We start from the raw sequence: 114,210 nt of genomic DNA on the forward strand, positions 1-114,210 counted from the left end.
CAGCACCACATCGCGCGGTCGATACACCGGCAGCCAGTAGCGCTTGCCGAGATCGATCAGGGACTGGGCGGACGGGTCTTGCGCGTGCATGTCGTACTCCGGGCATCGTCGAGGACGACACCATGCTCAAAGGGGAAAAGCGGGAATGGGGATGCGCCGCCTTGGGCGGCAGCCATGCATCGTAAGCCCTGGGGGCGGGCTTTGCACGGCTTGAGGCCGAAGGGGACGCGGCCTGCCGTCGCGCACGGATCGGGCGAATGGGCGATTCCGGGCACCGCTCTCGCACGAAAGGCGCACGCCCGCCTCGGGGAGCGGCGCCATCGTGGGCAGGTGTGACATTTCCCCTGTCCCCTGTTAACCGGGTGATACACCTTCCCCGGATTGGCTTAACCACAGGTGTTAAGCGGCTTTTGCCGGTGTGTTTCACGCGCCAGCTGTAACGCTGTTAACACGTTTCAAAACGCCATCGCACCCGGCCAGGGCGCGTAAAACCGCGCTTTCCGGCCATTGCCGGATATTGGCACGGCGATTGCTCTCTACATCCTGTACAGGCGGGTAGGGGGAAAGAGCCAGCTGCGACAACGCGCCGAACGCCGGGATACGGACGTTTCGGCGACAGGATGGCGATGCCCATGGGTGGCCCAGGGCTACGTCGGCACGGAGTTCGCAGCTGGCCACCGGATCTCTTGCTCGCCCACGCATCAGGTGGGAAGTCGCAGAAAAGCATTCCGCCGCAAGGCGGTCATGAGGGCGGTAACCCGGCAACCCCTGTGGCCGGGGCACCAATGGAAGCCCCCGACCCGACCCCTGCGGGTCGGGGGCCTTCCTTTCTTACACGTTCACCACGCAAACCTTCCCCACGGTCGGCCAGCCTCGGCCGGAGTGGGTGGCGGGTGCTTGCAGCCAGGTGATTGGGTCGGCGCCCAACCAGTCATGCAGGAGCGAGCATCCGCCACCCACCCCGGTCGGGGCGGCCAGCAGTCGTCACTCGCATGGTGTGCTGTTGAGGATCGCCTGAGGTCGGCTCAGCGCAGTTCGTCGAGTGCGAGCTGGTGCTTTTTGCACAGGCGGTAGATGGTCACGCGCGACACCTTCAGTCGCCGCGCACATTCACTCACGTTGAAGCGGCTTTCGCGCAGGCAGGCAATGACGGCGTCGCGCTCGGCAGCCACGCGCGTGCTTCCGAGGCTGGAACGCGCAGCCTGCTTGGTCAGCACATCGGCCAGGTCAAGATCATTCGTGCTGATCAGCGTGTCCTCGGCCACCACGGCCGCGCGCTGCACGCGATTGAGCAACTCGCGCACGTTGCCCGGCCAGGTGAATTCCTGCATCGCCCGGCGCGCACTGGCACTGAAGGCGCGTGCGCGGCTGGCATGTTGCTCGCGGAAGGCATCGAGGAAGCGTTGTGCCAGCAGCACCACGTCATCCTCGCGCTCGCGCAGCGGCGGCATGCGCAGGCGCAACACGTTGAGCCGGTAATAAAGATCTTCGCGGAACCGCCCCTGCTCCACTGCCTTTTCCAGGTCCACGTGGGTCGCGGCCAGCACGCGCACATCCAGCTTGATCAGCTGGCTGCTGCCGACGCGCTCCAGCGTGCCTTCCTGCAGGAAACGCAGCAGGCTGGTCTGCGCGTCCAGCGGCAGGTCACCCACTTCGTCGAGGAATACAGTGCCGCCGGCAGCGGTTTCGAAATGGCCGATACGTCGCGCATTGGCGCCCGTGAACGCGCCACGCTCATGACCGAACAGTTCGGACTGCACCAGGTTCGGCGGCAGGGCGCCGCAATTGATCGCCGCGAACGGACGGTCGGCTCGCGCGGAAAGACTATGCAGCGCACGCGCGGCCACTTCCTTGCCGGTACCGGTTTCGCCGGTGATCAGCACCGGCAGTTCCACCGGTGCGTACTTGCGCACGCTGGCCACCACCGCACCCATGGCCGGGCTGCGGCCGGTAATGCCGTTCTCTCCGGGCTCCACCGCGCGGGGTTCATCGCCACCGATGCGCGACAACGCCTCGATCAGGCGATCGACATCCACCGGCGTGCTGAAGTATTCGATGCTGGCTTCGAGGATGCGATCGATCAGTGGCTCGTGCGCCGACATGTCCGGCGGAATAAGGGCCACCCACGGCAACCATGGATAATCGGCCATCAGCTGGGCCATGGCCTGCGCCGAGGCAGGATCCCCATGCCGCAGGTCGGCCAGCGCCACCACCGTGTCGTTGTTGCGCACGCCCACGCCACCCTGGGTGCTGGCATCGGCCACGCGCACAATCCATCCTGCCCTGGCCAGCTCTGCCCGTTCCTCACCGGCTGGCTGACCAAACCAGACGACGCATCGCCTGGCTTCCTCCCTCATTACAGCCATGGTCCCTCCCCCAACCCCTTGAAGGGTCGCAGGTGTCGGCCGGTCGTTGCCACGCCATGTGGCTACCCCCCGGTTACCACGCCCGTCGCGCCAAGCTAGCCTGCGACCGCTACAGAAATGTGATATGGGTCACACAATATACAACTCTGCCTGCTGCAGTCACCCCACAAACGGGGCAAGTACCGTCGGACAGAAGCCGGAGGCCAGCAGGCTGGCTAGCACCTATGGCCTAGAGGTTTCCCGGCCCTGCCTTTCGCCCGGCCTTCGCCCTGGACCCGCTTACCAGACGCCCGTGTTGGGCATCGACGCCCATGGCTCCTGCGGCGGGAGGTGACCGTCCTGCAGCAGTTCGACCGAAATCAGGTCGGGCGAGCGTACGAAAGCCATGTGTCCGTCGCGTGGCGGCCGGTTGATGGTGTAGCCCATGGACTGCAAGTGGGCACAGGTCTGGTAGATGTCGTCGACGCGAAACGCGAGGTGGCCGAAATTGCGGGCGCTGCCGTAATCCTCGGTGGAGCCCCAGTTGTAGGTCAGCTCGATTTCGGCGTCCGGCGAGCCGGGCGCGGCGAGGAACACCAGGGTGAACTTGCCCGCGTCGTTTTCCGTGCGTCGCGTTTCCTTCAGGCCCAGCCCCTCGCAGAAGAAACGCAGGCTCGCGTCGATGTCGCGCACGCGGATCATGGTATGCAGATATTTCATGGAACGCTCCGTGGCGTGGGGACGCCGTCATCAGGGGGAAGACCTTGCCGGATGCGCTGCGCCATGTCGTCCAGCGCCGCGCGTGACGATGGCGACGGCACGCCATGGGCATAGATCCGCAACAAGCCGTCGCCCACGCGGCGCGGCTGCACGTGCAGATGGAAGTGCGGCACTTCCTGCCCGGCCGCTGCACCGTTGGACTGCCACAGGTTGAGCCCCGGCGCATGAAACGCGTCGCGCAGCGCATGTGCCACGCGCACGCCCAGTTGCATCACGTCGCCGGCCACCGTCGGGTCGATGGCATAGATGTCTTCGACGTGCGCCTTTGGCACCACAAGCACGTGCCCCGGAACCGCCTGGCGGAGGTCCAGGAAGGCGAGCGCATGCGCCGTCTGCGCCACCACGCTGGCTTCAAGACGGCCGGCGACGATCTCGCAGAACGGGCACGCCATGGCGGTCAGTCGAGAAACAGATCGGGCAACGGTTCCTGCGATGCATCCATGGCGTACCAGGTAAGGTCGGTGACACCGGCTTCGTGCAGCACCTCCTCATCGATAAGGAAATGGCCGGCAAAGCCCTTGGCCTCGCGCGTCAGCACGGCGTGCGCCGCGTCGGCCACGATGGTCGGCTTGCGGCAGCGCGCGATGTCCACGCCCGGAATCATGTTGAGCGCATCGGTGGCGATGATGGTGCGCGGCCACAGTGCATTGACGGCAATGCCCTTGCTGCCGAGTTCACCGGCCAGCCCCAGCGTGACGAAACTCATGCCCATCTTGGCCAGCGTATAGCCCGTGTGCGGCGCCCACCACTTGGGATTGAGCGACGGCGGCGGCGCCAGCGTGAGGATGTGCGGGTTGGCCGATTTGAGCAGATGCGGCAGGCACGCCTGCGCACACAGGAAACTGCCGCGCGCGTTGACCTGCTGCATGAGGTCGAAGCGCTTCATCGGCGTGTCTGCCACGCCGGCCAGCCAGATCGCACTGGCGTTGTTCACCAGGATGTCGATGCCGCCGAAGCGTTCCACCGTGGCAGCCACGGCGGCCTGCACATCCTCTTCCTCGCGGATATCGCATTTGATCGGCAGGGCCTTGCCGCCCGCCGCCTCGACCTGCTCCGCGGCGGTGAAGATGGTGCCCGGCAGCCGGGGGTTGAGCACGCTGCTCTTGGCCGCGATCACCACGTTGGCACCGTCCTGCGCCGCACGCAGCGCTATGGCCAGGCCAATGCCACGCGACGCACCAGTGATGAAGAGGGTCTTGCCCGCCAGGCTGCTCATGGAAGTGTCACCTCAGTCGTGAATGGGCCAGTGTAGAAGCGCACCGGGCCGCCGCAAAGCGTGGTCCGCGCCGCGCAACCACCATCCCGTGGATCAGGCGCGCTGGAAGCGTGGAAGGATGTCACGCAGCTCGGCCAGGCGTTGCACTGGATCCATCATCTCGAGCAGGCGCTGCTGCTCGTCCGCCTGCAAGGGCAGCAGTTCGGCCAGCCTGAAACCTACCCAGCCGGCATCGTCATAAAGACGCCGGTCGGCATGCCGCCACTGCGGGGCCAGGTTCTCGATCAGCCGTTCAAGAATGGACGGCAGCAAGGCCAGCTCCACCGGCACGTCGTGCGTAGGCTCCGCGGGCCATAGCTCCACATCGCCACGCACCAGCCCATCGGAGCGCACGCGCGTGCGCATCACGTGGAAACGTTCGCCACCCTCGGCGAGGATGCCGAGCAGGCCGTCCTCGCGGTTATGGAAATCGATGATGCGCGCCAGCGTGCCCACGGCCGCGGGCAGCGCCGGTGCGCCAGCTTCATGGCCTTCGAGAATCTTGCACACGCCGAATGAACTGCCCGTGCGCGCGCACTCACTGATCATGTCGAGGTAGCGTCGCTCGAAGATGCGCAGCGACAGCTGGCCGCCGGGATACAGCACGGTGCCGAGGGGAAACAGCGGCAAGTCGGTGTGAGGGGTCTTGGCGGCCATGCGGGAAGTCTACCCGCCCCAAGGCACGCCTGTAGGAGCGCACGTGTGCGCGACTGGGTCCACCCAAGGGATCGCTTCGATTCCGGATGCCGCGGTCGCGCACAAGTGCGCTCCTGCAAGGGAAAGGAGCCTTCGATCAGTTCCGGATGGCTTCTGCAAACCGGCGCGGTGCGCCCTCGAAACCGCCGTTGGACATGAAGACGACGTGATCGCCAGCGCGCACTTCATCGCGCAACGCCGCGATGAGCGCATCCACCGTCGGCACGGTGCTGCCGCGGCCGTTCAGGGCGCCCGTCACCTTTCCGGCATCCCAGGAAAGCTCCGGACGATGCAGGAACACCACGGCATCGGCATCGGCCAGCGACGGCGCGAGTGCGTCGGCGTGCGCGCCCAGGCGCATGGAATTGGAGCGCGGTTCCAGCGCCACCAGGATGCGCGCCTTGCCGACCTTGGCGCGCAAACCGGCGAGCGTCGTGGCGATGGCGGTCGGGTGATGTGCAAAGTCGTCGTACACGCGCACGCCGTTGGCCTCGCCCACCACCTCCATGCGGCGCTTCACGCTCTCGAAGCTGGCGAACGCCGGCAGCAGGGCTCGCGGATCGGCGCCCGCCGCCGTCGCGGCGGCCAGCGCGGCCAGCGCATTCATCACGCTGTGGTTGCCCAGCAGCGACCAATGGATCTCGCCGATGACGTCGCCATCGCGACGTACGGTGAAGGCGGACCCATCGGCCTCGATCAGCTCGGCCTGCCAGTCACCCTGCCCGATGCCGAAGGTTTCCACCGGCGTCCAGCAGCCCATGGCCAGCACCTCGGCGAGGTGGTGGTCATGCGCGTTGACGATCAGACGTCCATTGCCCGGCACGGTGCGCACGAGATGGTGGAACTGGCGCTGGATGGCCGCCACGTCGGGGAAGATGTCCGCGTGGTCGTACTCAAGGTTGTTGAGGATGGCGATGCGCGGACGGTAGTGCACGAACTTGGAGCGCTTGTCGAAGAAGGCGCTGTCGTACTCGTCCGCCTCGATCACGAACGGCTTGCCGCCACCCACGCGCGCCGACACGTCGAAATTGCCCGGCGCGCCGCCGATGAGAAACCCGGGCGACAGTCCTGCGCTTTCCAGCAGGTGCGCCAGCAGGCTGGTGGTGGTGGTCTTGCCATGCGTGCCGGCCACGGCCAGCACCTCGCGCCCCGGCAGCAGCGTTTCGCCCAGCCACTGCGGGCCGGAGATGTAACGCAGCTGCTCATTGAGCATGTATTCCACCGCGGGATTGCCGCGCGTCATCGCGTTGCCCACCACCACCAGATCCGGCGCCGGCTTGAGGTGATCGGCCGAATAGCCGTTCATCAGGCCGATGCCCAGCGATTCCAGCTGGGTGCTCATGGGCGGATAGACGTTGGCATCCGACCCTTCGACGGTCAGGCCAAGCTCGCGCGCCAGTGCGGCGACGCCGCCCATGAAGGTGCCGCAGATGCCGAGGATGTGCAGACGCATGTGTAATCCGTTCGATGAAGCGAGAGCGGCATTATTCCGCCCCAAAAGCATCGGGCCGCCTTGCGGCGGCCCGGAGCATCAACCGTTGGCGGCTGCCGACCCGGCGTCGAGCGCACGCTTGACGCGGGCGGTGACCTCGTCGAGTTCACCCACGCCATCCACCACCTGCAGCTTGCCGCGGCGCTGGAAGAAGTCGGCCACCGGAGCCGTCTGCTCGGCGTAGACCTTCAGGCGGTCACGCACCACGACCGGATCGTCGTCCTTGCGGTGTTCGGCGGCGAAGCGGATTTCGCAGCGGCCGATGATCACTTCATTGGGCACGTCGAGCTTTACCACGGCGTCCAGCGGCTGGCCAATCTTGGCCAGCAGGTGGTCCAGCGCATCGGCCTGGGCCAGGTTGCGCGGGTAACCGTCCAGGATGAAGCCGTTCTTGACGTCATCCTGCGAGAGGCGCTCTTCCAGCATGGCCAGCAGGATGTCGTCGGACACCAGCTTGCCTGCATCCATCACCGCTTTTGCCTTCAGGCCCGTCGGCGTGCCGGCCGCCACGGCCGCGCGAAGCATGTCGCCGGTCGAGATGTGCGGAACGCCGAGTTCCACCTTCAGACGCGCAGCCTGGGTGCCTTTGCCCGAACCGGGCGGACCGAGTAGGACGAGTCGCATAGTGCTCCAAGGTATCCACGAGCCACGCGCGCGGCGGGGCCCGGGAGATGCAAGAAAATGGGCTCTCAAATTAGCTTCTGCGGGCGATGGCGTCAAACTGAGAAAGCGGCCAATAATCGGCAAGTAGTTGTTGTCTAACGGGTTAGCCGTGACACGGGAATGTCACAGCGACGCCGATGGCAGGCCGGATTAAGCTCTGCGGGTCCCCCAGGAGGAAAACGCCGTGCCCGCACCCCGGATCCACATCGTCACGCTGGGAGTCAGCGACCTCCCGCGCTCCCGCGAATTCTATGAGGCGTGGGGCTGGAAAGCCTCCTCGGCCAGCAACGAAAACATCGTGTTTCTGAAAGGCGAGGCCGGCGTGCTGGCCCTGTACGGCCGCGAGGCCCTGGCCGAGGACGCACTGGTCGAAGACCTGCCCTGCGGGTTTTCCGCCATCACGCTGGCCCGCAATGCCACCTCCAAGGAAGAGGTCGACCAATGGTTCGCCACCGCCCTGACCGGCGGCGCGCGCGAACTCAAGACCCCGGAAGAGGCGTTCTGGGGTGGCTACTCCGGTTACCTCGCCGACCCCGACGGGCACCTCTGGGAGTTCGCATTCAATCCCTACTTCGTGTTTGATGAGCACGGCAACCTCGCCCTGCCGGATTGAGATACTCATGGCAATGAAGAAAGCCCGGCCCGAAGGCCGTTTGCTGTATGCCCAGTCCGGCGGCGTCACCGCCGTGATCAATGCCACCGCGGCCGGCGTCATCGAAGCCGCGCGCGCCAAAGGCGTACCGGTCTATGCCGCGCACAACGGCATCCTGGGTGCGCTGCGCGAAGAACTGATCGATACCTCCAAGGAATCGAAGGCCGCGATCGCCGCGCTGCGCCACACGCCCGGCGGCGCGTTCGGTTCGTGCCGCTACAAGCTCAAATCGCTGGATGCGAACCGCGCCGAGTACGAGCGGCTCATCGACGTGTTCCGCGCGCACGACATCCGCTGGTTCCTCTACAACGGCGGCAACGACTCGGCCGATACCGCGCTGAAGATCTCGCAGCTCGGCAAGGCGATGAACTACGACATCCGCTGCATCGGCGTGCCCAAGACGGTGGACAACGACCTGGCCGTCACCGACTGCTGCCCGGGCTTTGGCTCGGTGGCGAAGTACACGGCGGTATCCACACTGGAAGCGAGCCTGGACGTGGCATCGATGGCGGATACCTCGACCAAGGTGTTCATCCTCGAGGTGATGGGCCGCCACGCCGGCTGGATCGCCGCCGCTGCCGGCCTTGCCGGTGAAGGCGCAGATGCGCCGCCGCACATCATCCTGTTCCCCGAGCGGACGTTCGACGAAGCCGCCTTCCTCGCCAAGGTGAAAGCCACGGTGGAACGCGTGGGTTGGTGCACCGTGGTGGCATCGGAAGGCCTGCTCAACGCCGAAGGCCAGTTTCTTGCCGAAGCCGGCACGCGCGATGCGTTCGGTCACAGCCAGCTGGGCGGCGTGGCGCCGGTACTGGCCGCGCTGGTGAAGGAAAAACTTGGCTACAAGTACCACTGGGCGTTGCCCGACTACCTGCAGCGCTCCGCGCGCCACCTGGCCTCGAAAACCGATGCGGACCAGGCCTATGCCGTGGGCAAGGCGGCAGTCGACTACGCGCTTGCCGGCATGAATGCCGTTATGCCGGTGATCGTGCGCAGCAGCGACGCGCCGTATCGCTGGAAGATCGAACCGGCGCCACTGTCCAAGATCGCCAATCGCGAAAAGAAGATGCCCGCCAGCTTCCTGACCAGGGATGGCTTCGGCATCACGGCCGCCGCACGTCGCTATCTCTCGCCGCTGATCCAGGGCGAAGCACCGCCGCCATACGGCAAGAACGGTTTGCCGCAATACGCAACGCTGAAGAACACCCTGGTCGCGCGCAAGCTCGCTCCCTTCAGCAAGTAAGCGTCACTGCAGGAACCGCTCCAGGCTCACGCGATAGTCCGCGTGATCCTGGACGGTGTTGTGCCCGGCATCGGCGATCACCTGCTCGGCCGGTGGTGGCGCGAAGGCACGGATCAACGCCTGCGTGCGCGCTGTGGGAATCACTTCGTCGTCTTCGGCGCGGATCACCAGCACGGGACAGTGGATGGCGTTGACGTAGCGCCACGACTCGTAGCGATCGCGCATCAACGCGTTCACCGGCAGCCAGGGGAAATAGCCGGCCGCCACCCGCACCAGGCTGTCGAACGGCGTGACCAGCGCCAGGCGCTCCACCGGCCGTTTCGCGGCCAGCTGCACGGCCACGCCCGTGCCCAGGCTGCGCCCGATCACCGCCACCTGCCCGTGCGCCTTCGCCACGTGGTCGAACAACGCCGTGGCGTCACCTACCAGCGCGGTCTCGCCGGGCCTTCCATCGCTGGCCGCGTAACCCCGGTACGGCAGTAGGTAGATCGTGCGGTCGGGAAACCAGCGCGCCAGGTCGTCGCGTGAATCCTCGATGCGCTCGCCGTTTCCGCCGAAATAGAGCAACGCCTTCGCGTGGCCCGGATTCATGACCCAGCCGCGCAGATGCACGCCGCCGTTGACCAGCTCGAAGTCCGGTCGCTGCTGCACGCGCCAGGTCATCTCCGGGTGATAGATCTGCTGCCGCTGTCCCAGATACAGGAACAGGCAGACGCCTCCGTAGAACAGCACCGCCAGTGCCGCCAGCACCAGCAAGGTCCGCACGAACATCGATGCCTCCCAGGGATTCCTGTACGCCGGTTCAGATGGATAAGCGATGCCTGAAAGCTTGCACGTCGCTGTCGAAAAAGCACGCTCATCGTTCAGACGCAGATTTTTACGATGACCCTGTCCGACGAATCCGGCCAACGAGGCCGGAGGACAGCCAGGAGAATGCATGAAGACCCTTTCCAGCGTGTTTGTCGCTCTGGCCCTGCTCGCCGGCAGCGGCGCGGCCCTGGCCGACCCGGGCCACGACCACGACCGGGGACGCGGCCATCATGACGACCATGATCGCGGACATGGGCACGACCGCGACCGTCACGACCACTGGGAACGCCGCTACTACAGCGATCGCGGCTACTACGGTCGCCCGCATCGCTGGGAACGCGGCTATCGCTATGACGGACCGATGTACATCGTGGACGACTACCGCGGCTATCGCCTCGCCCCGCCTCCGTACGGCTACCGCTGGGTGCGCAACGACAGCAACTACCTGCTGGTATCCATCGGCGACAACATGATTCTGGACATGGTCATCCGCTGACCCTCGGGCAGTCGTCACACCCCATGACTCAAACGACTGAACGCGCCATGGGAGCACTGCCTCCCATGGCTATTCTGGCCATGCGCAGACACGACCGGTTTCCGGCCAGATCCAGCGAACCTGCCTCCCGGCTGGCCCAGGTCGCGAGCGCGTCCTGCCACCGGTCCAGCAAGCTTTGCGGCAGGGGGCTCCCCCCGCGCCAGGCCTGTTCTGCACGCAGACAGCCCTGACGGAAGTCGCCTACGCGAAGGTCGTTCTCGGCGAGCAGCCTCAGCGATTCCGCGTCACCGGGCTCGGCCACCACCGCCAGGCAGCGCGCGAAGACAAGGCGATCCTTCTCCTCGTCGAGCGCCAACAGAGCGGCGAGTACGCAACGCAACGCGTCGATGGTCAGGCTGGGTACCGCGGTCAGGGGCCGCCCGAGTTCCACTACGCGCTGATAGAGCGCGCGTGCCCGCGCGGCGCCCATGTTCACCGCGCGGGACAAGCCCAATCGGCAGGCCAGCAAGCGCCACTCGTCCCCTTCGGTGAGGAACGGCTGCAGCATGGCGTCCGCCCGTGCGAGCATCTCCGCGGACTGCGTCCCGTCCTGCAGGCGCGCACGACCGATCGCCAAACGCACCCAGGCCCGCACATACGCTTCGCTTTCGCCCGCCATCGCACGCAGCCGTTCGAGCGTGGCATCCACTTCCCGAAAACGTTCAATGGCTGCGTTGCCCCTCAAGTGTTCCGCCATGGCACACAGCAGACCCGCCCACGCGCCAAGCACCATTGGCGAAGATTCCTGCACCATCGCATCCGCATACTGGGCGTGCAGCGCGCGCCAACCCAGGCGCCGCGCGGCCAGATTCTGGCAAGCCGCCTCCACGCGCTCTCCCTCCGCCTGCAACAACGCTGCGCGCCAGCGCTCTGCGGCGGGTGCCAAGTTGGCGCGGCTCGCCAGCAGTTCCACTGCCTGCCCAAGCCGCTGCGTGATGTGCTCGCGTGTGCAGCCAGAAGGCATCGCGCGAAGCACGCGCTGAAGCTGCCACGCCGCATCGTCTTCCTGCGATGAAACGCGCCGCAGGGAATCCTCGGCTTCGCGCAACAGCGCGTCGTCGGCCTCCGCTCCGATCAGTGCCCGCAGATAACACGCCTCACCCAGGCGGATGCGTGCCTCAGCCGCAACGTCGCGTGCCAGGCACACCTCACGCAGTGCCGCGATGCTTCGATCCAGCAGGCCCGCGCGATCGAACTCGTCGGCATGGGCCATCGCCGACTCCAGCAGGCAGAGGCCCAGCGATTGCTGAAGCCCCATGTCACCGGGATGACGACGGGCCATGGCATCCAGCCTGCTCACGACATCGGCGTAATCCGCTGCGCGGCCGGAGTGTATCGCCTGCTGCCACTGCGCCAGGGTCTGCCCAATGAATGTTTCGAGCGGCGAAGCGTTGGGCGTGGATCGTTCATGTACCCCGCCGTTATCAGGGTGCCTCTCGGCGTTGACCGCAGCCAAGCCGTGCATGGCACGCGGTGTCCGCTGTACGTCGGCCGTGCGGAACCGCAATGCCTCGCCCAGATACTTCCCCGCCGACGTGGCCGGCGCGGGAACATTGTTGAACACCTTCGCTGCGAGTGCGTGGTTGTCAGCCACGCAACGCAGCGCCCCCGCGCGTGCCATGTGTCGGGCGGGAAGGCGCGCAGAAGCGGCGCACAGGTTCCTGTCTGCGGCAGGAACCTGTGCGCCTTTGAGGTGCCGGGCACCGTCCCAGGTCAAGGCCAATACGACCTTGGCTTCGCGATCGGGAGGAGGAAGCGCACGAAGTGGCGTCGCGCCCCACCGACAGCGGGTGGTAAACCACCACTGCATGATCCCGAGGGTCACCAGCACCAGGACACCGGCCGCCACGCCCATCCATTGCTGCGCAAATTCCATGGCTTTCGTTCCTGTCGATGCTCCATGCCTGGGCCACACCGGAGGACTGCTCCGATAAAGCCCAGACCCTGACCGGCTGCGGACGGCTCCGGCACGCCGTGGCGCGACATGAGGCGGTGCGCTACGAAGACGGGCTCGCCCCGACCGAGCGTCACCAAGGTGTCATTGCGCCCCGGAGCGCATGACACATCCGCGTCACGACGCGCCACCTTAGCGAGGTCAGGCGAACAGCCGTGAAGGCTTTCATCTGCCGCGTTGCGCGTATTTCCTGATAGGGATGTAGGAGCACGACATGACCAGCAACAGGGCCGGCGCTGCGGCGCACAACAGGGAATTCCGCCGCTTTTGCCTATACTCCCCTGGACCGCCCGCAAGGGCGGCCGCCGTGTCGGGATGCCGGTGGCGGTTCCGACCATTGTGGTTACCACTCATGGGGAGGCTCCGATGCTGCAGCAGTATGGCTTGTGGATCGTGCTGGCATGTGCGGTTCTGGCGGTTCTTTACGGCGCACTGTCCGTGCGCTGGGTCTTGGCACAGTCGCCGGGCAACGCACGCATGCAAGAGATCGCCGCCGCGATCCAGGAAGGTGCGAAGGCGTATCTCAACCGCCAGTACACCACCATCGCTGGCGTCGGCATTGTTTTGTTCCTCATCATTGGTTTCGCGCTGGACTGGGGCACCGCCATCGGCTTTGCGATCGGTGCCGTGCTCTCCGGCGCCACCGGTTACATCGGCATGAACGTCTCGGTGCGCGCCAACGCGCGTACGGCGGAAGCAGCGCGCTACGGCCTGGCCTCGGCGCTTAAGGTGGCATTTCGTGGCGGCGCCATCACCGGCATGCTGGTGGTGGGCCTGGCCCTGCTGGGCGTCACGGCTTACTACGTGATCCTCGGCCGCATGGGCTACGAGACCATGCATGCGCTGCATGCACTGGTGGGCCTGGCCTTCGGCTCCTCGCTGATTTCCATCTTCGCGCGCCTGGGCGGCGGCATCTTCACCAAGGGCGCGGACGTGGGCGCCGACCTGGTGGGCAAGGTGGAAGCCGGCATCCCGGAAGACGATCCGCGCAATCCTGCCGTGATCGCGGACAACGTGGGCGACAACGTGGGCGACTGCGCCGGCATGGCCGCCGACCTGTTCGAGACTTACGCGGTAACCCTGATCGCCACCATGCTGCTCGGCGGCGTGATGGCCGAGCAGACCGGCAGCAACGGCGTGCTGTATCCGCTGGTGCTCGGTGGCGTGTCCATCGTGGCGTCGGTGATCGGCACGTTCTTCGTGAAGGCCGGCAAGGGCAAGATCATGAACGCCCTGTATGCCGGCGTGGCGGTATCGGCCGTGCTGGCTGCCATCGCGTTCTGGCCGATCACCAGCCAGCTGATGGCCGAGTCCGCCTACGGTGTTACCCGCCTGTACGGCTGCGCCATCATCGGCCTGGTGCTCACGGGCGCGATGGTGGTGATCACGGAGTACTACACCGCCACCGAGTACAAGCCGGTACAGCACGTGGCGCAGGCATCCACCACCGGCCATGCGACCAACATCATCGCGGGCATCGGTGTGTCGATGAAGTCCACCGCGCTGCCCGTGCTGGCCGTGTGTGCTTCCATCTGGGGGGCTTACCAGCTGGCCGAGCTCTACGGCATCGCCATCGCCGCTACCGCCATGCTGAGCATGACCGGCATGATCGTGGCGCTGGATGCCTATGGCCCGATCACCGACAACGCCGGCGGCATCGCCGAGATGGCCGAGCTGCCGCCGGAAGTGCGCGCGGTGACCGACCCGCTCGACGCCGTGGGCAACACCACCAAGGCGGTGACCAAGGGTTATGCCATCGGCTCGGCCGGCCTGGCCGCACTGGTGCTGTTTGCCGACTACACCCACAACCTCAACCAGCACCTCAACCTGACGGACTTCCGTTTCGACCTGTCCAACCCGTACGTGATCATCGGCCTGCTGATCGGCGGCCTGATCCCGTATCTGTTCGGTGCGATGGCGATGGAAGCGGTGGGTCGCTCGGCGGCATCGGTGGTGGAAGAAGTGCGCCGCCAGTTCCGCGAGATCAAGGGCATCATGGAAGGCACCACCAAGCCCGATTACTCGCGCGCGGTGGACATGCTCACCAAATCGGCCATCAGGGAAATGCTGATTCCCTCGCTGCTGCCCGTGCTGGTGCCGGTGGTGGTGGTGTTCGGCTTCAAGTGGCTGGGTGGCCCGGAGGCCGGCGCGCAGGCGCTCGGTGGCGTGCTGATCGGCACCATCGTCACCGGCCTGTTCGTGGCCATCTCGATGACGACCGGCGGCGGTGCGTGGGACAACGCCAAGAAGTACATCGAAGATGATCACTTCGGCGGCAAAGGCTCCGATGCACACAAGGCTGCGGTCACCGGCGACACCGTGGGCGACCCGTACAAGGACACGGCGGGCCCGGCGGTGAATCCGCTGATCAAGATCATCAACATCGTGGCTCTTTTACTTATTCCCCTGCTGTAACCATGCGGTGCACCGCCCGATTGCCGCGACGGTGATCGGGCGAACCCGTCCAACGCGTTTGCCCCCTCTCCCCTCCGGGGAGAGGGTTGGGGTGAGGGGTCACGCTGGCCTCGGTCTGTTCTTAGCCCTAAAAGAAGCTCGCCAAACGAAAACTGATCGCGAGCACCCACCCCTCACCCCAGCCCTCTCCCCGGAGGGGAGAGGGAGAAGTGAGGCCCCGCTATTCACATGGAAGATCACGGCATGACCTCCAAGACCCCACTCTGGCTGGCACTCGCGCTGGGCATCACACTAGGCGGCATGACACACGCAGCCGACAACATCAGCCCCGCCGCCAAGGATCCCAACCTCTGGCTGGAAAACATCGACGGCACGAAGCAGCTTGACTGGGTCAAGCAGCAGAATGCGGAAACCGTGAAGAAGTACGCCGACAGCGACGCGTTCAAACAGCTCGACGCGCGCCTGCTCGAAGTGCTCGATTCCAACGAGCGCATTCCGATGGTCAGCAAGATCGGCGACCACTTCTACAACTTCTGGCGCGACAAGGAACATCCCAAGGGCTTGTGGCGTCGCACGACACTTGACGAGTACCGCAAGGACAAGCCCGCCTGGGAAACGGTCATCGACCTCGACGCCCTCTCCGCCGCGGAGAAGGAGAACTGGGTGTGGCACGGCGCCGACTGCCTGAAACCGGACTACCGGCGCTGCATTGTCGCGCTGTCGCGCGGCGGCGCCGATGCCGACGTGGTGCGCGAGTTCGACCTCAACGACAAGCAGTTCGTCAAAGGCGGCTTCGAGCTTCCCGAGGCCAAGTCCAACGTGCGCTGGATGGATGCCGACCACCTGTATGTCGCCACGGATTTCGGCCCCGGCTCGATGACCAAGTCGAGCTACCCGCGCATCGTCAAGGAATGGAAGCGCGGCACGCCGCTGGCCAGCGCCACCACGGTGTACGAAGCGAAGGACGACGACATGTCGGTCTCCGCCATGCGCGACAACACCCCGGGCTTCCAGCGCGACTTCGTGACGCGCCAGATCGCGTTCTACGACAGCGAGACTTTCGTGCGCGGCAAGGATGGCAAGCTCACCCGCATCGAGGTGCCCAGCGATGCCAATGTCGACGCTCATCGCGAGTGGCTGCTGATCGAACCGCGCAGCGACTGGAGCATTGGCGGCAAGACCTACAAGTCCGGCTCGCTGCTCGCCGCCCGCTTCGACGATTTCATGGCAGGCAAGCGCGACATCACCGTGCTGTTCGAACCCACCGACACCACGGCACTGGATGCGTATTCCTGGACACGCCACCAGCTGATCCTCAACGTGATGGACAACGTGGTCAACCGCCTGGAAGTGCTCACGCCCGCCGCCGGCGAATGGAAGCGTGAACCGCTGGGTGGCGCGCCGGCGCTGTCCACCATCGCGGCCGCCGGCGTGGACGACGACGCCAGCGACGACTACTTCCTCACCGTCACCGGATTCCTGCAGCCCACCACGCTCTACTACGGCACGCTGGGCCAGGGCGACGCCCAGGCGATCAAGCACAGCCCGCGCTTCTTCGATGCCTCCAAGTACGACGTGAGCCAGCACTTCGCCACCTCGAAGGACGGTACGCGCGTGCCCTACTTCGAGATCGCGCCGAAGAACCTGAAGGCCGACGGCCAGAATCCCACGCTGCAGTACGGCTACGGCGGCTTCGAGATTTCTTTGCAGCCGGCTTATAGCGGCAACGTGGGTCGCGCCTGGCTGGAGAAAGGTGGCGTGTACGTCATCGCCAACATCCGCGGCGGCGGCGAATATGGCCCGCGCTGGCACAAGGCCGCGCTGAAGGCGAACCGCCTGCGGGCCTACGAGGATTTCGCGGCGGTGTCGCAGGACCTGTTCGCGCGCAAGATCACCTCGCCCGCGCACCTGGGCGCCATGGGCGGCAGCAATGGCGGCCTGCTGATGGGCAACATGCTCACGCTCTATCCGCAGCTCTACGGCGCCATCGTGAGCCAGGTGGCCCTGCTCGACATGCAGCGCTACACGCACCTGTCCGCTGGCGCGTCATGGATCGCCGAATACGGCGACCCGGACAAGCCGCAGGAGTGGGCGTGGCTCAAGACGTTCTCGCCCTACGCCAATGCCAGGGCCGGCCAGACCTACCCGCCGGTGCTGTTCACCACCTCCACGCGCGACGACCGCGTGGGTCCGGTGCACGCACGCAAGATGTACGCGAAGCTCTCCTCGCTGGGTTATGACACCAGCTTCTACGAGAACATCGAAGGTGGTCATGGCGCCGCGGCTGACAACAAGCAGGCCGCGTTCATGAGCGCACTGGGCTATACCTACCTGTGGGAACACGTGAAGTAAGCCAGCGGGCCACTTCCGGGGCTTGATTGGATCGTCATGCCCCGGGTGCGTAACATGGTGCGCTGGCATGAGCCGGCGCACCATTACCGATCGCATGAGCAACCAAACGATCCGCCCCGAACTGCGTGAATGGATTCTCTCCACCAGCCGCTCCGGCTGCAGCCTCAGCGATCTTTTGAAGATGCTGAAGGATGCCGGTTATGGCGGCGAGCAGAGCCGACAGATCGTCGCCCGCGTGCTGAACCTGCCGCTGGCCACGGTGATGGCGGCCTCGAAGAACAAGCCGGTTGGCGCGCGCACGCGTCATCCGCAGGCGCCTGCACAGACCGTCAACGGCCATCCGGTGAAGGTCACCGTCAGCACCGATGCACCGGTGGTGCGCGTGCTGGAGGGCCTGCTGACCCCGCAGGAATGCGACGAACTGATCGCCGAAGCCTCGCCCCGTCTGGGCCGCTCGCTCACCGTGGATGTCGACGGCCGCCAGCAGACTGACCAGCGGCGCACCAGCCAGGGCATGTTCTTCGCCATCGGGGAGACGCCGCTGGTGCAGCGCATCGAGCAGCGCATCGCCGATCTGCTGGCCATTCCGGTGAGCCACGGCGAGGGCCTGCAGATCCTGCACTACCAGCCCGGTCAGGAGTACGAGCCGCATTTCGACTGGTTCAATCCCGACCAGCCGGGCTTTTCCATGGTGACCGCGCGCGGCGGCCAGCGCATCGCCAGCGTGGTGATGTACCTCAACACGCCCGAGGAAGGCGGCGGCACGGCGTTTCCCCGCATCGGCCTGACCGTGACGGCCATGCGCGGTTCGGCCGTCTATTTCGCCTACGACACCGGCGACGCGGCCTCGCTGCATGCCGGCCTGCCCGTGATCAAGGGCGAAAAATGGATTGCCACCAAATGGTTACGCGAGCGCCCGTACCAGGCCTGAGCGCCTGGCGGGGAGCTGTCTCACGCTGAACTGCAACTGCCCGCAAAGCCCCGTGGCTGCTGCGATGCACCACCTTTTGCCGTATGCTTTCAGGTCTTTGTACTGACTGAAGCCTAAGGACACGCACATGGGTCTGCATCTCGTACCCGCCGGCCGCAAGGTTCCGGACGAAATCAACGTCATCATCGAAATCCCCAAGGATGCCGAGCCCGTCAAGTACGAGGTGGAGAAGGAAAGCGGCGCGATCTTCGTCGACCGCATCCTGTCCACCCCGATGCGCTACCCGTGCAACTACGGCTACGTGCCGGGCACGCTGGGCGGCGACGGCGATCCGCTGGACGCGCTGGTGATCCTGCCGCTGCCGCTGGTGCCGGGTTCGGTGATCCGTTGCGTGCCGGTGGGCATGCTGAAGATGACCGATGAAGCCGGCAGCGACGAAAAGCTGGTGGTGGTGCCGGTGGAGAAGATCTTCGCCGGTTACGCGCACATCAAGGACATCAAGTCCGTGTCCGGCCACTGGCTGGAGCGCATCGGCCACTTCTTCGAGCACTACAAGGATCTGGAGAAGGGCAAGTGGGTGAAGGTGGAAGGCTGGGTGGGCGCTGACGAAGCCAAGGCTGAGATCCTCAGCGGCATCGAGCGCTACAAGGCCGACCAGAAGGCCTGATCGCTGATCCAGGAAAAGCGCCACCTTCGAGTGGCGCTTTTTTTGTGGGCGCATTTTATGGGCTCGATTGTCATCCCCCCATCAGCCGCGCGAAACGTCCACTTCGGCTGACGCCGTGGCCTGTCCCGTCGCGAATCCGCCGTCATCGGTTTCCTGCATCCACCACCACATCGCCGCGCTGGCAACCAGCACGGCCAGCGCGAGGGTCATCAACACAACTCTGAGGATCACATGTCCCTGGCGTGCGTTGTCCGGTGCCGGCATGACGCGTCTCCTGGAAGCTACGTGCACTTTCCAACGCGCGTGATGGCCTTTCGGCTGACCGGAACCATCGACCCGACATCGACCGCAAGATGTTCCGGGAATCCTTGAACGAAAAGCGCCCTGTAGGAGCGCACTTGTGCGCGACCGCGGCACATCGATGCACCGCGGTCGCGCACAAGTGCGCTCCTACCAGGGGAATTCATCAGATGGTTCCGGTCACCGCGGTGGCCGGAACCATTCGGGCCATCAGGCCTTGTGATAGACCTCGGAGCCCTGCTGGCGGAACTCCGCGGACTTCTCCGCCATGCCGTCTTCCAGCGCGCTCTCCTCGCCCGTGCCGTGTTCGGCCGCGTAGTCGCGCACGTCCTGCGTGATCTTCATCGAGCAGAACTTCGGGCCGCACATGGAGCAGAAGTGCGCGCTCTTGTGTGCATCCTTCGGCATGGTCTCATCGTGGAATTCGCGCGCCTTTTCCGGATCCAGGCCCAGGTTGAACTGGTCTTCCCAACGGAATTCGAAGCGCGCCTTCGACAACGCGTTGTCACGCACCTGCGCGCCCGGGTGACCCTTGGCAAGGTCAGCCGCATGCGCAGCAATCTTGTACGCGATGATGCCGTCGCGCACGTCCTGCTTGTTCGGCAGGCCAAGGTGTTCCTTCGGCGTCACGTAGCAGAGCATGGCGGTACCGAACCAGCCGATCATCGCCGCACCGATGGCGGAGGTGATGTGGTCGTAGCCCGGCGCGATGTCGGTGGTCAGTGGCCCCAGCGTGTAGAACGGCGCCTCGTGGCACTTCTCCAGCTGGCGCTCCATGTTCTCCTTGATGAGCTGCATGGGCACGTGGCCGGGGCCTTCGATCATCACCTGCACGTCGTGCTTCCACGCGATCTGGGTGAGTTCGCCCAGCGTGTCCAGTTCGCCGAACTGCGCGGCGTCGTTCGCGTCGGCCACGCAGCCCGGACGCAGGCCGTCACCGAGACTGAAGGACACGTCGTACGCCTTCATGATTTCGCAGATGTCTTCGAAGTGCGTGTAGAGGAAGTTTTCCTTGTGATGCGCCAGGCACCACTTGGCCATGATCGAGCCGCCGCGCGACACGATGCCGGTGACGCGCTTGGCGGTCAGCGGCACGAAGCGCAGCAGCACGCCGGCGTGGATGGTGAAGTAGTCGACGCCCTGCTCTGCCTGCTCGATCAGCGTGTCGCGGAAGATTTCCCAGGTGAGGTTTTCGGCCACGCCATCGACCTTCTCCAGTGCCTGGTAGATCGGCACCGTGCCGATCGGCACCGGCGAGTTGCGGATGATCCACTCGCGCGTTTCGTGGATGTGCTTGCCGGTGGACAGATCCATCACCGTGTCGCCGCCCCAGCGGATCGACCACACCAGCTTCTCCACTTCCTCGGCGATGCCGGAGCTCACCGCGCTATTGCCAATATTCGCGTTGATCTTGGTGAGGAAGTTGCGGCCGATGATCATCGGCTCCGCTTCCGGATGGTTGATGTTCGCCGGGATGATGGCGCGGCCGCGCGCCACTTCGTCACGCACGAATTCAGGCGTGATCAGCTTGGGCAGCGCGGCACCGAAGGACTCGCCCGGATGCTGGTTGCGCAGCGCGCTGTCACGCAGCGCTTCGATGCGCTGGTTCTCGCGGATGGCGATGTATTCCATTTCCGGCGTGATGATGCCCTGGCGCGCGTAGTGCATCTGCGTGACGTTGGCGCCCGCCTTGGCGCGGTGCGGCGCGCGCGTGGCGGTGAAGCGGAAGGCGTCCAGCTTGGGGTCGGTGGCGCGCTGGCGGCCGAAGGCCGAGCTCAGGCCGTCGAGCTGCTCGGTGTCGCCGCGCTCGGCGATCCAGGCGGCGCGCAGGGCCGGCAGGCCGGTGACCAGGTCCACCTTGTAGTCCGGGTCGGTGTACGGGCCGGAGGTGTCGTAGACGGTGATCGGCGGGTTCTCCTCGCCGCCGAACAGGGTCGGCGTCTGCGCCTGGCAGATTTCACGCAACGGCACCTTCAGGTCGGGGCGGCTGCCCTGCACGTAGATCTTGCGCGAACCCGGGATCGGGCGCGTCACGGCTTCGGAGAGTTCCTGCGCGGCGCGCGCGAGGTCATTGGGCAGGGCATTCATCGGCTTATGGTCCGTCGGCTTGAAGCGATATCCCCGTAGGGACTGGCTTTCGTTGGGAGTCCCCGCCATGGAACACGGGGGCGTTGCGAATGGATTCGCAGACGAGCAACAGAAGCGACGGCGCCGGACGCACGGGTTCGACTCCGTGCGGCGAAGCTCCCTACAGCGGTACTAGCCGCATCAGGTTCGAAGGGACTCTCTCAGCCGGCTGTTGCCGGCACCCCCGCTTCAAGGGCCCTATTTGAGCACGAAGCGGGGTCGGTCGCGAGTGCGACGGCCCTGCAGGGAGGGCCGGAGGGGTCAGCGGGGCAGATAGGCCCGCAGGAACATGGTCACGCCGTCGCGGGCGGTCTGCTCCAGCTCGGCGGCATAGGACTGGGCGCACTCTTCGCAGCCGAACATGCGGCGCATGAGCATCTCGCCCTTGATCAGGGAAATGAACTGGCCGGCGGCGCGGGCCACGTTGCCGATCTCGAGCTTGCCGTCGTCAACCGCCTGTTGCAGAAGACGTTTCATGAGGCCCTGGGTGCGATCGGGGCCTTCTTCCCAGAGCAGCTTGCCGTAGCGGGGGTTGCCTTGGCGGCAGTCGCTGAGGATGGCGCGGAAGGTGCCCACGTTCTGCACGTCGCAGTCCAGACGGACGTGGTGGAGGGCGATGCGCTCCAGCGTGACGCCGATGTCCTCGGCGGCCTCGTAGTGGTACGTGTCCTCGGGAATCAGGTCCTGGATGCGGGCACGGATGACCTCGCGGAACAGGTTGTCCTTGTCGCCGAAGTGGCTGTAGACGGTGAGCTTGGACACACCGGCCTCTGCCGCTACCGCGTCCATGCTGGTTCCGGCAAAGGCATTGCGAATGAACAGGGCCTTGGCGGCCTCAAGGATCGCCGCTCGCTTTTCCATGTCCTTGGGACGGCCGGGCCCCTGAGGCTTGGTCTGCGGGATCGTGCTCATGTCTATACCTTCACAAATGGCTTCACAAATGGATAACGCCCGTTTAGTATACGCGGCGGTTTAGTTATTTTCCATGGCCAAGATACACGGCTTCCCTTATGTCCACCACTACCGTCGAACTTTCCCTCAGCCCAGCTTACCGTCTCGCCCAGCGAGCGCTCGCCTCCTGGCTCGAGCGTGGGCAGCCCGGCGCTCGCCACGCGGCCTTTGCGGCGCGGGCCGCGCTGTCGGCGCTGGATGCCACCGAGCGCAGCCGCATGGCCCGCTGGCTGGCCTGGCTTGAGGTGGCGGCCACGAGCCGCGGCCAGACCTCCCCGGGGGTCCGGATCCAACGCCTTGACGCATCCTTGCATCAGGCCATGCAAGATGCCTTTGCGCGCCTCCCCGGTCAGACGGTTGTCGCACGCAAGGGGAACCATAGGCGGAGTGCCTGAGTTTTTCCGCGGAAGTGTCCGCGGACACCGCGCCACGCATGACTTCCGTCAACCGAGCGCGATGACTTCCGGCACTTCGAGCAGTACGGCCAAGGTCGCAGGCTTTGCACATTGTCGGAAGATGGCTAAGCGCTTATGATTTTTAGCCTTTTTTCCGATCCGAATTAGGACGTAGCAACATGGCGATGAACTTCGATCAGGCGCGATTGAACATGGTGGAAAACCAGGTGCGCCCCTGGGAGGTGCTGGATGCCCGCGTGCTCGACGTGCTGGGCAGCGTGCGCCGCGAGGACTTCGTTGCCCCGGAGCACCGCAAGCTGGCTTTCGCCGACCTCTGCCTGCCGCTGGGACATGGCGAGGTGATGATGAAGCCCGTGCTTGAAGGCCGCGTGCTGCAGGCGCTGGAGCTGACCCCGAATGACCAGGTGCTGGAGATCGGCACGGGTTCGGGTTTCCTCACTGCCTGCATGGCCAAGCTCGCCGGTCACGTCACCAGCCTGGACATCCACGCCGACTTCATCGCCACTGCCGGCCAGCGCCTGGCGACGGCGGGTATCGGCAATGTGACGCTCGAAGTCGGTGAAGCCGTGAATGCATGGCAGCCGGCCGGCCAGTTCGACGCACTCGTCGTCACTGGCGCGGTCTACCAGATTCCGCAGCGCTTCCTGGGCTGGCTGAAGCCGGGTGGTCGCGTGCTGGTGGTGCGCGGCGAATCGCCGGTGCAGAGCGTGTTGCTGCTGACCCACGAAGGTAACGGCCGTTATCGCGAAGAGTCGTTGTTCGAAACCGACCTGCCGTACCTGAAGCACGCTGAGCCGCCGCGTCGCTTCGTTTTCTGACCTATTACCCCATAGATGAGGCAACCCATGCGCTTGAAGCTTCTGACCCTTGCCCTGGCCCTGTCGGCGCTCCCGCTGGCCGGCCACAGCGAGGACTTGCTGGATGCATACCGAGAAGCCCGCGCCAATGACCCGGTGCTGTCGCAGGCGGAAGCGACCCGCCTCGCCACCGGCGAAGGTGTGAATCAGGCGCGTGCGCTGATGCTGCCGCAGCTCAATGGCAGCTTCGGCCTTACGCAGCAGCAGGCCGGCAGCCAGATCACCAACTCGACGATCCAGGGCAATGGCCATACGCGCACGCGTTCGCTGGATGTGCAGCTGAACCAGTCGATCATCGACCTGAGCCAGTGGGCCAACCTGTCGGCCGCGAAGTCGCAGGCGCATTCGCAGGACTCGGCATACGATGCCGCGCTGCAGAACCTGTACGTGCGCGTCACCACGGCCTACTTCGGCGTGCTGACCAGCCAGGATGCACTGGTGTTCGCCAAGGCCAACGAAGACGCCTACAAAGAGGCCTACGATCAGGCCGACCAGCGCTTCAAGGTGGGTCTGTCTGCCGTGACCGACGTTTACCAGGCCAAGTCGTACTACGAACTGGCCAAGGCCCAGACGATCTCCGCGCAGAACACGCTGAACGATGCCAAGGAAGCGCTCACGCAGGTCACCGGCAAGCCCGTGGGCGACCTGAAGAAGCTGCGCGAGGACCTGCCGCTGACGCCGCCGAACCCGGCCGACCCGAATGCCTGGGTGCAGGCGGCGCTGCAGTCGAACGCCACGATCCAGTCCGGCCAGTACACCGTACAGGCAGCCGAGCACAGCATCGATGCGGCACGCGCCGGCCACCTGCCGACGCTCAACGCCACCGCGTCGCGCGGCAAGGACACCACGTGGCTGGAAAACGGCAGCCAGGCCAGCAACTACGGCAACGCCCAGTACGGCACCACGGTCGGCCTGACGCTGAGCATCCCGATCTTCTCGGGCGGCGGCACGCAGTCCAAGGTGCGCCAGTCGATCTACCAGCGTGACGAGGCACAGGATTCGCTCGAATCAACCCGCCGCCAGGTGGTTCGCGACACCCTGAACTTCTACCGTTCCGTGCTCGCTGGCATCAGCCAGGTCGAAGCCAACAAGGCCTCGGTGGATTCCGGCCAGAAGGCACTGGAAGCCACCCGCGCCGGCTTCGACGTGGGTACGCAGACCATGCTGAACGTGCTCAACGCGATTCAGACGCTGACCCAGGCGGAAAGCAGCTACTCGCAGTCCCGCCACCAGCTGGTGCTGGACCAGCTGGAGCTGAAGCAGTCGGCCGGCTCCATCGACGTCAAGGACATGGAACTGGTCAACACCATGCTGCAGTAAGCAGGCGTCGGCTACCGCATCAACGACAAGGCCGGGCTAGTCCCGGCCTTGTTGCATCTGGCCCCCCGGCAAGCCGGGCGTCCGGACGGCTATTCCTGCAGCAGCGCGTCGATCATGCCCATCACGCGCTTGACCGCACCGCGTTCGCTGTCGAACACCACGCGCGCGGCATCGCCCATGCGCTCCCGCTGGGGCGGATCGCGCAGCAGCTGCTGCACGGCAGCGCCCAGCTCGCTGGGCGTGCTCACGCGCGATGCACCGCCCTCGCGGATCAGGGTGAGCGTGATCTCTTCGAAGTTGAAGGTGTGCGGCCCCACCAGCACCGGCGTGGACAAGGCCGCCGGTTCCAGCACGTTGTGGCCGCCGATGGGCACCAGGCTGCCGCCGACGAAGGCCAGATCCGAGCCGGCATAGAACGGCATCAGCTCGCCCATGGCATCGATCACGAACACCTGGTGCATGCCGGTGGGTACGCGGTCCGCGCTGCGCGTGCCGACCGTGAAACCCAGGCTGCGTGCCGCGTTTTCCACCAGCTTGAAGCGCTCGGGGTGACGCGGAGCGATCAGCAGCAGGGCGTCGGGCCAGCGCGTGAGCACTTCCAGGTGCGCCTCGAGCACGGGCAGCTCCTCACCTTCGTGCGTGCTGCCGGCAATCCAGACGGGGCGCAGGTGTCCCCACTGCTGGCGCAGCTCGTCACCCTTGCGCTCGGCGTCGTAGGGCACCGGCATGTCGAATTTCATGTTGCCGGTGACCACGACCTTGTCCGTATCGGCGCCCAGTTCGCGGTAGCGCGCGGCATCGGTCTGCGATTGCGCGGCGATCTGGTACACGCAGCGCAGCGCCTGCGCCACCAGGCTGCCCATGGGCTTGTAGCCACGCAGCGAGCGCTCGGATAGCCGCGCATTGACGATCATCAGGGGGATATTCCGACTGCGGCAGGCGAAATACAGATTCGGCCAGATCTCGGTTTCCACGATGATGGCCAGCCGCGGCCGCACGCGCCTGAAGAAGCGCGATACCGAGAACGGCAGGTCGTAGGGCAGGTAGACGTGGAACACGCTGTCACCGAACAGCTGCCGCACGCGCTCCGAGCCGGTGGGCGTCACGGTGGTCACCACCAGCGGGGCGTTCGGGTAGTCCGATTGCAGGGCCTTGATCAGCGGCTCGGCCGCGTTGACCTCACCCACCGATACCGCGTGCACCCACAGGCTGCCGGTCAGGCCCTTCGGCGCCTCGAAGAAGCCGAAACGTTCGCGCCAGCGCTTGTGGTAATCGCGGTAGCGCACGCCACGCGCCAACAGCCGCAGCACGATCAGCGGCGTCACCAGGTACATCGCGAGGGTGTAGAGATAGCGCAACGGTGGGACCATCGGGTGCGGTGCGCCAGTATATCGGCTTAGCGCCGGGCGCCTGCCCGACGCTGGCCGGGCCATGCGGCTCGCCTCGTTTTGCCTAGTTCCCTACAATGCGAGCGATGCCCGGCATGCCTCGCCCTTCGTTCACCCGCTCCCTGCTCACCCCGACTCACTGGCCTGCGTGGCTGGGCGTAGGCGTGATCTGGCTGATCGCCCACCTGCCACGCACCTGGCTGATGGCCCTGGGGCGCGGACTGGGCTGGCTCGTGCAGCGCGTGCCCTCCCCGCGTCGGCACATCGCTGAGGTGAACATCGCGCTGTGCTTTCCGGAGTTGCCGAAAGACGAACAGGCCCGGCTGGTCGATGCCCACCTGCGTGACATCGGCCTGATGATGGCGGAGTTCGCCCTGGGCTGGATGGGCAGCGAACGCGCCATCGCCAACGTACCGGTGACCGTCGAGGGCCTGGAGCATCTCGAGGCCGCCCGCTCGCAGGGCAAGGGCGTGCTGCTGGTCGGCGGGCATTTCTCGCACCTGGAGTTGTGCGCGCGACTGGTCTCGCAGCGCATCCGCATTTCCGGCATGTACCGCCGCATGGATTCGGCCGTGTTCGAGTGGGCCGTTCTGCGTGCCCGTCTGGACTACGCGGAGGCGATGTTCGAGAAAGACGACATCCGCGGCACGGTGAAGCACCTGCGCAACGGCGGCACGCTCTGGTACGCGCCGGACCAGGACATGCGCAGCAAGGACAACGTCTTCGTGCCGTTCTTCGGCATACCGGCGGCCACCATTACCGCCACCCATCACCTGGCCCGTCTTTCCGGTGCGCTGGTGATCCCGTTCTACCATCGCCGCCTGCCGGACAACGCCGGTTATGCATTGAAGCTGGGCGCGCCGCTGGAGCAGTTTCCGAGCAAGGACACGCTGGATGACACCGCACGCGTCAACGCCTGCATCGAAGACATGGTGCGCGCCGCACCCGAGCAATACCTGTGGGTGCACAAGCGCTTCAAGACGCGTCCGGAAGGCAGTCCGCCGGTTTACTGAAGCGGCTTACATACACCGCAGCGGTCGGCCGACAGACAAATGTCAGGCTGATCGTATAAAAATGCGCACGCATTTTCCCCACGATCCCCCCACATGACTCTCCGGTTGTTTCTGCGCTCGCTGCGCCAGCGCCGCGATTGGCGTGGCTCGCCCCCAAAGCGCCTCGTCGCCGGCCTCAAATACATCGCCCGAAGCCTGCGCATGGCGCGCCGCCAGTCCAGCTGGCTGGCCGAGCTGTACGGTTCGCCGCGACTGACGTCCATCCTCGCGCATGACCCGCGCCTGCACGAGCGCTGGCATCACCATTACATCAACCGGCGCATGGGCCGCGCCGAGCGCATGGCGGTGATCAGCCAGCACTATCGCTTCGCCTTCGCGCAGCTGCCGTCGGCCATGGTCGACGCCATCTACGTGCACGGCCGCTACGCACTGGGCACGTTGCTGCTCAAGGACGGCAGCGAACTGCTGCTGGAATTGCGCCGGCCCACCGGCCGCAGCCGCGAAGGCGAACTGGCGCTGTGCCTGGCCAACGCACATGGACAGGTGCTTTCTTCGGCGATCTTCAGCGTCGCCGATGACGGTCAGACCCTGCTGGTCGGCTGCCTGCAGGGCGCCGCTGCCGAACTGGGGCGCGAAGCGGTACGCGAGCTCACCAAGCAATGCTACGGCCTGCGCCCGAAGAACCTGCTGTTCTCGTTGCTGCTGGCGTTCGGCGCGTTCACCGGTGCCACGCGCATCCTCGGTGTCAGCAACCTCACCCATCCGTTCGCGGGCGAGGCAGACAAGATCAAGGCCGATTACGACAGCTTCTGGGAAGAATGCCAGGGCGTGCTGCAACCGGACGGCTTCTTCGCCTTGCCCATCGCCGAGCCGACGCGTGACGAGGCCTTGGTGGAGAGCAAACATCGCTCCGCCTTCCGTCGCCGCGAGATGCTCCGCCGCGAAGCCTGTGCACGGCTGCTGGCCTCGCTGCGCGACGAGCCCCTGCCGCTGTCCCAGGCCGCCTGACGCGGCCAAGGACATCCCCGGCGCGTTCGCCGGGGATGTCGTCAGGGTGCTTACTTCACGTTGACGAAGGCCTTCCAGGCCGAAAGCAGGTTGTTCGCGTCGACCGACCCCAGACCGGAGGCGAAGCTCCAGCCCGGCCGCGCCGCATAGGCTTCAGTGGTCGCGTTGTACTTGCTGGCGTTGGTGCTGGTGAGCCCCGTCTGGATTGACCCCAGCCACGAGTTGGGCAGCGCCCCGTAGTAGTAGCAGTCCGGCGTCACCACGTCGGGCAACTGTTGCACGCACTGGGTGGCAATGCTGCCGCGCGTGACGTTGTGGAACACGCACTTGCCCGTGCCCTTGGCGCCATTGTCCGCATTGCACGCGGCCAGCGTGGACGGCGGGTTCCCCTTCGAGCCGCCGTATTCGTCCTCGGCGAGCGCATACAGCGTCGGCGCCGCATTGCCCTGGTTGGGTGACAGGCCCTTCGCCGCCAGCCCCTGGTCAATCAGCGCCTGGATGCCCGCGAACATCGGTGAAGACAGCGACGTACCGCCAATGAGCGCCGTGCTGCCAGTGAAGCCCGGTGTGCACGGATAGTAGTACGAGCAGACGATGACCCAGGTCGAACCGCCATACGAGCCACCGAACAGCGCCACATCAGGCACGTCGCGCGACTGGTCCTTGGCCGCGTTGTACACCTGGCGCTGCCACGCCGGCTTGGCATCCACCGAGGACGGCCCGCCACTCCCCGCCTCCGAAGTGAGGTAGTACCCGTTCGGGTCAAAGCTCAGATACGCCTTGCAGAACGCCAGCGAGGTCGCGTAACCCAGCGACTTGGCCGCCACCTCATTGCCGCACGACTGGTTCCACGGAATTTCCGGCACATAGGACAGCGCGGAGCCGTAAACCGCGTTGAACGTCGAGCTGAAGTACTTCTTGGTGGTGCCGTCGAGGATGTCGGCCGTGTCCGTGCCACCCACCACGGTGTCGTTGGGCGACGTGCCGAACGCGTTGGCATCGACGCCCGCGTCATTGATGATGAAGCCGTTGAAGCTCGGGTTGGAACCCGAATCGCCGCTGGAAACGAACACGGAGATGCCTTCCGCATCCGCCTGCGCCCACATCAGGTCGATCGCAGTCTTGCTCGGCGCATCCGTGAATCCTTCGCCGTACCCATAGCTTGCGCTGATGATGTTGGGACGGGACGTGCCATTGATCAGGTTGGTCGCTGCAGTGAACACGCCACCGAAGAAGTTGGTGGCGTTGGAGTCATCGCAACTGGCGAGCCAGATGTTGGCGCCCGGCGCCATCGCCGTGGACCATTCGGCATCAAGCAAGGCCTCGAAATCATCTTCGCCAGGATAGGCGATGGTCGGGTCGATGCAATTGGTGAAGCCGGTGGCCTGCGGCTGGAACTGCTTGAACGTACCACCGTAGCTGGTCAGCCCGAACTGGCTCACGAAGTTGCTCCAGTCGCTTGGCACCATCGAGCTGTCCTCCACCAGCGCAATGGTGATGCCCGTACCGGTGAGCCCGCTCGCATAGAGCTTGTCGGTGCCGTACATCTTGGCCGTGTCGTAAGGCACAAGGCCCCGCGAACCATTGGTGAAGTTCACCGCCTGCGGGAGCGCACCCGTCGCCGCCACCTTCGGCTTGGGCACATCGAAACGCTGCGTACTGGCGTTGAACTTGCCGTACGTCGGCGTGGTGTGTTGCGCCTGCGGATGCACGTCATTGAGGCCGGCCACGCCGGCTACCACGCTCTTCAACGCCGCCGGAACGCTGATGTCGCTGGCATTGGCAACGTGCGCGGTTTCATTGATGGTGTAGTGGTTCATCTGCGTGTGGAACGCGCGCCTGACCTGGCCCGCGTTACCGCTGAAGTCGATCTGCATCTTGTTCGCGTACACGCCGTTGACGGTGAACCCCTGCGACTTCAGCCACGCGCTGACCGCCGCAACATCCGCGTCGGCCACGCCAAACGCCTGGCCGAACTGCTCGGGCGTCACCCATTGCCGGAACTTCGACGACGACGGGTCGTGCTGGGCGGCGATCAATGTCTCGAGGGCCGCCTGGCGCCCTGCGCTTCGTTGCAGGATGAGGTTCATGTGGTTCATCCGCTTCGCATCGTCCACGGCCTTGGTGGCGGCAGACCTGTCGACCACGGCCAGATGGCTTTGCTGCAACGTCGACGTCACGCGGTTATCGACGGTCTGCGTGACCCTTGGCGCCTCGGACGTCGGGATTCCCGCCAACGCCGCGTCCTGCGCGACCCCGGTTTGCGCGAATGCCGCGACCGGCATGCCTGCCAGGGCCAGAGTCATGGCCGCCAGCAGATTCAGGTGCTCGTGTTTCATGCAATGTCTCCCAGATGTGATCCATTGAGAACAAGCAAGCTCCCCCCTGGTTTGACCTGCGCCCGCACTGTTTGCCGCATGACCTCCTTTTCGGCTCGCGCCGTGCAAGAGACAGACACACCCGCCGCGCCGCCTTGACGGCGACACGTTTCATGGCAGTAACGACAAACCCATCCACACGATGCGGGAGGCGGCTACCGATGCCTGCCCGCAGTGACACCCCACCAAGCGGCGGGAGTGTAGAACGCCGCTGCGCCACCGCGCCTCGAATGACGCCCCAAAATGCCTACTCGTCGTGAACGACTCAGCGAAGCCATGGAAATCACGGAGTTGTGGCGTACTCGCGCGTTGTATCGGCAGCATGGGAACCATGACCACGATGCCGCAAATTCATCCGCCCACAGCGACAAAGGAACGTGCGCGGCATCCCGCGACGGCCCCGTGGGGCCGATGCCGTCCAGTGACAAGTAATTCCGGTAAGGCAAGACCTTGCGTCTCGCCGGAAGGCGACATAAATCGGTGCTGAATCCAGCTGTTTTCCCGCGCTGACGCCGTGCTTGCGCTAGCGCTGTTGCTCACGCTGCCGACGCGCCGCCTGCTCGCGCGCCTCGTGCAGCTTGGCGTACTTGAGGAAGGCGTAGAACGCACCGGTGACGCTGGCGATGAAGCCGGCCCAGCCGTTGAGGAAATAGCGCTTGCCGATGTACTGGCGCAGGAAGAACACCGGCGGATAGAACACCATGCGCAGGCCGGTGAAACGCTGCTGCTTGCGCAGTTTGTACGCCACCATGCCGGTGGTATAGCGATTGATCTTCTCCACGCGAGTGGCGATGTCACCATCCCCGTCGTTGACGAAATCAGCGTGCCACAGCGTCTTCACGCGGCCATTCACTTCCACCGCCGAATGCACCTCGACATCGTTCATGCCGCCGCGCCGACGGTCGAACAACCGCAGGTGCCCGTTGCGCCAGCTCCAGCGATGCTGCGTGGTCCAGAACATGCGCTCGCGCCGGGGCAGGCGATAACCCGCGTAGCGCGGGCTGGTCAGTGCGCGCTCGATCTCCTCGCGCGTGCCGGGCGAGAGGATCTCGTCCGCATCGAGGTTGAGGATCCAGTCGTGGCTGGCCATGTCGTAGGCGCGCTGCTTCTGGGGACCGTAGTCGTCGAACGGATGCACCGCCACGCGCGCGCCATGGCGCTGCGCAATGGCGACCGTGTCGTCAGTGGAGCCGGAGTCGAGCACCACGATTTCCTCGGCCCATGCCACCCGGCTGAGGCAGGCATCCAGCGTGTCGGCATTGTTGAAGGTGATCACCACCACCGACAGCGGTTCGCGCCTCATGCGGTTGCTCCCCGGGGCGAAGGTATCGCGTAGAGCGCCGCGCACCACAGGCCCAGCAGCCACGCAAACAGCAAACCCCACCAGGCCGAATAGAAGGCCAGGTGCGTATTGAGCGGAAACAGCATCACCGCCAGCGCCAACGTCACGGGGAAGGCCCGCGCGCGGGCGTCATGCCCCGCGCGACGCCAGGCAAGCAAGGCGGCGCCGATCGCCGCCAGCCAGCACAGCATCCCCAGCACGCCGGTTTCGGTGAGCACTTCCAGCACCCACTGGTGCGCATGACAGGCGCCCTCGCCCGGCCCGCAGGCTTCGGCGGACACCACGAAATGGTCGTCCGGCGGTGCGTAATGCGGATAGGCATAGCGATAAGCGCGCACGCCGACACCGTTGATCGGGTGGGCTTCGGCCATGGCCACGCTGGTGCGCCAGATATCCAGGCGCCCGCTCAACGCCGTGTCCAGCGACTGCGCCGAACCGCCCTGCGCCTGCAGCGTGCGCTCCATGCGCAGCTGGAAGCGCTCCGACGTTTTCCACGCCACGCCCCCGGCCAGCAACACCGCGACCGCCAGGCCACCGCCGATGACGGCGAAGCGAAGCGGTGAACGTGCGATGCGCCACGCAAAGGCCACCCCCACCAGGGCGTAGCACACCCAGGCGGCGCGCGAGCCCGCCATCAGCACCGGCCCAAGCAGGAACGCGAACGCCACCAGCACGCCCCTGGTGCCCCAGCGCCGCTGCGCCGCCCACAGCACGAACGGGGAAAGCACCGACAGCGATGGGCCCAGCTTCAGGTTGCCGGCGCCAAAGATGCCGGAGATGCGCTCAGGTTCCGCATGGCCACCAAGACTCCAGCCCGTCAGGATCTGCACCCAGGCATCCACCGCCCACAACGCCAGCACGGCGGCCACCGCCAGATACAAGGCATCGAGCTTGTCTTCGCGGCGGATGGCGAAACAGGCATACAACCCCAGCGGCGCATAGCGCAGCAGCGAGGCCACCGTGCTCCAGCTCTTGCCCGGTGCCAGCGAATCCACCGCGGAGATCAGCGCCGCGCCCACATAACCGGCCAGCAGCCACAGCAGCAGGCGCGCGCCCGCATGCTCACGCAATGCGCCCGGGTGGCGCGCGAACAACAGGACGGTGCCGATGAAGCACAGCAGCGTGCCCAGCTCGGAGCTGCGTCCGAACGGCAGCAGCGCGATGACCAGCCAGAACGGCAGCAGCGGCGATCGCAGCGCGGCCTTCAGTGATGCAGCAAGTGGACTCATGCGTCGATCAGCAAGGGTGATGCGCGCATTGTAGGGGAGCGCCGCAGCCGGGCGCCGCGTCAGGCGGCGGTGAGCTCGTCGTACAGGGCCAGCGTGGCCTGCTGCATGTCGCTCAGGCGGTAGCTCTGCAGCATCGGAATGGGCGGCGCCACGCGCAGCAGCTCGGCAGCGCGCTCCACCAGACGCTCGCGGTCCGCGGGCGGCACGCGGCCGGCCGGGTACAGCTCGGCCAGCAGCTCACCCACGCCGCCATGGGCGTAACCCAGCACGGGGCGGCACAGCGACAGCGCCTCGATCACGGTACGCCCGAACGATTCGGGCTTGTTCGACAGCTGCAGCACCAGCGAGGAAATGGCGTAGATGTCGCGCACGTCGGCACGCGCCGGCGTCATCACCACCTGCGATTCCAGGCCACGGGCACGGACGAGGCCGCGCAGCTCCTCGACGTAGGCTTCGCGGCCCGGCTCGATCACGCCCAGCAGGAGCAGGCGCACGTCGATGCCGCGACGCTTCAGTTCGGCCACCAGCTCGATGGCGTCATGGTGGCCCTTCAGGCGCGTACCGCGACCCGGCAGGGTCAGCAGCGGCGCACCGGCCAGGGCCGGGAATTCGGCGAAGAACGCCTTGGTCCAGTTATCGTCCGGGCGATGGCCGTACGGGAAGGCGTCCGGGTCGATGCCGCGCGGGATCACGCGCACCCGGCCCGGCTCCAGCCAGGCGTAATGGCTGAGCATGAAGTCGCGCAGGGTCTGGGACACGGCGATGACCCGCTCGCCACGGAGCAGGATGGCGCTGTACCGGCCCGGCGAATTGAGGCCGTGCACCGTCGTCACGAAATGCGGCGCCGGCTTCATGCCCTTGATGGCCCACCAGCCCAGCCAGGCCGGCAGGCGCGAACGGGCATGCACGATATCGGGCTTGAGCTCGCGCAGCAGCTTGCGCAGGGCCCCCACCTTCATGAGGGTGCCCAGCGACTTGCGGCCGATATCCAGGGTGATGTGGCGGCTACCTTCGGCTTCCAGCTGAGACACCAGACGTCCACCGGCAGAAATGACGATGGACTGATGCCCCGCCTGAACAAGTGCACGGGCAATCTCCAGCGCAGACCGCTCCGCCCCGCCCGATTGCAGGGAGGGGATCAGCTGCACGACGGTCAAAGACCTCGCTGGCGTGGCGATTGCTGACATGATTTGTTCAAAAGGTGCCTTCATTCCTAGAGGCAAGCAGCAATCGTGCCGAAACGGTCGACGAAAATCGTTTCAGTTGTAACGTTTTTTGTTTAAATCAGTCGCGAAGCACGTAATGCGCGCCGCAATAAGGACATGTGGATTCCCCACCGTCCTCGACGACCGGCAAATAGACCTTGGGATGGGAGTTCCACAGCGCCATGCCGGGCATCGGGCAGGACAGCGGGAGGTCCGAGCGCGTCACTTCGTAACGATTTTCGGCATTAGCAGGGATCAACGGGGCAGCCGCAGGGGAACGCGACATGGGGTCAAACTCCATCAGGACACCAGACCGCCCATGTTAGCAGGCCGGCGGCCCTTCACACCCGCCCGGAGAGCCGATCCGGAGCGGGCTCGGCGGACATAGGGCATAGTGCGGGCGACCAATGTCGGGGGCTTCCCCAACGGCCGAGAATGCCTCGGCCTGACCGGGAATCTGGGGAATCGACGGGCCTGCGATCCGACGGTACGTGGATGGCGGGCATGGCCCATCTCGTGCAGGGATCGTCATGGACTTCAGCAAGATTTTCAGCCGCATCAAGGCCATCCTCGGCTCACCACAGACCGAATGGCCAACCATCGCCGCAGAGCCGGCGAGCATCGGCGGCCTGTTCCGCGGCTACATCTGCATCGTCGCCGCACTACCAGTCATCGCCCAGTTCATCAAAGGCAGCCTGCTCGGCTACGGCGGCATGGGCGTGCACGTGCACACGCCGATAGGCATGGGCGTGGTCGGCCTGGTGCTGCACTACGTGCTCGCCCTGGTGGTGACCTACGTGGTGGCCCTCATCATCGACGCGCTCGCGCCCACTTTCGGCGGCACCAAGAACCTGGTGCAGGCGCTCAAGACCGTGGCCTACGCATGGACGGCAGGATGGGTGGGCGGCATCGCCGTGATCATTCCGTGGATCGGCTGGCTGGTTGCCATCGCCAGCCTCATCTACGGCATCTACCTGCTCTACCTCGGCTTGCCGCACACCATGCACTGCCCGCCGGAGAAGGCAGGCGGCTATACGGCCGTCACGGTGATCGCCGGGGTGGTACTGACCTGGATCGTGGCGCTCGTCGTGGGCGGCATCATCGGCACGGCCGCGCTCACCGGCGCATCCATGAGCGGCATGCACGTGACCGACAAGGATGGCAGCACGGTAACCATCGATCCCGACAGCGCCCTCGGCAAGCTGTCCGCCATGAGCTCCAACACGGCACGTGCCGCGAAAGATCTCGAGAACGCCCAGAAGACCGGCGATGTCGCCGCGCAACAGGCAGCCATGGGCAAGCTGATGAGCGGTGACGGCAAGACGGTGGCGGTATCGTTGTCGCCCGAAACGCTGCGCGGCTTCCTGCCCGATGAACTCGACGGCATGAAACGCAGCGACTTCCATGCCGACCGCTCCGGCGCCATGGGCATGCAGATCTCCAGCGCGGACGCTACCTACAGCGACGGCCGCACCCGCACCATGCAGGTGGAGGTGGCCGACACCGGCAACATGCGCGGCATGATGGCCGTGGCCAGCGCCGTCACGCCCAACACGGAACAGCAGACCGACCACGGTTACCAGAAGACTTACACCGACCACGACCGGTTGGTGCAGGAAACGTGGGACACACAGACCATGAGTGGTGAATTCAGCGTGGTCGTCGCCAACCGCTTCACCGTGAAGGCCAGCGGCAACGCGCAAGACATCGATCAGCTCAGGCAGGTGGTGAACGACCTGGATCTGGACAAACTGGCGTCGCTCAAGGATCAGGGCATCAGCGGCCGGTGATGCGGGGGATGCCCTCCTTCGTGCTTTCGTGCTTTCGCACCTCGTCCTGCGCCCCGCATACCCCTCACCGTCATCCCTGCGAAAGCAGGGATCCAGTGCCTTTTGAGGCGCACGCGAGGGTGAAAGACGCTGGATCCCTGCTTTCGCAGGGATGACGGTGAGGGAAGTTGATGTGGTGAGGGAAAATGATGCGGTGAGGGAACAACGCCAACAGGCGCCACACCACACGCAAAAAAAAAGCCCGCGCCAGAAGCGCGGGCTTTTTCACACCGGAAGCCGGAGCTTACTTGGCGGCGTCAGCCTTCGGCACCGAGGCCTCCGTGGTGATGTGCACCTTGATCTCGTCGCTGACGTTCGGCACGTACGCGCCCACGCCGAAATCGGAACGCTTCAGCGTGGCGGTGGCGTCAAAGCCCACCGTCGGCACCTTCATCATCGGATGCTCACCGCTCTTGTTGAGCGTGGCGTCCAGCGTCACCGGCTTGGTCACGCCGTGCACGGTCAGATCACCCGTGACCTTGTACTTGTTGCCGCCAGCGGCCTGCACCTTGGTGCTCTTGAAGGTCATGGTCGGGAACTTGTCGGCATCGAAGAAGTCCGGCTTCTTCAGGTGCTCGTCGAGCTTGGACACGTGCGTGTCCAGGTCGGTCAGCGGCAGCGTCACCTCGACCGACGACTTGGACGGATCCTTGTCGTCGAACACGATGGTGCCGTCGCCGATGCCGATGTTGGCGGTCGGGTTGGAGAAGCCGAAGTGGTTCCAGCTGAACAGGACCATCGTGTGGCCCGGATCCATCTTGTAGGTCACCGGGGCGGCCTGGACGGACACGGCGGCGCTGACGAGGCCGGCAAGAAGGACGTAACGAAGTGCACGCATGGGTTGAATCTCCACAGGGTTCAGGGGGTAACGGACCAATGCCGGGAAACGGCTCAGGCGATCCGGCAAGCTTCGTCGAACGACAGGCGCGGGCTGCGCGGGAACAGGTCTCGGCTGGCATCGCCATAGCCGAGATTGATCAGGAAATTGGCCTTCACCGCGGTACCGGCGAAGAAGGCGGCATCGACACCGGCGTTGTCGAAGCCGGACATCGGACCGCAATCGAGGCCCACCGCACGCGCGGCCATCATCAGATAAGCGCCCTGCAACGAGCTGTTGCGGAAGGCGGTGATGTCGATCAGCGACTGGTTGCCAACGAACCAGCTGCGCGCATCGGCGTGCGGGAACAGCTGGGGCAGCTTTTCGAAGAATTCGTGGTCGGTACCGACGATGGCGGTGACCGGCGCGGCCAGGGTCTTGGCACGATTGCCTTCGGAGAGGAACGGCGCAAGCTTTTCCTTGGCCTCCTTCGACTTCACGAAGACCACACGCATGGGCGAGGAATTGGCACTGGTCGGACCGAACTTGGCCAGCTCATAGACCTGATGCAGCTGCTCGTCGGTCACTTCTTTCGGCAGCCAGGCGTTGTACGTACGCGCCGTACGGAACAGCTGGTCGAAGGCGGCCTCGGAAAGCTTCTCGCTCATGGGTATCCTTTGCTCATGGGGCGCCGCTACCGGCGCGATGGCGTGCAGTGTAAGCGGGCGCGCAGGCAAACAGGACCCAGGCCAATGAAACGAACTGTGGCGCCCAGGGAAACAATGCAGCCGGACAACACCCGATGAAGCCCCACGGCGACTGCTGGGTCATCACCGACGATGCGGCCGGCAACCAGCGACAGGCGCTCGCGCTGGCCCACCTGCTGTCGATGCCGGTGCGGCACCTGCAGCTTGCGCCGGCGGCGCCGTGGTCCTGGCTGGCCCCGCGTCTGACCCTGGGCGCGCGACTGGCGCTGGACGCCACCCAGCGCCGTCAGTTCGCCGCGCCCTGGCCTGCGGTGGCCATCGGTTGCGGCCGCTCCGCCGCGCTGTATACGCGGATGCTGCGCGCACTGAGCCGCGGTCGCTGCTATACGGTTCAGATCCTCGACCCGCGCGTGAACCCCGAGCACTGGGACACGGTGATCTCGCCGCAACACGACCAGCTGTCCGGACGCAACGTGATCCGCCCGCTCGGTTCGCTCAATCCGGTCGACGACGACTGGTTGCAGGACGGTCGCGACGCGGACCCCGCCTTCGAGACCCTGCCCCGTCCCCGGGTCGGCGTCTTGCTCGGCGGGCCACGCAAGGGCGTGACCTTCGATGAAAGTTATATCGACCAGCTGATCCACGGCCTGCACGCGCGGCGCCGACTGGATGGCGGCAGCCTGCTCGTGATGGCTTCGCGCCGCACGCCACCAGCCCTGGTGGAACGCATGCGGCAAGGCCTGGGCGACGTGCCGGGGCTGGTCTGGGCCGGTCACGACGACGGCGGCAATCCCTACCCCGGCGTGCTGGGCTGGGCCGATCGCCTGGTGGTCACGCCGGATTCGGTCAACATGCTGTCCGAAGCCTGCGCCGTGGGCTGTCCGGTGCATACCTTCGTGGTCGGCACGCTGCCCGACAAACTCGAACGGTTCCACAAGGCCCTGCGCGCCGCCGGCATGCTGTATTCGCTCGACGCGCGGGACACGCCGCCCGTTCCGCCGTTGCGCGAGACCGGAACCATCGCCGCCGTGCTGCGCGACCTGATCACCTTGCGGCAAGGCTCCAGGAAATAGACCGGCTCAGAACAGGAAGCCCAGCTCCGCCGTCACTTCCTTCACGTTGCCGCTGAGCCGTTCCAGCGCTTCGTCACGCGGGGCGATGCGCGAGCGCAGGTCGAGCGTGCAGGCCAGCGCACGATGCAGCAGTTCGGCATGGGCTTCGGCGAACACGCCGGCCTGTCGCCCGTCGAGCAGGCCGGCATTGCGGCAGGCCTCGATCAGGCCGGCATTGGCGGTGATGTTGAGCAGCGCCGGACGTTCCGCCGCATGCGCCAGCACCAGTCCTTGCAGTGCGAATTCGATATCCAGCAGCCCACCATGGCCCTGCTTCAGGTCGAACAACTGCGCGTCCGAGCGATCGCGCTCGGCGCGCCAGCGTTGACGCATGCTGCTCACCTCGTGCAGTACCGCCGTGCGTTCGCGCGGCACCGCCAGCACGTCGCGACGCACCGCGGACAGCGCCGCGTTCAGCGCCGCGTCGCCGGCGATGGGGCGGGCGCGCAGCAAGGCCTGGTGTTCCCACGTCCATGCGCGGCTCTTCTGGTACGCCTCGAATGCATCCAGGCTGCCCACCAGCAGGCCTTTCGAACCGTCCGGGCGCAGGCGGGTATCCACTTCGTAGAGGCGACCGGCGCGCGTCAACACGGTCAGCCAGTTCATCACGCGCTGCGCCAGTCGCTGGTACCAGCGCGAGCCTTCCATGGGGCGCGCGCCATCGCTCATGGCCTGCGCACGCTTGCCGTCGTAGACGAACACCAGGTCGAGGTCGGACGCGAAACCCAGCTCTTCTCCGCCCAGGCTGCCATATCCCAGCACGGCGAAGCCGGTGCCGTCGCCAGGCAGGCGCCCGTGTTGCGCTGCAAGTTCGCGCTCGGCAAGCGCGGTGACCGCCAGGACGATGGATTCGGCCAGCACCGCAAGGCGACGCGCCGTCGCCACGGCATCGGCGCGGCCGTCATTGAAGGCAAGGCCAAGGCGGAACGCCACGCTCGCCTTGAACTCATTGAGGCGCTCCAGCTCCGCTTCGGCCTCGCGCTCGTCCAGGGTCGCCAGTACGCGGGTGATTTCCGCGCTGATGTCCGCGCGTTTGAGCGGCAGCTGATCAATCCGCGGGTCGAGCACGTCGTCGAGCAACAGCGGTTGCGCGATGACGCGCTCGGCAAGGAAGGCACTCTCCGCGAACAGCTTGGCCAGGCGATGGCGTGCGGCCGGTTGCTCTTCCAGCAGTGCCAGATAGGACGAACGCCGCGCCACCGCCTGCACCAGCCGGCACAGGCGTAGCAGGCAGGACACCGGCGCGATGCTCTGGCGCGCCACGGCAAGCAGCTGCGGCATCAGGCGATCGAGCTGCTCGCGCGAACGCTGCGACATGGCGCGCACGGAGGCCGCCTGCGACAGCTTCACCAGCGCTTCGGCCACTTCCGCGCCCGGCGTGAAGCCCGACGCTTCCATCACGCCTGCATTGAGCGTCTCGGTGCAGGCCTGTTGCCACAAGGCAACGTCCGCCACCGGAGCCGCGGCGGCACGGCCACCCTGCGGCATCAGTACTTCGGCGAATTCTTCGCTGACCTTGGCACGGTGACCGGCCAGTTGTTCTTCCAGTTCTTCCCACGAGCCATGGCCGAGCCCCAGGGCTATGCGTTCACGGCTGAGTGCATCGTCCGGAATGTCGTGCGTCTGCGCATCGCGCAACATCTGCACGCGGTTCTCCACGCGACGCAGGAACACATAGGCTTCGCGCAGTTCGCGCGCTCGCGCCGCACTGATGTGCCCGCGCGCCTCGCAGGCGGTCAGCGCCGGCAACAGGCCGCGCACGCGCAGGCTGGGCTCGCGGCCACCGCGGATCAGCTGCATCAGCTGCACCACGAACTCGATCTCGCGGATGCCGCCGGGACCGAGCTTCAGGTTGTCGGCCAGGTCCTTGCGCGCCACTTCGGCATCGATCAGCGCCTTCATCTCGCGCAACCCGGCGAAGGCCGTGTAGTCGAGATACTTGCGATAGACGAAGGGGCGCAGCAGATCCTGCAGTTGCTTGCCGGCGTTGCGGTCGCCCGCCACCGGACGCGCCTTGATCCACGCGTAGCGCTCCCAGTCGCGCCCTTCGCTCTGGTAGTACTGCTCCATGGCGGAGAACGGCAAGGCCAGGCGCCCGGCGTTGCCGAACGGTCGCAGGCGCAGGTCCACGCGTGCACAGATGCCGTCCACCGTGGGCTCATGCAGCAGGCGCACCAGCTGTCGGGTCAGGCGCACGAAATATTCGCTGTTGTCGAGCGAACGCGCGCCATCGCTTTGCCCACCATGCGGGTAGGCCAGCACCAGGTCGATATCGGAGGAGAAGTTGAGCTCGCTGCCGCCCAGCTTGCCGAAGCCCACCACCACCATGCGCTGCAATTCACCTTCGTGGCCGCGGCTGTGGCCGTAGCGGGCCGCCAGCGCATGCTCGGACCAGCGCAGCGACTGTTCAAGCAGCACTTCGTAAAGCACGCTGGTGGCTGACAGCGTCTCGGGCAGCTCGTCCAGGCCGTTTACATCACGGAACACCAGCCGCAACGCTTCCGCGTGGCGGAAACGGCGCAACTGCGTCATGCACTCCGCTTCGTCATTCGACAGCTTCAGCGTTTCGGCACGCATGCTGGCATCGCTGCCCGAACGCAGGCGTTCCAGCCCCTGCGGCGCCAGCAGTTGCGGCTGGCGGAACCAGGTATCGAACGCGAAATCGCTGGCGAGCAGGGTGCGCCGGATGCGCTCGGCCACACCGGCGTCGTCGTGCAGCGGCACGCCCATCTGGCGGCAGCGCGCGATCAGCTCGCGGTAGCGATCGTCGATCAGCGCACGCAGCGCCTGGGATTCCGTCGGCTTGTTGATGACAGTCATCCAACCATTCTGCCGCAGTGGGGGGCACCTTGCTGCACCCGCACATGTTTTCGTCCCTGCCGCGAGTGTGACCGGCACATGACCGGCGGCGGCCCCAGAGGCCGGGCGGCGTGCACGACGGCGCGACGTGACGCGTTGCCCAGACCATGCCATCCCGCCGTGCGCAAGCACGACGCCCAACAAATGGTTCAGATCCGGATCGTTACAGTCCCGTGTCCGAGCCATGACAGCCATCCACAGGGTGCCATGACCATGTCAGCGACTCCACCCGCGCCGCCGGCGCGTTCCCGGTTCGCCCGCCTCGCGCTGATCGTCGCGCTGGGGCTCGTATTCACGCTGCTGACCGGCCTGGTCGACGGCGGCGTTGGCGTGAGCCCGACGCAGGCGCTGAGCCAGCCGGTGTTCCTGATCGCCAATGCGCTTCCCGGCCTGCTGCTCGCCGCGCTGCTGCTGGTGCTCAGCCGACGGCCGTTTCTTTCGTTCGGCCTCGCCTTCTTGCTGCAGACGCTGGTGTACGCCATCAATGCGCTGAAGATGAGCCATCTCAACTCGCCGCTGATGCCGGCGGATTTCCGCATGCTGGGCCAGCTGCGGCGCGGCGGCCTGAAGCTGCTGGGCAGCTATCTGCCCGCCAGTCCATGGCCGTATCTGGCGCTGGCAACTGCCCTCGCCATCATCGTGGTGACCTGGCGCATGGAGCAGCCGATGTTCGCGCGGCGCACGCGCGGCAAGCGGCTTGCCTCCGGCCTGACCCTGCTGGCCCTGATCGGCACGCTGTTCGCCGGCATGCCCGGGTGGATGAAGATCTACGGCGGCCACCACCTGTGGCTGGAACCGTGGTCCGCCACGGCAACGGCCGAGCACTCCGGCCTGGTCAGCTCGCTGATGATGTTCCACCTGCACCAGGGGCATGCGCGCAAGAAGCCCGATACCGCCGCCGCGGCCCAGTTGATCGACCGTTCCGGCACCGCGCTGCGCGAACGCCTGCAGGGTCCGTCGCGCCAGGCGGGCGAAGAACCCGATATCGTGGTGGTGCAGAGTGAGTCCTTCTTCGATCCGTCGATCATGAAGGGCTACGAGCAAGCCGACCTCACGCCGAACCTGCGCCGGCTCGCGGCACAGGGTGAAAGCGGCCCGCTGCACGTGCCCACCTACGGCGGCGGCACCATCCGCACCGAGTTCGAGGTGCTTACCGGCCTGTCACTGCGCTATTTCGACGATCTGCAGTTCCCGTACCTGCAGATGAACCACAAAGTGGTGCCCAGCATGGTGCGCGTGCTGCGCTCGCATGGCTACGAAACCATTGCGCTGCACGGCAACGATCCGGGCTTCTGGAACCGCAACACGGCCTTCCGCGCGATCGGCTTCGACCGCTTCGTCTCGCGCGCGTCGTTCCCGGCGAACGCGGCCATGGACGGTCAGTACATGACCGACAGCGCGATGACCGACGAGATCATGGCGCAGCTGAAGAACGCCGGCCCGCCGCAGTTCCTGTTCGCCATCAGCATCGAGGCGCATGGCCCCTACGACGTGCCGCCGGCCAACGCGGCGGAGCGTGACGCCATTCCCGTGCCGGAGGGCGTAACAGGCGAGAACAAGCGGGAGCTGCAAAACTACCTGTATCACATGCGCCATGCCGACCAGGAACTGGGCCGCCTGGCGGAGCTGCTGTCGCATCGCGAACGGCCTACGCTGCTGCTGTTCTATGGCGACCACCTTCCGGCGCTGACCGACGTCTACCGCACCACCGGCTTCGTGGACGGCAAGGACATGCTCAGCCAGGCCGGCACCTGGTTGCTGGTGAACCCGCGCAACCCCATGTCGCCTCACCGGGAGCCCTTGGCCTCGTGGATGCTCCCCGGCCGCCTGCTGGATCAGGCAGGGGTGCACGACGACGCCTATTTCGCACTCACCCAGGTGATCGCGCCGCAGCTGGCCGCACTGACCTGCGCCCCGGGCGCGCCGCCGGAAGCCGAGGACCACTCCGAGCAGCAGGAAGATGACGACATGGCCAACGTCGCCCTGCTGCGCATGAAGGGCAAACTCGACCCCCTGCTGCCCAAGGCCACCATGCAGACGGCGGGCATGGTGGAGGACGTTCCGCTCGTGCCGACTGGCAACGTCGAATCAGCCGGCGCCCATCAATAACGCCTTTCTAACGGACGCTTGCAAATGGACGTCCAAACGAAATGAGCACGGCGGCCGTTTGCGGGGTTTTTCAAGCGGGTCGAAAGCGTTTTCGTGCGCGGCTCATAACGTGGATTCATCGATCTGTCTGGCCGCTAAAGGGAGCCGGTTTCGTTCAGGTTCGGTAGAGCGATCCGCGTCTAGCTTCTGCCCCAGCCACGAAGCAACGCCTTCGCTGGCATTCCCACATCGGAGGTTCACCCCATGCGTAAGACCATGCTTGCCGCCCTCTTCGTCACCGCCGCTTCCGTTCTGACCGTTCCGGCGTTTGCGCAGGACACCGCGCCGGCCGCGAAGACCGAAGCAAGCGCAACCACCGCGGCAGCGACGGCGAAGGACACCGCCAAGTCGGCCACGGAAACGGCGAAGTCCGGCACTGAAACCGCGTCCACCAAGGCCAGCGAAACCGGCCACAAGGCAAAGCACACCAGCCACAAGGCCAAAGCTGCCGCCACCGACGCGACCAAGACCGATGCCACCAAGGCAGAAGGTGGCGCGCCGGCCACGCCCAAGCAGTAACACGCACGCTGTGAACCCAGAACCCCGGGAGGAAACTCCCGGGGTTTTTCGTGGGCGCCACTCAGAAGTCGAACGTGCCCGACAGCATCACGCTGCGATGCGTGCGCAGCGGCAGGTAGGTCTCGTTGAAGTCAGCCGAGTAGAGCGTGCGCGCGAACAGGTTCTTTGCGCCCAGCGTCATCCGCCAGTGATCCGTGCGATAGGACACGTTGGCGTCGATTTCCGCCTGCCCCGGTGACGGGTAATAGACGGTGTAGTCACTGCTCTGCCCCAGCGAGCGGCCGCGCGCCTGCACGCCGGCAGCGACACCCCAGCCATGGAGCGCACCGCCCTGGAACCAGTAGCTGGCCCACAGGTTGAAGCGCTGGCGCGGCGCACCCACCGGAGCGGTGCCGTCGTGATTGCTGATCAGCGCATTGGTGTAGCTGCCGGTGATATCGAGACCGGGCGTGACGCGACCGGCAAACTCGACTTCCAGCCCGCGGTTGGTCTGCCCTGGCCCGAAGCTGGCGAAGTTGGGCGCCTGCTCAAGGAACAGGTAACTGTGGTCCAGCTCGATACGGTAGAGCGACACCGTCAGCCATGCCTGATCGTGGAACAGGTTGAGCTTGGCGCCGGTTTCCACCTGCCGCGACAGCGCGGGCACCAGTGGCCGCCCGTTCTCGCCCAGGTAGGACAGCGGCTCGAAGCCGTTGCTGGTGCCTGCATAGAAGGCCACGTCGGGCGTGAGCTTGTAGACCAGGCCGGCGTTGGGCACCCACTTGGTGCGTCGAGGCGTCCACGGATTGCCCTGCGCGTCGGTGGTGGACACCTCATAGGCCGAGCGGCGCAGCGCCAGCAGCATGGTCCAGCGCTCGCCCCAGGCGAGCTGGTCCTGTAGGAACAGACCGTTGTCGATCGACCAGGGCGTGCCGGACAGCGGTACGTTGTCCTCCGGCTGCATCACGGCGGAGACCCGCGGCAGTGCCGGACCGGTGAACACGTTATAGGCGCTGCCGTACTCGTGCACCAGGTCGTCGGTATGACCGACGCGCGAGCGCGAATAGTCCAGGCCCAGGGTCACCGTATGCGTCACCGGGCCGGTGCCGAACACGCGGATCAAATCGTTCTGCAGGGAGTAGTACGCGTCGCTGTATCGATAGACCTGCGCATAGGGCGTCACGTCGCCGGAGGACATGGGATTGACCATCGTCCAGCTTTGCAGATCGTTGTGCTGCTGCACGTACTGCCCGCGGCTGCGCCATGTCCAGGCGTGCCCCAACTGCTGGTCGAGCAGGTAATACAGGCGGTCGGTCTGGTAGCTGGCGTGGTCGTATTCGTTGCCGGTCAACAATCCAAACGGCGTGGCGCTGCCCACGGTATCGCCAAGCAACACGGCGTGATCGGGCACGGGCAACCGGTTGAGAATGCGCTGCGCACCCACGACAAGCTGGGTGGAGGACGTGGTCCAGCCGATCGACGGCGCCAGGTAGCCGCTGCGGCGGTCGCGCCGCCCCTGCGGCGAGCTGTTGGCGTACTCGCCCGACACCACCAGGCGATAGGAGAGGCCCGATGCGTGGCTGAGCGGACCGGCCAGGTCGACGCCCGCCTGCACTTGGCCGCGCTCGCCCAGCGCGTAGCTGATCTGGCGAAGCGGCTGGCTCTGCGGTTGCTTGGTGGTGACGTTGACCAGGCCGCCGAAGCTGTTGCCGTTGGTGTCGCCAAGGATCGTCTGCGGACCCTTGATCACTTCCACCCGGTCCAGCCCGATCAACGGCGGAAAATCACCCGAGCCCACGTTGCTGTTCGGCATGCCGTCGATCAGGCCGTTGCCGCTGTAGAAGCCGCGGATCTGGAACAGCGGCAGGCCGTCGGAACCCTCGACGTAGGACACGCCCGCCATGTTGCGCACCACGTCCTCGACCGACAGCGCCTGTTGCGAGGCCATCACGTCGCGGGTTACCACACTCACCGATTGCGGCACGTCGATCAGGCCGGCGTCATTGCGCGAGCCGAGGCTGGTCAGGGTGGCCTTGAAGCCCACGTCCCGTCCGATCAGCGCATTGGCTTCAACGGCGGTGAGTTCCCTGACCTCTTCACGACGAGGCGTGGACGACTTCTTGCCGGGTGCCTCGGGCAAGGTCACCACCACCGTGCCCTGGTCGGTGAACTCGTGGATGAGGCCGGTGCCTTCCAGCAGCTTCTCCAGCGCAGCCTGCGCGGTGTAGCTGCCCGTGATGCCCAGCGAACGGAAGCGCGCGACGGTACTGCCGGCGGTGAGCACCTGCACGTTGGCCTGCTTGCCGAAGGCGATGAGCGCGGTGGCCAGCGGTTGCGCCGGAATGGCGAAATCGAGGCGCGCTGCCGGGAGTGAGGACTCTTGAGTGACGCGTGCGCCGGCCACGGCGCTGCCCGGCACCGCCAGGCAAGCCGACACCAGCAGGCCGCCTGACAGCAGCAGCGTCACACCGTTCCTCATAGCCCCCGCTTCTTCGCAAGCGAAAGTCGCGAGTGTGACATGCGTCGTGCGTGTTGTGGCGTCAACGTTGCAGCATGAATGCTATCTGTCGACGGGCTGTCAGCTCAGTGTGTGCCGATCAGTGTTGCGTCGGCTTGCGCCGCGTATCGGACAGCACGGTCTGCGCGCCCGCCTCGCTCACCTGCAACGGCAGCACCTGCGGCAGGGCATGCAGCCAGTCGTCGATGGCATCGGCCTTGACGGTGCCGGTGAAGGTCAGCGTATTGAGGTCGGCATCGGCGATGCGCAGGGGTTCCTGGCGATAGCGATTGATGTTGGCCACCACCACCGACAGCGGCTCGTTGTCGAATTCCAGTCGTGCACTACGCCACGCAGCTGCGTTGGCCGGATCACTGGCGGTGACGTTCATCGCGGCGCGCGCAGGGTCGTAGGTCACGGACTGGCCGGCCACGGCTTCCAGGCTGTTGTGACCGCCGCCGGTGGCATCAGCCACGCGCACGCGTCCTTCAGCCATGGCCACGGTGACGAAATTGCCGGTGCGTCGCACATTGAAAGCGGTGCCGATATCTTCGATGGTCACGTCGCCGGCGCGCACCTCAAACGGACGTGACGCGTTGTGCACCACCTCGAAATAGGCTTCGCCCTCGGTGAGATCCACTTCGCGGCGGCCACGCGTGAAGTGCGTGGTCAGGCGGGTGGCACCACCCAGGGTCACGCGCGTACCGTCCTCCAGCGTCACGTTCTGCTGCGAAGCGATGGCGCTGGCGTACTCCTGCGATGTGTCCGTGGAGCCCAGTGCACGCCAACCGGCATAACCGCCCGCCACGATCACCACGGCCGCCGCCGCAGCGGCGGGCAGCCAGCGATGGCGGGACGGCGCCTGTGTCGGCACGAACTCCGCCAGCAGCCGTTCGCGCGACACCTCGCCCAGCGCCTGCAGGCGCACTGCCAGTTCGGTCACGCGTTCGAATGCGCTGAGGTGGGCCGGATCTTCATCGGTCCAGGCCAGCCACTGCGCGGTCGTCCGTTCCGACGCGGCGGGGTCGCGCAATCGCATCCACCAGTCGGCGGCGACGCGCAGGTTCTGATCGTTCAAGGTGTTGGCCATCATGGCATCTCCGGTTCGTCCACCCGTGCCCGGCAATGAGCCAGGGCATTGGCGACGTGATAGCGCACCATGCGCTCGCTGATCTTCATGGCACGCGCGATAACGCTGATCTCGCATCCGTCGATGACATGCATGACGAAGGCTCGCCCGGTCTTGGCGGGCAGTTCCCGCAACGCCTTGTGCAGCGCGTGCAACTGCCCGGTGGCGTGCACGTGGCGTTCGGGAATCGGTGCGAGGTGCAGATCCTCGTCGGGCGCATTCAACGGATGGTCCGCGCGCACCTGCCGCGAGCGCAGGCGATCCACGGCCAGGTTCGAGGCCACGCGGAACAGGTAGGCGCGCAGCGAATCCACCTGCTCGGGCCGTTCCATGGTCACCAGGCGCACGTAAGCTTCCTGCGCCACTTCCTGGGCGTCGGACAGGGAATGCAGGCGACACTGCAGGAACGCCACCAACGCGCGGTTGTGGTCGCGGAACAGGTCGGCGATGCGCAGCGCGAACGCTGGATCAAGGTTCACGCCCGGATCGCTGGGCGTGTTGAGGGGTATGTCCACTAGGCGGCCCTGGTTACGTCCGGAAGCGGCGGCAGGGCTTCCATGGCCGCGGAGGCTTCCATCGCATCGCGCCACCACGACACCGGGCGCAACACGTCATTCAACATCCTTACCGCTTCCCAGCGCAGTTCCGCGCGACGCCGGAACACGGCGCGGCGCTTGCTTTCCGTTTCTGCTTCGGTGCGGTGGTGCAAGGCGGCCGGCAACAGGAACCAGCCGTCTTCGACAGCCGTGGCACCCTGCTCCAGCCAGTAGGCATCGTAATCGGAAAACATCCGCGCACGGCCCTGCAGCGGGTGCGCCACGTTGCCCACGGCAAGGATACGCCGCAGCCCACTCTGGCCTGCAAACGCATACGCCAGCACCAGCATCAGCTGCTTGGGACGCATGCCGTGCATGTTGCGCGTGAGCTCGCGCACCGTGTCGCGTCCATCGAGGCCCGCCGGTCCCTGGATGCAGCCGATGGCCAGCGTGTCATCGTCGATGAGTGTCATCACCAGGCGATACAGCGTGCGGTCGCTCGCGTCGGCGAGTTCGACGGTCAGCTCACCCTCGCAGGTCATGTGCGGTGGCGGGCGCAGGTGCAGGCGCACTTCGGAGCCGTCCTTCAGGATCAGTGAGCCCAGCGTGGCACGGCCACGCACGTACACCGATTCGAACAGCTCCGGCGACCAGCGCTCGAGCAACAGGCGGTAGTGCGCGCGCAACGCCTGCAGGCGATCCTCACGGTGCCATTGCCGGTTCACGAAGCGGTGCTGGTGGCGCTCCAGCAGGCGCGGATCGCAGGCCACACAGGCGTTCAGCAGCGGATGCGAGGCGAGGAACGACAGGTAAGCGTGATGGCGCAGCGGCATGCCCAGCGAGCGCACCACGTACTTGGCAGCCATCAGGGCGCGTCGCCCCGCATGTCCTTCCCAGTCGGTGCGGTTGCGCAGTGAACGCCACCACACGGCAAAGCCAGGTTGGCCATCCATGGCCGGGGGTTCCTTGGGTCCAGTCGCCAGCGGGTCAGGTAACCCCGCCCACCGCAATTCGCGCTCCAGGGAGCGTTGCGCCGCATAGGCGCAGCCGCTAGCCGCGAACACCAGATCGGCGTCCAGGGGATCCTCCCCTGGCTGATGATTCCTTTCGTTCAAGGCTCGCCGACCCGCTGATGACTGTGACAGAAGCTATGACGTGCGAGCCGACCAAAACGGAAATGACCCGGGAAAGTTTTTTTCGGTGACCCGCGTCGGCCGCGAGCACCGGCGGCGAGGACCGGCTAAGCCCGCATCGCGCCGGGAGGGCGCCCCATCGTCCGCTTGAACGCCCGGCTGAATGCCGCCAGCGAGCCATAGCCCAGCCGGTAGGCCACGCTTTCGATGGGCTCCCGGTCACGGCCGATCCACTCGGCCGCCAGCCGCATGCGCAGCTCGGTCAGATAGCGCAGCGGCGTCATGCCGGTCACGGCCAGGAAGCGCTCGGCGAACACCGAGCGGGAGGTGCCCATTTCCGCGGCCAGATCGGCCACCGTCCACGGCCGCCCCGGTTCCCGGTGCAAGGCCAGGATGACCTTGCCCAGGCGCGGATCGCGCAGGGCCTGCACCCAGCCGGTGGCGTCGCCACAACCGCATTCCACCCAGCCGCGCACGATGAAGGCGGATACCACATCAGCCAGGCGGGCCAGGATGCCGGCAGAACCGGCCCGCCGCGCCTGCGCCTCCTGCTCCATGGCGTCGAGCATCGTGCGCAGTTCGGGCGAGCGACTCAGCAGGGTGCCGACCAGCATCACTTCGGGCATCGAGGCCACCAGCATCTGCATGCCGCCGAGGTCGAATTCCATGCAACCGGTGAATACCAGCGCATCACCACGGCAGTCGGCGGGTCGCACGCTGCATACCGTCGCGCACAGGTCGACCGACTCGAAGGTGGAAATGTCAGTGCAGGGGATGTCCGGCGAAGAGCGCAGCGAATGCGGCCCGCCCTGCGGCAGCAGCGCGGCATCGCCCGTCTCCAGGCGGTGAAGCGCGCCGCTGGCACTGCGCAGGTACACCGGGCCACGCCCGACGAAGTGGAACTGCGCCCGCCCCGGCAGGTGGCCGAAGCCCAGCCCGAACGGGGCGGTCACTTCGATCCGCTTGTACTGCACGCCCACCAGGCGCATGCCCAGCAGCAGCTCGCTGGCCAGGTCCGGCACATCCGCCACGGGGGCATCCGTCAGGGTTGGTCTGGGCACGGCAATAGTCCGGACGATTAATCAAAAATTGCGGTCTTGCCATCATAGACCATCCGGACAGGGCGACGTAGCCTGCGCTCCTCGTTTTGCAGCGCATCAAAAAGGACCGTCGCCATGAATGTTTGTCTGGAGGTCGCCGGCACCCGCCCGGCCAACGAAACCCCGGCCTGGGGAGCGGTCTTCTCGCTGTCCCTGGGCGTGTTCGGGCTCGTCACGGCGGAATTCCTGCCGGCCAGCCTGCTCACCCCCATGGCGGCGAGCCTGGGCGTCACCGAGGGCCTGGCGGGACAAGCCGTCACCGTTACGGCAGCAGTCGCCATGGTCACCAGCCTGCTGATCTCCAGTGCCACTCGCCGGATCGACCGCCGCCATGTGTTGCTGGCCTTCTCGGTGCTGCTCATCGCATCGAACCTGCTGGTCGCCTACGCACCCACGCTGGCCCTGGTGCTGGCCGGTCGTGTGCTGCTGGGCATCGCCATCGGCGGGTTCTGGACCATGTCCGCCGCCACCGCGATGCGGCTGGTGCCCGAGGCGATGGTGCCGCGCGCGCTGTCCATCATGTTCAGCGGCGTGTCGCTGGCCACCATCGCGGCCGCGCCCATGGGCAGCTACTTCGGCCACCTGATCGGCTGGCGCAATGTGTTCCTGCTGGCCGTGGTGCTGGGCGCGCTCGCGTTGCTGTGGCAGCTGGCCACCCTGCCCCGCATGGCGCCCAACGGAGAAACCCGCCTGCGCACGATGGTCGAGGTGCTTCAGCGACCGGGCATGGGCCGCGGCATCCTGGCCTGCCTGCTTGTGTTCACCGGCCACTTTGCCTTCTTCACCTACCTGCGGCCGTTCCTGGAGAACGAAACCGGCGTCGGCATCCAGGGGCTGTCGGTGATCCTGCTGGGCTTTGGCGTGGCCAACTTCCTGGGCACCTCGCTGGCCGGCCTGCTACTGGAACGCAGCCTGCACTTCACCCTTCTCGCGATGCCACTGCTGATGGGCATCATCGGCTTCGCCCTGGTCGTACTGGGACGCCTGCCCATTGCCCACGCCGTGCTCGTGTCGCTGTGGGGCATGGCGTTCGGTGCGGTACCGGTGGCCTGGTCCACCTGGATCACCCGCACCGTGCCCGATGAGGCGGAAAGCGGTGGCGGCCTGTTCGTGGCGGCCGTGCAGCTGGCCATCACCCTCGGTGCCGCCGTGGGTGGCGCGATCTTCGACAACAGCGGCGCCCGGGGCGTGTTCCTGGCCAGCGCCGTCACCCTGATCGCCGCTACCTGCGTGGTGTCACTGAGCCTGCGCAGCCGGGCCGTGCTCGCCACCGGCTGAGCCGGTCCGGATCGTTTGGACGTCCAAAAGAAAACCCCGCACAAGGCGGGGTTTTCTTTTATTGCGATGCCTGGAAGGCGAGGACTTAGAAGTCCATGCCACCCATGCCGCCCATGCCGCCCGGCGCACCGTGCGAATGGCCTTCTTCCTTCTTCGGCACTTCGGTCACGGCCGCTTCGGTCGTGATGATCGAGCCAGCCACCGAGGCGGCGAACTGCAGGGCCGAACGGGTCACCTTGGTCGGGTCCAAGATGCCGAAGGCAATCATGTCGCCGAATTCACCGGTGGCCGCGTTGTAGCCGAAGTTGCCCTTGCCTTCCTTCACGGCGTTCAGCACCACCGACGGCTCGTCACCGGCGTTGGCGACGATGGCGCGCAGCGGGGCTTCCAGGGCGCGACGGGTGATGGCGATGCCCAGGTCCTGGTCAGCGTTGGCACCCTTCAGGCCTTCGACAGCCTTGAGCGAACGGATCAGGGCGACGCCGCCGCCCGGGACCACGCCTTCTTCAACGGCTGCGCGCGTGGCGTGCAGGGCGTCTTCGACGCGGGCCTTCTTTTCCTTCATTTCCACTTCGGTGGCAGCGCCAACCTTGATGACGGCCACGCCGCCAGCCAGCTTGGCCACGCGCTCCTGCAGCTTCTCGCGGTCGTAGTCCGAAGAGGTCTCTTCGATCTGCGCCTTGATCTGGCCGATGCGCGACTGGATGCGCTCGGCTTCGCCGGCGCCGTCGATGATGGTGGTGTTTTCCTTGGTGATCACCACGCGCTTGGCGCGGCCCAGGTCCGTGATGGTGGCCTTGTCCAGGGCCAGGCCCACTTCCTCGGAGATCACCACGCCGTTGGTCAGGATGGCGATGTCTTCCAGGATGGCCTTGCGACGGTCACCGAAGCCCGGCGCCTTCACGGCGGCAACCTTCACGATGCCGCGGATGGTGTTGACCACCAGGGTGGCCAGCGCTTCGCCTTCCACTTCTTCGGCGACGATCAGCAGCGGCTTGCCAGCCTTGGCGACGGCCTCGAGGACCGGCAGCAGCTCGCGCACGTTGGAGATCTTCTTGTCGTGGATGAGGATGAACGGGTCGTCCAGTTCAACCTGCTGCGACTGCTGGTTGTTGATGAAGTACGGCGACAGGTAGCCGCGGTCGAACTGCATGCCTTCGACGACGTCCAGTTCGTTCTCGAGACCCGAACCTTCTTCAACCGTGATCACGCCTTCCTTGCCGACCTTCTTCATCGCGGTGGCGATGATCTCGCCGATGGCGGAATCGGAGTTGGCGGAGATGGTGCCGACCTGGGCGATGGCCTTGTCGTCAGCGGTGGGGTTGGAGAGCTTCTTGAGCTCGCCCACGGCGGCCACGACGGCCTGGTCGATACCGCGCTTCAGGTCCATCGGGTTCATGCCGGCGGCAACGGCCTTGAGGCCTTCCTGGATGAACGCCTGAGCCAGCACGGTGGCAGTGGTGGTGCCGTCGCCGGCCACGTCGGAGGTCTTGGAAGCGGCTTCCTTGACGATCTGCGCGCCGATGTTCTCGTACTTGTCGGCCAGTTCGATTTCCTTCGCCACGGACACGCCGTCCTTGGTGACGGTCGGGGCGCCGAAGCTCTTCTCGAGCACCACGTTGCGGCCCTTCGGACCCAGGGTGACCTTCACGGCATTGGCCAGGGTGTTCACACCCTTGAGCATGCGGGCGCGGACGTCTTCGCCGAAGCGGACTTCTTTAGCTGCCATAAAATTTTTGCCTCAAAAATTTTGAAATTAGGAATGGGTTCTTGATCTTGATCTTGCGGCCCCGGAAGCGCGGTTATCGCGCTAAACCAGGGCCTAAGGTCAAAGATCAGCCTTCAATCACGGCCACGATGTCGTCTTCCTTCAGGAAGACCAGCTCTTCGCCGTCGATCTTGATTTCCTGGCCGGCGTACTTGCCGAACAGCACGGTGTCGCCTTCCTTCACGGACATCGGGCGGACCTTGCCGTCTTCCAGGATGCGGCCGGTGCCGGCAGCGATGACCTTGCCGCGGGTCGGCTTTTCGGCGGCGCTGTCGGGGATGACGATGCCGCCAGCGGAGACGCGCTCTTCTTCGAGGCGCTTGACGATGACGCGATCGTGCAGCGGACGCAGTTTGCTCATGGGATGGGCTCCAGCTTCGGTTGAATGGTTGAACAGGATTCGGGACCCCGGAGCGACGCCGTTGCTGGCGCTGCTAGCACTCTCCAAGGGTGAGTGCCAATCATAGCGACGCAAAAGCCCCCTGCAAGAGGCGCCGGTCCGGTGGCTGAACTTTCCAATGGGGGAGCCGCGGGAGGCTTTCAAGGCGCCGGGTACAGAAATTCGCGGCTTTTCTATCGACAGGAGCCATGGGACGGACGACCATGCCGGCCTGTTCCCATCAGGCTACCCGCCCGTGAGCGATGAACTGACGCTGCGCCAGGACCTTGTGGAGCAAGGCGCCCGGCTGGCCGCCTCCGGCCTCAGCCAGGGCACATCGGGCAACCTAAGTACCCGTTGTGGCGAGGGTTTCCTGATCACACCCAGCGGCACGCCCTACGATGCGATCGTCCCCGAGGGCATCGTGCTGGTCGACGGCGACGGGCAGTGGCCAGCCGGCCAGCGCCCTTCCAGCGAGTGGCGCTTCCACCGGGACATCTACCTGGCCCGTCCCGATGCCGGGGCCGTGGTCCACGTTCATCCGCCCTACGCCACCGCGCTGGCGATGTGCCGCCGGGGCATTCCGCCCGCTCATTACATGATCGCGGTGGGCGGTGGGGACTCCATCAGCTGCGCCAGCTACCACACCTATGGCACCCAGGCCCTGTCCGATGCGGTGATCGCCGCGCTGGAAGGCCGGCTGGCCTGCCTGATGGCCAACCACGGCATGATCGCGCTGGGCAGCTCGCTGGCGCAGGCCATGTGGCGAGCCGTAGAAGTGGAGAACCTGGCCCGCCAGTACGCCCTGGCGCTGCAGATAGGCGCGCCGGTGATGCTCACCGACGCCGAAGTCACCGACGTGCTCGCGAAATTCGCGAATTACGGACTGATGTCCTCGAGGTCGTGATGTCCGATACCGTGCTGCTCTGCTATTGCACCTGCCCCGATGTCGCCAGCGCGCAGAAACTGGCCGAAGCGCTGGTGGGCGAACGCCTGGCCGCCTGCGTGAACCGCATTCCTACTGTCGCCTCCACCTATCGCTGGAAAGGCGAGGTCGTGACCGACAGCGAGGAGCTGCTGCTGATCAAGACCACCGCCGCGCGCTTCCCCGCGCTGAAAGAGCGACTGGTGGCCCTGCATCCGTACGAGTTGCCGGAGCTGATCGCCGTGCCGGTGGCCGAGGGACATCGGCCCTATCTGGACTGGGTGCGCGATCCGGGCTGAGCAGGCGGCGCGCCCACGAACACGACCAGGAAGGTCGCCGGTTCGCTGCGGCTGGCGTTGGCACTGACCTGATGATGCGCGCCCGCCGGCTCGAACCAGCTTTCGCCGGGCGCGTAGACGCGCAAGGGCTGGCCTTCCACCTGGCTGCGCACATGGCCTTGCAGCACGTAGACGTAGGCATCGCGGTCATGCGAATGCGGCTTCGACGCCTCGCCCGGCGCATAGGTCACGCGCAGGGCTTGCAGCGACTGCCCGGGTGCACGGGTCAGCGCTGCCGTGAGCAGTGACTCGTCCTGCGTCGCCATCGCCGGCACGATCACGCCCATCATCATCAGCCAGGCAAGCACACGGGCGGAGCGCATGATCATCGCACCGTCACCGCGGCCGATGCCGGCAGCGCGGCATCGACATCCTCGCTACGGCGCAGCACCTTGCCCTGTGCATCCAGCACGATCACGGTGGGCACGTGCATCACGCGGAAGCGCCGGAACAGGGCGCCCGACGCGTCCAGCGCCAGCGGCACGGCGACATGGTGCTCGCGCTGGTAGTCGGCCAGTTCATCGCGAGTCGCCCACAGGCCCGAGGCGATACCAAGCCAGCGTGCATGGTTGTCACGCGCCAGTACCTCGGCGCGTTCGCGTGCCGTGCGGCAGCCCTGCGCCATCGCCGGGCGACTTTTCGCCAGGTACGACTCGCACCACGGCGACAGAAACATCAGCACGGTCGGCTGTCCCGGCGTGGCGCCGAAAGCGGGCAGCGACTTGCCGTCCAGCGTATGCACGTCGAACGCGGGCACGCGGTCGCCGACGTCGTAATGCGGTTCGTCCTTCGGTACGGCAGCCACGGCGGCAACCGGGGCCGGCGAGCTGCTGCGAGCCTGCGCCAACGCGGCATCCAGCCTGGCATTGGCCTCGTGGCCCACGTAGAGGATGCGGCCGTCGCGACCGATCACCACATGCTGCGGCGTCACGCGCAGATGGAAGGCTTCGCCCAGCGAGCCATCGTCGAACACCATGGGCATGCCGAGCCCCAGTTCCTTCTGCACTTTTCGCACTTCCTCGACGCTGTCGTCAAAGCCCACGTCGATGCCGATCACGACCAGATCGGGGCCCGCTTCTTCAAAGGCATGCTCGAAGTGCGGCATCTGCTGCCGGCAGGGCACGCACCAGGTGGCCCAGAACTTCAGATAGACGGCTTTCTTGCCGACCAGCGCAGCGAGGTCGATGGCCTGGCCGTCGATGGTCTTGAGCACCAGGCGTGGCGCGGGTTGGCCGATCAGGCTGCGTCCTGCCGATTCGGCGCGTGACTGGCCGGACTCGGACGCATGCACGAACGCGCAGGACAACAGCAGGCAGAACAGGACGAGGTAACGCACGGCGAGCATCCTTGGCTGGGAGGCCTCGCATACTCCTCGCCGATGCCGTGGCCGGACAGATCCAGTTCGGGCGGAAACGAGGGAACCAGCGTCAGCGCGGACGATACGCCTCGAGCAGGTCGGCCAGCAGGCGCGCCACTTCATCCATGCGCGTGGCCGGCACGCTCCCCAGGCCGAACACCAGGCCGTTGGGCGTGGTTTGGCCGACGGCATACTCACTCAGCGCTTCGATGCGCACATCCTTCGCAACGGCATCGCGCACGAGCTGGCTCGCGTCCACTGGCCACACCAGTTCCGCGGCGATGTGCAGCCCCGCATCCGAGGCCAGCGGCCGCAACGCCTCGACTGCATGACGGGCCAAGCCTTCGAGCAAGGCATCGCGACGCTCCGCATAAATACGCCGCATCTTCCGCACGTGTCGCGCGAGGTGACCTTCGGCAATGAACAGGGCCAGCGTGTCCTGTGCCAGCAGATCGCTATGCCGGTCCGCCAGCTGGCGCACGCTGCCCAGCGCGGCCATGGCCCACGCTGGCGCCACCACGTAGCCCAGGCGCAGCGACGGGAACAGACTCTTGGAGAACGTGCCGACGTAGAACACCGTGCCTTCGCGATCCAGCGTCTGCAGCGCATCCAGTGGCCGCTCGCCGTAACGGAATTCGCCGTCGTAGTCGTCCTCCACGATCACCGCACCCTGTCGCCGCGCGAAGTCGAGCAGGGCCGCGCGGCGCGCCGGGGTCATCGCCATGCCAGCAGGAAACTGGTGCGACGGAGTCACGTAGACCACGCGGGCCTCCGGCGGAATCCGCTCGACGATCAGGCCCTCCTCGTCAATGGGTACTGGCACCACGCGGGCGCCGGCCGCTTCAAAGGCGGCGCGCAGGGGCGGATAGCCGGGGTCTTCCACTGCCACGATGGTCTGCCCCGGCGTCACCAGGATGCGCGCCAACAGATCGAAGGCCTGCTGCGCACCGCCCGTCACCATGATGTCGGCCGCGCTGCAGCTCACCGCGCGGGTGAACGAGACATGCCCGGCAATGGCTTCACGCAGCGCCAGGCGACCTTCGGCAGCGTCATAGGCCGACATGTCCCGGCTGAGCGCGCGCAGCGCACGAGCCGACAGCTTGCGCCACGCCTCGAACGGAAAACGGGAGATGTCCGGCAGCCCCACGCGCAGGTCGTAACGCGTGGGCGGCAAGGCATTCATGGGGGTCGACATGCGTGCATCGCGCCACCGCGGCTGAAGGCGCATCTCGGCGGCCCCCGTGACGCGGGGCGTGCTGGCCTGGCCAGAGCCGACGTGTGCCACCACATAGCCTGCGCCTTGCCGCGACACCACATAGCCCTCGCTGAGCAGCAGGTCATAGGCCGCCACCACGGTGTTGCGCGATACGCCCAGCGAGGTGGCCAGGGCGCGAGTCGAAGGCAGAGTCTGGCCGGCACGCAGCCGTCCATCCAGAATGGCTGCCCGCAGCTGGGCGTGCAGCGCCTGCAGCCGGCCGCGCACGGGTATATCCAGCGGAAAGGCCAGGGGTTGGTCCATGCGGGCGCCCGAGTGGTTTGACTGGTCCGAAAGAATTCCCCTGATCTGGATCTTTTTCAAGACCAGTGAAACCCCGAGACTGCGTCCATCACTTCAGCGGAGCCCCGCCATGATCGAGCTGTATTTCGCCGCCACGCCCAACGGACTGAAGCTCAAGCTGTTTCTTGAAGAAGCCGGCCTGCCCTACTTCATCACCCCGGTCAGCCTGGGCAAGGGCGAGCAGTTCAAGCCCGAATTCCTGGCCATTTCGCCGAACAACAAGATTCCCGCCATCGTCGACCACGCTCCCGCCGGTGGCGGCGCGCCGCAGGCGGTGTTCGAGTCGGGCGCGATCCTGCTGTACCTCGCCGAAAAGATTGGCCAGTTCATTCCCAGGGACACTTCCGGCCGCGTGGAAGTACTGGAGTGGCTGTTCTGGCAGGTCTCCGGGCTGGGCCCCATGGCAGGCCAGATCGGACACTTCAATGTGTATGCGCCGGAGAAGGTGCCCTACGCCATCGACCGCTATACCCGCGAAGTGGCCCGCCTGTACGGGGTGCTCAACCGTCGGCTGGCCGGCCGCGAGTTCATCGCGGGTGAGTTTTCCATTGCCGATATCGCCTGCTATCCGTGGATCGTGCCCCATGCGGCGCATGGCCAGGATCTGGCCGACTTCCCGAATCTGGAGCGCTGGTTCATCGCCATGTCGCAGCGCCCGGCCACCTTGCGCACCTATGAGGGCGTGGAGAACGCGTACCAGCCCAAGCAGGCGCTGTCCGAAGAAGAACGTCGCGTGCTGTTCGGCCAGGGAGCGAAACCCAGGGCATGACCTGCGCAAAGGTGCAGTCTGCTGACAGGTTCTGACACCATGGGCGGCTAGCCTTCCATAGAGACAGCTACCTCACACCTTCGTCATCCCTGCGAAAGCAGGGATCCAGCGACTTTTCCATGTGCCCGCAAGACGTGGAGAACCAAGGCACTGGATGACCAGCCCTTCGGCTGTTGAAAAGTGCCTCCTGCCTTCGCAGGGATGACGAGCAATAAGCGAAAACCACCATGAAAACCTCCGACATCACCGCACTGCTGTTGCTGGGAGCCATCTGGGGCGCCTCGTTCCTGTTCATGCGCATGGGCGCGGATGAATTCGGCGGCATGGCGCTGGCAGGCATGCGCGCCATTGGCGCGGCGATCTGCTCCATTCCCCTGCTGACGCGCACGCGACTGGTGGAGATGCGCACGCACTGGCGTGACATCGCCATCGTCGGCATCGCCAACTCCGCCCTGCCGTTCGTGCTGTTCTCCTATGCGGCGACCAGCCTGCCGGCGGGTGTCTCGGCCATTTCCGATGCCATCGCCCCGCTGCTGGTGGCGCTCTCGGGCTGGATGCTGCTGGGCGAGAAGCTGAGCCCCACGCAGGCCAGCGGCCTGGTGGTCGGTTTCACCGGCGTGGTGTGGCTGGTGGCCGGCACCGTGGGTTTCAGCGGTGGCGCGCACGCCACCGGCTGGGCCATGGCCGCGTGCCTGGGCGCCAATGTCTGCTACGCCTTCGGCGCCCACTACAGCCACCGCCGCCTGCGCAGCGGCGTCACGCCGCTCAGCGTGGCCACCGGCAGCCAGCTGGCCGCTGCGTTGTTGCTGCTGCCCCTTACGGTATGGATGTGGCCCACCCACACGCCGGGCTGGACGTCGTGGCTGGCCGTGCTGGGCCTGGCGGCCCTCTGCACCTCGCTCGCCTACGTGCTGTTCTACAGCCTGATGGCCCGCGTCGGCGCCTCGCGCAGCATGGTGGTGATGTTCCTGATCCCGGTGTTCGGCGTGGCGTGGGGCCTGCTGTTCCTGCACGAGCCGGTGACGCTGGCCATGGCGGGTGGCTGCGTGGTGATCCTGCTGGGCGTGGCGCTGACCACCGGCCTGCTGCCCCCGCGTAACCGAGAGGCCGCGTTGAACGAAGTAGTGACGGAACGCGCCTGATTCACGGTGGTCTCTTTCCGGCCAGCCTGAATCACCGGGCTGCGTCATAATCCCGGTTCGCCTGTGCCACGGCGCGGACCTCTCCCTGCTGGAGCCGCAATGCGTCTGATCCATCCCGGCCGGTTGGCCGCTCGTTTCCTGACCCTGCTCTGCCTGCTGATGGGCACGCTGCCCGCGCTGGCGCAGGACGATCTCGACGGCCTGCTGCCGGTCACCGAGGCGTACAAGCTGACCGCCGATGCCTCCACGCCCGGCGTGGTGAAGCTGCACTGGACCATCGCGCCCGACTATTACCTCTACCGCGGCCGCATGAAGTTCAAGGCGGCCGATGGCGTGACCCTGGGCGAGGCGCAGCTGCCGGACGGCGAGAAGCACCACGACGAATACCTCGGCGACGTGGAGACCTATCACCACAGCGTCGATGCCACCGTCCCCTATACCGTTGCGGCCGGCAGCACCGAGCTGAAGCTCAGCGTGCAATACCAGGGCTGCCACGAGGTGACGCCCAAGATCTGCTACCCGCCGCATACCGAACAGCTGACCCTGCCGGTGCCCGCCGGTGCCGGCCCGGCCGCTGGCGGAGGCGACGCACTGGGCGCGGCGCTGGGCAAGCTCGGCTCCACCCGCGGCGCCAGTGACGGCGCGGCTTTGCCGGCGGAACAGGCGTTCCATCTGGAAGCCATCGCCAAGGATCGCCAGCACCTGCTGCTGCGCTGGACCATGCCCAAGGGCTATTACCTGTATCGCGACCAGACCGCGCTGAAGCTCAAGGACGCCAAGGGCCTCTCGCTGGCCAAGCCCGAATGGCCGGCTGGCGTCGAACACGACGATGCGCACTTCGGCAAGACCACGGTGTTCTTCGATCAGGTGGAACTGCCCGTCGCCATCCAGGGCGATACCGCCAGCCTGAAAACGGTGAATCTGGAAGCCAGCTTCCAGGGCTGCCTGGACGGCGGCATCTGCTACCCGCTGATGACCCGCGCGCTGTCCATCGATCTGGCCGGCGCCGCGCCGACCAGTGGCACTGCAGCCGAGCCCGCGCCGGAAATGCCGCCTGCACGCTCCACCGAAGTGGGCCTGGGCATCGCCCTGTTGTATGCGCTGTTTGGTGGCCTGATCCTCAACCTGATGCCCTGCGTGCTGCCGGTGCTGTCGATCAAGGTGGTATCGGTGATCGAGAGCGGCGAGAGTCCCGCGCGCCGCCGCAGCCACGCGCTGACCTATAGCGCCGGCGTGCTGACCAGCTTCGTGGTGCTCGGTGCCGCCGTGGTGGCGCTCGCCAAGGCTTGGGGCGCGCAGCTGCAATACCCGCTGCTGGTCGCCGCACTGGCGCTGGTGATGCTGACGGCCGGCCTGTGGATGTCCGGCGTGGTGCAGTTCGGCGGTTCGCTGGGCAACGTCGGCAGCTCGCTGGCGAGCCAGAAAGGCTGGCGCGGCGATTTCTTCGTCGGCGTGCTCGCCGTGGTGGTCGCCAGTCCGTGCACCGGCCCGTTCATGGGCCCGGCGCTGGGTTTTGCGTTCGCCGCGCCGGCTGCACAGGCCATGCTCGTGTTCTTCACGCTGGGACTGGGCCTGTGCCTGCCATTCCTCCTGATCGGCTTCGTCCCCGCGCTGGCCCGCCTGCTGCCTCGGCCGGGCGCGTGGATGGAAACGCTCAAGCAGGTGCTGGCCTTCCCCATGTACCTGGCGGCCGTCTGGCTGGCCTGGGTGCTCGCCAACCAGCGCGGTCCGGACGCCGTGGGTCTGCTGCTGGTGGCTGCCGTGCTGCTGGCGATGACCCTGTGGTGGTTCGAGAAGAGCCGCTGGAGCAGTGGCGCCAAGCGTTCGCTGGTGGTCGTGCTGGCTTTGCTTACCGTGATTCCGCTCTATGCCCTTGTGCGCCTGCCGACCGCCGCGCCGGCCAGCGCGGGCGCTGTCACCGCCAACGGCACGGTGGCCTTTACCCCGGCCAGGCTGGCGGAACTGCGCAAGGCCGGCACGCCGGTGTTCGTGGATATGACCGCCGACTGGTGCGTCACCTGCAAGGCCAACGAGCACGCCGTGCTCGACACGGACGCCTTCCGTGACCTGCTGAAGAAGACCGGCGCTGTCTATATGAAGGGCGACTGGACCAATGAGGACCCCGCCATCACCGCTTTCCTGCAGGAATACCACTCGCCCGGCGTACCGCTCTACGTGGTGTTTCCCAAGGACGGTGGCACCGGCAACCGCCTGCCGACCGTGCTCACCTCCTCGCTGGTGGAAGACGCCCTGACCAAGGCGGCAGGCACCCCGGTCGCGACCAACCCATGATGAGCCGCAGCAACTGGTTCATCCTTGGCGCCGCCGTGCTGGCGGCCGGCCTCGGCGGCTGGCTGCAGCACGCCAGCCAGCGCGCCCGCGCGCCGGAAGGCGTGCATGTCGCCGAAAAGGACGACATCGTCCCCGATCTGGCGCTCGCCGGGCTGGACGGCAAGGAGCATCGCCTGTCCGAGTATCGGGGCCGCCGGGTGCTGCTCAATTTCTGGGCCACCTGGTGCGGCCCGTGCCTGAGGGAAATGCCCGCCCTGATGCAGGCACAGGCAAACGTCGCCGAAAAGGCCGGCAAGAACGGCCCTCTCATCGTCGGCATCGCCATGGACGACGCGCCCAAGGTGCGCGCCTTCCTCGCCCTCCATCCGCTCAACTACCCGGTGCTTATGGGCAGCATCGACGCGCCCAGCACCTCGCTTCGGCTGGGGAACGTCGGCGAAGTGCTGCCATACAGCGTGCTTCTGGATGAAAACGGCCGCGTGCTGTTCAGCCGGCGCGGGCCGCTGGACGCCGACGACCTCAAGGCATGGGCCACGCCAACCGCGCCGTGACGCGGTTTTGGCCACCCATACGTCGGCGGATGGTTAAACGTTAACTTCTCCTTCAAACATCGCCGAACTGCGCCGAACTGGACAACATCCGCCGGGGCGCGCACACTCCGCGCCGGACGCCGGCACCGCCGGCTCATTCCAAGGTAGCGGCGTGGCGAAGATCCTGGTCCTGCACGGACCCAATCTCAATCTGCTGGGAAGCCGCGAGCCGGAGGTATACGGCCGCGACACGCTGGCCGATATCGACGCCCTGCTGGTCCAGCGTGCCCAGGCCGCCGGACATGAGCTGGAGTCGCTGCAGTCGAACGCCGAGCACGTGCTGATCGACCGCATCCACCAGGCCCGCCTGGATGGCACGGCGATCATCCTGATCAACCCGGGTGCCTTCACCCACACCAGCATTGCCCTGCGCGACGCGCTGGCAGGCGTGGCGATTCCCTTCATCGAGCTGCACCTGTCCAACGTGCATGCGCGTGAGGCGTTCCGCCGGCACTCCTATCTCTCGGACATCGCCGTGGGCGTGATCTGCGGCTTTGGCGCAGACAGCTACCGGCTGGCACTGGATGCCGCCCTGACCCGGCTGGACCGCGCTGGCGCGTCCGCCTCCTGAATCACGGGCCCTTTGCCCCCACTTTCCATATCCGGCCGTTGCGACGGCCTCAACGAAAAGGTTTGAAACATGGACCTGCGCAAGATCAAGAAGCTCATTGACCTGCTCGAGGAATCCAACCTCGCGGAACTTGAGATCAAGGAAGGCGAAGAAGTGGTCCGCCTGTCGCGCGTGCCCAAGGGCGCCATGACGGTTGCCGCACCGGTCGCCGTGCAGGCCGCCCCGGTCGCCGGGGCACCGGTCGCCGCCGTGGCCGCCGAAGCCGCCCCGGCCGAATCCGCCCTGCCGCCGGGCCATGTGGTGAAGGCACCGATGGTCGGCACCTTCTACGCCTCGTCCAGCCCGGGCGCCGCCGCCTTCGTGAAGGTCGGCCAGCAGGTCAAGGCCGGCGAGACGCTGGGCATCATCGAGGCGATGAAGATGTTCAACCAGATCGAGGCCGACGTGGCCGGCACCGTGAAGGCCATCCTGCTCGAGAACGGCCAGCCGGTGGAATTCGACCAGCCGATGTTCGTGATCGGCTAAGCCGGGCCCTCCCCTATGCCGATGCTCGAAAAAGTCGTCATTGCCAACCGTGGTGAGATCGCGCTGCGCGTGCTGCGCGCCTGCCACAGCCTTGGCATCAAAACCGTGGCGGTGCACTCCACCGCCGACCGCAACCTCAAGCACGTCGGCCTGGCCGACGAAGCCATCTGCATCGGCCCCGCGCCGTCTGCGGACAGCTACCTGAACATCCCGCGCATCATCGCGGCGGCGGAAATCACCGATGCCCAGGCCATCCACCCAGGTTACGGCTTCCTCTCCGAGCGCGCCGACTTCGCCGAACAGGTGGAGCAGTCGGGCTTCATCTTCATCGGCCCCACGGCCGATGTGATCCGCCTGATGGGCGACAAGGTGGAAGCCATCCGCGCCATGAAGGCCGCCGGCGTGCCGTGCGTGCCTGGCTCGGGCGGCCCGCTGGGTGACAACGTCGACGAAAACATGCGCATCGCGCGTGACATCGGCTACCCGGTGATCATCAAGGCCGCCGGTGGCGGTGGTGGTCGCGGCATGCGCGTGGTGCGCACCGAAGCGCACCTTGGCAACGCCATCACCATGACCAAGCAGGAAGCGAAGGCCGCTTTCGGCAACGATCAGGTGTACATGGAGAAGTTCCTGGAGAATCCGCGCCACGTGGAAATCCAGGTGCTCGCCGACGGTCAGGGCCACGCGATTCATCTGGGCGAGCGCGACTGCTCCATGCAGCGTCGCCACCAGAAGGTGGTGGAAGAAGCGCCCGCGCCGGGCATCACGCCGGAACTGCGCGAGCAGATCGGCAAGGTGTGCGTGGACGCCTGCATCCGCATTGGCTATCGCGGCGCAGGCACCTTCGAATTCCTGTTCGAAGACGGCCGCTTCTACTTCATCGAGATGAACACCCGTATCCAGGTGGAGCATCCGGTGACGGAACTGATCACCGGCATCGACCTGGTGCGCGAGCAGCTGCTGATCGCCGGTGGCGAAAAGCTCTCGATCAAACAGTCGGACATCAAGATCCACGGCCACGCGATCGAGTGCCGCATCAACGCGGAAGATCCGGACAACTTCCTGCCTTCGCCGGGTACGGTGAAGCGCTTCGAGGCACCGGGTGGCCCGGGCGTGCGCGTGGACACCCACCTGTACGACGGCTACCGCATCCCGCCGAACTACGATTCGATGATCGGCAAACTGATCGTGCACGGCCCGGATCGCGAAACCGCCATCGCGCGCATGCGCCTGGCGCTCGCCGAGACGGTGATCGAAGGCGTGAAGTGCAACATCCCGCTGCAGCAGCGCATCATGGCCGACGTCGGCTTCCAGCACGGTGGACAGAACATCCACTACCTGGAAAAGCGCATGGCCGAGCAGAAGGAAAAGGCCGCCACCGGCGGCTGATGTCTCGCCGGCGAGCCGCCCACGCGGCTCGCCGGTCTGCTTTCTGACGATGTCCGAACTGCTCACACTCCGCGAAGCGATCGACGCCATCACCGAGGCGTTCGACGAAGGCGACGGCTGGGACCGCTATTCATGGGTCTATATCCGCGGCCACATTGCCGAGCCCTCGTGCCGGCTGTATCTCTCGCATGTCTCCGATGAGGACGACGCGCTGATCGCCGACCACGGCGAAGCCCTGCCGCCCTTTGCCGCGCAACATCACCTGCGCCATTTCCTGGAAGCAGCCGATTTTGCCGAGGTGCTGTTCGTGCAGCGCCGGCACCATCCTGCCTCCACGCTGGACGAGCTGGCCCGCGCGCTGGACCACTATCGCAAGCACGACAGCTTTTTGGGCGTGCGGCCGGAAGCGTTGTAAGCAAACGACCGAACGGCTGCCTGTAGGAGCTCACCCTGTGAGCGACCGCAGACGGGAGGTTTACCTCAGTCGCAAGCCCTGCCGCCACACGCTGATGCCCCTTTCGCGATATCCCGTCGGTGAGGCACGCCATGGGGCCGCGGTCGCGCACAGGGTGCGCTCCTACAGGTGTTACGACGGCCAGCAACACACCCCGCCACCCACATCGGCGACAATGCCCGCCTGAACCGCAGGAACACCCCATGCCCTGGCTCGAACTCTCCCTGACCATCCGCGCCGAACAGCAGCCTCGCGTCGAGGAAGCGCTGGACGATCTGGGCGCCCTGTCCGTCACGCTGCAGGACGCCGACGCGGAAACGCCGGACGAACAGGCCATCTTCGAGCCGGGCGTGGGCGAGTTGCCGCTGTGGCCGACCATCACGCTCAACGCGCTGTTCGAGGACGGCACGGATCGCCGCGGCCTGAGCGAAGCACTGGTCGACCTGCTGCCGTGGCTCGAGCCCGACCACCTGCAGTTCCGCGACGTGGCCGATGAGGACTGGGAGCGTGCCTGGATGGATCAGTTCAAGCCCATGCCGTTCGGCAAGCGCTTGTGGATCTATCCGTGGAACATCGAGCCGCCCGCCGATGAGGACATCGTGGTGGTGCGACTGGATCCCGGCCTCGCCTTCGGAAGCGGCACGCACCCCACCACCGCGATGTGCCTGCAGTGGCTGGACAGCCTGGACCTGAAGGGCAAGACCGTCGTCGATTTCGGCTGCGGCTCGGGCATCCTCGCCATCGCCGCGCTCAAGCTGGGCGCCGCCAGCGCCGTGGGCGTGGACAACGATCCGCAGGCACTCACGGCCTCCGCGGACAACGCCGAGCGCAACGAAGTGGCCGATCGCCTGTCCGTGGCCCTGCCCGAAGACCACGTTGCGTCGCCTGCCGACGTATTCGTCGCCAACATCCTGGCCGGCCCGCTGGGCGAGCTTGCGCCCATCTTCGCCGCCAACGCGAAGCCGGGCGCACCGTTCGCGATCTCCGGCATCCTGCAGGGCCAGGAAGACGAACTGCTGTTGCGTTACGCCGAGTGGTTCGACGAACTGCGCGTGGACACGCAGGAAGACTGGGTGCGCATCAGCGGCAAGCGCCGTAGCTGAGCGACGGTTCACATCCGTAACCGCGCGCGAGTGATTTGTCGCGCCCGGTGCACTAGGCTTGCCCACGAGTCCGATCACCACGGTCCGCATGTACGCCCAATGCCCCGAATGCCTCACGGTGTTCTCGCTGAACACGGAAACGCTCGCGCAGGCGCGCGGCGAAGTCGTGTGCGGGCATTGCGACGCGGTGTTCGATGCGCTGGCCAGCCTCAGCGACCAACTGCCACCGGAACCCTTCCAGCACCTGCCGCCCCCGCGAACTGACCTGCCGCCCCGGCTGGACCTCGCGGTGTATCGGCCGCCTGCCGAGATGCCCGCCGTGGCCGAGGCACCGGCGCCGCGCGATGTGCTCGACGAGTTCGCCGACCTGGTGGTGGCGCCACGCTTCGCCCGCCAGACCGAGAAAAAGCGCCGCTGGCCCTGGATCACCGCCTGCACGCTGCTGCTGCTTGCCCTGGGCGCACAGCTGGGCTGGGCCGAGCGCGACCTGTTGATCACCGACAACACCACCGGCCCACTGCTGCGTCAGGCCTGCACTTCACTGGGCTGCGAACTGCCGCTGGTGCAGGACACCTCGCGCCTCAGCCTGGTGGCCCGCGACGTACAGGCACACCCGTCGGTGCCGGGCGCACTGCTGATCACCGCGAACCTGCGCAACGATGCGCCTTTCGCGCAGCCGTATCCCACCGTATCGATCACGCTGTCCGACGCCAACGGCAACAAGCTCGCCATGCGCCGGCTGCGCTCGTCGGAATACCTGGGCGACGCTGCGGTATTGCAGAAGGGCATCCCTGCTGGCGGCAGTGCGGCGCTGATGCTTGAAGTGGAAGATCCAGGCGGCAAGGCCGTGGCGTTCGAGTTCGGTTTCGAATAGCCATCCATTCGGCCGATGGCCTGGCGTTCGTTTTCATGCATCACCGCTTGCCGGCGACCCTAGGCACAGGTCGTGCCATCGGCGCAAGTAAATGTCCATAGGACATTTTGCTTGCGTCGACTCATGACTTTCTTGCAAACCGGGTACTTAAAATTCTCGCCACGCGAGGGTAAACTCCCCCCTTCGTCTCTGCTGCACCCGGCGTTCCATGCGAGCCGCCGCCCGCGGTATTGCCATAAACAATTGCAGTGGCCTACGTAGCTACTGCTTAGAACGTGAGGGGAAATGCCCGTGAACGCCGTAAGACTGCCTGCCAGCGAGTCTCCGAAAGAGACGTCGTCGCAGAGCGCCTTGAGCGAATGCGTCAGCCGCACCGTGCGCCGTTACCTCGCCGACATCGGCGATACGGAATGCGACGAGGGCCTGCACGCGCTCGTCATTCGCGAAGTCGAAGGCCCGCTCCTGCGCGAAGTGCTTGCCTGGCACGACGGCAACCAGAGCCGCGCGGCTGCCGTGCTCGGCATCAACCGCGCCACGTTGCGCAAGAAGCTCGCCGCCCACGGCCTGCTGTAACACCCCTGCCTGTTCAGCGCACCGCGTGAGCCGGTGCGCCAGCCTCCGCATTTAGCCGTCCAAGCGTGGCCACTGTCGCCACCGGGCGGCGCAGCCGCCAGACGGCTATAATGCACGGCTTCCCCGCCTTGGAAGCCGCCATGCCCGCCTCTGCCGTAACCCCCATTCGCCGCGCGCTGCTCAGTGTCTCTGACAAGACCGGGCTGATCACGCTGGGCCAGCGCCTGCACAAGGCCGGCGTGGAGCTGCTCTCCACCGGCGGCAGCGCCAAGGCGTTGCGCGACGCGGGCATCCCGGTGAAGGACGTGAGCGAACTCACCAGCTTCCCGGAAATCATGGACGGTCGCGTCAAGACGCTGCATCCCAAGGTCCACGGTGGCCTGCTGGGTCGCCGCGGCACCGACGACGCCGTGATGACGGAACTGGACATCGCGCCGATCGACCTGCTGGTGCTGAACCTGTATCCGTTCGAGCAGACCGTGGCCCGCGCCGACTGCACGCTGGAAGACGCCATCGAGAACATCGACATCGGCGGCCCCGCGATGCTGCGTTCGGCAGCGAAGAACTGGAACGACGTCGGCGTGCTGACCTCGCCCGACCAGTACGACGAAGCGCTGGCCGAGATCGAATCCCATGGCGGCCTGGCCCGTGCCACGCGCTTCAAGCTCGCCGTGGCCGCGTTCAACCGTGTATCCAACTACGACGGTGCCATCAGCGACTATCTGTCCGCGCTGAAGCTCAACGACAACTACGACGCCATCGCGGGCCACGACGCGTTCCCTGCGCAGGCCAATGGCCGCTTCGTGAAGATGATGGATCTTCGCTACGGCGAGAATCCGCACCAGCAGGCTGCGTTCTACCGCGACCTGTATCCGGCGCCGGGCACGCTGGCGACGTTCCGCCAGCTGCAGGGCAAGGAACTGTCGTTCAACAACATCGCCGACTCCGACGCCGCGTGGGAATGCGTGCGTAGTTTTACCAAGCCGGCCTGCGTGATCGTGAAACACGCCAACCCCTGCGGTGTGGCGGTGAGCCTGGACGGTATCGGCCGCGCCTACGACCTGGCCTACCAGACCGACCCGACCTCGGCGTTCGGCGGCATCATCGCCTTCAACCGCGTGGTGGACGCGGCCACGGCCAAGGCCATCGTGGACCGCCAGTTCGTCGAAGTAGTGCTTGCTCCCGGCTATGAAGACGATGCGCTCAAGGTGTTCCTCAAGAAGACCAACGTGCGCGTGCTGGAAATCCCGCCGCCGGCCGACGGCGACCTGGCCAAGGCCCATCCGGGCAATGACTCGCGCCGCGTCGGCTCGGGCCTGCTGATCCAGACTGCCGACCGCGCCATGGTCAAGGCCGAAGACCTGAAGATCGTCACCCAGCGCGCACCCACGCCCGCCGAGATCGACGACCTGATCTTCGCCTGGAAGGTCGCCAAGTACGTCAAGAGCAACGCCATCGTCTACGCGAAGAACCGCCAGACCATCGGCGTGGGCGCGGGCCAGATGAGCCGCGTGTACAGCGCCAAGATCGCGGGCATCAAGGCGGCCGACGAGAAGCTTGAAGTGCGCGGTTCGGTGATGGCTTCCGATGCGTTCTTCCCGTTCCGCGATGGCATCGATGCCGCCGCTGCCGCAGGCATCAGCGCCGTGATCCAGCCGGGTGGTTCGATGCGCGATGCGGAAGTGATCGCTGCGGCGGACGAGCACGGCATGGCGATGGTGTTTACGGGGATTCGTCACTTCCGTCATTGATGGTTTTGTTGCTCCCCCGCTTTTTCAGGCGAGGGGGATGATGGAAAGGCCGCTCCGTTGGGGCGGCTTTTTCTTTGCGTCTTGCTTGGTTGTTCTGTCAACGGACTGGCCCTCTCCTGGCAGCAGGCTTTGCTCCCTCTCCCCGCCGGGGAGAGGGTTGGGGTGAGGGGCGGGTGCTCGCCTCATAGCTTCCTTCTTTAGCCGTCACCCCTGCGGAGGCAGGGGTCCAGTGCCTTTGCCGTGGGTCGTTGCGTGTAGCGTTGTCGCGATCTGGCCGCCTACGCGGCGGGCGTTCCGACCTCCTGCCGGAGGCCGGGTCACTTTTCTTTGCTTGCTCAAAGAAAAGTAACCAAAAGAAAGAGCACCCCATCGCGGCGCTGGCCGGTGAAGCCGGCCAGTGCGTGAGGGTCGGCCGGGCTTTTCGACAGGACCTCCATGTCCTGTCGAAAAGGGATCGGCATCCTTGCCGATCCCCCTGCGGGCCTGTCGTCCGCCCCTCACCGCCGCTCAAGGGGTCGGGTAGGTCAAAAGCCTGGAGCCGAAGGCTCGTGCAGCTGCGCTGCACATCGCGACGCGATGACACATCGAGTGCCGGCTTAGCTTGTCTGTAGGAGCGCACTCTGTGCGCGACAGCCTGACGGAGCGGTATCGACATGGCGCTGCGGTCGCGCACAAGGTGCGCTCCTACAGGGGGTGTCTCGCACCGTGTGAAGTCTGTTTCTCTATCACCTCAGTGCTCACCCCAGTCCTCTCCCGAACGGGAGAGGACGAGCGATAGGTGATGTTCAACGTGAACACCCTAGGGGCAAGGAAGGATGTGCCTCGTAGAGGCACGACGCTCCGCGTTAAGTCCTCTCCGCTTCGGCGCGTTGCGAAGCGCTTCGGTGTACCCGCTGTGTAGAGGCGGAGGTTGCCAAGCAACACCGTTCCTCAGCCGCCCGGGCTTTTCCCTACGGCATGCTGCCAGCCTTTAGGGCCATTTTCTTTGGGTTACTTTTCTTTTGGGCCAGCAAAAGAAAAGTGACTCGGCCTCCGGCAGGAGGTCGAAACGCCTCCGCTGCGTAAGCGGCAACCTGGCGCCTGCGTGACTACCGAAGGTAGAGAGCAAAGCCACTGGATGACCCGCCCCTCGGCGGTTGAACAGCGCCTCCCGCCTTCGCGGGAATGACGGTCATAAGAATGAAGCCGCGAGGCGACCACCCATTTACCGTGCCGCCGACACACCCTCAACCTCCACCCCACCCTTCAACTCCACCGGCCTCGCCGCATACTTCCTTGCCAACACCGCACACGTCATCAACTGAATCTGATGAAACAACATGATCGGCAACACGATCGTGCCCAGCGGGTGCCCCGCGAACAACACCTTCGCCATCGGCACACCACTGGCCAGGCTCTTCTTCGAACCACAGAACACAATCGTGATCTCATCCTCGCGATTGAAACCCAGCGCACGCGCGCCATACCGCGTGATCAGCAAGGCAATCGCCAGCAACACCGCATTGACCACCAGCAAACCACCCAGCACCGGCAGCGGAATCTGCTTCCACAGGCCCTGCAGCACCGCCGCACTGAAGGCGGTGTACACCACCAGCAGGATCGAGCCCTGGTCCACATATGACAGCAACGCGCGGTTGCGTTCCACCCAGCGCCCGATCCAGCGCTGTGCGATCTGCCCGGCGACGAACGGCACCAGCAACTGCAGCACGATGGCGCCGATGGAATCCCAGTTCATGCCGCCCTGCCCATGCGACTCCAGCATCACACCCACCAGCAGCGGCGTGATGAAGATACCCAGCAGGCTCGAAGCGGAAGCAGAACAGATCGCGGCCGGTACGTTGCCGCGTGCCATCGAGGTAAACGCGATGGATGACTGCACGGTGGAAGGCAGCGTGCACAGGAACAGCACGCCCAGGTACAGCGCCGGCGTGACCAACGGCGACAGCACCGGGCGCAGCAGCAGGCCCAGCAGCGGAAACAGCACGAAGGTGCTGCCCAGCACGGTGAGGTGCAGGCGCCAGTGGGTCATGCCCGCCACCACGGCCTCGCGGGAGAGCTTCGCACCGTGCAGGAAGAACAGCAGCGCGATGGCCAGGTCGGTCAGCACGTTGAACACGCTGGCGGCCGTGCCGCGGCAAGGCAGCAGGCTGGCCAGCAGCACCGTGATGATCAGCGCGCAGGTGAAGCGATCGGGCAGGAAGCGACGCAGGAACATGGCCGTAGGGGACAGATCAGGGGATTGGCGCTATTGGACCGCCAGGCCATTGATTAATCAAATCGTTTTATCTGATCTACTGATACAATAACGGCATGAATATCAGCCTGCGCCAGCTTCGAGCCTTTCTCGCTGTGGCCCGGCAGCAGCATTTCCGCCGGGCGGCGGAGAGCCTGCACCTGAGCCAGCCGGCAGTGAGCCGCTACATCGCCGACCTTGAGGCCGAGCTGGGCCTCCGGCTGTTCGACCGCACCACCCGCGAAGTCATACCCACAGACGCGGGTCGCTATCTGGAGAGCGCCATCGGGCGCGTGCTGGATGAACTGGAAGGCGTGCTTTCGCACATCCACTCCGAGAACGAGCGCAAGCGCGGCAAGGTCCACGTGGCTTCGGTACCGACGCTCTCGGCCGGCCTGATGCCCCAATGCATCGCCGACTGCGCGGTGCGTTATCCCGAGCTGACCATCCAGCTGCACGACCAGGCGCAGACCCTGGTGCTCGACAGCGTGCGCGGCGGCGAAGTGGATTTCGGCGTGGCCATCGATCCACCGCTCACCGGTGAATTCGACAGCGAACTGCTGATGCGCGATCCGTTCGTGCTGGTGTGTCGCCCCGATCATCCACTGGCGGCACTGGATCGCGTGCCCTGGCGCAAGCTGCAGGGCCAGCCGCTGATCCTGCTCGACTATTCCTCCGGTAGTCGCCGCCTGATCGACGAGGCCCTGGCGAGTCGCAACATCCGCGCGAACGTGGTGCAGCAGACCGGGCATACGCTCACCGCCTTCCGCATGGTCGAGGCAGGGCTGGGCATCAGCGTGAGCCCGGCGCTGTCGCCGCCACCACCTACGCTGGTGACGCGCCCGTTGTCGCCGCAGGAAAGTCGCGAGGTGGTTCTGCTCAAGCGTCGCCAGCGCTCGCTGTCGCCACTGGCGACGCTGGTGTGGGAGCGCCTGCGCTCGCTCACCAGCGCACCGCCGCGCCCGCTGTAGTCAGGTCGCACGCGGCCCTGCTCACGCAACCTTGAATGCAGCTCCCCTAGCCTGCGGCTTTCTCCGAAGGCTTCCGTCATGCGTTACGAGCTTTATTACTGGAGCGGCATCCAGGGCCGCGGCGAATTCGTTCGCCTTGCGCTGGAAGATGCCGGCGCGACCTATACCGACGTCGCGCGCGAGCGAGGCGACCAGGCCATCATGCCGTTCCTGCGCAGCGAGCACGCCGGTGCGCTGCCGTTCGCGCCACCGTTCCTGCGCGCCGGACGACTGGTGATTGCGCAGACGGCGAACATCCTCGCCTTTCTCGCGCCACGCCACGGACTGGTGCCAGCTTCCGCCGCGGGCCGGACCTTTGCGGCCCAGCTGCAGCAGACGATTACCGATGTCGTCGCCGAAGCGCACGACACGCATCACCCCATTTCGGTCGAGCAGTACTACGAGGAGCAGCGCGCGGAGGCCCGCAAGCGCTCCGCTGCGTTCTGCGCCGAGCGCATCCCGAAATATCTCGGCTACTTCGAGAACGTGCTGGAACGCGGTGACGGGCTGCATGCCATCGGACGCCGCCATTCGTACGTGGACTCGTCGTTGTTCCAGCTGATGTCCGGGCTGGAGTACGCCTTCCCCAACACCATGAAATCACTGCGCCGCCGTACCACGCACCTGCGTGCGCTGCGCGACCGTGTCGCCGCGAGGCCGAACATCGCGGCGTATCTCGCCTCACCGCGACGCATTCCATTCAACCAGGATGGCATCTTCCGGCACTACCCGGAGCTGGACGAAAGCTGATACGCAGACAGGGGCTGCCCCTTGGCCCTGCGTTCCAGAAGGCTCTCATGGATGGTGGCGCAAGTGGCCGAGATAATTGGCCGCCATGGATCCTGTTGGATCGGCTCACCTCATGAAGCACCTGATCGGCGCCATTGAACATCTGCAACTGGAATGGAGAATCGGCAGCAGCCGACCAGCGAAGAGCTACAGCGGCTTTCGCTTTCTGCTCGATGGCCACCCTTGCATGCTGTGGGTCGAGGCGCTGGACAAAGGCCCTGCGCTACGAGAGGGCCAGCGGGTAGAAATCGCGGTCAGCGACGGCGAGCTGATCGACAGAGTCGGCTCAAACGCTTTGTTCGCCTTGCGAACGCTTGATGACGACGCGGTTTTCGTTTGCCACGGCAACATGGGACTTTTTCGCGGAAATGGCCGCATTACGTCCATGAGCTACGCCAGGTTCAAAGATGCGAAAACCACTCTGCGCACGTACATGCTGCTGGTCGTGAGCGTATTTTTTGGCTTGTCGCTATGGCAGCACGGAACGGCTGATCTCCCACTCGTGGCCTGCTTTCTCGCCCCGCTGCTGGTAATAACGGAAGGCTGGATCGACTTCTACGATTACAGCTGGAACTCGCAGCGGCCAACCCCCACCCAGCAGCGGACCAACGAACTGTATGCGTTGATGGGCGCAGGTTCGCCGCTGCATCCCGCCGCCAACGTGCATGCCATCTAGCCGTCAGAACACCGCGATGATGATGGCGCCCGCCACGATCAGCCCGCCGCCGATGGCCAGCGACCAGCTGAGTTGTTCGCCCAGCAGAAGCACGCCGAGCAGAATGGCGATGGCCACGCTGAGCTTGTCGATCGGGGCCACCTTGCTCACCGGGCCCAGTTGCAGGGCGCGGTAGTAACAAAGCCAGGAAAGCCCCGTGGCGATGCCGGACAACACGAGGAACACCCAGCTGCTCGCCGGCAGGCCGGTGGGACGCGCCCACTCATTCCTCAGGCTGAGGATGCCGGCCGTCACCAGCAGGATCACGATGGTGCGGATGAACGTGGCGAGGTTGGAATTGATCCCCGCCACGCCCAGCTTGCCGAACAGCGCCGTGAGCGCGGCGAAGAACGCCGACCCCAGCGCGAACAGCAGCCAGCTGTCGCGCAGGTTCATGCGTGCCCCGTCGGCAAAGGACGCATGGGCGACGAATCAGCCGCCGTTGTCCTGGTCATTCGCGGGGCGGCTCTTGCCCCACTCGATGACCTTGTACATGACCGGCTTCACCGGCTCGCCGGCCTGGTTCGTCCACGCACCCTTCTGGTCGACCATATAGGTCTGCGGGATGCCGCCCTTGGGCGTCACGATGACCATGTAGACCTGACCGCTGCGGCTGTATTCCTGGATGGTCTGGTCACCCTCGGTACGCACCTTCACCTGCGGCGGCGTATTCCCGTTGGGATCGCGCGGCTGGGCATCGGAGGTGGCGGGCGTGGAGGTGGCCGGCTGGCTCAGGGTGGCCGAGGTATCGGCCGAAACCTTGGCCGCGCCGGACTTTGCCGAGGGCTTCGCCGACGACGGCGCGGGTGCGACGGGAGCCGGTGCCGGCGGCGCCACGGCCTTCACGCCCGGGTCGTTCATGCCCGGCGGCGGCGGGGCCGGCGGGAACTGGCTGGCGGACGACTGGGCAAATGCGTTCGATGCAACGGCCACACCAAGAACTGCAAGTAATACGACGGGTTTCATGATGACGGCCTCCTGTGGGGAATGGAGCATAACAGCGCAAAACCGCATGGCTTGTGAAGCGGCCGCACGCGCCTGTCCCCGTCACGGCTGGACGACATGGCGGGTACGCGCCAGCGCCTGAACGCAGGACTCACCGCGTGGTGCACGCATGCGAGAATGCCCCATGGCCAAGCTCATCCTTATCGACGGTTCGTCGTATCTCTATCGCGCCTTCCACGCGCTGCCCCCACTCACCAATTCGCAGGGCGAGCCTACCGGCGCACTGTTCGGCGTGGTGAACATGTTGCGGGCGACGCTCAAGGCAAAGCCCGACTACGTGGCCTTTGTCAGCGATGCGCCGGGTCCCACGTTCCGCAACCAGCTCTACGACCAGTACAAGGCGAACCGCCCGCCGATGCCCGATGACCTGCGCGCACAGGTGGACCCCATGCTGGCCATCGTCGGTGCACTGGGTTTCCCCATCCTGCGCGTGGGTGGCGTGGAAGCGGACGACGTCATCGGCACGCTGGCCGAACAGGCCCACGCGCAGGGCATCGAGGTGGAGATCTCCACCGGCGACAAGGATCTCGCGCAGCTGGTGCGCCCCGGCGTGCATCTGGTCAACACCATGACCAACACGACCATGGACAGCGCAGGCGTGGTCGAGAAGTTCGGCGTCGAGCCGGGGCAGATCGTGGACTTCCTCTCGCTCACCGGCGACACCGTCGACAACGTGCCCGGCGTGCCCAAGTGCGGCCCGAAGACCGCTGCCAAGTGGCTGGCCGAATACGGCACGCTCGACAACCTGATGGCCAACGCCGGCAAGGTGGGCGGCAAGATCGGCGAGAGCCTGCGCGCGGCGCTGCCGGAACTGCCGCTGTCGCGGGAGTTGGTGACCATCAAGCTCGACGTGCCGCTCGACCAGTCGGTCACCGAACTGACGTTCCGCGAGCGCCATGTGGATCAGCTGCGCGAGTTGTACGCGCGCTATGAGTTCAAGGCGGCGCTGAAGGATCTGGAGGCCGAAAAGGGCAACGCGTCGGTGGGAGCGCAGCCTGTGCGCGACACGGACTCGACGGGCGCTTCCTCCGAACCCGGTCGCGCACAGGGTGCGCTCCTACAGGAAGGCAGCGCGCCCGATCTCTCCATGGCCGGCCAGTACGAACTGGTCACCACGCAGGCGCAGTTCGATGGCTGGCTGGCGAAGATCGCCACCGCACCGCTGGTGTCGTTCGACACGGAGACCACCTCCATCGATTCGATGCAGGCGGACATCGTGGGCCTGAGCCTGTCGGTGGAGCCGGGATTCGCCTGCTACGTGCCGCTGGCCCACGATTACCCCGGCGCACCCGCGCAGCTTTCGCGCGAGCACGTACTCGCGACGCTCAAGCCGTTCTTCGAGGACGCCAGCCGCCCGAAGATGGGCCAGCACGCCAAGTACGACATCAACATCCTGTCCAACTACGGCATCCGCCTGGCCGGCCTCGCGCACGATTCCATGCTGGAGTCCTACGTGTGGAACGCCACGGCGACGCGCCACGACATGGATTCGCTGGCGAAGAAATACCTCGACGTCGACACCATCAAGTACGAACAGGTGGCCGGCAAGGGCGCCAAGCAGATTCCGTTCTCGCACGTGGACCTGGACACGGCATGCCGTTACGCCGCCGAAGACGCGGACATCACCCTGCGCCTGCATCACGCCCTGTGGCCGAAGCTGGAAAGCGAACCCACGCTGCGCTCGGTGTACGAGAACATCGAGATCCCGCTGATTCCCGTACTGGCGTCGATGGAACAGCGCGGCGTGCTGATCGATGTCGGCAACCTGCGCCTGCAGAGCCAGCAGCTTGGCAAGCGCATGCTGGAACTGCAGCAGGAAGCCTGGAAGGCCGCGGGCCACGAGTTCAACCTCGACTCGCCCAAGCAACTGCAGGCCGTGCTGTTTGACGAACTGGGCCTGCCGATCAAGGTAAAGACACCGACTGGCCAGCCGTCCACCAACGAAGAAGCGCTGGACGCGATTGCCGACGACCACGCGCTGCCGCGCCTGATCCTCGACTACCGCGGCCTGGCCAAGCTGCGCTCCACCTATACCGACAAGCTGGCGGAGATGGTCAACCCGCGCACCGGGCGCGTACACACCAGTTACCACCAGGGTTCGGTGGCGACGGGGCGGGTGTCCTCGTCCGATCCGAACCTGCAGAACATCCCCATCCGCACCGAGGAAGGCCGGCGCATCCGCCAGGCGTTCGTGGCGCCGGAGGGCTGGGTGGTGCTGGCGGCCGACTACTCGCAGATCGAGCTGCGCATCATGGCGCACCTGTCCGGCGACGAAGGCCTGCTCAAGGCCTTCCACGAAGGCGGCGACGTGCACCGCGCTACCGCCGCCGAGGTGTTCGGCATTGCGCCGGCCGAGGTCACCACCAACCAGCGGCGCGCCGCCAAGGCCATCAACTTCGGCCTGATGTACGGCATGAGCGCCTTCGGCCTGGCCCGCCAGCTCGGCGTGGACCGCGGCGAAGCCAGCGATTACATGGCGCGGTATTTCGCGCGCTACCCCGGCGTGCATGCGTTCATGGAGGCCACCCGCCAGCAGGCCCATCGCGATGGTTACGTGGAAACCCTGTTCGGCCGCCGCCTGTACCTGGAGAACCTCACCGCCCGCAACCAGGCGCTGCGTGCCGGCGCCGAGCGCGCCGCGGTGAACGCGCCCATGCAGGGCACCGCGGCGGACATCATCAAGCGCGCCATGATCGCCGTGCACGGCTGGCTGCTGACCCGCAACGACGACGCCCACATGCTCATGCAGGTGCACGACGAACTGGTGTTCGAAGTGCGCAAGGATGTGATCGACGAGGTCCGCGCCGGCGTGATCGAGCGGATGTCAGGGGCGGCCGAGCTTTCCGTACCGCTGCTGGTGGAGGCCGGCGTGGGCAAGAACTGGGATGAGGCGCACTGAGGCTGAGATGGCCACCCTGTGCGCGACCAACCCCGCGGGGCAACCGGCAACAGAGATAAGCCGATCGTCCGCGGTCGCGCACAGGGTGCGCTCCTACAGGGGAAGCCGGCGAAATGTTCGATTTCCGTCAAATGAACCGACCCTGACCAAAATTGATGCAGCGCGTGCAACTTTTGCCGTTTCCCGCGTTCTTAGTTATCGGATGCACGCAACGGCGTCCGCGGGTCCGCCACCTCCCTGGACGGACCCAACCGGTCAGCGAACCTCTCCCCTGGGTTTCGCTGCCACCCCGGCCCCGAGGATTCCCCCCTAATCCTCGGGGCTTTTTTATGCCCGCTCGTCCAGGCCCGCTCGTCCAGGAAAGGACAGCGAGCACGCAAGCCGCTAGGATTTGCGCCAACCAACCATCTGGCCACAGGGAGCACGGCCGGCTCCGAGGGTTATTGCCGCGTGCAGATCAAGGGAAAAGTCACTTCATTCGATATTGCCCACCTGGCTGGCGTGTCCCAGTCAACGGTGTCGCGCGCGCTGCGCGGGAGCCCGCTCGTCAACGAGGAGACGCGTCGGCGCATCCAGGCGGCAGTGGATGAACTGAACTACAAGGTGGACAAGAACGCCTCGGGCCTGCGCGCCCGGCATACCGGCACGCTGGCCCTGCTGCTGTTCGAGGACCCGACGGCGGACGAGTCGCACATCAACCCGTTCTTCCTCTCCATGCTCGGCTCGATCACGCGCGCCAGTGCGCAGCGCGGCTACGACCTGCTGATCTCGTTCCAGCAGTTCTCGCGCGACTGGCACGCCGACTACGCGGACAGCAAGAAGGCCGACGGCATCATCCTGCTCGGCTACGGCGATTACCTCGCCACGCGCGACAAGCTGCAGAAGCTGGTGGACCAGGGCACCTGCTGCGTGCGCTGGGGTGCCGTGCTGCCGGACCAGCCGGATGTCTCCGTGGGCTGCGACAACGTCAGTGGCGGTCGTGAGGTCACCCTGCACCTGCTCGGCCAGGGTTGCCAGCGCATCGCCTTCCTCGGCGATGCCTCCAGCCACTATCCCGAATTCTTCGACCGCTACCGCGGCTACTCGCGCGCACTGAACGACACCGGCCTCGAGGCCGAGCCGTTGCTACAGGTGAACGCCGAGAGCACCGAGCAATCGGGCTACAACGCCATGGAAACGCTGCTGGAACGTGGCGTGGCCTTCGATGCGGTGTTCGCCGCCAGCGACCTGATCGCCATCGGCGCCATGCGCGCACTGGCCGATCATGGCCTGCGCGTGCCCGAAGACGTGGCGCTGGCCGGGTTCGATGACATCCCGATGGCCAGTTTCGTCAGTCCGCCGCTGACCACGGTGCTGCAGGACACCAAGCTGGCGGGCGAGATCCTGGTGGACAACCTGCTTGCGCTGATCCGCGGCGAGCCCGCCGAAAGCGCCATGCTGCCGGCGAAGCTGATCGTGCGGAAGTCCAGCCTCAAGCCTCGCTGATCCGCCTGAACCCTTGTTGTAGGAGCGCACTTGTGCGCGACCGCGGACTTTTATTAGCCCGCGCAACCGGTCTCGGCTGTCGCGCACAAGTGCGCTCCTACAAAAGCGAAATGGCTAGCGCGCCTCGATCGCCGACAACTGCGCCGACGGTTCCGCCACGCGCAACGTGCACAGTCCGGCAATCACCAGGCTGGCGCCGCCCATGGCCAGCGCCCAGATGGGCTGCCCGTGGAAGAACAGGCGCAACAGCAGGCCCAGCACACTGGCCGCCATCAGCTGCGGGATGACGATGAAGAAATTGAAGATGCCCATATAGACGCCCATCTTCGTCGCCGGCAGGTTGTCTGACAGCAGCGCGTACGGCAGCGACAGGATCGATGCCCACGCAAAGCCCACGCCCACCATCGACAACAGCAGCCACTGCGGGTCGCGTATCACCAGGAACGACAGCAGGCCCGCGCCACCCAGCCAGCAATTGACCATGTGACTGGTACGCAGGCCCCAGCGTCGCACCATCCACGGGATGGCCGCCGCGGCGACTGCGGCAAAGCCGTTGTACGCAGCAAACAGTACGCCCACCCAGTTGGCGCCTTCGTTGTAGGCCGCTGAATGCGTGTCGGTGGTGCCGTAATGCACCGAGGTCACGCCGGCCGTGGTGTAGATCCACAAGGCGAACAGCGCGAACCACGAGAAGAACTGCACCACGGCCAGCCGGCGCATGGTTTCGGGCATGCCGTAGAGGTCGCCCATCACCTGCCGCAACATGCCGCGCGAACGCGTGGCCGACAGCCACGAGAACATCACGCCGAACAGGGCAAGGCCACCGGCCAGCAGGTACAGCTCCTTCTCCGCCGCGTAGTAGTGGATCACCGCCAGCATGGCCAGGCCCGCCACGATCAACACGACGCCAAGGCGCCATGCACGCGAGGCATCCACCTGTTCGGTTTCCACCGGGCTGTCGCTGAAGGCTTCCAGCTCGCCCGGCGGATACTCGCGCGTGCGCAGCACTGTCCATAGCACGGAACCCAGCAACACCACGCCGCCGAGATAGAACGCATACTTCACCGTGTCGGGAATGGCACCCTCCCCCGCCACGTTGCTCACGCCCAGCTTGGCCAGCAGCCACGGCAGCAGCGACGCCACCACCGAGCCCACGCCGATGAAGAAGCTCTGCATGGCATAGCCCTGCGGGCGCTGGCGCGGCGGCAACTGGTCGCCGACGAAGGCACGGAACGGCTCCATCGAAATATTGATGGAGGCATCCATGATCCACAGCAGCCCCGCCGCCACCCACAGCACCGGCGAGTTGGGCATGCACAGCAGGGCCAGTGTGGTGAGCACCGCACCGATCAGGAAATACGGCCGGCGCCGGCCCAGCCGCGTCCACGTGCGGTCGGAGAGGTAACCGATCACCGGCTGCACCAGCAGGCCCGAGAACGGCGCGGCGATCCACAACGCGGGGATGTCGCCCACATCGGCGCCCAGCGTCTGGAAGATGCGGCTGACGTTGGCGTTCTGCAGCGCAAACCCGAACTGGATGCCCAGGAATCCAAAGCACATGTTCCAGATCTGCCAGAACGAGAGTTCGGGCTTGCGCGTCATGGCGCGGACGATCCCTGCGGGGCCGGCGACACCAGCATGGCCTGCACCGCGGCGTCGTTGACCGGGCCGGACGCGCCGCCTTGTTCGCCGGTGTAATGCGCGTTGTGGCGCAGATCGCTCATGTTGAACCCCTGGTCCAGACGGAAACGGCAGAGCGCTCCCGCCGGGGCCGTGATCGTGGCCGTGCTGGAGCGCTGTAGCCCCACACTATGCGGCATCACGACCGGAACGCGCTGCGGCGCTGCACCATCGCATGAAACGTCCAGCAGTTTCACGGCGGCCGTCACGCCCGTGTTGATGGGGCCGTGGTCGTTCGCGTAGTCGAACGAGACGGCGAAACGGCCTGCCTTGGCGGCCTTCCATTCCCATGGCCCCTGGCCGGCGAGACGCGACTCGTCACCCTTGCAGGTCGCCATGCCGGGCAACGACTCCACTCCGTCCGCACCCAACCGGGTGAGCTGGAAGCACTGGCGCGTGTCGCCCTTGGGCACAGTGAGGCTGCCATCGATGGCGCCGATGCGTCGGCCATCCACATAGAGCACACCCTTGCCGTCGAAGCTGACTTTCCAGCCGTCCGGCGTATCGGCCACGGCCGGCGCTCCCGGCATGTCGGGGCCGAACAGCGGTGCATCGAGGCGCAGCGGAGCGGCACCGGAACGGATGGCCTTGAGCTGGACCACGGTTTCATCGCCTTCGCGATGTTGCGACTGCGCCACCAGCAAATCACCATCCACCTTCGCCGGACGCACCAGCGAGATGCGCTGTCCGGCAAGGTCCAGCGAGATCTTCTGCGTGTCACCGAACAACGGCGCCAGCCACGACACCGGCAGTTTCGGATCCACGCGGCCATCGTCGCCCACGCCGAAGACACCGCCGATCACCATGTCCAGGTAACCGGCCACCGACCACAGCTGGCGCGGCGAATTCACCACGGGACCGCTGAGCTTGCCCTCCTCGACATGCACCGCCTGCGAGACCAGCTCGTAGTTCTCCATGTTGGACGACGCCAACGCGGCACCGCGCAGGATCGAATCCATCTCATGCGCGATGCGCGGCGCATCATTCACCACGCGCGCGGCACGCAGCGAGTACGCACTCACGAACGGCCAGATGGCGCGGTTGTGGTACACGGGCTGGTCGCGGCGTTCCGGCCAGATCACCGGGCTGCCCGCCGGCCACGCGGGATAGTGGGCCAGCGTCTGCTTCGCCCGCGCCGGATCGGCCACACCGCTGGTGACGGCCAGTGCGATGCCGAGCAGGTCATAGCTGTCCACCGGCATCGCGCCAGGGCCGATGTAGCTCATGTACATGCCGCGGTCGGCGCGCCAGAAATGCGCGTTGATCGCCTGCTTCAGGGCCTCGGCCTGCGCGTGAAAGTCCTTCGCGGAAGCATCGTGCCGCTGCTCGGCCAGCTTCGCCGCCAGCTGCAGCGCTTGGTAATGCAGCACGTTGGTGGATAGTGCGAACGACTCGCCGATGAAGCGCACGTCCTTCTCGGTCCACGCCGGATAGGTCTGCTCGCGCCAGTCGAGGAACGAAGTCTCGCCGCGATACAGGCCCAGCGTGCCGTCGAAGACATACAAACGGTCCTGCGCCAGCGTGTCCTTCAGCGCGTGCCAGGTGTCGTCGGCAAAGGCCTGGTCGTCGAGCAGACGGGCCGCGCCCAGGAACCACACCACGCGGTCGGTGCTGATCGGCCAGCTGCCACCCGACCCGGTGTCCTGCATCACATACAGGCCCTGCGGCGCCGACGGCTCGCGCACATCGGACAACTTGAAGCGCAACGATTGTCGCGCGCGATTGGCGTCGATGCGCCACAGCGCCAGATCGATCGAGTACGACAGGTCACGCGTCCACACATACGGCCACTTTTCGCCGGTGGCGAAGCAGTCGCAGGGAATCTCCTTGCCGTGGTCGTAAGCACCGTCCTTGATGGCTGACACCGAGTCGTGTGAAAGATCGTCCTGCGCCATGGCGAACAGGCCGTCAAACAACGGGCTGGCCGTGTGCACGCGCAGCTTCTGCGCGGGAATGGCACGATCACCTGCCGGCGCGTGAAGCACGAAGCCACCGTCGGCCTGCGTGCTCATGCTGGCGCTCTTGCCCTGCCAGTTCACCGTGCCCTGCGCCGTGATGGCGTCGGCCTGCACGGCTCCGGCGAACAGCACCGCGACACAGGCCAGGGCGAGCCGGCGGCGCGGGGAGAATCCGCCACTCACGGCTGCACCGCCTGGGTCGCCAGTTCGATGTTCTGCACCTTGCCTGCGTCGATCTTCACGTACGTCACCTCACCAAACCGATCACGACCCTGCACCCAGCCTTCGCCATCCGATGCACGCAGGGCTTCCGGGCTCGGCGCCTGTGCCATCGCCTTGCCGTCACGGCTCACCGACGTGGCCGGATCGCCATGAATGGCCAGCACGTAGTTGCGCAGTGCGGGCTTGAAGCTGCCTGTCGGCGCGGCGGCGCGGAAGCTCACCTTGCCGGCATCGCGACGAACGGAAAGACCCTGCAGGGCATACGCGCCCTTCTCGTAAGCGTAGGTCTCGCCATCGTCGTCGTAGACATCGAAGCTGGTCAGCGCAGCGGACGGAAATACCTGCACGTCCAGCGACGTTACCGCCTGCTGGCCCACGTAATCCATTACCGGTTGCTGCGGGATGATGGCGCCCTCGCGCACGAACAGCGGAATGTCGCTCCAGTGCTTTGCATCGACGCCGAGCGTGACATCGCTGTCGCCGTCGTACGCCTTGCCGTCGAACCAGCCGATCCACTTGCCCTTCGGCAGGCGCAGGTGTTTGATCGTCTGGCCCTGCTCCACGACGGGCGACACCAGCAGGTAGTCGCCGAACATCCACGCATCGATGCGATCGCGCTGGGCCGGATCCTGCGGATAGGCAAACTGCAACGGGCGCACCAGCCCCACACCATCGGCGTGCGCGTGGTACTCGTAGCTGTAGATGTACGGGATCAGCGAGTAGCGCAGGCGGATGGCGTCGGTCGCGGCCTTCTCCGCCACGGGACCGTACACCCAGGGCTGGCGCTTCTGGCCGAAATCACCGTGCACGCGGAACACCGGGGTGAACGCGCCGAACTGGATCCAGCGGGCGTAGTTCTCGTCGGTCGGGCGTGGTGCCTTGAAGCCGCCACCGTCCATGCCCCAGTGCATCGCACCCACGTCGAAGGCAGCGAGCATGCGCTGGCGTTGTGCCGCCATGCTGGCGAAGCCGCTCTGGATGTCGCCCGACCACACGCCGTACGCGTAGCGCTGCGAGCCCAGGTAGAAGTTGCGGTTCACCGACCACACGCGTTGGTCGCTGTGCGCGCGCTGGCCGTCGTACATGGTGCGCTGCATGTTGAGGAACTGGGTATCGACGCCGCTGTCGTCCGCCTCGTCGTTCCACCACCCCACGATGCCGGTGTCGAACGACTTCTTCAGCGCATCGTTGAAGAACCAGGCGCGCACTTCCGGCTTGTCGAAATCCACATCGCGCACGGGCTTGTGCGAGAAGTAGTCCGGCGCTTCCTTCGACTGCGCCAGCCAGAAGCCCTTCTCGGTCGCTTCGCGGCCTTCCACGGTGTTCACGTGCAGGCGCGGCTTCATGATGCCGGTCATGTGCATGCCGCGCTGGTCCATTTGCGCCTTGAGCTTGCCGTCCGGACCGTCGGGAAACTTGTCGGTGTTCCAGCGAAACTCGCCCATGTCCTCACCCCACGCCTTCCAGTCGAAGTCGAAGGTGAAGTTGTCGATGGGAATGTGCTTGGCGCGATAGGTATCCACCAGCGCCAGCGCTTCCTTCTGGTCGATGCCCCACTGGCTGTTGGTGAAGCCCATGGCCCATTTGGGGAACATGGGCGACGCGCCGCTAAGCTGGCGCATCTGTGCGAACAGCGCATCGGGCGCACCCACCAGCAGGTAGATCGTGCGCACCGGCGGCGCGGGCGGCGGCGCCAGCGCTGCATCTTTGTGCTTCGTCACCGGTGCGGCCTGGATGCGGATATCCGTGGCGGACAGGTCGAAGCGCGCCGGCTCGGCATCGGCGAGCACGCCGTAACCGGCGGTGCTCCATACGAACGGCGCGCCGGTGTGGCCTTGTTCCCCGGCCGTGGCGATCTGCCTGCCTTCGCGCAGCAGGTTGCCCGTGGCCGGATCGAAGGCATTTAGGCCACCGATGCCGTACTGCGGATCACCCTTCGCGTGACGCAGTGACCAGTGTCCGTCCATAGCCCGCGACAGGTCGGCACTGAGCAGCAAGCGGCCCGCGGGATCTTCCACGCGCAGCTCGGCACGGCGTGGATTCCAGTGCACGGCAAGTGCCGCAGAACGCAGGATCTGTTCGTCGCCCTGCGATTCGCGGCTCACCTCCACCGGATCGAAGCTGGCCTGCTCGTCGATCACCGGTGTCGCCGGCTCGCGGGTGCCATCCACCCGCAGCTGGACGATGCCTGGAGCCAGCAGACGCAGCTCCAGCTTGCCCTTGGGCAAGGCCAGTTCCATGCGATCCGCGCTGGCGTCGTTGCGCACCGCCATGACCACCGGCGCGGCGGTCATGGCGGAAAGCAGGGCGAGCGCGAGCAGACGTGCGCGCATCAGTGCAACACCACGGTGCTGTAGGCGGGAAGCGTGAGGCTGCCGTTGTCCAGCGTGGCCTGCGTCTTGGTGGTCATCAGCACGGTGGCGTCCCTGGGCAGAAGATCCGCCTTAGGTTTCCACACCGCGTCCTTGCCGGAAAGGTTGTGCACCACCAGCAGCTTCTGCTTGCCGTCGTTGCGCCAGTACGCCACCAGGTTCGGTTTGCCGGTGGCCAGCACGGTGAGGTCGCCGTCGCGCAGCGCGCTGTTCTGCGCACGCCAGCTGATCAGGGTGCGATAGGTGTTGTACAGCGAGTTCGGATCGTCCTGCTCCGCCTGCACGGAAACGGCCTGGCCCTGGTTGACGCTGGACGGCTTCCAGCGCGACTCGCCCGGACCTGCCTCGCGCTGCCAGCGCATCGGCTCGCGCAGGTTCTCGTCCGGCTTCTTGCCTTCCATGCCCAGCTCTTCGCCGTAGTAGAGGTACGGCCGGCCCGGCAGGGTCAGCAGCATCGCCGCCGCCATGCGCATGTGGTCGACGTTGCCGTTGAGGCGGCTCATCACGCGTTCCTGGTCGTGGTTGGACAGGAAGGTGGAATCGATGTGCGGGGCGTCCCCGGCCACCTTATAGGCATCGTAGGTGTCCTTGAGCAGCTGGCCGAGCTTGCCGGCCTTCTCGCCCTTGGCGCTGACGATCAGCTGCTCCGCCAGCGGGAAATCGAAGATCGAACCCAGCGGCTTGAGATACGGGGCCAGCTCCTTGGGCGAGGTCGCGCTGACTTCACCCACCAGGGTCACTTTCGGGTTCGTCTTCTGCAGCGCCTCGCGGTACTCGGTCCACCACTGGACGTTCTTCTCCAGCGCCTTCTCGCTGTGCACGTCCGACTTGAAGTCGACATAGATGTGCTTGGCGGCATCCAGGCGGAAACCGTCCACGCCCTTGCCCAGCCAGTACTGGCCCACCTTGATCATCTCGGCACGTACGGCCGGGTTGTCGTAGTTGAGGTCCGGCATGTGGCCGCCGAACACGCCGATGTACCAACCATCGCTGCCGGCGTGCCAGATCGGCGTATCGGTAGCGCTGAGGGCCTTGAGATCCGGCTTGGTCGAGGTCCAGCTGTACCAGTCGCGATGCGTGTCGTTGGGGTTCTGCGCTGCCACGAACCACGGATGCGTGTTGCCGGTGTGGTTGATCACCATGTCCATGGTCACCGCGATGCCGCGCTTGTGCGCTTCGGCCACCAGCTTCTCCAGGTCGGCTGTCGTGCCGTACTGCGGGTTGATGCCGTAGTAATCGGTGATGTCGTAGCCGTGATAGCTCGGCGAGCTGTTGATCGGCATCAGCCAGATACCGCTGATGCCCAGGTTCTTCAGGTAATCGAGCTTGGCCGTGACGCCATTGAGATCGCCGATACCGTCGCCGTTGGTGTCATACCAGGCGCGCACGAAGATTTCGTAGTAGACGCCCGAAGGCTGGACGTTCGCGGCGTGTGCCGACGGGGCGTCGGCGGCGCTGGCTGGCGTCGTCCCGGCACCAAGGGCCAGGGAGAGGGCGAGCGCGAGAGAACTGAACAGGCGATTCCGGGACATGCGTTGCTCCATTCGTAGGCCGCGGGCCTTCGACGGAACGGTACACCGGAACGCAGACATCGCATCGGACCGGAAACCGCCACGCCGGGCCTCGCGGTGTGTACGCCGTACCGGCAAGGAACCGGCACGACCCCAAAAGCATCGCGCCGGCCCCTTGCGGAGGCCGGCGCGATCGTGGCTTACAGCTTGAACTCGACGCCGAGGTAGGTCGTGCGGCCGAAGTACTGGATGGTACCGGTCTGCGACGGATCGGAGCCGAAGTAGGTGCGGGTGGGCTGGTTGCTGATGTTCAGCACCTGCACCACGGCGCGCCACTGGTCGGTGAAGGCATACGAGGCCTGGAAGTCGTACACCGTTTCCGCCGCGAACGTGACCATCTGGTTGTTCACCGCCATCTGCGTATCGGAGGCGAACTTCGAACGGTAGTTGCCCGAGACGCGGGCCGAGAACGGACCGTAGTCGTAGAACACCGCCGCACTGGCCACGCGCTTGGACAGGCCCGGCAGGCTGAGGTTCGCTTCCGCGCCGCCCAGGTTGTTCGGGTTGCGCACGTTGCTGGTGGTGAGGGCGAAGTTCGCCTGCACGCCCAGGCCCGACCAGATGCCCGGGAAAATGTGGTTCTTGGCGAAGGCCATTTCCAGACCCTTCACGCTGCCACCGCTGGCGTTGTACGACGTCTGGTACTCGCCGTTGAGGTACGGCTGGCCCGTGGTCGGATCGGTCGGCACGGTGATGCCGGCCGCGGCGAAGTCGTAGTTGTTGTAGGTCACGTCCTGGATGAACGAGTCGATGTGCTTGTAGAACACGCCGGTGCTGAACATGCCGGACTGGTCGTCAAAGTAGTGCTCGTAGCCCAGGTCCCACTGGAACGCGCGCAGCGGATCCAGCAGCGGGCTGGTGCCACCCCACACGTTGTACTGGCCGTTAGACACCCACGAACCCGAACCGGCCAGCATCTTGTTGATCGGCGGACGCGCCAGCACCTTGGCGGCCGAGAAGCGCATCTGGTCGTCGTCGGTGAGGTGGTATGCCAGGTTCAGCGACGGCAGCCAGTCGGAATAGGTCTTGCCGACATGCAGCGGCGCGTAGTCGTAGCTGGTGTAGCCGTTGCCGTCGGTGATCGGCACGCCGGCACCGTTGCCCACCTGCTGCAGGCCATCGCTGTACTGCTTCTGGTGCGAGTAGCGCATGCCGACGTTGCCGGTCAGCTCGTGACCGAACACTTCCTGCGCATCGATATCGGCCTGGAAGTACAGGTCGCGGGTCTGCTCATCCACCGAGCCGCTCTGGATTTCAGACCAGCTGTTCTTGTTGATGTCCTTCACCGGGTTGGCAGTGATGCCGTGCGCGGCGAGGATGGCAGCGCCATTGAGCTGCAGGAAGCACGGATAGCTGGCGAAATCACCCTTCCAGCAGCGCACGCTCGCGGCGCTGGACGGAATGGTCAGCGGCAGGCCGGCCGTCTTGTCGGTGCCCCACTCCGAACCGTAGACGTACACTTCGCGGTCGGCATTGTAGGTGTGGTTGTTGATGTAGACGCCTGCTTCCAGCGCCGAGAACCACGAGCTGTTGGGCAGGTCGTACTTCACGTCGGTGCGGAACGCCTTCATCTTGTCGTGATAGATGTAGGGGTAGACGCCGTAACGCGACAGGCCCATGTCACTCAGGTTGGTGTACGTGCCCGGATTGGCGAACGACACGGTGCCGAGGCTGCGACCGGCCAACTGATAGGTGGTGGACTGCGCCATCAGCGACGGGGTGGCCGTGCCGAGGTTGTTGTACGGATCAGCCGTGGTGTCCACGTTGATCTCGTCGCTGCTCGCACGGGACAGCGACACGTCGGAGTTGACGTGCCACGGGCCGTGGTTCCACTTCATGTTGAGGCCACCAGAGAACACGCTGGTGTTGGTGGTGTAGTTGTCGGCCGTGGTCTCGTTGGAGAACTGGGTGGTGCCGTCACCGGACACCGTGCCGCCGGTCATCGTGCCGTACGGGCCAAGCACCGCGTTGGAAATCGTCGCGTTGCCGCCGTAGATGTTCTGCGTACGGAAGCCGTAGCCGAACGAGCTGTCCTTGAACTTGGAGTAGAACGCGTCGGCGCCGAACTGCAGTTCGTCGGTGGCCTTCCACACCACGGTGGCCATCTCGCCGGTGCGGCGCTCGCTGCCGCCGTTCTGCTGCACCTGCAGGCCCTGGGTCAGGTAGGCGTACTGGCCACTGGGCAGCTTCGTGAGGTTGCCGTCGGAGGCTTCGCCGACGAACTGCTCGGCCACATGCGGCTGGTACATCTGCGCCACGCCCAGGCCCACGCCCAGGGTGTCGTTGAGGAACTTGCCCTGCCATGCGGCGCTCAGTCGGTAGCCGGTGGAAGGCGCACCCGCCACATCGCTCGCCTGGCTGTTGTAGCTGCCACGCGCGTCGATGTTGAGGTTCTGTTCCTTCGGCGCATTGAGCGGGTTGGCCGTTTCCATGGCGATGGTGCCGCCCACGCCGCCGGTGACCAGCGATGCCTGCGAGGACTTGTACACCGTGGCCATGTTGATCAGCTCGGACGGGTACTGGTCGAACTGGATGTAGTTGCTGCCGCTGGTGGACGGCTGCTCACGACCGTTCAGCGTGGTCTGGATGAAGTTGCCCGAGAGGCCGCGGATGTTGATCTGCGAGGCCTGGCCGGCAATGCGCTCGGCCGAGACGCCCGGCAGGCGCGTCAGCGCATCGGCAATGGACTGGTCAGGCAGGCCGCCGATGTCGGCCGCGGTGATGACGTTCTGGATGGTATCGGCGTAACGCTGGTAGTCGATCGCCTTTTCCATGCCCTGGTTGTAGCCCGTTACCGTGATGGCACCGAGGCTCTTGGCCAGCTGCTGATCCTGCGTTTCCTTGGACTTGTCGTCCTTCTTGGCGGTCTGGTCGCCCTGCTGAGCAGGTGCAGCCTGATCGCTGGTCGCGCCATTGGTGGCGGCAGCGCCGGCCACGTTCGCGCCCGTATCCGTCGGCATCGCGTTAATGCCGGCCGTGAAACACAGACCGGACGCCAGCGCCAGGGCCAGCACATTACGTTTCAGTTCCACCGTCTTCCCCTCCCACGGGTTTGCACTTCACTTGGTTTTGTAGTTGCCGACTGCAGTCCCCACAGACTGCGCCGGGCTACGCGCCAGCACATGCCGAATGATCGGAGGGCCCCGTCGCGTGGCGGCCATGGTAGGGCTGCAAGAAAGAGCGAACAGGCCCTTGCATACGTATTCATACCCCGGTTTTTTTGTGCACCTTTGACAAAAATCCAACAGTCGCCTGCCAGCTCGCGTGCGCACCGATGCACATGCCTGCCATGGCGGTATTTCTGAGAAAAGCGGCTGGCATCGCGGTTTTCCTCGCGCCGACCGCAACCGCCGGGTGCAATTTCCCGGGGTGCAAACGCATCGCTTTGCGTCCTGCTGCATCGCAATAACGGCATTTTTTGAATACGTATGCAAACGAAGCGCCCGCTTCGCACTCTGCCTTTAAGCTGCCCCCCGCGCTTCGCTCGGACATCAAGTCCTGTGTGCAGCGCTCGCATCGGGCGGGAATGGGACTAGCGAATGAGTCAGGCACCTTGGTGGCGCGGCGCCGTCACCTATCAGATCTATCCACGCAGCTTCATGGACACCAACGGCGATGGCGTCGGTGACCTGCCCGGCATCGTCGACAAGCTCGACTATGTCGCGAGCCTTGGCGTGGACGCGATCTGGATTTCGCCGTTCTTCCGCTCGCCCATGGCGGACTTCGGCTACGACATCGCCGACTACCGCGAAGTCGACCCGCTGTTCGGCACCAATGACGATTTCGACCGCCTGCTGGCCAAGGCGCATGCGCTGGGCCTGAAGGTGATGATCGACCAGGTGCTCAGCCACACCTCGGTGGAACACGCCTGGTTCAAGGAAAGCCGCGAGAGCCGCGACAATCCCAAGGCGGACTGGTACGTATGGGCTGATGCCAAGGACGACGGCACGCCGCCCAACAACTGGCTGTCGCTGTTCGGCGGCTGCGCCTGGCAGTGGGAGCCGCGCCGCGGCCAGTATTACCTGCACAACTTCCTGACCTCGCAGCCCGATCTCAATTACCACCACCCCGACGTGCGCCGCGCGGTGCTCGACGAGGTGAAGTACTGGCTGGACAAGGGCGTCAACGGCCTGCGACTGGACGCGATCAACTTCTGCTTCCACGACCGCGAGCTGCGCGACAACCCGCCCAAGCCCGAGGAAAAGCGCGTGGGCCGCGGCTTCAGCCCGGACAACCCGTACGCGTTCCAGTACCACTACTACAACAACACGCAGCCGGAGAACCTCGCGTTCCTCGAAGACCTGCGTGCCTTGATGGACCAGTACGAAGACGTTGCCGCCATCGGCGAGATCTCCTCGGAAGACTCCCTCGCAACGACTGCCGAGTACACGAAGCACGGTCGCCTGCACATGGGCTACAGCTTCGAGCTGCTCACCGATGACTTCAGCGCCGATTACATCCGCGGCACGGTGCGCAATCTTGAAGCGCAGATGCTCGAGGGCTGGCCGTGCTGGGCCATTTCCAACCACGATGTGGCGCGCGTGCTCACCCGCTGGGGCAACGGCGACGCCTCGCCGCAGCTCGCCAGCCTGCTCAGCGCCATGGTGTGCTCGCTGCGCGGCTCGGTGTGCGTGTACCAGGGCGAAGAGCTGGGCCTGACCGAGGCCGAGGTGCCGTTCGAAGCCCTGCAGGATCCGTACGGCATCACCTTCTGGCCGACCTTCAAGGGTCGTGACGGATGCCGCACGCCGATGCCGTGGGACGGTGGCGTCAACGCCGGTTTCAGCGTCGGCGAACCCTGGCTGCCGGTGCCCGCGGAACATCGCGAACTGGCGGTCACGCTGCAGGACGCCACGCCCGAGTCGGCGCTCAACGGCTTCCGCCGCTTCATGGCCTGGCGCAAGACGCAGCCGACGCTGCGCTGGGGCGACATCCAGTTCATCGACACGCCCGAACCGGTGCTCGCCTTCACCCGCAAGCACGGTGACGACACGCTGCTGGTGGCGTTCAACCTGTCGAAGCAGCCGGCGGAACTGCCGCTGCAAGTGGGCAAGCTCACCGCCGTCGACGGCCACGGGCTGAGCCAGGGCATCGCCACCGATGCGGGCATCAGCCTGCCCGGCCATGGCGCCTTGTTCGCCAGGATCGACTGAACCACCGCTTACCTCCCTCGACGGCGGACACCTGACTTCATGCCGCCGTCGACTTTTCTTTCTCCCTCTGCTCCTATGATCGGCGTCCCGATCCATAGGAGTTTTCCATGCGCGCAGTGCTGATCCTTGTTGGCCTGATCCTTCTGGCCGGCGGCATCTGGGTAATGGCCGGCCACGGCAGTTACCAGACCACCGACACGCTGGTGCAGATTGGTTCGGCCAAGGTCACAGCCACCCACGACAAGGCCCTGCCGCAGTGGGCTGGCATCGCCGGCATCGCCGTGGGCGCGCTGCTCGCCCTGGGCGGATTCCTCAAGAAGGGTTGACGTTCGAGCGCCGTCATTCCGGCGCTCGCCCCCTTTTGTGGGGCAGGCCGGCATGACGAGCATGTAGGCTACGGGTTTCCCCCTCCCCACCGGGAACGGACCATGGAACGACGCACCTTCCTGCGCCAGGCCGGCGCCACGCTGGCCGCAGCCTCCACGGCAGGCCTTGCCGCGTGCGCGGGGCAGCGGGTGGAACCGACCCAGGCTTCGGGCACCACCTCGCCCACCCTGCCCCTGATCCGCGCCAACACCGACCGCATCACCGGCGTGTACGTGTGCACACGTCCGTTCCGCGCGGAAGGTCCGCGCATCGAAACGCAGAAGCTGGGCAAGAAGACCGTGGTGCACAACTACGGGCATGGCGGGAGCGGCTGGTCACTGTCGTGGGGCTCGGGCACGCTGGCCCTGCAGCTGGTGCAGGCCACCGGCGCGAAGGAACTGGGCGTGATCGGCTGTGGCGCCATCGGCCTCACCACGGCCCTGCTCGCCCAGCAGGCCGGACTCTCCGTGCGCATCTACGCCAAGGCGTTTCCGCCGGACGTGTTCTCCATGCGCGCCTCCGGCCTGTGGACGCCCGACTCGCGCATCTGCGATGCCACCCATGCGCCCGCACTGGCCGATCGCTGGGAAATGATGGCGCGCCTTTCGTACGCGCGTTACCAGAGCATGCTCGGCCTGCCGGGCAAGCCCATCGAGTGGATCGACGGCTACTCGCTTTCCGATGCGCCTTTCGGCAAGTTCCACGGCGATGTGGCGGATGAACCGGAGTACGGCGAATTCGCCGACCGCGTGCGCGATCTCACGCCGCGCTCCGTGGAGCTGCCGCCGGGCAGCCATCCGTTCCCGGAACCGAACGTGCGTCGCTACACCACGCTGATGTTCAATATCTCGAGCTACGCCAGCTACCTGATGAACGAGTACATGGCGGCGGGCGGCAAGATCGAGATCCGCGAGTTCGAGCATCCCGAACAGCTACAGTCGCTACCCGAACACACGCTGGTCAATGCCACCGGATACGGCGCGCGCGCCCTGTTCGGCGACGAATCGGTGGTGCCCGTGCGCGGACAGACCGCGCGACTGATTCCGCAGCCCGAAGTCACCTACGGCCTGCGTACGGACAACCTCAGCGTGGTGCCGCGCAGCGACGGCATCCTGGTGCAGGTGATCGGCGACACAGGGAACTTCAACAACCCCGACATCACGCCACATCGCGAGGTATCGGAGGCCGCCGTGCGCGAGCTGGCCGACATCGTGGCGAAGATGAAACGCGACCCGGCGCACGTTCCCGGCTGAAGACTCGCTGACGCGCATTGACGCGACACAGACGCCGGGCAAAGTACGGCGCGGCATACTGTTCGCCTGCCGCGCCGTTTCAAGGAGTCATGCATGCACGCCGTCGCGACCACTGTGGTGAATCGGGTCCCGTGGCGCCAACGCGCGGCGGCGCTCGCGTTCATGCTGCTTCCGTCCATGCTGTGGGCGCAGGCGCAGATCCAGATCGTGCCGCTGCCGGAGGCGAAACACGCCGCCGTCACCCAGCTGGGTGCAGCCGACCTCAGCGCCGCCGACGTGCAGCCCTGGATGGACGGCGAAATGAATGGCGTGATGCAGAAAGGCAGCGTCACGGGTGCCGTGGTCGTGGTGGTGAAGGATGGCGAGATCCTTTTCTCCCGGGGCTATGGCCATGCGGACGCGGCCGGGCAGAAGGCCGTCGACCCGGCGGACACGATGTTCCGTGTGGGCGCCATGTCCGGCGCGGTCACCGCCACGGCGGTGATGCAGCTGGTGGAGCAGCACAAGCTGGACCTCGACGCGGATGTGAACCGCTATCTCGACTTCACCATTCCGCCTTATGACGGCAAGCCGGTGACGCTGCGCGACCTGCTGACCAATACCGCGGGCTTCGAGGATGTGCGCAAAGGGCTGTACGTCACCGATCCCAAGCGCGTCGACGAGGACGAGCTGGGAATGCATCACGGCTCGCTGCTGCCGACGCGAATCTATCCCGTGGGTACCGTTCCCGCATATTCCACGTACGGCCTGGCGCTCGCCGGCTATATCGTGCAACGCGCGTCGGGCCAGCGCTTTGTCGAATTCACCGGGCGGCACATCTTCGAGCCGATGGGCATGCAGCACACCACCTTTGCGCAATCGACGCCGTTGTGGCCGAACGTCGCTTCAAACGCTGGCCCGGCAGGAACACCTGCGCTCATCAGGAAGCTGGTGGTACCCACACCCGCAAACGGCCTGGCCACCAGCGGCGAAGACATGGCGCGCTTCATGATCGCCTACCTGCAGTTCGGCCGCGCCGGCAACACGCAGCTGCTGGAACAGGCCACAGTGAAGCAGATGCAGGACGGGCAGCGCGCGACGATTCTCGGCCTGCCCGGCATGGCGCTGGGCTTCGCGCACCGGGATCGCGACGGCCAGGTCGTGCTCGACCAGGACGGTGATTTCAACGAATACCACAGCCTTCTCACGCTGTTTCCGGAACACCACACCGGCCTGTTCATCGCCACGGCCGGCGGTGATGCCGGACCGTTGCTGCGCCCCCTCGCCGAGCGCTTCTCGTCCCGCTATTTCCCGCCGCTGCCGCAACTCAAGCCCGCCACGCTGGGCACCCACAAGCAGCACTCGGCGCAGCTGGTCGGTCGCTATACCTCCAGCATCACGTCGCAGAGCAACGTGCTCGCCCTGCGCGACCTGTTCCTGCAGAGCGAGATCACGCTGGCCGCCGATGGCTCGCCGGTGACGCCCATGTTCGGTGCCGCGCACTGGCGCGAGGTGAAGCCGTACCTGTGGAAGGACGACACCACCGGCCGCTGGCTGGGCGCACTGGTGCGCGATGGCAGTGTGCGCATGCTTTCCACCGACGTGCTGTCGCCCACGGAGGCCTACCTGCCCGCCACCGGCCCCACGCCGGGCGGCGTCCGCCGCGTGCTGTCGCTGTTGCTCGCGGTCTTCGCGCTGGTCGCGCTGTCATGGCCGCTGATGGCCTGGCTGGGTCGGCGCCGCGCCGCGCTGGCGTTGCCGGACGATGACATGCGCGGGTATCGCCTCAGCCGGCTCACCGCCTTGCTCTACCTGCTGTTCGCCGGCGGCTGGTGCCTGATGTTGCCGCGACTGGGGACGCTGCATCTGGAGTTTCGACTGGCGCTGCTGTTCCTGGTCGGTTTGCTGGCCGTGCTCGGCACGCTGCCGGCAGCATGGGAGACATGGCGCGCATGGCGTGGCGGCGCCTGGTGGCGACGTATCAGCAGCAGCCTCCTGCTGCTGGCCTGCCTTGGCGCCATCGCGTTTATCGTGCAGTGGCATTTGTTGAGCCTTGATCCCGGTTACTGATGAGCCCGGCCTGCAGCACCGCCTCCTTGTAGGAGCGCACTAGTGCGCGACAGGTGACTGCGGCCATTCGGGATGCCAGATGATGTGGCGCGCTGCCGTGCCGCGGTCGCGCACTAGTGCGCTCCTACAGGGGATTTTGGGCCGTTCGGGACCGATCCAGCCCCGCCCGCTACAATAGGCAGGATGGATGTCTCCCACCTGATCGACAAGCTCAACGACGCGCAGCGCGAAGCGGTCTGCGCGCCTCCCGGCAACTACCTCGTGCTCGCGGGCGCCGGCTCCGGCAAGACGCGCGTACTCACCCACCGCATCGGCTGGCTTACCCAGGTAGAGGGCATTTCGCCGTGGGCGATCCTTGCGGTGACCTTCACCAACAAGGCCTCGGGCGAAATGCGCGCGCGCCTGGACCAGCTGATCCCGGGCGGTACGCAGGGCCTGACCGTGGGTACGTTCCACGGCATCGCGCACCGGTTGCTGCGCCGCCACTGGCGCGAGGCCGGCCTGCCGGAAGGCTTCCAGATCCTCGACGCGGACGACCAGCAGCGCATCATCAAGCGCGTGATCGCCGGTCTGGGCCTGGACGAAGCCCGCTTCCCGCCGCGCCAGGCCACCTGGCAGATCAACCAGTGGAAGGACGAAGGCCGGCGTGCCGACAGCATCGAGCATCGCGATCACCCGATGACGCGCACGCTGGTGCAGATCTATCAGGCGTATGAAGAAGCCTGCCGCCGCGCGGGCCTGGTGGATTTCGCCGAACTGCTGCTGCGCGCGCACGAACTGTGGCTGCACAACCCGGCCATCCTCGAGCACTACCGCGACCGCTGGCGTTACCTGCTGATCGACGAGTTCCAGGACACCAACACGCTGCAGTACGCGTGGATCCGCGTGCTGGCCGGCAACACGGGCCAGGTGTTCGTGGTGGGCGATGATGACCAGGCCATCTACGGCTGGCGCGGCGCCAAAGTGGAGAACGTGCAGCAGTTCCTGCGCGATTTCCCCGGCGCCAAGACCATCAAGCTGGAGCAGAACTACCGCTCCACCTCCACCATCCTCAAGGCCGCCAACAGCGTGATCGCACGCAACGGCGGGCGCCTCGGCAAGCAGCTGTGGACGGATGGCGGCGAGGGCGAGCGCATCGCGCTGTACGCCGCGTACAACGAGCAGGACGAAGCGCGCTTCGTGATCGAACGCATCCGCGAGTACGTTGCCGAGCACGGCGAGGCGCGCGATTGCGCCATCCTCTACCGCTCCAACGCCCAGTCGCGCAATTTCGAAGAACAGCTGATGCAGCGGGATATCCGCTTCCGCGTGTACGGCGGCCAGCGATTCTTCGACCGCGCGGAAATCAAGGACGCACTGGCCTACCTGCGCCTGTCCTCCAACCGCCAGGACGACGCTGCCTTCGAGCGCGCGGTGAACACCCCGCCGCGCGGCATCGGCGATCGCACGCTGGACGTGCTGCGCCGTCGCGCACGCGTCGAGAACAGCTCGATGTGGGAGGCCTCGCTGAGCGAGCTCAGCGGCGGCAAGGAACTGGCCGGCCGCGCGAAGAACGCTGTGAAAGCCTTCCTCACCATGATCGAGGACATGGCCCGCGCCTTTGCCGGCGCCGGCACGGGCGACGCGCTGGCGCTGGCCGAACAGATCGACCACGCCATCACCCACACCGGCCTGCGCGACTTCTACGAGAAGGACAGCCGCGGCAACGCCGAATCGCGCGTGGAGAACCTGGACGAACTGGTCAACGTCGCCAGTCGCTTCGAACTCACGCCGGACGATGAGGAAGCCGGCCTGAGCGAACTGGCCGCCTTCCTGTCGCACGCCGCGCTGGAAGCCGGCGAAGGCCAGGGCGAGGCCTGGGACGACTGCGTGCAGCTGATGACGCTGCACTCGGCCAAGGGCCTGGAATTCCCCGTGGTTTTCCTGGTCGGCATGGAGGAAGGCCTGTTTCCCAGCCAGCGTTCGGTCGAGGACGAAGGCCGACTCGAAGAAGAGCGCCGCCTCGCCTACGTGGGCATCACCCGCGCCCGCGAACGCCTGTTCATCACCTATGCCGAATCGCGCCGCATGCACGGCGTGGAAATGCTGGCACGCCCGTCGCGCTTCCTCGCCGAAATTCCGCCGGAGCTGATCGACGAGGTGCGTCCGCGCGTGCAGGTAAGTCGCCCGTTGTATGGCGCACGCCCTACCGGCGGCTCAAAGTCGCTGGAGGAAGCCATGCCGCTGACGCTGGGCCAGCGCGTGAGCCACCCCAGCTTCGGCGAGGGTATCGTGGTGAGCGCGGAAGGCAGCGGCGCGCACATGCGCATCCAGGTCAATTTCGCCAGCAGCGGCAGCAAGTGGCTGGTCTATGCCTATGCCAACCTGACGCCACTGTAAGCACCCCTGGGGCACGACAAGGCAGACGACCATGAGCGACCAGCCTTCACTGCGCGACAACCTGCGCCAGCTGTTTGACGTGCAGCAGGGCATGGCCTTTGTCTATCGCCACCTGCCATGGACGCACCGCCTCATGCAGGGTGCATGGTTCGCCTTGCTGGCCCTGCTGGCCGCCAGCGCTTCCTACGGACTGGGCCTGCTGCTGCATACCCAGCAGGCGTTCTGGGCAGCACTCACCGCCATCGCCGTCACCCAGCAGAACTACATGGATACGCGCGCCTCCTCGCGCGACCAGATCATTGGTGCGCTGGTGGGCGGTCTGGCCGGCTTCGGCGCCGTCCTGCTGCTGGGCGAGCAATACAGCGCCTACGTGGTGGGCCTGGTCGCGGCCATCGGCGCGTGCTGGACGCTGGGCGTGGGCAGCGCGGCGCGACTCAGCGCCACCACCACCACCATCATCCTGCTGGTTCCGCACTCCGGCTCGTTCTGGCTGATCGCACTGACCCGCGTGGGCGAGGTGGCGCTGGGCATCGCTTGTGCGCTGGCGGTGGTGGCCGTGGCCGAGCGCGTGCAACGCTGGTGGGTGCGGCCGGTGGAATGAGCCGGATATCATCTGGCCGCTAAACGCACGAAACTTCGACCGGAACCGGCGCCCTTTGCGCAAGCTCCCAATGTCCAGGCATTCGATACGGGCCACGCCATGACGAGCGAAACCTCCGGCGACATCGCCGACACCAGCCGAGCGCGACTGGACCACGACATCTGCGTGCACATCTTCACGGCATCGGCGGCGATGGTCGGCGTGTGCCTGACCGTCATCGGCATCCTTCGCGTGGTGATCTCGCTGCGCAAGGAAGACATGCTCGGCGACGACCTGCTCGCAGTGAACGCGATGCTCTACCTGGCCTCCTGCCTGCTGTCGTACTGGGCGCTGCGCACGCGCAACCGCGGTCGCAACCATCGGCTGGAACACATTGCCGACGCGATCTTCCTCGTGTCGCTGGTATTCACCGCGGTCAACGCAGGATTCATCACCTGGGCGATTTCGGCCAGCTGAAAAAAAGCCGCTTCGGATCGAAGCGGCTTTTTGTCTTACTCCGGCAGCCTTGGCACGCCGTGTTCGCTGCGTTCTTCCATGGCGATGGGGCGCGTATCCAGCCGCGGGGAACGTGCATTCTGCGGCAAGGGCTCAACCGCTTCACCGCGGGCCAGCGCCAGTGCGTTGCGGTAGCAACGCTGGGCCAGCGCAGCATCGCCCTGGCCGGCGTGTACATCGCCCAGCGCTTCCCATGCACCGCTGCTGGGCGTGAGCGCGAGGGAGCGTTCCAGATACTGCGAGGCCTTGCCCCACAGGCTCAGCCGCACGCACATGCGACCCAGCGTGAGCAGCAGCGCGGCATCGTTCGGGTGGCCATCCAGCCACGACTCGGCACGGCGCAGGCGTGCCTCGATATCGTCACCGCCGAGCGAACCATAGGTTTCGATCAGCAGCGGTGACCATTCGCGACGCAGTGCGGATTCCACTTCATCCATGGCCGGCAGCACCATGCCGAACGAGGCGGCCTGGCGTGCATAGGCGTCGATGGCGGCCGGCACGCGGCGTTGCGCCTTGGGCAGCTGCGACCACAACGTATTGAGCGCGGCGGCATCCGGTGCGCTGCGCAGCGACGCGGCAAGCACCTGTGCTTCCAGTGCGGCAAAACTCTTCGCGCCGAGCGCACCGCTCTTCTGCAGTGGCTCCAGCGCCTGGCGCGCGCGGCGCGTATCGCCACTGGCCAGACCGGCCAGCGCCAGTTCGCGCCAGCCACCCGGGGTGAGGTTGCCCGCATCCGCGTCCGCGGCAAGCAGGTTCACGGCCTCGGTGGCGCGGCCTTCACGACGCAATACGCGTGAGCGCAGCACACGCGCGGCACGCGGCGCGACCTGGGCGGCTTCGTCCAGCGTGGTCAGTGCGCGGCTGTTCTCACCGCGACGCGACGCCGCTTCGGCGGCGGCCAGCAACGCAGGGCCGCGTATGGCATCGAGGCGCGATGCACGGTGCAGGTCGCGCTCGGCGTCGCCATGTCGGCCTTCCATCAAGGCCTGCAGGCCTTCGCTCATCTTCTTGCGGCTCAGCCGGCGATGACGACGCGTGAACGCGCCGAACGGCCAGCGCACGGCAAACCACAGCGCGCTGAGCAGCGCCCAGGCCAGCAGCAGGATGACCACGGCGGCCACCACCGTCGTTTCCGCCTGCCAGCCACGCAGCTGCACCAGCACATAACCGGGATCTTCAGCCACCCAATGCCAGCCGAACGCGGCCAGTGCCGCGACGATCACCAGCAACAGAATCCAGCGCCACAACTTCATGGCCTGGCTCCGACCGAGCTGCTGCTCGCGGGCTTGAGCGCATGCACCGCCCGCAGGTTGCGCAACTCGCCGAGTGCGGCGCCCAGCTGCACCGGTGCACCCGGCGCCTGGGCGATCAGCGATGCCAGCTGCTCGCGGGCCTGCTGCACCGGTGCGGCTGCCTCGTCGAACTGCCCGGCCAGGCCGGCGTCGGCGCGCTTGAGCGCAGCGATATAGGCATCGCGATCGGAAGCCAGCAGCGCGGCCTGCGCCTGTGCAAGGTCAATGGCGGTGAGCTCGCGTGCAAAACGCGCATCGGCCACCGACAACGGCGCGCCATTCGTGCGCTGCACCTTCACCACGTTGTTCAGCGCACCCATGATGCGCGACCAGCCGCTGCCCGATGTATCGTTGGCCGTCGAATCCAGCGGCTTCAGCGGCAGCTCGGTCATCGACGCACGCAGATGGCTCAACGTGCTAAGTGACGTATCGAGATTGCCCGCCTTGCTCTTGGTCAGCGCTTCGCGCTCCGCACCGATGCTCTGGCGCAGGCCGGAGAACGCGTCGTCGTTGACGGCAGCCAGGGCCTGGTCCGCCAGTGCATAGGCATCCAGGGCGCCCTGCGCGTCGTGGAACAGGTCGTAGCGTTCCTTGGCCATGCGCAGCAGCGACTCGGTTTCATCGAGCAGCATGGCGTCGTGGCCGGACAGCGTCTTTTCCGACAGCTTGGCCACGGCATCTTCAAGATTGCGCATGCGCTCGGCCTGGCCCAGCACTTCCTCGCGCAGCGAGCGGTTTACCTGATCGGCATCGCCCAGGCGCTGGCGTAGCAGGTTGCGTTCGCTGTCGCTTGCGCTGAACGCGCTTTCCAGCGTGTCCACGCGCTGCTTGAGTGCATCGGTGGCGGCATGGTTGGCCACGCTGCCCTGTTCCTGCTGCCACTGGCGCCAGCCCACATAGCCGGCGCCGCCCGCGGCCACCAGCGAGATCAGCAGGGCAACCGCCAACGTGCCGCTGCCGCGACGTGCCGGTGGCGCCGAACGGGCCGGGCGGGAAGAGGTATCGGAACGCGTACCCTCGGGTGCGCCGCTTTCGGGGATGGAGTCGTCTTGGCTCATGCGAGACATGCTAACAGCCCACCGCGGGGTGCTCGCATCAAACGGGCGTGAAAGTCGGCGATGCCGCCACCAAAACCGCTAGGAGCGCGCTGCCGCAGCCAGCAGGTTTTCAGACAATGCCGAATCGGCGACCTCGATGCGACGGAACCCGGCCTCGCGCGCAGCCACCGCGAGGCGATCACTGCTGGCCACTGCCACCGCGCGGCAGAGATGAGTGAACACGTCGGCGGGCAAGCCTTGCCTCAGGTTATCGAGCGCTTCGGCGCTGGACAGCAGCACGCGTGCCTCGGCCGGCAGCTGCATCACGGCTTCGAGCTGGCGACGTTGCCAGCGCGGCGCGCCGCGTCGATACACATGCACTTCGCGCAAGCGCGCGCCGCGCGCCAGGAACTCGGCGCACAACACACCGCGTCCACCGGGCGCGCCGATCAGGGCAACGCGTCGACCGCCCAGATCGGCCAGTGCGGGATGCGCCAGCAGCCCCTCGCTGTCCTGACTGCCCGCCGGCACCAGCGCCTGCAACCCATGCCGACCCAGCGCGCGAGCGGTCCCCCGCCCCACGGCCACAACCTGTGCCCGGGTCGCCAGGGGAGCCAGTCGCGCGGCAAAACGCACGGCAGCCGGGCTGGTGAACACCAGCAGCTCGTCAGCCAGGGCCTGCTGCAGCGTCGCGGCCACCTCCGTGCCGGTCATGGCCTGCAGCGACAGGCCCGGCAGCAGCAGGGCCTGGCCACCCAGCCGACGCACCTTGCGCGCCAGCGGCGAGCCGGTGCCGGCCGGGCGCGTGACCACCACCACGCGGCCATTCAGCAGGTGCTCGTCGAGTGCGCTGCGTCGCAAGTTCATGGGCCGCTCCGGGGAATGGCAGCGAGTGTAACGGCCATGCGCCTGCGGATGGTCTGCCTTCCTTCGTAAACTACCCCTTCCCCCTCGTTTCCCCACTCTTTGTTACCCCATACGATGAGCACCACCGAAAGGCACACCCTTGCGCGCAAGCTGGTCACGTTCATGCGCGATGAAATCCCGCTCGCGCAGAACATGGAACTGAACCTGCTCGATTGCGACGAAAACCACCTCGCCCTGGCCGCGCCACTGGGCCCCAACATCAACGACAAAGGCTGCGCGTTCGGCGGCAGCCTGGTGAGCGTGATGACGCTCAACGGCTGGAGCCTGGTCGAACTGGAGCTGCGCATGCGCGGGCTGGCCTGCGATGTGTTCGTGGGTGAATCCACCGTGCGTTATCTGGAGCCGGTGTGGGACGACTTCGTCAGCGAAGCCCGGCTTTCCGACGGGGCCAGCTGGTCCACCTTCTTCGACACGCTGGCCGCCCGTGGGCGCGCCCGCATCGAGGTGTCGTGCCGGGTGCCCGGCACCGGCGAGAAGCCGGCGGCCACGCTGGAAGGCCGTTACGTGGCCAAGCTGCGGTCGCCCGACGCGGTGTGAAAACGCGGCCTGCGTGACGACAGCGTGCCTGCGCTTTGGGCACAATGCGGCCATTGCCCAAGGGGAAGGCTCATGCGTCGCATCCTGGTTCCGCTTCTCACGCTGTCCCTGCTCGCGCTCGGTGGTTGCGCCACCGACCAGCGCAAGGACCAGCTCACTACCACGCTCAACGCCTACGCCAGCACCGTGCGCTGGGGCGATTTCAACGCGGCGCTGCATTTCGTGGACCCCAAGGTGCTCGAGGAACACCCCATCCCCTCCGTGGAGATGGCGCGCTACCAGCAGTACAAGGTCAGCGGCTACGACGAGGGCAACGGCCCGGTGCCCAACGGCGAGTTCGAAGTGCACCAGACCGTGCAGATCAACCTGGTCAACGTGAACACCCAGCACGAGCGCACCGTGACCGACCACCAGACCTGGCATTTCGACCAGGCCAGCAAGCACTGGTACCTGGTATCGGGCCTGCCGGACATCAGCCAGCCCTGAGCCGGCGGGGCAGTCCGGGGCGTGCCTCGCCCCCGGACCGCCCCCGCCCTATAATCGCCCGTTCTCTCCAACCTGCGCGGCCCAGACCGTGCCTGCGGAAACCAACGAATGAGCGATGTCCTGCACAAGCTGCCCGAGTTCATCGGCCACAACCTGGCGCTTGCCGCGCTGTTCCTGATCCTGCTGCTCGGCCTGATCGTCGTGCAGCTGATGGTCATGCTGCGCAAGTACAAGGAGCTGACCCCGGCCAGCCTGACCCTGCTGATCAATCGCGAGGGTCCGCTGATGATCGACCTGTCCGCCTATGCGGACTACGAGAAGGCCCACGTGCCGGGCTCGCGCCATGTCGCGATGAGCCAGTTCGACCCGGAGCACAAGGACATCGCCAAGGCGAAGGACGTGCCGGTGGTACTGATCGACAAGGACGGCCGTGGCGCCAGCGACAAGGCCGCACAGCGCCTGGTCAAGGCCGGCTTTGCCAAGGTCTACACCCTGGGCGGCGGCGTGATCGGCTGGCAGGCGGCCCAGCTGCCGGTGGCCAAGGGCAAGAACCCGGGTTGATGGTTCCGCCGGGCGGGGGCGCCACGCCCTCGCCCGCAGCATCGCGACTTACAGGCCGACGATGCCTGCGCGGTTGCCGAGAATCTGCGCCAGCACGTCGGGCGCGTAATCGAACGAATCGTAGTAAAGCCGCTCTTCCGGCAGTCCTGCCCCGGTAAAGAGCTTGCGCCCCACGTCGATCATGGCCGGTGGACCACTCATGTAGACGTCGTAACCGGCAAGATCCGGGTGATCCTGCAGCACGGCTTCGTGCACCAGCCCCGCGCGGATGCCACTGGCCAGCGCCTGCTCCGCATCCGAGATCACCGCGTGGAAATGCAGGTCATGCCCCACGTCGGCCCAGCGCTCGGCCTGCCCGCGCATGTACAGGTCCGCCGCGTGCCGCGCGCCCCAGTACACATGCATCGGTCGGCGCGTACCCAGGGCGATGAAGTGCTCGACAATGGCCTTCACCGGCGCAAAGCCCGTGCCACCCGCCATGAAGATCATCGGCCGTTCGGCATCCTCGCGCGGCACGAAGGTGCCCAAGGGGCCTTCGATGCGCAGCGCGTCACCGACCTTCAGTGCATCATTCACCCACGAGGTGAAACCACCGCCGGCGACGTGACGCACGTGCAGCTCGATGGTGCCGTCAGCCTGCGGATGGTTGGCGATGGAAAACGGGCGACGACGTCCCTCGTCCAGCAACACGTCCAGATACTGGCCCGGCAACCAGGTCAACCGCGCATCCGGCGAGGCCGGCGTCAGGTGCAGGCCGATCACGTCCGGGGCCAGCATCCACTTGCGCGAGACCACCACGTCCACCTGGCGCCTGGCAATGTCCTCCACCGAGGTGACTTCGCGCGCCTCTATGGTGAGGTCGCTGCGCGGCACCGCCTGGCAAAGCAGGATGGCGTGTTGCGCAGGCGACGTGCCACTGAGCGCCACCGGCGGATTGCGCGGGTAGTCGCAATAGCCGTTGACCAGCGTGGCCTTGCAGCTACCGCAAACACCCGCGCGGCAGGAGTACGGCAGGGCAATGCCGGCCCGCTGGGCGGCCTCCAGCACGGTTTCGCCGGGTGCAACCGGGAAATGCCGGCCAGTGGATTGGATAGTGACAGTAAACACAGGGCGCATTGTCGCGGCGTAAGCGTCCATCGACAATGAGGGCCCCCACCCCCGATCACAAGCTTTCCGCGGAGAGAACCCCATGGCCATCTGGAAACAGGACACCTCGCTCGAGCGCATCAACGGCTGGAGCGCCAACACCATGATGGAAACGCTGGGCATCCGCCTCACCGAGGTTGGTGACGACTGGTTGCGCGGTACCATGCCGGTGGACCACCGCACCCACCAGCCGTATGGCCTGCTGCACGGCGGCGCTTCGGTGGTGCTGGCTGAAACGCTGGGCAGCACGGCCGCCATGCTCACGCTGGATCCGGCGCAGGAAGTGGCGGTGGGCCTGGATATCAACGCCAACCACGTGCGTGGCGTGCGCAGCGGCATCGTCACCGGCACCGCCCGCATGGTGCATATCGGCCGAACCACGCAGGTGTGGGAAATCCGCATCGAAACGGAAGCCGGCGAACTCGTGTGCATTTCGCGCATCACCATGGCGGTGATCCCGGCACGCGTGGTGGCGCCGCGTTGAGCATCGAAGCGCCCTACGCCACGCTGGATCCGGATCATGTCCTCGATGCCGTGACCGCCTGCGGCCTGTGGCCGGACGGCCGCCTGCTCGCGCTCAACAGTTACGAAAACCGCGTGTGGCAAGTGGGCATTGAAGACGCCACGCCCGTCGTTGCAAAGTTCTATCGCCCGCATCGCTGGAGCGACGCGGCCATCCTCGAAGAGCATGCCTTCGCCCAGGAACTGGCCGAGGCCGATATTCCCATGGTGGCACCGCTGGTGTTCGGCGGCCGCACCCTGCTGCATCACGACGGCTTCCGCTATGCGCTCACGCCGCGCCGTGGCGGACGCGCGCCGTCGCTGGAATCGCCCGAGCAGCTCGAATGGCTGGGGCGATTGATCGCGCGCATCCACAGCACCGGAGCGCGGCAGTCGTTCGAACACCGCGGCCGTATCGATCGCGCCACGCTGATCGAACAGCCGATGCAGGCGGTACTGGCCTCGACCCTGTTGCCTCCTTCGCAGCATGCCGCGTATCGCTCGGCGGCTGAGCGCGTAAACCGCGCGGTGACTGACCGTTTCGAAGCCGTCGGCCCGGTGCGCCAGCTGCGCCTGCATGGCGACTGCCACCCCGGCAACGTGCTTTGGACCGATGCCGGCCCACACTTCGTCGACCTCGACGACGCACGCATGGGCCCGGCGGTGCAGGACCTGTGGATGCTGGCCAGCGACGAGAAGGCCATGAACGCCCTGCTTGACGGCTACCAGCAGATGCGCGAATTCGACTTCGGTGAACTCGCCCTGGTACCCGCCCTGCGCGCCATGCGCCAGCTGCACTACGCCGGCTGGATCGCCGCGCGCTGGCACGATCCGGCCTTTCCCGCGGCGTTTCCTTTCGCGGCCGAACCGCGTTGGTGGGAGCAGCACATCGCCGACCTGCACGAACTGGCGGACGAACTCATGTAGGAGCGCACCCTGTGCGCGACCAACCCGCGGTGAGGAATCGACATGGCGCTGCGGTCGCGCACAGGGTGCGCTCCTACGAGGGAGTCGCCACCCGAGCTGTACCCCGACCAACAAACTGCCAAGCCGCACCGCCAACACCCGCGTGCCGATCCGCTAAGCTCGCGGCTTTCGACCCGGGGCTTCATTCGTGCGCAATTTCCTTTTCCGAGTGATCGGCATCCTCGAAGTGGCCGGTGGCTTCTTCGGCATGGTGGCCATGCTGCGCCGGCTGCTGCCGCTGGGTTCGCACGACTCCATCGTGGCGTTGATCGGATTTGCGTTCTACGCCTTCGTGATGGTGGCCGGCGCACTGCTGATGGAAAACAGCGAGCGCGGCGTGGTCTTCTCCGAGTGGGCCCAGCTGCTGCAGCTGCCACTGATCGCCACGCCCCTCCTCAGCTACGGCTTCCATTGCGGCGCGTTCGTGAACGTGTACGCCAGCCTGCACCTGCCGGTGGCGTTGGGACTGGACTGGCACGTGGGTAGCGAGGGCTTCCTGCTCGCCGTGGGTGGGCCATCCGTGTCGAGGCTGGGTATCAACCTGCTGGCCCTGCTGTCCTGGCTGGCGCTGCGCTTCCGCTGAGCGACGCCTGCCCGCCTCATCGGTGCGGAAGCGCGCCCTGTGCGCGACCACAGAGCCCTGTCGATACCGCTCCGCTCCCGTCGCGCACAGGGTGCGCTCCTACAAAACCACGGCTTGCGGGGGCCTAGCGGGTATCATGGGCGAATGAATACCCCCGCCTCTCCCCTCCCCGTCATCCGCCTCAAGACCGATCGCACGCCTGGCCACCCCTGGGTGTGGTCCGCGCAGGTGCATAAACCGGAGACCCGCGTGCCGCCCGGCAGCGTGGTCGACGTGGAGGACGCCAAGGGCCGTTTCGTCGGCCGCGGCTTCTGGAATGGCCACGCACGCATCGCGCTGCGCCTGCTGACCAATGACCCCACCGAGGCCATCGACGCCGACTGGATCGCCGCCCGCATCGACCGCGCCATCAACCTGCGCAAGGACCTGCTGGAGCTCGACCGCGTCAGTGACGCCTGGCGCGTGGTGCACAGCGAAGGCGACGGGCTCTCCGGCCTGGTGGTGGACCGCTACGCCGACATCCTGGTGATCGAGTATTTCGCCGCCGGCATGTGGCGCTTCCGCGAGGCCATCCACGCCGCGCTGCTGCGCCACTTCCCGGGCGCACGCTTGTACTGGTTCGCCGAGAACCACGTGCAGAAGCAGGAATCCTTCGACTGCCGCTCGCCTGAAGCCCCGGCACCGGTGGAAGTGCACGAACACGGCCTGCGCTTCCACGCCGCCCCCGGTTACGGCCACAAGACCGGCTTCTTCGCTGACCAGCGCGAGAACCGCCATCACTTCGCGCGCCTGGCCAAGGGGCGCCGTGTGCTCGACCTTTGCTGCAATGCCGGCGGGTTCGCCGTGCATGCGCTGGCCGCCGGCGCCGCGTCGGCCACCGGCGTGGACATGGACCCGGGCATCCTGGAGATCGCCCGCGCCAACGCCGCCGCCAATGACGTGCCGGTGGTGTTCGAAGCGGCCGACATGTTCGACTGGTTGCGCGGCGCCATCGCCCGCGGCGAGCAGTACGACGCGGTGATCGTGGACCCGGCCAAGCTCACCCGCGACCGCAACAAGGTGGTCGATGCGCTGAAGAAATACTTCGCCATGAACCGCCTGGCGCTGGACGTGATCCCGCCCGGCGGCCTGCTGCTCACCTGCTCGTGCACCGGCCTGGTCAGCGAGGCGGACTTCCTGGAGATGCTGCGCCGCGTGGCGCTCAACGCCGGGCGCGAGATCCAGGTGCTGCATACGGCGGGCGCCGGTGCGGACCACCCGTTCCGCAGCGATGTGCCGGAAGGGCGTTACCTGAAGGCGGTGTTCTGCCGGGTGATGTGAGCTCCACGCTCCCTCTCCGCCATGCACCCTCACCGTCATTCCTGCTTTCGCGGGAATGACGGTGAAGGCAGACAAGCGCTTCACCATTCCAGCGGTCTTTCGCCGTCCCATGTTTTGAGAACGCCAGCGCGTACACTGGCGCGGTTGCGCCGTCGGGAACCGCCATGTCCTTGATCGAAATCCTGTTGATCGTCCTTGTCATCGCCGTGCTCGCGGTCATCGTGCTACAGGTGATGAACCTGCAGCGCGGGCGCGAAGATGCCGGCGTGAATGCGCGCCTGGACGCACTGAAGGACGACAACCGCCACCTGCGCGAGGCGCTGGCGCAGGAGCAACGCGCCGGCCGCGCGGAAACCAGCCAGTCCATTGGTCAGTCGCTTGGCCAGTTCCGCACGCTGGTGCAGGAACAGCTGGGTGGCATGAGCGCGCAGCAGCACGAACGCATCGGCCATTTCGGCCAGCGACTGGATGTACTGACCGAGCGCACGGATACCGGCCTGCAGTCGCTGGCGCAGCGCCTGACCGAAGACGGGCGCCGCAGCCGCGAAGAACTCACCCTTACGCTCAACCGCTTTGGCGAACAGCAACAGCAGCGCCTGGCGGCGCTCACTGCCGACAACGAGAAGCGCCTCAACGAGGTGCGCGCCACGCTGGAAACCAAGCTCAAGGACATCCAGGTCGACAACGCCGCCAAGCTCGAGCAGATGCGCGCCACCGTTGACGAAAAGCTGCAGAACACGCTGGAAACGCGCCTGGGCCAGTCCTTCGCGCTGGTGTCCGAACGCCTGGAGCAGGTACAGCGCGGCCTGGGCGAAATGCAGAACCTGGCCACCGGCGTGGGCGATCTCAAGCGCGTGCTCACCAACGTGAAGACGCGCGGCATCCTGGGCGAAGTGCAGCTGGGTGCGCTGCTGGAACAGCTGCTCACCATCGACCAGTACGACTCGAACGTGGTGACCATTCCCGGCAGCAACGATCGCGTGGAGTTTGCCGTGCGCATGCCCGGCGCCGGCGAGAGCGCTCAGCTCTATCTGCCGATCGATGCCAAGTTCCCGGTGGAGGATTACCAGCGCCTGCTCGATGCGCAGGAAGCGGCCGACGCCGATGCTGCAGCACTCGCCGGACGCGCGCTGGAAGTGCGCGTGCGCGAGGAAGCCAAGCGCATCCGCAGCAAGTACGTGGCGCCGCCCCACACCACCGATTTCGCCGTGCTGTTCCTGCCTACCGAGGGTCTCTACGCGGAAGTGATCCGCCGACCGGGCCTGTTCGAAACGCTGCAGCGCGACTTCCACGTGACCGTGGCCGGCCCGACCACGCTCACCGCCCTGCTCAACAGCCTTCAGATGGGCTTCCGCACGCTGGCCATCGCCAAGCGCAGCAGCGAAGTGTGGACCCTGCTCGGCGCGGTGAAGACCGAGTTCGGCAAGTTCGGCACCGTGCTTGAGAAGACGCGCAAGAAGCTCACCGAAGCGAGCAACGTGATCGACCAGGCCAGCGTCCGAACGCGCGCCATCGAGCGCAAGCTGCGCGGCGTGGAAACGCTTCCCGGCGAGGAAGCCCAGCAGCTGCTGGGCGACGCACCGGCCATTGAGGACACCTCGGACGACGACGTCGAGGTGTAATCAAGACGCAGGTCAGGCGGTGGTGCTGACCAGCGAGCCGCCGCTGCTGCTGCCTTCGGCCAACAGGGCCGTGGAAAGCGCGGTCACCGCGGATTCCAGCTGACCATTGGTGGTGCTCACGGCGGACTGCAGGCTGGAGATTTCAGCCAGGCTCGCCGGATCCGAGGCACCCTTGCTGCGCTGGCTGGCGGCGCGCAACTGCTGTTGTTCCTGCGCCAGCTGCTTCTGCAGCTGGGCGATTTCGCGCTGCAGGGCCTGCACCGTCGCGCTGGTGCCGCTACTGCTGCTGGCGCCCGACGATGCACCGCCTGCGCCGCCTGCCGCACCTGCGCCACCGGACTTGGTCACCGAGGCCTTGCCCTGCGTCGAGGACGCATCGGACGAGGACGAGGACGAGGACGAGGACGCCGTCGTGGTCGAGGAACCGCCGATGGTCACCGGGATGGAGGACGTGTCCAGATGGATGCCGATGCTCACGCGAATAGCCTTTGATGGGTCGCCGGTGTCATCGGCCGGCACCTGAAAAACTTTAGGCCGCCCAGAGGACGCCCTAACCCCTTTTGCGCCGCCCCGCCGTTCCACCGTATGCATCGGTCGTCGATGCCTGCCGGAGCCACCGCATGAACACCCTGGGCAAAGTGATACTCGGCCTGCTCGCCATCACGGGCAGCCTGCAGGCCGGCGCCGTGGGTCGGCTGGTGGACCTGAGCGTGATCGACCGCACCACGCAGCAGGAACTGCCGGTATATCGCCACGACGGCCGCTACTACGTCGCCGGCCAACCCGGCCACCGCTACCAGATCCAGCTGCGCAGCCAAGAGGGTATCCGCATGCTGGGCGTGCTTTCGGTCGATGGCGTCAATGCGCTGTCGGGCGATACCGCCGACTGGTCGCAGGCGGGCTACGTGCTGCAACCCTACGCCTCCGCCGATATCCTGGGCTGGCGCAAGAGCCTGTCCGAAGTGGCGGACTTCGTGTTCGCCGATGCATCGCGCAGTTATGCCGCGCGTACCGGACGCCCCGACAATGTGGGCGTGATCGGCATCGCCGTGTTCCTGCCGCGGCGCATGATCCGTCCGCAGCCGATGCAGGGGCCCGTCCCCGAGGCGTCCATGGCCGAACGCCGCATGGAATCGACCGTGCCGGTGCCGGTGCAACCCGCGCCGGCCGCACCCATCGTGGCAGCGCCACCAGCGCAGGTCGCCTCGACGACCGCACCCTCGACGATCGTACCCTCGACGACTGCACCCTCGACAATCGCGCCCTCACCCACCGCCAAGGCACGCGACAACGGCCCGCTGGGCACGGGCCATGGTCAGCGCGAGACCTCGGTGGTGACCACTACCGACTTCGAGCGCGCCTCGTCCTCGCCCAACGAGGTGATCACGCTGTACTACGACACGCGCGACCGGTTGGTGGCGCAGGGCGTGATTCCCGGCGACGACCGGCTGCCGGGCGTGCGGCCCGACCCGTTCCCGGGACATTTTGTTCCCGATCCGCGTTGACATCGCAGCAACGTGCGTTCAACTCGCGGCCAGCCAGTGCGTGACACCATCGAACCGTTCGTGCGTCATTGCAGGTTCGATATCCCATGCTGGAAACCTTCCACATTCTTGTCCGCGAGATCGAGCAGGACCGTTCGCTGGAGCGGCCCGAACAGCTCCGCGAACGCGTGCGCGCGATGGACCGGCTGGAAGATGTGGTGTGGCACGAAGCCACCGAAACGTCTGCCACCTATCGCGCGGCGCTGGACAAGCTCCGTCGCCGCGCACAGTCGCGCCACGCCGCACTCGCCGAGGTACAGCAGCGCCTGTGCGGCGCTGTCCGCTGTGCCATCGTGCAGGGCGCGGGTGCACATGCCTTGCGTGGCTGGCTGCACCACGATGACCTGAGCGAGCCCTGGGGCTACGACCATCTCGATGCGCTGATCGGCGACGTGCTGTCGCTGGACGAACCCGCCGAGGCCATCGCGGCACTCGAGCGGGACATGGTGTTCTACCAGCCGACGCCGGTGCGCCACGTGCTGGACCTGATCCATCGCGCGCGGCTGCGTCGCGACGATATCGTGGTCGACCTCGGCTCCGGCATGGGTCATGTGCCGCTGCTGGTATCCATCTGCACCGATGCGCAAGCCTGCGGCATCGAGCGCGAGTCCGCCTACGTGGACAGCGCGCGGCGCGCGGCGGAGGCATTGCATGTCGAACGCGCCACGTTTCTCGCGCAGGACGTCCGCGAGGCGGACATCTCCCGCGGCACGGTGTTTTATCTCTATACGCCGTTCACCGGCGACATGCTGCGCCAGGTGCTTGACCGCCTGCACGACGAAGCCCGCCGACGCAGCTTCCGCATTGCCACGCTGGGCCCCTGCACCCCGGCCGTGGCCAGCGAACCGTGGCTGCGCGCGGCCGGCGAACCCAGCGCCGACCGCGTCACCTTGTTCCGTTCCGTGAGCTGAGCGAAAACGCCTCAGGCGCCGCCGACCGGCGTGACGAGCTGCAAGCGCTGCTCACCCGTGCGCAGACCATCGCCGACCACCGCATCGGGCGACTCATTCGCAAGCGCCTTGCCGATCCACGGCGGGGTCTGCCGCGGCCCCGGGATATAAGCGTCCCACTGGCCGTAGTCGTGCCTCGCCGGCGGCGCACCCCATGCCCGCAGGTTGAAGTTCACCGGCA

The 114,210-nt window shown here is 66.1% G+C and carries 98 protein-coding genes and 1 riboswitch (2 of these 99 running past the window's edge); of the genes, 52 read left to right on the forward strand and 46 right to left on the reverse strand.

The genetic code is table 11. The features are described 5' to 3' along the window. The 8 genes from H8F01_RS07330 to H8F01_RS07365 all read right to left on the reverse strand — a co-directional run. Positions 1-90 carry the 5' portion of an acetylornithine transaminase gene (locus H8F01_RS07330; RefSeq protein WP_187058345.1) on the reverse strand. The gene continues 1,146 nt to the left of window position 1, outside the view, so only the first 90 of its 1,236 coding nucleotides appear in the window; it begins with the start codon at positions 88-90; the stop codon falls past the left edge of the window. A 935-nt stretch (positions 91-1,025) separates the two neighbouring features. Continuing rightward, entirely contained in the window at positions 1,026-2,366 is a 1,341-nt protein-coding gene (locus H8F01_RS07335; protein ID WP_187058346.1) for a sigma-54 dependent transcriptional regulator, read from the reverse strand. Positions 2,367-2,645: 279 nt separating this feature from the next. Next, complete coding sequence (locus H8F01_RS07340; RefSeq protein WP_187058347.1) at positions 2,646-3,065, reverse strand: VOC family protein; 420 nt, start codon at positions 3,063-3,065, stop codon at positions 2,646-2,648. Continuing rightward, positions 3,062-3,517, reverse strand: coding sequence for an HIT family protein (locus H8F01_RS07345; protein ID WP_187058348.1), 456 nt, complete (start codon positions 3,515-3,517; stop codon positions 3,062-3,064). Before H8F01_RS07345 ends, H8F01_RS07340 begins: the two co-directional genes overlap by 4 nt. Positions 3,518-3,522: 5 nt before the next feature. Then, positions 3,523-4,341 carry an SDR family oxidoreductase gene (locus tag H8F01_RS07350; RefSeq protein ID WP_187058349.1) on the reverse strand — a complete coding sequence of 273 codons (819 nt, stop codon included), beginning with the start codon at positions 4,339-4,341 and terminating at the stop codon, positions 3,523-3,525. Positions 4,342-4,434: 93 nt separating this feature from the next. After that, positions 4,435-5,037, reverse strand: a complete 603-nt coding sequence (locus H8F01_RS07355; RefSeq protein WP_187058350.1) for an LON peptidase substrate-binding domain-containing protein — start codon at positions 5,035-5,037, stop codon at positions 4,435-4,437. Positions 5,038-5,173: 136 nt separating this feature from the next. After that, positions 5,174-6,529, reverse strand: a complete 1,356-nt coding sequence (mpl, locus tag H8F01_RS07360; RefSeq protein WP_187058351.1) for a UDP-N-acetylmuramate:L-alanyl-gamma-D-glutamyl-meso-diaminopimelate ligase — start codon at positions 6,527-6,529, stop codon at positions 5,174-5,176. Positions 6,530-6,607: 78 nt separating this feature from the next. Further along, complete coding sequence (locus tag H8F01_RS07365; protein WP_187058352.1) at positions 6,608-7,192, reverse strand: adenylate kinase; 585 nt, start codon at positions 7,190-7,192, stop codon at positions 6,608-6,610. Positions 7,193-7,415: 223 nt separating this feature from the next. Here H8F01_RS07365 and H8F01_RS07370 point away from each other — a divergent pair, with 223 nt between their 5' ends. Together H8F01_RS07370 and H8F01_RS07375 are read left to right on the forward strand one after the other, a co-directional pair. Continuing rightward, positions 7,416-7,844 (forward strand): VOC family protein, encoded by a 429-nt coding sequence (locus H8F01_RS07370; protein WP_187058353.1) that lies wholly within the window; start codon positions 7,416-7,418, stop codon positions 7,842-7,844. 7 nt (positions 7,845-7,851) lie between these two features. Beyond that, positions 7,852-9,123, forward strand: coding sequence for a 6-phosphofructokinase (locus H8F01_RS07375; protein ID WP_425490083.1), 1,272 nt, complete (start codon positions 7,852-7,854; stop codon positions 9,121-9,123). Positions 9,124-9,126: 3 nt separating this feature from the next. Here the strand turns inward: H8F01_RS07375 and H8F01_RS07380 are convergent, their stop codons facing one another. Beyond that, positions 9,127-9,894, reverse strand: coding sequence for an alpha/beta hydrolase (locus H8F01_RS07380; RefSeq protein ID WP_187058354.1), 768 nt, complete (start codon positions 9,892-9,894; stop codon positions 9,127-9,129). A gap of 166 nt (positions 9,895-10,060) precedes the next feature. Between H8F01_RS07380 and H8F01_RS07385 the strand changes: the two genes are divergently transcribed. Further along, positions 10,061-10,429, forward strand: coding sequence for an RcnB family protein (locus H8F01_RS07385; RefSeq protein ID WP_187058355.1), 369 nt, complete (start codon positions 10,061-10,063; stop codon positions 10,427-10,429). Positions 10,430-10,457: 28 nt separating this feature from the next. Here H8F01_RS07385 and H8F01_RS07390 read toward each other — a convergent pair whose 3' ends face one another. Further along, entirely contained in the window at positions 10,458-12,344 is a 1,887-nt protein-coding gene (locus tag H8F01_RS07390) for a hypothetical protein (RefSeq protein ID WP_187058356.1), read from the reverse strand. A 444-nt stretch (positions 12,345-12,788) separates the two neighbouring features. On the opposite strand from H8F01_RS07390, the gene H8F01_RS07395 reads away from it, so the two are divergent. The 4 genes from H8F01_RS07395 (at position 12,789) to ppa (ending at position 18,787) form a co-directional block, all read left to right on the forward strand. Further along, entirely contained in the window at positions 12,789-14,837 is a 2,049-nt protein-coding gene (locus tag H8F01_RS07395) for a sodium-translocating pyrophosphatase (RefSeq protein ID WP_187058357.1), read from the forward strand. A gap of 243 nt (positions 14,838-15,080) precedes the next feature. After that, a complete protein-coding gene (locus tag H8F01_RS07400) occupies positions 15,081-17,189 on the forward strand; it encodes a prolyl oligopeptidase family serine peptidase (protein ID WP_187058358.1) in 2,109 nt (702 codons plus the stop codon). A 67-nt stretch (positions 17,190-17,256) separates the two neighbouring features. Further along, a complete protein-coding gene (locus H8F01_RS07405) occupies positions 17,257-18,120 on the forward strand; it encodes a 2OG-Fe(II) oxygenase (protein WP_238481183.1) in 864 nt (287 codons plus the stop codon). Positions 18,121-18,247: 127 nt separating this feature from the next. After that, the gene (ppa, locus tag H8F01_RS07410) at positions 18,248-18,787 is read left to right on the forward strand and encodes an inorganic diphosphatase (protein WP_187058359.1); all 540 of its coding nucleotides are present in this window, start codon (positions 18,248-18,250) and stop codon (positions 18,785-18,787) included. Positions 18,788-18,868: 81 nt separating this feature from the next. Here the strand turns inward: ppa and H8F01_RS07415 are convergent, their stop codons facing one another. The 3 genes from H8F01_RS07415 to H8F01_RS07425 form a co-directional block, all read right to left on the reverse strand. Beyond that, positions 18,869-19,051, reverse strand: coding sequence for a hypothetical protein (locus tag H8F01_RS07415; RefSeq protein WP_187058360.1), 183 nt, complete (start codon positions 19,049-19,051; stop codon positions 18,869-18,871). Positions 19,052-19,297: 246 nt separating this feature from the next. Beyond that, positions 19,298-21,175 (reverse strand): phosphomethylpyrimidine synthase ThiC, encoded by a 1,878-nt coding sequence (thiC, locus tag H8F01_RS07420; protein ID WP_222615733.1) that lies wholly within the window; start codon positions 21,173-21,175, stop codon positions 19,298-19,300. A gap of 140 nt (positions 21,176-21,315) precedes the next feature. After that, positions 21,316-21,410, reverse strand: a riboswitch (TPP riboswitch). Positions 21,411-21,475: 65 nt separating this feature from the next. Further along, a complete protein-coding gene (locus H8F01_RS07425) occupies positions 21,476-22,126 on the reverse strand; it encodes a TetR/AcrR family transcriptional regulator (protein ID WP_187058361.1) in 651 nt (216 codons plus the stop codon). A 613-nt stretch (positions 22,127-22,739) separates the two neighbouring features. On the opposite strand from H8F01_RS07425, the gene H8F01_RS07430 reads away from it, so the two are divergent. Next, positions 22,740-23,399: a protein-L-isoaspartate O-methyltransferase family protein gene (locus H8F01_RS07430; protein WP_187058362.1), complete on the forward strand. Its 660-nt coding sequence runs from the start codon at positions 22,740-22,742 to the stop codon at positions 23,397-23,399. A 27-nt stretch (positions 23,400-23,426) separates the two neighbouring features. After that, positions 23,427-24,758 (forward strand): TolC family outer membrane protein, encoded by a 1,332-nt coding sequence (locus H8F01_RS07435; RefSeq protein WP_187058363.1) that lies wholly within the window; start codon positions 23,427-23,429, stop codon positions 24,756-24,758. A gap of 89 nt (positions 24,759-24,847) precedes the next feature. Here H8F01_RS07435 and waaA read toward each other — a convergent pair whose 3' ends face one another. Then, positions 24,848-26,128, reverse strand: a complete 1,281-nt coding sequence (gene waaA / locus H8F01_RS07440; protein ID WP_187058364.1) for a lipid IV(A) 3-deoxy-D-manno-octulosonic acid transferase — start codon at positions 26,126-26,128, stop codon at positions 24,848-24,850. 113 nt (positions 26,129-26,241) lie between these two features. Here waaA and lpxL point away from each other — a divergent pair, with 113 nt between their 5' ends. Both lpxL and H8F01_RS07450 read left to right on the forward strand, forming a co-directional pair. Further along, positions 26,242-27,159 (forward strand): LpxL/LpxP family Kdo(2)-lipid IV(A) lauroyl/palmitoleoyl acyltransferase, encoded by a 918-nt coding sequence (gene lpxL, locus H8F01_RS07445; RefSeq protein WP_238481184.1) that lies wholly within the window; start codon positions 26,242-26,244, stop codon positions 27,157-27,159. Positions 27,160-27,252: 93 nt separating this feature from the next. Beyond that, a complete protein-coding gene (locus tag H8F01_RS07450; protein ID WP_187058366.1) occupies positions 27,253-28,167 on the forward strand; it encodes a VirK/YbjX family protein in 915 nt (304 codons plus the stop codon). A 50-nt stretch (positions 28,168-28,217) separates the two neighbouring features. Here the strand turns inward: H8F01_RS07450 and H8F01_RS07455 are convergent, their stop codons facing one another. From H8F01_RS07455 to H8F01_RS07475, 5 genes are all read right to left on the reverse strand, one after another. Further along, positions 28,218-30,506, reverse strand: coding sequence for a S53 family peptidase (locus tag H8F01_RS07455; protein WP_187058367.1), 2,289 nt, complete (start codon positions 30,504-30,506; stop codon positions 28,218-28,220). A gap of 562 nt (positions 30,507-31,068) precedes the next feature. Then, positions 31,069-31,848, reverse strand: coding sequence for a glycosyltransferase family 2 protein (locus tag H8F01_RS07460; RefSeq protein WP_187058368.1), 780 nt, complete (start codon positions 31,846-31,848; stop codon positions 31,069-31,071). Beyond that, on the reverse strand, positions 31,845-33,116 hold the full coding sequence (locus H8F01_RS07465) for an O-antigen ligase family protein (protein WP_187058369.1): 1,272 nt from the start codon (positions 33,114-33,116) through the stop codon (positions 31,845-31,847). Before H8F01_RS07465 ends, H8F01_RS07460 begins: the two co-directional genes overlap by 4 nt. Before the next feature lie 59 nt (positions 33,117-33,175). Then, the gene (locus tag H8F01_RS07470; protein WP_187058370.1) at positions 33,176-34,303 is read right to left on the reverse strand and encodes a glycosyltransferase; all 1,128 of its coding nucleotides are present in this window, start codon (positions 34,301-34,303) and stop codon (positions 33,176-33,178) included. Positions 34,304-34,400: 97 nt separating this feature from the next. Beyond that, positions 34,401-34,607, reverse strand: a complete 207-nt coding sequence (locus tag H8F01_RS07475; RefSeq protein WP_187058371.1) for a zinc-finger domain-containing protein — start codon at positions 34,605-34,607, stop codon at positions 34,401-34,403. A 244-nt stretch (positions 34,608-34,851) separates the two neighbouring features. Here H8F01_RS07475 and H8F01_RS07480 point away from each other — a divergent pair, with 244 nt between their 5' ends. Then, positions 34,852-36,111, forward strand: a complete 1,260-nt coding sequence (locus tag H8F01_RS07480) for a Yip1 family protein (protein ID WP_187058372.1) — start codon at positions 34,852-34,854, stop codon at positions 36,109-36,111. Between the two features lie 283 nt (positions 36,112-36,394). Here H8F01_RS07480 and H8F01_RS07485 read toward each other — a convergent pair whose 3' ends face one another. After that, positions 36,395-36,988 (reverse strand): YceI family protein, encoded by a 594-nt coding sequence (locus tag H8F01_RS07485; protein ID WP_187058373.1) that lies wholly within the window; start codon positions 36,986-36,988, stop codon positions 36,395-36,397. Between the two features lie 53 nt (positions 36,989-37,041). Further along, positions 37,042-37,635, reverse strand: a complete 594-nt coding sequence (locus tag H8F01_RS07490; protein WP_187058374.1) for a malonic semialdehyde reductase — start codon at positions 37,633-37,635, stop codon at positions 37,042-37,044. A 134-nt stretch (positions 37,636-37,769) separates the two neighbouring features. Here H8F01_RS07490 and H8F01_RS07495 point away from each other — a divergent pair, with 134 nt between their 5' ends. After that, on the forward strand, positions 37,770-38,747 hold the full coding sequence (locus H8F01_RS07495; RefSeq protein ID WP_187058375.1) for a mitochondrial fission ELM1 family protein: 978 nt from the start codon (positions 37,770-37,772) through the stop codon (positions 38,745-38,747). 6 nt (positions 38,748-38,753) lie between these two features. On the opposite strand, the gene glnE is transcribed toward H8F01_RS07495, so the two are convergent. Continuing rightward, a complete protein-coding gene (gene glnE, locus H8F01_RS07500; protein WP_187058376.1) occupies positions 38,754-41,606 on the reverse strand; it encodes a bifunctional [glutamate--ammonia ligase]-adenylyl-L-tyrosine phosphorylase/[glutamate--ammonia-ligase] adenylyltransferase in 2,853 nt (950 codons plus the stop codon). 252 nt (positions 41,607-41,858) lie between these two features. On the opposite strand from glnE, the gene H8F01_RS07505 reads away from it, so the two are divergent. Together H8F01_RS07505 and H8F01_RS07510 are read left to right on the forward strand one after the other, a co-directional pair. Beyond that, on the forward strand, positions 41,859-43,754 hold the full coding sequence (locus H8F01_RS07505; protein ID WP_238481185.1) for an LTA synthase family protein: 1,896 nt from the start codon (positions 41,859-41,861) through the stop codon (positions 43,752-43,754). A gap of 243 nt (positions 43,755-43,997) precedes the next feature. Beyond that, positions 43,998-44,312, forward strand: a complete 315-nt coding sequence (locus tag H8F01_RS07510) for an acid-shock protein (protein ID WP_187058378.1) — start codon at positions 43,998-44,000, stop codon at positions 44,310-44,312. 61 nt (positions 44,313-44,373) lie between these two features. On the opposite strand, the gene H8F01_RS07515 is transcribed toward H8F01_RS07510, so the two are convergent. From H8F01_RS07515 to H8F01_RS07535, 5 genes are all read right to left on the reverse strand, one after another. After that, on the reverse strand, positions 44,374-46,770 hold the full coding sequence (locus tag H8F01_RS07515) for a TonB-dependent siderophore receptor (RefSeq protein ID WP_238481186.1): 2,397 nt from the start codon (positions 46,768-46,770) through the stop codon (positions 44,374-44,376). A 118-nt stretch (positions 46,771-46,888) separates the two neighbouring features. Next, complete coding sequence (locus H8F01_RS07520; RefSeq protein ID WP_187058379.1) at positions 46,889-47,881, reverse strand: FecR family protein; 993 nt, start codon at positions 47,879-47,881, stop codon at positions 46,889-46,891. Beyond that, the gene (locus H8F01_RS07525; RefSeq protein WP_187058380.1) at positions 47,878-48,432 is read right to left on the reverse strand and encodes an RNA polymerase sigma factor; all 555 of its coding nucleotides are present in this window, start codon (positions 48,430-48,432) and stop codon (positions 47,878-47,880) included. The genes H8F01_RS07520 and H8F01_RS07525 overlap by 4 nt, the downstream gene beginning before the upstream one ends. Continuing rightward, on the reverse strand, positions 48,432-49,406 hold the full coding sequence (locus H8F01_RS07530) for a VirK/YbjX family protein (protein ID WP_187058381.1): 975 nt from the start codon (positions 49,404-49,406) through the stop codon (positions 48,432-48,434). Before H8F01_RS07530 ends, H8F01_RS07525 begins: the two co-directional genes overlap by 1 nt. Positions 49,407-49,693: 287 nt before the next feature. Then, on the reverse strand, positions 49,694-50,647 hold the full coding sequence (locus H8F01_RS07535; protein ID WP_238481187.1) for an AraC family transcriptional regulator: 954 nt from the start codon (positions 50,645-50,647) through the stop codon (positions 49,694-49,696). Positions 50,648-50,761: 114 nt separating this feature from the next. Between H8F01_RS07535 and H8F01_RS07540 the strand changes: the two genes are divergently transcribed. Further along, on the forward strand, positions 50,762-51,964 hold the full coding sequence (locus H8F01_RS07540; RefSeq protein WP_187058382.1) for an MFS transporter: 1,203 nt from the start codon (positions 50,762-50,764) through the stop codon (positions 51,962-51,964). 85 nt (positions 51,965-52,049) lie between these two features. On the opposite strand, the gene groL is transcribed toward H8F01_RS07540, so the two are convergent. Further along, entirely contained in the window at positions 52,050-53,693 is a 1,644-nt protein-coding gene (gene groL / locus H8F01_RS07545; protein WP_187058383.1) for a chaperonin GroEL, read from the reverse strand. Positions 53,694-53,799: 106 nt separating this feature from the next. Beyond that, positions 53,800-54,093, reverse strand: coding sequence for a co-chaperone GroES (groES, locus tag H8F01_RS07550; protein ID WP_187058384.1), 294 nt, complete (start codon positions 54,091-54,093; stop codon positions 53,800-53,802). Positions 54,094-54,367: 274 nt separating this feature from the next. On the opposite strand from groES, the gene H8F01_RS07555 reads away from it, so the two are divergent. Both H8F01_RS07555 and cutA read left to right on the forward strand, forming a co-directional pair. Continuing rightward, positions 54,368-55,018 carry a class II aldolase/adducin family protein gene (locus H8F01_RS07555; RefSeq protein ID WP_187058385.1) on the forward strand — a complete coding sequence of 217 codons (651 nt, stop codon included), beginning with the start codon at positions 54,368-54,370 and terminating at the stop codon, positions 55,016-55,018. Continuing rightward, complete coding sequence (cutA, locus tag H8F01_RS07560; protein ID WP_187058386.1) at positions 55,018-55,335, forward strand: divalent-cation tolerance protein CutA; 318 nt, start codon at positions 55,018-55,020, stop codon at positions 55,333-55,335. The genes H8F01_RS07555 and cutA overlap by 1 nt, the downstream gene beginning before the upstream one ends. On the opposite strand, the gene H8F01_RS07565 is transcribed toward cutA, so the two are convergent. From H8F01_RS07565 to pdxR, 3 genes are all read right to left on the reverse strand, one after another. After that, positions 55,305-55,697, reverse strand: a complete 393-nt coding sequence (locus tag H8F01_RS07565; protein WP_187058387.1) for a cupin domain-containing protein — start codon at positions 55,695-55,697, stop codon at positions 55,305-55,307. The two genes, cutA and H8F01_RS07565, sit on opposite strands and share 31 nt — an antisense overlap. 2 nt (positions 55,698-55,699) lie before the next feature. After that, positions 55,700-56,710, reverse strand: a complete 1,011-nt coding sequence (locus H8F01_RS07570) for a TlpA family protein disulfide reductase (RefSeq protein ID WP_187058388.1) — start codon at positions 56,708-56,710, stop codon at positions 55,700-55,702. Positions 56,711-56,801: 91 nt separating this feature from the next. Further along, the gene (gene pdxR, locus H8F01_RS07575) at positions 56,802-58,250 is read right to left on the reverse strand and encodes a MocR-like pyridoxine biosynthesis transcription factor PdxR (protein ID WP_187058389.1); all 1,449 of its coding nucleotides are present in this window, start codon (positions 58,248-58,250) and stop codon (positions 56,802-56,804) included. Positions 58,251-58,359: 109 nt separating this feature from the next. On the opposite strand from pdxR, the gene H8F01_RS07580 reads away from it, so the two are divergent. The 12 genes from H8F01_RS07580 (at position 58,360) to purH (ending at position 70,322) form a co-directional block, all read left to right on the forward strand. Beyond that, positions 58,360-59,058 carry a glutathione binding-like protein gene (locus tag H8F01_RS07580; protein WP_187058390.1) on the forward strand — a complete coding sequence of 233 codons (699 nt, stop codon included), beginning with the start codon at positions 58,360-58,362 and terminating at the stop codon, positions 59,056-59,058. A gap of 227 nt (positions 59,059-59,285) precedes the next feature. Beyond that, on the forward strand, positions 59,286-60,200 hold the full coding sequence (locus tag H8F01_RS07585; protein WP_187058391.1) for a DMT family transporter: 915 nt from the start codon (positions 59,286-59,288) through the stop codon (positions 60,198-60,200). Positions 60,201-60,299: 99 nt separating this feature from the next. Next, positions 60,300-62,492 carry a protein-disulfide reductase DsbD family protein gene (locus tag H8F01_RS07590; protein WP_187058392.1) on the forward strand — a complete coding sequence of 731 codons (2,193 nt, stop codon included), beginning with the start codon at positions 60,300-60,302 and terminating at the stop codon, positions 62,490-62,492. Continuing rightward, positions 62,489-63,043 (forward strand): TlpA family protein disulfide reductase, encoded by a 555-nt coding sequence (locus H8F01_RS07595; protein ID WP_187058393.1) that lies wholly within the window; start codon positions 62,489-62,491, stop codon positions 63,041-63,043. Before H8F01_RS07590 ends, H8F01_RS07595 begins: the two co-directional genes overlap by 4 nt. Before the next feature lie 151 nt (positions 63,044-63,194). Then, positions 63,195-63,653, forward strand: coding sequence for a type II 3-dehydroquinate dehydratase (gene aroQ, locus H8F01_RS07600; protein ID WP_187058394.1), 459 nt, complete (start codon positions 63,195-63,197; stop codon positions 63,651-63,653). Between the two features lie 69 nt (positions 63,654-63,722). After that, positions 63,723-64,178, forward strand: coding sequence for an acetyl-CoA carboxylase biotin carboxyl carrier protein (gene accB, locus H8F01_RS07605; RefSeq protein ID WP_187058395.1), 456 nt, complete (start codon positions 63,723-63,725; stop codon positions 64,176-64,178). A gap of 21 nt (positions 64,179-64,199) precedes the next feature. Continuing rightward, positions 64,200-65,567, forward strand: coding sequence for an acetyl-CoA carboxylase biotin carboxylase subunit (gene accC / locus H8F01_RS07610; protein ID WP_187059204.1), 1,368 nt, complete (start codon positions 64,200-64,202; stop codon positions 65,565-65,567). A 49-nt stretch (positions 65,568-65,616) separates the two neighbouring features. Continuing rightward, positions 65,617-65,982, forward strand: a complete 366-nt coding sequence (locus H8F01_RS07615; protein WP_187058396.1) for a DUF7716 domain-containing protein — start codon at positions 65,617-65,619, stop codon at positions 65,980-65,982. A gap of 242 nt (positions 65,983-66,224) precedes the next feature. Beyond that, the gene (prmA, locus tag H8F01_RS07620; RefSeq protein WP_187058397.1) at positions 66,225-67,124 is read left to right on the forward strand and encodes a 50S ribosomal protein L11 methyltransferase; all 900 of its coding nucleotides are present in this window, start codon (positions 66,225-66,227) and stop codon (positions 67,122-67,124) included. 58 nt (positions 67,125-67,182) lie between these two features. Further along, a complete protein-coding gene (locus tag H8F01_RS07625; protein WP_238481188.1) occupies positions 67,183-67,998 on the forward strand; it encodes a zinc-ribbon and DUF3426 domain-containing protein in 816 nt (271 codons plus the stop codon). Between the two features lie 285 nt (positions 67,999-68,283). Further along, positions 68,284-68,571, forward strand: a complete 288-nt coding sequence (locus tag H8F01_RS07630; protein ID WP_046970233.1) for a helix-turn-helix domain-containing protein — start codon at positions 68,284-68,286, stop codon at positions 68,569-68,571. A 140-nt stretch (positions 68,572-68,711) separates the two neighbouring features. Further along, entirely contained in the window at positions 68,712-70,322 is a 1,611-nt protein-coding gene (purH, locus tag H8F01_RS07635; protein ID WP_187058398.1) for a bifunctional phosphoribosylaminoimidazolecarboxamide formyltransferase/IMP cyclohydrolase, read from the forward strand. A gap of 1,204 nt (positions 70,323-71,526) precedes the next feature. On the opposite strand, the gene H8F01_RS07640 is transcribed toward purH, so the two are convergent. Then, a complete protein-coding gene (locus H8F01_RS07640) occupies positions 71,527-72,537 on the reverse strand; it encodes a bile acid:sodium symporter family protein (protein WP_187058399.1) in 1,011 nt (336 codons plus the stop codon). 95 nt (positions 72,538-72,632) lie between these two features. Between H8F01_RS07640 and H8F01_RS07645 the strand changes: the two genes are divergently transcribed. The 3 genes from H8F01_RS07645 to H8F01_RS07655 all read left to right on the forward strand — a co-directional run bounded on the left by H8F01_RS07645 (position 72,633) and on the right by H8F01_RS07655 (position 75,030). Further along, positions 72,633-73,526, forward strand: coding sequence for a LysR family transcriptional regulator (locus H8F01_RS07645; protein WP_187058400.1), 894 nt, complete (start codon positions 72,633-72,635; stop codon positions 73,524-73,526). Between the two features lie 78 nt (positions 73,527-73,604). Next, positions 73,605-74,315, forward strand: a complete 711-nt coding sequence (locus tag H8F01_RS07650) for a glutathione S-transferase (protein ID WP_187058401.1) — start codon at positions 73,605-73,607, stop codon at positions 74,313-74,315. A gap of 112 nt (positions 74,316-74,427) precedes the next feature. Continuing rightward, positions 74,428-75,030 carry a hypothetical protein gene (locus tag H8F01_RS07655; protein ID WP_187058402.1) on the forward strand — a complete coding sequence of 201 codons (603 nt, stop codon included), beginning with the start codon at positions 74,428-74,430 and terminating at the stop codon, positions 75,028-75,030. Positions 75,031-75,033: 3 nt separating this feature from the next. Here H8F01_RS07655 and H8F01_RS07660 read toward each other — a convergent pair whose 3' ends face one another. Continuing rightward, on the reverse strand, positions 75,034-75,465 hold the full coding sequence (locus tag H8F01_RS07660; RefSeq protein ID WP_187058403.1) for an EamA family transporter: 432 nt from the start codon (positions 75,463-75,465) through the stop codon (positions 75,034-75,036). 36 nt (positions 75,466-75,501) lie between these two features. After that, a complete protein-coding gene (locus H8F01_RS07665) occupies positions 75,502-76,035 on the reverse strand; it encodes a DUF2782 domain-containing protein (protein ID WP_187058404.1) in 534 nt (177 codons plus the stop codon). 163 nt (positions 76,036-76,198) lie between these two features. On the opposite strand from H8F01_RS07665, the gene polA reads away from it, so the two are divergent. After that, entirely contained in the window at positions 76,199-78,973 is a 2,775-nt protein-coding gene (polA, locus tag H8F01_RS07670; protein ID WP_187058405.1) for a DNA polymerase I, read from the forward strand. A 456-nt stretch (positions 78,974-79,429) separates the two neighbouring features. Continuing rightward, entirely contained in the window at positions 79,430-80,458 is a 1,029-nt protein-coding gene (locus tag H8F01_RS07675) for a LacI family DNA-binding transcriptional regulator (protein WP_187059206.1), read from the forward strand. A 114-nt stretch (positions 80,459-80,572) separates the two neighbouring features. On the opposite strand, the gene H8F01_RS07680 is transcribed toward H8F01_RS07675, so the two are convergent. The 5 genes from H8F01_RS07680 to H8F01_RS07700 all read right to left on the reverse strand — a co-directional run bounded on the left by H8F01_RS07680 (position 80,573) and on the right by H8F01_RS07700 (position 91,293). Further along, on the reverse strand, positions 80,573-82,060 hold the full coding sequence (locus H8F01_RS07680) for an MFS transporter (RefSeq protein ID WP_187058406.1): 1,488 nt from the start codon (positions 82,058-82,060) through the stop codon (positions 80,573-80,575). After that, the gene (locus tag H8F01_RS07685) at positions 82,057-84,150 is read right to left on the reverse strand and encodes an alpha-L-rhamnosidase-related protein (RefSeq protein WP_425490110.1); all 2,094 of its coding nucleotides are present in this window, start codon (positions 84,148-84,150) and stop codon (positions 82,057-82,059) included. Before H8F01_RS07685 ends, H8F01_RS07680 begins: the two co-directional genes overlap by 4 nt. A 125-nt stretch (positions 84,151-84,275) precedes the next feature. Beyond that, positions 84,276-86,651 (reverse strand): glycoside hydrolase family 31 protein, encoded by a 2,376-nt coding sequence (locus H8F01_RS07690; RefSeq protein ID WP_187058408.1) that lies wholly within the window; start codon positions 86,649-86,651, stop codon positions 84,276-84,278. Further along, positions 86,651-88,222: an alpha-amylase family glycosyl hydrolase gene (locus H8F01_RS07695; RefSeq protein WP_187058409.1), complete on the reverse strand. Its 1,572-nt coding sequence runs from the start codon at positions 88,220-88,222 to the stop codon at positions 86,651-86,653. Before H8F01_RS07695 ends, H8F01_RS07690 begins: the two co-directional genes overlap by 1 nt. Before the next feature lie 179 nt (positions 88,223-88,401). Then, on the reverse strand, positions 88,402-91,293 hold the full coding sequence (locus H8F01_RS07700; RefSeq protein WP_187058410.1) for a TonB-dependent receptor: 2,892 nt from the start codon (positions 91,291-91,293) through the stop codon (positions 88,402-88,404). Between the two features lie 507 nt (positions 91,294-91,800). On the opposite strand from H8F01_RS07700, the gene H8F01_RS07705 reads away from it, so the two are divergent. From H8F01_RS07705 to H8F01_RS07735, 7 genes are all read left to right on the forward strand, one after another. Further along, positions 91,801-93,414, forward strand: a complete 1,614-nt coding sequence (locus tag H8F01_RS07705; RefSeq protein ID WP_187058411.1) for an alpha-glucosidase family protein — start codon at positions 91,801-91,803, stop codon at positions 93,412-93,414. 107 nt (positions 93,415-93,521) lie between these two features. Beyond that, entirely contained in the window at positions 93,522-93,740 is a 219-nt protein-coding gene (locus H8F01_RS07710; protein WP_187058412.1) for a hypothetical protein, read from the forward strand. Positions 93,741-93,842: 102 nt separating this feature from the next. Beyond that, the gene (locus H8F01_RS07715; RefSeq protein ID WP_187058413.1) at positions 93,843-95,033 is read left to right on the forward strand and encodes an FAD-dependent oxidoreductase; all 1,191 of its coding nucleotides are present in this window, start codon (positions 93,843-93,845) and stop codon (positions 95,031-95,033) included. Between the two features lie 93 nt (positions 95,034-95,126). Further along, positions 95,127-97,082, forward strand: coding sequence for a serine hydrolase domain-containing protein (locus H8F01_RS07720; protein WP_187058414.1), 1,956 nt, complete (start codon positions 95,127-95,129; stop codon positions 97,080-97,082). 183 nt (positions 97,083-97,265) lie between these two features. Beyond that, on the forward strand, positions 97,266-99,461 hold the full coding sequence (gene uvrD, locus H8F01_RS07725) for a DNA helicase II (protein WP_187058415.1): 2,196 nt from the start codon (positions 97,266-97,268) through the stop codon (positions 99,459-99,461). A 31-nt stretch (positions 99,462-99,492) separates the two neighbouring features. Continuing rightward, the gene (locus tag H8F01_RS07730; RefSeq protein ID WP_187058416.1) at positions 99,493-100,062 is read left to right on the forward strand and encodes an FUSC family protein; all 570 of its coding nucleotides are present in this window, start codon (positions 99,493-99,495) and stop codon (positions 100,060-100,062) included. A 99-nt stretch (positions 100,063-100,161) separates the two neighbouring features. Next, positions 100,162-100,518, forward strand: coding sequence for a hypothetical protein (locus tag H8F01_RS07735; protein ID WP_187058417.1), 357 nt, complete (start codon positions 100,162-100,164; stop codon positions 100,516-100,518). Between the two features lie 35 nt (positions 100,519-100,553). Here H8F01_RS07735 and H8F01_RS07740 read toward each other — a convergent pair whose 3' ends face one another. The 3 genes from H8F01_RS07740 to H8F01_RS07750 form a co-directional block, all read right to left on the reverse strand. Next, positions 100,554-101,810 carry a heme biosynthesis protein HemY gene (locus H8F01_RS07740; RefSeq protein WP_187058418.1) on the reverse strand — a complete coding sequence of 419 codons (1,257 nt, stop codon included), beginning with the start codon at positions 101,808-101,810 and terminating at the stop codon, positions 100,554-100,556. Continuing rightward, the gene (locus tag H8F01_RS07745) at positions 101,807-102,907 is read right to left on the reverse strand and encodes a uroporphyrinogen-III C-methyltransferase (protein ID WP_187058419.1); all 1,101 of its coding nucleotides are present in this window, start codon (positions 102,905-102,907) and stop codon (positions 101,807-101,809) included. Before H8F01_RS07745 ends, H8F01_RS07740 begins: the two co-directional genes overlap by 4 nt. 78 nt (positions 102,908-102,985) lie before the next feature. After that, a complete protein-coding gene (locus tag H8F01_RS07750) occupies positions 102,986-103,753 on the reverse strand; it encodes a uroporphyrinogen-III synthase (protein WP_187058420.1) in 768 nt (255 codons plus the stop codon). A 114-nt stretch (positions 103,754-103,867) separates the two neighbouring features. Between H8F01_RS07750 and H8F01_RS07755 the strand changes: the two genes are divergently transcribed. The 3 genes from H8F01_RS07755 (at position 103,868) to H8F01_RS07765 (ending at position 105,397) form a co-directional block, all read left to right on the forward strand. Next, complete coding sequence (locus tag H8F01_RS07755; RefSeq protein ID WP_187058421.1) at positions 103,868-104,350, forward strand: YiiD C-terminal domain-containing protein; 483 nt, start codon at positions 103,868-103,870, stop codon at positions 104,348-104,350. 72 nt (positions 104,351-104,422) lie between these two features. Continuing rightward, complete coding sequence (locus H8F01_RS07760) at positions 104,423-104,836, forward strand: hypothetical protein (protein ID WP_187058422.1); 414 nt, start codon at positions 104,423-104,425, stop codon at positions 104,834-104,836. Positions 104,837-104,944: 108 nt separating this feature from the next. Further along, entirely contained in the window at positions 104,945-105,397 is a 453-nt protein-coding gene (locus H8F01_RS07765; protein WP_187058423.1) for a rhodanese-like domain-containing protein, read from the forward strand. A 48-nt stretch (positions 105,398-105,445) separates the two neighbouring features. Here the strand turns inward: H8F01_RS07765 and H8F01_RS07770 are convergent, their stop codons facing one another. After that, on the reverse strand, positions 105,446-106,513 hold the full coding sequence (locus H8F01_RS07770; protein ID WP_187058424.1) for a 2Fe-2S iron-sulfur cluster-binding protein: 1,068 nt from the start codon (positions 106,511-106,513) through the stop codon (positions 105,446-105,448). Positions 106,514-106,586: 73 nt separating this feature from the next. Here H8F01_RS07770 and H8F01_RS07775 point away from each other — a divergent pair, with 73 nt between their 5' ends. From H8F01_RS07775 to rmuC, 5 genes are all read left to right on the forward strand, one after another. Beyond that, complete coding sequence (locus H8F01_RS07775) at positions 106,587-107,027, forward strand: hotdog fold thioesterase (RefSeq protein ID WP_187058425.1); 441 nt, start codon at positions 106,587-106,589, stop codon at positions 107,025-107,027. Next, the gene (locus H8F01_RS07780) at positions 107,024-107,971 is read left to right on the forward strand and encodes a serine/threonine protein kinase (protein WP_187059207.1); all 948 of its coding nucleotides are present in this window, start codon (positions 107,024-107,026) and stop codon (positions 107,969-107,971) included. Before H8F01_RS07775 ends, H8F01_RS07780 begins: the two co-directional genes overlap by 4 nt. Before the next feature lie 187 nt (positions 107,972-108,158). Further along, positions 108,159-108,593 (forward strand): hypothetical protein, encoded by a 435-nt coding sequence (locus tag H8F01_RS07785; RefSeq protein WP_187058426.1) that lies wholly within the window; start codon positions 108,159-108,161, stop codon positions 108,591-108,593. Between the two features lie 144 nt (positions 108,594-108,737). Continuing rightward, entirely contained in the window at positions 108,738-109,913 is a 1,176-nt protein-coding gene (locus tag H8F01_RS07790) for a class I SAM-dependent rRNA methyltransferase (protein WP_187058427.1), read from the forward strand. 164 nt (positions 109,914-110,077) lie between these two features. Further along, positions 110,078-111,535: a DNA recombination protein RmuC gene (gene rmuC / locus H8F01_RS07795; RefSeq protein WP_187058428.1), complete on the forward strand. Its 1,458-nt coding sequence runs from the start codon at positions 110,078-110,080 to the stop codon at positions 111,533-111,535. Positions 111,536-111,547: 12 nt separating this feature from the next. Here rmuC and H8F01_RS07800 read toward each other — a convergent pair whose 3' ends face one another. After that, complete coding sequence (locus H8F01_RS07800; protein ID WP_187058429.1) at positions 111,548-112,012, reverse strand: hypothetical protein; 465 nt, start codon at positions 112,010-112,012, stop codon at positions 111,548-111,550. A gap of 143 nt (positions 112,013-112,155) precedes the next feature. Here H8F01_RS07800 and H8F01_RS07805 point away from each other — a divergent pair, with 143 nt between their 5' ends. Next, positions 112,156-113,040 carry a hypothetical protein gene (locus tag H8F01_RS07805; protein WP_187058430.1) on the forward strand — a complete coding sequence of 295 codons (885 nt, stop codon included), beginning with the start codon at positions 112,156-112,158 and terminating at the stop codon, positions 113,038-113,040. Between the two features lie 86 nt (positions 113,041-113,126). Further along, positions 113,127-113,990: a hypothetical protein gene (locus H8F01_RS07810; RefSeq protein WP_187058431.1), complete on the forward strand. Its 864-nt coding sequence runs from the start codon at positions 113,127-113,129 to the stop codon at positions 113,988-113,990. 11 nt (positions 113,991-114,001) lie between these two features. Here H8F01_RS07810 and H8F01_RS07815 read toward each other — a convergent pair whose 3' ends face one another. Then, positions 114,002-114,210, reverse strand: the final stretch of a protein-coding gene (locus H8F01_RS07815) for an energy transducer TonB (protein ID WP_187058432.1). The gene runs 652 nt beyond the window's last position; only the last 209 of its 861 coding nucleotides appear in the window; the start codon falls outside the window, past its right edge; its stop codon occupies positions 114,002-114,004.

The organism is Dyella telluris (genome assembly GCF_014297575.1).
In the GTDB taxonomy this organism is placed as follows: Bacteria; Pseudomonadota; Gammaproteobacteria; order Xanthomonadales; family Rhodanobacteraceae; genus Dyella; species Dyella telluris.

What these genes read in the sequence shown, in the direction of transcription:
- H8F01_RS07510 (WP_187058378.1), top strand. Translation starts at nt 43,998, where the DNA reads ATGCGTAAGACCATGCTTGCCGCCCTCTTCGTCACCGCCGCTTCCGTT.
- H8F01_RS07665 (WP_187058404.1), bottom strand. Translation starts at nt 76,035, where the DNA reads ATGAAACCCGTCGTATTACTTGCAGTTCTTGGTGTGGCCGTTGCATCG.
- H8F01_RS07690 (WP_187058408.1), bottom strand. Translation starts at nt 86,651, where the DNA reads ATGCGCGCACGTCTGCTCGCGCTCGCCCTGCTTTCCGCCATGACCGCC.
- H8F01_RS07590 (WP_187058392.1), top strand. Translation starts at nt 60,300, where the DNA reads ATGCGTCTGATCCATCCCGGCCGGTTGGCCGCTCGTTTCCTGACCCTG.
- H8F01_RS07770 (WP_187058424.1), bottom strand. Translation starts at nt 106,513, where the DNA reads ATGCGCCCTGTGTTTACTGTCACTATCCAATCCACTGGCCGGCATTTC.
- purH (WP_187058398.1), top strand. Translation starts at nt 68,712, where the DNA reads ATGCCCGCCTCTGCCGTAACCCCCATTCGCCGCGCGCTGCTCAGTGTC.
- H8F01_RS07710 (WP_187058412.1), top strand. Translation starts at nt 93,522, where the DNA reads ATGCGCGCAGTGCTGATCCTTGTTGGCCTGATCCTTCTGGCCGGCGGC.
- H8F01_RS07465 (WP_187058369.1), bottom strand. Translation starts at nt 33,116, where the DNA reads ATGAGTCCACTTGCTGCATCACTGAAGGCCGCGCTGCGATCGCCGCTG.
- H8F01_RS07705 (WP_187058411.1), top strand. Translation starts at nt 91,801, where the DNA reads ATGAGTCAGGCACCTTGGTGGCGCGGCGCCGTCACCTATCAGATCTAT.
- H8F01_RS07505 (WP_238481185.1), top strand. Translation starts at nt 41,859, where the DNA reads ATGTCAGCGACTCCACCCGCGCCGCCGGCGCGTTCCCGGTTCGCCCGC.
- lpxL (WP_238481184.1), top strand. Translation starts at nt 26,242, where the DNA reads ATGCCTCGCCCTTCGTTCACCCGCTCCCTGCTCACCCCGACTCACTGG.
- H8F01_RS07745 (WP_187058419.1), bottom strand. Translation starts at nt 102,907, where the DNA reads ATGAGCCAAGACGACTCCATCCCCGAAAGCGGCGCACCCGAGGGTACG.
- polA (WP_187058405.1), top strand. Translation starts at nt 76,199, where the DNA reads ATGGCCAAGCTCATCCTTATCGACGGTTCGTCGTATCTCTATCGCGCC.
- cutA (WP_187058386.1), top strand. Translation starts at nt 55,018, where the DNA reads ATGTCCGATACCGTGCTGCTCTGCTATTGCACCTGCCCCGATGTCGCC.
- thiC (WP_222615733.1), bottom strand. Translation starts at nt 21,175, where the DNA reads ATGAATGCCCTGCCCAATGACCTCGCGCGCGCCGCGCAGGAACTCTCC.
- H8F01_RS07380 (WP_187058354.1), bottom strand. Translation starts at nt 9,894, where the DNA reads ATGTTCGTGCGGACCTTGCTGGTGCTGGCGGCACTGGCGGTGCTGTTC.
- H8F01_RS07455 (WP_187058367.1), bottom strand. Translation starts at nt 30,506, where the DNA reads ATGAAACACGAGCACCTGAATCTGCTGGCGGCCATGACTCTGGCCCTG.
- H8F01_RS07790 (WP_187058427.1), top strand. Translation starts at nt 108,738, where the DNA reads ATGAATACCCCCGCCTCTCCCCTCCCCGTCATCCGCCTCAAGACCGAT.
- H8F01_RS07730 (WP_187058416.1), top strand. Translation starts at nt 99,493, where the DNA reads ATGAGCGACCAGCCTTCACTGCGCGACAACCTGCGCCAGCTGTTTGAC.
- glnE (WP_187058376.1), bottom strand. Translation starts at nt 41,606, where the DNA reads ATGACTGTCATCAACAAGCCGACGGAATCCCAGGCGCTGCGTGCGCTG.
- H8F01_RS07485 (WP_187058373.1), bottom strand. Translation starts at nt 36,988, where the DNA reads ATGCGTGCACTTCGTTACGTCCTTCTTGCCGGCCTCGTCAGCGCCGCC.
- H8F01_RS07735 (WP_187058417.1), top strand. Translation starts at nt 100,162, where the DNA reads ATGACGAGCGAAACCTCCGGCGACATCGCCGACACCAGCCGAGCGCGA.
- H8F01_RS07435 (WP_187058363.1), top strand. Translation starts at nt 23,427, where the DNA reads ATGCGCTTGAAGCTTCTGACCCTTGCCCTGGCCCTGTCGGCGCTCCCG.
- H8F01_RS07335 (WP_187058346.1), bottom strand. Translation starts at nt 2,366, where the DNA reads ATGGCTGTAATGAGGGAGGAAGCCAGGCGATGCGTCGTCTGGTTTGGT.
- H8F01_RS07345 (WP_187058348.1), bottom strand. Translation starts at nt 3,517, where the DNA reads ATGGCGTGCCCGTTCTGCGAGATCGTCGCCGGCCGTCTTGAAGCCAGC.
- H8F01_RS07750 (WP_187058420.1), bottom strand. Translation starts at nt 103,753, where the DNA reads ATGAACTTGCGACGCAGCGCACTCGACGAGCACCTGCTGAATGGCCGC.
- H8F01_RS07650 (WP_187058401.1), top strand. Translation starts at nt 73,605, where the DNA reads ATGCGTTACGAGCTTTATTACTGGAGCGGCATCCAGGGCCGCGGCGAA.
- H8F01_RS07530 (WP_187058381.1), bottom strand. Translation starts at nt 49,406, where the DNA reads ATGGATGGCCAACCTGGCTTTGCCGTGTGGTGGCGTTCACTGCGCAAC.
- H8F01_RS07655 (WP_187058402.1), top strand. Translation starts at nt 74,428, where the DNA reads ATGAAGCACCTGATCGGCGCCATTGAACATCTGCAACTGGAATGGAGA.
- H8F01_RS07490 (WP_187058374.1), bottom strand. Translation starts at nt 37,635, where the DNA reads ATGAGCGAGAAGCTTTCCGAGGCCGCCTTCGACCAGCTGTTCCGTACG.
- H8F01_RS07565 (WP_187058387.1), bottom strand. Translation starts at nt 55,697, where the DNA reads ATGCGCTCCGCCCGTGTGCTTGCCTGGCTGATGATGATGGGCGTGATC.
- accB (WP_187058395.1), top strand. Translation starts at nt 63,723, where the DNA reads ATGGACCTGCGCAAGATCAAGAAGCTCATTGACCTGCTCGAGGAATCC.
- H8F01_RS07415 (WP_187058360.1), bottom strand. Translation starts at nt 19,051, where the DNA reads ATGCCGGCACCGGACAACGCACGCCAGGGACATGTGATCCTCAGAGTT.
- H8F01_RS07630 (WP_046970233.1), top strand. Translation starts at nt 68,284, where the DNA reads ATGCCCGTGAACGCCGTAAGACTGCCTGCCAGCGAGTCTCCGAAAGAG.
- H8F01_RS07755 (WP_187058421.1), top strand. Translation starts at nt 103,868, where the DNA reads ATGAGCACCACCGAAAGGCACACCCTTGCGCGCAAGCTGGTCACGTTC.
- H8F01_RS07585 (WP_187058391.1), top strand. Translation starts at nt 59,286, where the DNA reads ATGAAAACCTCCGACATCACCGCACTGCTGTTGCTGGGAGCCATCTGG.
- H8F01_RS07400 (WP_187058358.1), top strand. Translation starts at nt 15,081, where the DNA reads ATGACCTCCAAGACCCCACTCTGGCTGGCACTCGCGCTGGGCATCACA.
- prmA (WP_187058397.1), top strand. Translation starts at nt 66,225, where the DNA reads ATGCCCTGGCTCGAACTCTCCCTGACCATCCGCGCCGAACAGCAGCCT.
- H8F01_RS07595 (WP_187058393.1), top strand. Translation starts at nt 62,489, where the DNA reads ATGATGAGCCGCAGCAACTGGTTCATCCTTGGCGCCGCCGTGCTGGCG.
- H8F01_RS07765 (WP_187058423.1), top strand. Translation starts at nt 104,945, where the DNA reads ATGAGCGATGTCCTGCACAAGCTGCCCGAGTTCATCGGCCACAACCTG.
- H8F01_RS07695 (WP_187058409.1), bottom strand. Translation starts at nt 88,222, where the DNA reads ATGTCCCGGAATCGCCTGTTCAGTTCTCTCGCGCTCGCCCTCTCCCTG.
- rmuC (WP_187058428.1), top strand. Translation starts at nt 110,078, where the DNA reads ATGTCCTTGATCGAAATCCTGTTGATCGTCCTTGTCATCGCCGTGCTC.
- H8F01_RS07385 (WP_187058355.1), top strand. Translation starts at nt 10,061, where the DNA reads ATGAAGACCCTTTCCAGCGTGTTTGTCGCTCTGGCCCTGCTCGCCGGC.
- H8F01_RS07685 (WP_425490110.1), bottom strand. Translation starts at nt 84,150, where the DNA reads ATGAGCACGCAGGCCGACGGTGGCTTCGTGCTTCACGCGCCGGCAGGT.
- H8F01_RS07715 (WP_187058413.1), top strand. Translation starts at nt 93,843, where the DNA reads ATGGAACGACGCACCTTCCTGCGCCAGGCCGGCGCCACGCTGGCCGCA.
- H8F01_RS07355 (WP_187058350.1), bottom strand. Translation starts at nt 5,037, where the DNA reads ATGGCCGCCAAGACCCCTCACACCGACTTGCCGCTGTTTCCCCTCGGC.
- H8F01_RS07580 (WP_187058390.1), top strand. Translation starts at nt 58,360, where the DNA reads ATGATCGAGCTGTATTTCGCCGCCACGCCCAACGGACTGAAGCTCAAG.
- H8F01_RS07640 (WP_187058399.1), bottom strand. Translation starts at nt 72,537, where the DNA reads ATGTTCCTGCGTCGCTTCCTGCCCGATCGCTTCACCTGCGCGCTGATC.
- H8F01_RS07395 (WP_187058357.1), top strand. Translation starts at nt 12,789, where the DNA reads ATGCTGCAGCAGTATGGCTTGTGGATCGTGCTGGCATGTGCGGTTCTG.
- ppa (WP_187058359.1), top strand. Translation starts at nt 18,248, where the DNA reads ATGGGTCTGCATCTCGTACCCGCCGGCCGCAAGGTTCCGGACGAAATC.
- H8F01_RS07480 (WP_187058372.1), top strand. Translation starts at nt 34,852, where the DNA reads ATGGACTTCAGCAAGATTTTCAGCCGCATCAAGGCCATCCTCGGCTCA.
- H8F01_RS07810 (WP_187058431.1), top strand. Translation starts at nt 113,127, where the DNA reads ATGCTGGAAACCTTCCACATTCTTGTCCGCGAGATCGAGCAGGACCGT.
- H8F01_RS07660 (WP_187058403.1), bottom strand. Translation starts at nt 75,465, where the DNA reads ATGAACCTGCGCGACAGCTGGCTGCTGTTCGCGCTGGGGTCGGCGTTC.
- H8F01_RS07365 (WP_187058352.1), bottom strand. Translation starts at nt 7,192, where the DNA reads ATGCGACTCGTCCTACTCGGTCCGCCCGGTTCGGGCAAAGGCACCCAG.
- H8F01_RS07470 (WP_187058370.1), bottom strand. Translation starts at nt 34,303, where the DNA reads ATGTCAGCAATCGCCACGCCAGCGAGGTCTTTGACCGTCGTGCAGCTG.
- H8F01_RS07775 (WP_187058425.1), top strand. Translation starts at nt 106,587, where the DNA reads ATGGCCATCTGGAAACAGGACACCTCGCTCGAGCGCATCAACGGCTGG.
- accC (WP_187059204.1), top strand. Translation starts at nt 64,200, where the DNA reads ATGCTCGAAAAAGTCGTCATTGCCAACCGTGGTGAGATCGCGCTGCGC.
- uvrD (WP_187058415.1), top strand. Translation starts at nt 97,266, where the DNA reads ATGGATGTCTCCCACCTGATCGACAAGCTCAACGACGCGCAGCGCGAA.
- H8F01_RS07680 (WP_187058406.1), bottom strand. Translation starts at nt 82,060, where the DNA reads ATGACGCGCAAGCCCGAACTCTCGTTCTGGCAGATCTGGAACATGTGC.
- H8F01_RS07615 (WP_187058396.1), top strand. Translation starts at nt 65,617, where the DNA reads ATGTCCGAACTGCTCACACTCCGCGAAGCGATCGACGCCATCACCGAG.
- H8F01_RS07495 (WP_187058375.1), top strand. Translation starts at nt 37,770, where the DNA reads ATGAAGCCCCACGGCGACTGCTGGGTCATCACCGACGATGCGGCCGGC.
- H8F01_RS07520 (WP_187058379.1), bottom strand. Translation starts at nt 47,881, where the DNA reads ATGATGGCCAACACCTTGAACGATCAGAACCTGCGCGTCGCCGCCGAC.
- H8F01_RS07350 (WP_187058349.1), bottom strand. Translation starts at nt 4,341, where the DNA reads ATGAGCAGCCTGGCGGGCAAGACCCTCTTCATCACTGGTGCGTCGCGT.
- H8F01_RS07375 (WP_425490083.1), top strand. Translation starts at nt 7,852, where the DNA reads ATGGCAATGAAGAAAGCCCGGCCCGAAGGCCGTTTGCTGTATGCCCAG.
- H8F01_RS07515 (WP_238481186.1), bottom strand. Translation starts at nt 46,770, where the DNA reads ATGAGGAACGGTGTGACGCTGCTGCTGTCAGGCGGCCTGCTGGTGTCG.
- H8F01_RS07760 (WP_187058422.1), top strand. Translation starts at nt 104,423, where the DNA reads ATGCGTCGCATCCTGGTTCCGCTTCTCACGCTGTCCCTGCTCGCGCTC.
- H8F01_RS07425 (WP_187058361.1), bottom strand. Translation starts at nt 22,126, where the DNA reads ATGAGCACGATCCCGCAGACCAAGCCTCAGGGGCCCGGCCGTCCCAAG.
- H8F01_RS07460 (WP_187058368.1), bottom strand. Translation starts at nt 31,848, where the DNA reads ATGAGGCGCGAACCGCTGTCGGTGGTGGTGATCACCTTCAACAATGCC.
- groES (WP_187058384.1), bottom strand. Translation starts at nt 54,093, where the DNA reads ATGAGCAAACTGCGTCCGCTGCACGATCGCGTCATCGTCAAGCGCCTC.
- H8F01_RS07540 (WP_187058382.1), top strand. Translation starts at nt 50,762, where the DNA reads ATGAATGTTTGTCTGGAGGTCGCCGGCACCCGCCCGGCCAACGAAACC.
- H8F01_RS07475 (WP_187058371.1), bottom strand. Translation starts at nt 34,607, where the DNA reads ATGTCGCGTTCCCCTGCGGCTGCCCCGTTGATCCCTGCTAATGCCGAA.
- H8F01_RS07340 (WP_187058347.1), bottom strand. Translation starts at nt 3,065, where the DNA reads ATGAAATATCTGCATACCATGATCCGCGTGCGCGACATCGACGCGAGC.
- groL (WP_187058383.1), bottom strand. Translation starts at nt 53,693, where the DNA reads ATGGCAGCTAAAGAAGTCCGCTTCGGCGAAGACGTCCGCGCCCGCATG.
- H8F01_RS07430 (WP_187058362.1), top strand. Translation starts at nt 22,740, where the DNA reads ATGGCGATGAACTTCGATCAGGCGCGATTGAACATGGTGGAAAACCAG.
- H8F01_RS07645 (WP_187058400.1), top strand. Translation starts at nt 72,633, where the DNA reads ATGAATATCAGCCTGCGCCAGCTTCGAGCCTTTCTCGCTGTGGCCCGG.
- H8F01_RS07405 (WP_238481183.1), top strand. Translation starts at nt 17,257, where the DNA reads ATGAGCCGGCGCACCATTACCGATCGCATGAGCAACCAAACGATCCGC.
- H8F01_RS07805 (WP_187058430.1), top strand. Translation starts at nt 112,156, where the DNA reads ATGAACACCCTGGGCAAAGTGATACTCGGCCTGCTCGCCATCACGGGC.
- waaA (WP_187058364.1), bottom strand. Translation starts at nt 26,128, where the DNA reads ATGGTCCCACCGTTGCGCTATCTCTACACCCTCGCGATGTACCTGGTG.
- H8F01_RS07720 (WP_187058414.1), top strand. Translation starts at nt 95,127, where the DNA reads ATGCACGCCGTCGCGACCACTGTGGTGAATCGGGTCCCGTGGCGCCAA.
- H8F01_RS07740 (WP_187058418.1), bottom strand. Translation starts at nt 101,810, where the DNA reads ATGAAGTTGTGGCGCTGGATTCTGTTGCTGGTGATCGTCGCGGCACTG.
- mpl (WP_187058351.1), bottom strand. Translation starts at nt 6,529, where the DNA reads ATGCGTCTGCACATCCTCGGCATCTGCGGCACCTTCATGGGCGGCGTC.
- H8F01_RS07390 (WP_187058356.1), bottom strand. Translation starts at nt 12,344, where the DNA reads ATGGAATTTGCGCAGCAATGGATGGGCGTGGCGGCCGGTGTCCTGGTG.
- H8F01_RS07450 (WP_187058366.1), top strand. Translation starts at nt 27,253, where the DNA reads ATGACTCTCCGGTTGTTTCTGCGCTCGCTGCGCCAGCGCCGCGATTGG.
- pdxR (WP_187058389.1), bottom strand. Translation starts at nt 58,250, where the DNA reads ATGGACCAACCCCTGGCCTTTCCGCTGGATATACCCGTGCGCGGCCGG.